The sequence below is a fragment of the Streptomyces sp. MUSC 14 genome (assembly GCF_001866675.1).
In the GTDB taxonomy this organism is placed as follows: domain Bacteria; phylum Actinomycetota; class Actinomycetes; order Streptomycetales; family Streptomycetaceae; genus Streptomyces.
Window position 1 is genome coordinate 1 of sequence record NZ_MLYN01000050.1, and the last position, 115,343, is coordinate 115,343.

Genomic DNA, 115,343 nt, shown 5'->3' on the forward strand with positions numbered 1-115,343 from the left:
TTCCGGCGGTTCCGACTTTATCAGAAGTTCTGAGTCGGTTTTCCCGCCCCTCCGGGTTGTCCTCGGCGCACGAAGCGGCCGGGGGGTTCCCTTGCTGGCGGAGCCGTAAACGTACTGGAGCGGGGCGCCTCGATGCAAATCGAGGCGCCCCGCTCGGGTGAAGCGTCCGACGGACCGTCAGACCTCCACGACCACCGGGAGGATCATCGGCCTGCGGCGATAGGTGTCCGAGACCCACTTGCCGAGGGTGCGTCGGATGAGCTGCTGGAGCTGGTGGGGCTCCACGACGCCGTCCTGGGCGGACCTCTCCAGGATCTCCGTGATCTTCGGAAGGACTTCGGTGAAGGCCGAGTCCTCGATGCCGGAGCCGCGTGCCTGGACGTGCGGGCCGCCCGTGATCTTGCCGGTGGAGGCGTCCACGACCACGAAGACCGAGATGATGCCCTCGTCGCCGAGGATCTTGCGGTCCTTGAGGGCCGGCTCGCCGACATCGCCGACGGAGAGGCCGTCGACGTAGACGTAACCCGCCTGGACCTTGCCGACGATCTTGGCCTTGCCCTCGACCAGGTCGACCACCACGCCGTCCTCCGCGATGACGATCCGGTCGTGCGGGACGCCCGTCAGGGCGCCCAGCTCGGCGTTGGCTCGCAGGTGGCGCCACTCGCCGTGCACCGGCATCAGGTTCTTCGGGCGGCAGATGTTGTAGAAGTACAGCAGCTCGCCCGCCGAGGCATGGCCGGAGACGTGCACCTTGGCGTTGCCCTTGTGGACGACGTTGGCGCCCCACCGGGTCAGGCCGTTGATGACGCGGTAGACCGCGTTCTCGTTGCCGGGGATGAGGGAGGACGCCAGGATCACGGTGTCGCCCTCGACGATGCGGATCTGGTGGTCACGGTTGGCCATACGGGACAGGGCCGCCATCGGCTCGCCCTGGGAACCCGTGCAAACCAGGACCACCTCGTGGTCCGGGAGGTCGTCCAGCGTCTTGACGTCGACCACCAGGCCCGGCGGCACCTTCAGGTAGCCGAGGTCCCGTGCGATGCCCATGTTGCGGACCATCGAGCGGCCGACGAAGGCGACCCGGCGGCCGTACTCGTGGGCCGCGTCCAGGATCTGCTGGATGCGGTGGACGTGGCTGGCGAAGCTCGCCACGATGATCCGCTTGCGGGCGCTCGCGAAGACCTGGCGCAGGACGTTGGAGATGTCCCGCTCGTGCGGTGTGAAGCCCGGGACCTCGGCGTTCGTCGAGTCGGTGAGGAGAAGGTCGATGCCCTCCTCGCTGAGCCGGGCGAACGCGTGCAGGTCGGTCAGACGGTTGTCCAGCGGGAGCTGGTCCATCTTGAAGTCGCCGGTGTGCACCGCCATGCCGGCGGGCGTGCGGATGGCGACAGCGAGGGCGTCCGGGATGGAGTGGTTGACGGCGATGAACTCGCACTCGAAGGGGCCGATGCGCTCGCGGTTCCCCTCCGCCACCTCCAGGGTGTACGGGCGGATCCGGTGCTCCTGGAGCTTGGCCTCGATCAGGGCGAGGGTCAGCTTGGAGCCGATCAGCGGGATGTCCGGCTTCTCGCGGAGCAGGAAGGGGACGCCGCCGATGTGGTCCTCGTGGCCGTGCGTGAGGACGATGCCCTCGATGTCGTCGAGGCGGTCCCGGATGGACGTGAAGTCCGGCAGGATCAGGTCGATTCCGGGCTGCTCCTCCTCGGGGAAGAGCACTCCGCAGTCGACGATCAGCAGGCGGCCGCCGTACTCGAAGACCGTCATGTTCCGGCCGATCTCACCGAGACCGCCGAGCGGGGTGACGCGCAGGCCGCCCTTGGGGAGCGGCGGGGGCGGACCGAGTTCAGGATGCGGATGACTCAAAAGACTCTCCTCAAACATGCGCGCCACGTACCGGTCGGGCACGTGGCGCGCATGACGTTCGTGCAGAAGCAGTTGTCGTTGTGGGGTGCAGGCACCGGTGGCCTGCGTCTTCTGTTGTTCTTCAGTTGTGAAGCTCGGGTGGTGCCAAGTCTGTTGTCAGAGCTGTACCCCGCCGGCGGCAAGATCGATCTTGAGCTGGGCGATCTCCTCGGGCGAACACTCGACCATGGGCGAGCGCAGCGGCCCGGCGGGCAGTCCCTGGAGGGCGAGGGCGGCCTTCGTGGTCATGACGCCCTGGGTGCGGAACATGCCGGTGTAGACCGGAAGCAGCTTCTGGTGGATCTCGGTGGCCTTGACGACGTCGCCCGAGGTGTACGCGTCGACGAGGGCGCGCAGGTCGGGGGTGACGAGGTGGCCGACGACCGAGACGAAGCCGACCGCGCCCACGGAGAGCAGGGGCAGGTTCAGCATGTCGTCGCCGGAGTACCAGGCGAGGCCGGACCGGGCGATGGCCCAGCTGGCGCGGCCGAGGTCGCCCTTGGCGTCCTTGTTGGCGACGATGCGGGGGTGCTCGGCGAGCCGGACGAGCGTCTCGGTGTTGATCGGGACGCCGCTGCGGCCGGGGATGTCGTAGAGCATGACCGGCAGGCCGGTGGCGTCCGCGACGGACGTGAAGTGGCGGTACAGGCCCTCCTGCGGGGGCTTGTTGTAGTACGGCGTGACGACCAACAGGCCGTGGGCACCGACGCGCTCGGCCTCGCGGGCCAGCTCGACGCTGTGGTGGGTGTCGTTGGTGCCGACGCCGGCGACGACGTGGGCTCGGTCGCCGACCGCCTCCAGTACGGCTCGTACCAGGTCCGCTTTCTCCGCGTCGGTGGTGGTGGGGGACTCGCCGGTGGTGCCGTTGATGATCAGGCCGTCGTTGCCTGCGTTCACCAGATGGGCGGCGAGCCGCTGCGCGCCGTCGAGGTCGAGTGCGCCGTCCGCCGTGAAGGGCGTGACCATGGCGGTGAGGACCCGCCCGAAGGGGGTCTGCGGAGTCGAGGTCGGAGCCATGGGTAACACGCTACTCGGTGCTCCATGCGTGGTCTGCCCTCGGGGGGCCGGGAAAGTCAGGACAAATATGGAGCCCGGCACTGCCTGCTCGGGGGTTCAAGCAGTGCCGGGTCCGTTTGATCAGGCTAGATGAACTTCTCTAAATGCCGCAATACGGACACTTCGCCCGGCTGATGCGCACATCCGTTCCGGGCCCTGATTACGGGGCGACCCGGCCGTTGCCGTTGAAGGCGGCGTACGTCAACGGCATGAGCTTGGCCCACTCCGCCTCCATCTTCTCGCCGACCATCTCGATCTCCCGCTGCGGGAAGGACGGCACCTTGGCCAGCTCGTGCTGGGTGCGCAGGCCGAGGAAGTGCATCAGGGAGCGGGCGTTGCAGGTGGCGTACATCGAGGAGAACAGGCCGACCGGAAGTACCGCGCGGGCGACCTCGCGGGCGACGCCCTCGGCGAGGAGCTTCTGGTACGCCGCGTACGCCTGCTCGTAGCTCTCGGCGAGGGTGTCGCTCACCGTCTCGTGCTGGGCCGGGGTGCCCTCGACGAAGACGTACTTGCCGGGGCGGCCCTCCTGGACCAGCTTGCGGTCGGTTCCGGGGACGTAGAAGACGGGCTCCAGCTCCCGGTAGCGACCGGACTCCTCGTTGTAGGACCAGCCGACGCGGTGCCGCATGAACTCGCGGAAGACGAAGATCGGGGCGCTGATGAAGAAGGTCATCGAGTTGTGCTCGAACGGGCTGCCGTGCCGGTCGCGCATCAGGTAGTTGATCAGGCCCTTGGAGCGCTCGGGGTCCTTCTTCAGCTCGTCCAGGGACTGCTCGCCGAGCGTGGAGACACGAGCGGCGAAGAGGACGTCGGCATCCGACGCGCTGGACTTCACGAGCTCGACGGTGACGTCACTGCGCAGGGTGAGCGACTCGGGGGTGGTCACGGGGGTCCTTCCCATCACTTCTTCAGGTTCGCGCCCACTGTACGGGGCGCCTCTGACAGTGCCGCACGGTGACGGAGTCGTGACCACGTCGATGATTTTTTCGGACATGGGCACCTTTTCCGTCACTCGATCGTCTGTATGGGTGAGACCTGCTCGTTCGACCCGAAAACGACACTCCCGAGAGGAGAGGTACCTCCCATGTTCCGTCGGCGTGAGCCCGTGCCCTTCGCCTTCCTGGCCGAGGCGGACCGGTTCCGCAGCAATGTCGCTCCCCCGCCGCGCCGGCGTGCGTCGGCCGGGCAGATAGCCGGGCGCTGGCTGCTGGGCCTCACCATCGTCGCCGGGCTCGCGGGCTCGGTGATACTCGGCATGCCGGCGCTGTCGACTCCGCCCCACACACCCGTGCAGCAGTCGCAGGCGGCCGACGGACGCTGACGGGCGCTGCCCCGTACAGCCGTCCAAGGGTGGTGGGCGCGAACCCGGCCGGATAGCCTCACCGGGCACAGCCCAAGCAAGGATTGAGTGAGGACCAGCCGTGCCCCTGCCCTTCCTGACGGCCGACCGCACCTTCGAGGCCGCCGACGAGAGCGCGCTGCCCTACGACGGCCGGGAGCGCTGGCGGCGCCCCTACCGTCCCGGGCCCTGGCGGGTGGGCGTGGCCGCGCTGGTGCTGCTGGTCGCTTCCTTCGTGCTGTTCGCCGCGGTCGCCATCGCCCTGGCCGACTCAGCGTCGGCCGCCGTGGCAGTCCTCGTCACGGCGCTCCTGGTGATCGCCGCCGCGCTGCGGATGCTGCGCATGGGTGTGTGGGTGAGCGGGCGCGGACTGCGCCACGTCGGGTTCCTGGTCACGCATACGGTGCCGTGGGCGCGGGTGGTCTCGGTGCGGACGGCGCAGCAGCCGGTGCGCTGGCTGGGACTGCCCCGGACGGTGCAGGGGCAGGCACTGACCCTCGTCCGGGGCGACCGGCCGGCCGAGGACACGCCGCCGCTGCTGACCACCCACGCGCTGGACTTCCTGAGCCGCCCGGCCGCCTTCGACCGGGCCGCGGACGCGGTGGAGGCATGGGCCGCGGAGTGCCGCCCCGGGCACGGGCGCGGCTGACTTCGACCGCACACGCCGAAGGGGCCGGTCCGCTGCGGACCGGCCCCTTCGGCGTGTGCGGTGCGCGTCGTGTTCGGCGCTGTACGGCTCAGGCCCGGGCGGGCTTGCCGTCGTGCAGGGCGATGGCCCGTTGCATGGCCTTGCGGGCGCGGGGTGTGTCGCGGGCGTCGTGGTAGGCGACGGCGAGCCGGAACCAGCAGCGCCAGTCGTCGGGGGACGCCTCCGTCTCGGCCTTGCGCTTGGTGAACACCTCGTCGGCGGAGTCGCGGTCGATGTGACCGCTCGGGGTGCGCCGCAGCTCGTCCACGGGCAGGCCGCCCTCGGCGTCGAGCTGGGCGGCGAGGGCGTTGGCCTTGCGGACGAACTGGGTGTTCTGCCACAGGAACCACAGGCCGATGACCGGCAGGATCAGGACCGCGACCCCGAAGGTGACGGTCAGGAGCGTGCCGGCTTCGATGAGCATGACGCCGCGGCTGCCGACCAGGACGAAGTAGAAGACCAGGACGGCGGCGGTGACGAGGTAAGTGATCTTGGCGCGCATGGCAGGGGGTGTCTCAGCTCAGGTCCAGGAAGTGCTCCAGGCCGAAGGTCAGGCCCGGAGTGGTCACCACGCGGCGGGCACCGAGCAGGATGCCCGGCATGAAGCTGCTGTGGTGCAGGGAGTCGTGGCGGATGGTGAGGGTCTCGCCCTCGCCGCCGAGCAGGACCTCCTGGTGGGCCAGGAGGCCGCGCAGCCGGACGGCGTGGACGGGGATCCCGTCGACGCTGGCACCGCGGGCGCCGTCCAGGGCGGTCGCCGTGGCGTCCGGCGCCGGGGCCGTACCGGCAGCCCGGCGGGCCTCGGCGATCAGCTGGGCGGTGCGGGTCGCCGTACCGCTCGGGGCGTCGACCTTGTTCGGGTGGTGCAGTTCGACGACCTCGACCGACTCGAAGTACGGCGCGGCGATCTGCGCGAACTTCATGGTCAGCACGGCGCCGATGGAGAAGTTCGGCGCGATGAGCACGCCGGTCTCCGGGGACTCGGCGAGCCAGCCGGTCAGCTGCGCGAGGCGCTCCTCGGTCCAGCCCGTCGTACCGACGACGGCGTGGATGCCGTGGCGCACGCAGTAGTCGAGGTTGGCCATGACGGAGTCGGGGGTGGTCAGTTCGACCGCGACCTGGGCGCCGGTCCGCGCCAGCGTCTCCAGCTCGTCCCCGCGGCCGAGGGCGGCGACCAGCTCCATGTCCTCTGCGGCCTCGACCGCCTTGACCGCCTCGGCCCCGATCCGGCCCTTGGCGCCGAGGACCGCCACGCGCAGCTTGCTCATCTCTTGTGCTTCCTTGTCAGGAGTGGTTAGGCGACGGCGTCGTGCAGCCGTGCGGCCTGCTTGTCCTTCAGCGGGCCGATGACCGACAGCGACGGGCGCTGTCCCAGGATGTCGCGGGCGACCGCGCGGACCTCGTCCGGGGTGACCGCGGCTATCCGGTCCAGCATGTCGTCGACGGACATCTGCTCGCCCCAGCACAGCTCGCTCTTGCCGATACGGTTCATCAGCGCGCCGGTGTCCTCCAGGCCGAGGACGGTGGAGCCGCGGAGCTGGCCGACGGCGCGGGCGATCTCGTCGTCCGTGAGGCCGTTGGCGGCGACGTGGTCGAGTTCGTCGCGGCAGATCTTCAGCACGTCGTGCACCTGGCTCGGCCGGCAGCCGGCGTACACGCCGAACAGGCCGCAGTCGGCGAAGCCGGAGGTGTACGAGTACACGCTGTAGGCGAGACCGCGCTTCTCCCGGACCTCCTGGAAGAGGCGGGAGGACATGCCGCCGCCGAGGGCGGTGTTGAGCACGCCCATGGCCCAGCGGCGGTCGTCGGTGCGGGCGAGGCCCGGCATGCCGAGGACGACGTGCGCCTGCTCGGTCTTGCGGCCGAGGTGCTCGACCTTGCCGAAGGTGCGGATCGTACGGCTGCCGTCGCGCGGGGCGATCGGCTGCGCGTCCGGGTTCTTGAAGGCGCCCGCCTTCTCGAACGCGGCACGGACCTGGCGTACGACTTTGTGGTGGTCGATGTTGCCCGCGCAGGCGACCACGAGGTGGGTCGGGTCGTAGTGCTTCTTGTAGAAGCGGCGGATGCGGTCGGCACCGAGGGCGTTGACCGTGTCGACCGTGCCGAGGACCGGGCGGCCGAGGGCGTTGTTCCCGAACATGGTGTGCGCGAACAGGTCGTGCACGCAGTCGCCCGGGTCGTCCTCGGTCATGGCGATCTCTTCGAGGATCGCGCCGCGCTCGACGTCGACGTCCTCCTCCATGATCAGCGAGCCGGTCAGCATGTCGCAGACGACGTCGATGGCCAGCGGCAGGTCGGTGTCGAGCACGCGCGCGTAGTAGCACGTGTACTCCTTGGCCGTGAACGCGTTCATCTCGCCGCCGACGGCGTCGAGGGCGGCGGAGATGTCCAGCGCGCTGCGCGTCCGCGTGCCCTTGAAGAGCAGGTGCTCCAGGTAGTGCGTGGCGCCGTTCAGGGCCGGGGTCTCGTCGCGGGAGCCGACGTGCGCCCAGATACCGAAGGTCGCGGAGCGGACCGAGGGCAGGGTCTCGGTGACGATGCGCAGGCCGCCCGGGAGGGTGGTCTTGCGGACCGTGCCGATGCCGTTCTGGCCCTTGATCAGGGTTTGGGTACGGGCGACGGCCCGCGCCTCCGAAGAGGGGCGGGCCGTCACCTTGGAGCTACGGGACGTCACTTCTCGGCGTCGTCCTTGTTCTCGTCGTTGCCTTCCTCGCCCTCGATCACCGGAACGAGGGAGAGCTTGCCGCGGGAGTCGATCTCGGCGATCTCGACCTGGACCTTCTGGCCCACACCGAGGACGTCCTCGACGTTCTCCACGCGCTTGCCGCCGGCCAGCTTGCGGATCTGCGAGATGTGCAGCAGACCGTCCTTGCCGGGCAGCAGGGAGACGAACGCGCCGAAGGTGGTCGTCTTGACGACCGTACCCAGGTAGCGCTCGCCGACCTCGGGCATCGTCGGGTTGGCGATGCCGTTGATCGTGGCGCGGGCGGCCTCCGCCGAGGGACCGTCGGCGGCACCGATGTAGATCGTGCCGTCGTCCTCGATGGTGATCTCGGCGCCCGTGTCCTCCTGGATCTGGTTGATCATCTTGCCCTTGGGGCCGATGACCTCACCGATCTTGTCGACCGGGATCTTGACGGTGATGATCCGCGGGGCGTGCGGGCTCATCTCGTCGGGCCGGTCGATGGCCTCCATCATCACGTCGAGGATGTGGAGACGGGCGTCGCGGGCCTGCTTGAGGGCCGCGGCCAGGACGGAGGCCGGGATGCCGTCCAGCTTGGTGTCGAGCTGGAGGGCGGTCACGAAGTCCTTCGTGCCGGCGACCTTGAAGTCCATGTCGCCGAAGGCGTCCTCCGCACCGAGGATGTCGGTGAGGGTGACGTAGTGCGTCTCGCCGTCGATCTCCTGGGAGATCAGGCCCATGGCGATACCGGCGACCGGGGCCTTCAGCGGCACACCGGCGTTCAGCAGCGACATGGTGGAGGCGCAGACCGAGCCCATGGACGTCGAACCGTTGGAGCCGAGGGCCTCGGACACCTGGCGGATCGCGTAGGGGAACTCCTCGCGCGTCGGGAGCACCGGCACCAGGGCGCGCTCGGCGAGGGCGCCGTGGCCGATCTCGCGACGCTTCGGGGAGCCGACGCGGCCGGTCTCGCCGGTGGAGTACGGCGGGAAGTTGTAGTTGTGCATGTAGCGCTTGCGGGTCACCGGGGAGAGGGTGTCCAGCTGCTGCTCCATACGGAGCATGTTGAGGGTGGTGACGCCCAGGATCTGGGTCTCGCCACGCTCGAACAGCGCGGAACCGTGCACCCGCGGAATGGCCTCGACCTCGGCGGCGAGGGTACGGATGTCCGTCACCCCACGGCCGTCGATGCGCTTCTTCTCCTTGATCACGCGCTCGCGGACCAGCTGCTTGGTGAGCGAGCGGTACGCGGCGGAGATCTCCTTCTCGCGGCCCTCGAACTCCGGCAGGAGCTTCTCGGCGGCGAGGCCCTTGACGCGGTCCAGCTCGGCCTCGCGCTCCTGCTTGCCGGCGATGGTGAGCGCCTGGGCCAGCTCGGGGCGGACGGCGGCCGTCAGGGCCTCGAAGACGTCGTCCTGGTAGTCCAGGAAGATCGGGAACTCGGCGGTCGGCTTGGCGGCCTTCGCGGCGAGGTCCGCCTGGGCGCGGCACAGCACCTTGATGAAGGGCTTCGCGGCGTCCAGACCGGCGGCGACGACCTCCTCGGTCGGCGCCTCGGAGCCGCCCTCGACGAGCTTGATGGTGCCCTCGGTGGCCTCGGCCTCGACCATCATGATCGCGACGTCGCCGTCCTCCAGGACGCGGCCCGCGACGACCATGTCGAAGACGGCGTCCTCGAGCTCGGTGTGCGTCGGGAAGGCCACCCACTGGCCGCGGATCAGCGCGACGCGGACGCCGCCGATCGGGCCGGAGAAGGGCAGGCCGGCCAGCTGCGTGGACGCGGACGCGGCGTTGATCGCCACGACGTCGTACAGGTGGTCGGGGTTGAGCGCCATGATCGTGGCGACGACCTGGATCTCGTTGCGCAGGCCCTTCTTGAAGGACGGGCGCAGCGGGCGGTCGATGAGGCGGCAGGTGAGGATGGCGTCCTCGGAGGGACGGCCCTCACGGCGGAAGAAGCTGCCGGGGATCTTGCCGGCGGCGTACATCCGCTCCTCGACGTCCACCGTCAGCGGGAAGAAGTCGAGCTGGTCCTTGGGGTTCTTGGAGGCGGTCGTGGCCGACAGCACCATGGTGTCGTCGTCCAGGTACGCCACGGCGGAGCCGGCGGCCTGCTTGGCCAGGCGGCCCGTCTCGAAGCGGATGGTACGGGTACCGAAGGCGCCGTTGTCGATGACGGCCTCGGCGTAGTGGGTCTCGTTCTCCACTAGCGTTTTCTCCGTTACGTATCGTCTTTCGTCCCTTGGCTGCCCGTGTGGCAGGGGGACGGTGGCGGAGAAGCGCGCCGTCTGGTGCGGGCCGGTCTTCGATCGAAGCACCCGGGGCTCGCTTCCCCCCGGGGGCCACTACCGAGGACCGGCGGCGGCGAGGTGCGCTTCTCCTCGTTCTTTTCGTCCTGCGTTCTGTGTCGTGCGTCGTGCCTACTGCGTTGTGCTACCACACTACAAAGCGTGTGTGACACTCCGCACGTTTCCCTACATACGGCAAAGGGAGCGATCCCCGAGTCCTTCGGGAACCGCTCCCTTCACGGCGTCTTACTTGGCGCCCGCCGCACCACGGCGGATGCCGAGGCGGTCGACCAGCGTACGGAAGCGCTGGATGTCCTTCTTCGCCAGGTACTGGAGAAGGCGGCGGCGCTGACCGACGAGGATCAGCAGGCCACGACGGGAGTGGTGGTCGTGCTTGTGGGTCTTGAGGTGCTCGGTCAGGTCGGAGATCCGACGGGAGAGCATGGCGACCTGGACCTCGGGGGAGCCGGTGTCGCCCTCCTTGGTACCGAACTCGGTGATGATCTGCTTCTTCGTAGCGGCGTCGAGCGACACGCGTACTCCTCAATAGTCTGTTGAATGCCACCGAGTGCCCCCGGTCTACGTCTCGGGGAAGCTTCCGTTACTCGGGAGGCGGGGATCCGCTGGGCGCGGCCACCAGAGCCTGCAGGAATGCCTGCGGGGGTCCGGGGGTGCGTACACAAACGGCCGTCAGCCAGGGTACCAGGAGGTGGCGGGCACCTTTCCCCCGGTCTGCGAACAACCCGGGCGGCGATCGTGCGGCCACTAGGGTGAGCGCCGGGACCTAACGTTACGCCGTTACGCCGGGAAGGGGTCGTTGCACGATGACGGAGACGGAAGCGGAGATCAAGGCGCGCAAGGAACGGGAGCGGGACGAGCTGTACGGCCTCGACATCTCCGGTGTCGAGTGGCACTGCGCCCCGGGCACCGAGGAGCACGAGGAGCGCGTCGAGATCGCCTACCTGCCCGAGGGAGCCGTGGCCATGCGCTCCTCCCTCGACCCCGGCACCGTGCTGCGCTACACCGAAGCGGAGTGGCGCGCGTTCGTGCTGGGGGCACGGGACGGGGAGTTCGACCTGGAGCCGACGGAGGCGAACGGGGGGCTTGGGGCGTAGACGCCTGACGTGGTGAGGGGGCGGCACGCGTGCGTGCCGCCCCCTTTCGTGTGCCGGTCCCTGGCCGGACCTGCCGTGGTGCCGGTCTCTAGCTGGTCATCGCGCGCGCCCGGGCATACACGTCGAACACGGCCAGGGCCAGCGGGATCAGCGTGAGCAGGACGAAGCTCTCGGCGATCTCCAGGAAGCGTCCCCAGAAGGGGGTGACACCGCGCCGCGGGGTGATCAGGCCGATCGCGGTGACCAGGGCGGTGGCCGCGCCGACCGCCGCGGCGAGCCAGATACTGCGGATGTCCAGGGAAGCGGTGTCGCCCTGGAGGGCGTCGATCAGATAACCCTTGGGCGGGTTCAGGGCGAGCCCGAGCCCGAGGAAGACGATCGCGGCCAGGCCCGCAGCGAGGGTGGCGCCGACCTGCGCCGTGTAGCGGAACAGGTGTGCCCGCATCAGCATCGCCATGCCGGTCGCCAGGGCGAGGAGCTGGGCCCAGATGTTGCTGGAGAAGCCGAGGACGATCGACGCGCCGACGGCGACGAGGGCGCAGCCCCCGACCAGACCGACGAGCAGTTCGTGACCGCGTCGGGCCTGGGCGGCGACGCGCTCGATGTCCACCGGCTCCTGCGGCGCGGGCTCACCGCTGTCGTAGCCGCCACGGGACGGGTTGGGCGGTTCGAAGCCGATGGGCAACCGTGCGAAGCGCATCGACAGGCCCGGCAGGAAGGCCAGTGCCACGACGGACAACGGAGCGCAGACGGCGGCCGTCTCGATGGGCTTCAGATCGGTGAGGGCCGCGATGAAAGTGGTGATCAGGCCGATGGCCGAAGCGAAGAGGAACGCCACGAAGGGGCCGTCGCCGCCCGGCGACACGAGGGTGAGCGCGAGAGCCGCGACGAGGACCGCCGTGCAGGCGAGCAGGAACTGGAGCCGCCCGATGCCCTCGCCCGAGGAGAGCGGCAGCAGCCCCGAACCGGCCACGGCGACGTTCGGCAGGGCGCCGAGTCCCAGCGCGACCGCGGAGCCCCGGTCGTCGTACACGCGCGCGCGTACGCAGCCGATGGTGACCAGCAGGATGCCGGTGACGCCCGCGATGATGCCCTGGAGGCTGTGCATGTCGTGGCGGATCTGGGAACTCCACGCAACGAACGCCAGCAGCGCGGGCAGGATGCCACCCGCGACGAGGCCGGCGGCCCGGGTGAGGTCGCCGCTCCACAGGGTGCGGTCGCGGGTGACCGCTGAGGCCACCGCCTCCGAGACGTCGTCGAGGACGGCAGGCGGCAGCGACTCGGAGAACGGACGCAGGGTGAGCAGTTCGCCGTCGAGGATGCGCTGGGCCGTGAACGACCGGGCGCCGTCGAGGACGGTGCCGTCACGCCGTACGAGGTGGTAGCCGACCGGGGCGCCCTCCGCGGGGCTCTGCTGGGACAGGCGCAGGATCTCCGGATACAGATCGGCGACCGGCACGTCGTCGGGCAGCGCCACGTCGATACGGCTGTCGGGCGCCACGATGGTGACCCGGCAGAAACCGAATCCCATGCCTGCCCCGGAAGGGGCTCCGCCCGGGCCACCGGTCGCGCCGGCAGGCGCGGAGGCCGTCATGCTCACCTGCTGTTCCCCCTCGTCGGTGGTGGGGCGGCCTGCGGTGCCGCCGCGCACGCTTCCGTCCGTAAAGATCCTGTGTAGGTTGCGCGCCGCCACCCGCTCCACCGGTCGACCGGGTGGCCGCAGCCGGGGTTTGCGGGGAGGCGCCTCCCTCGAACCGTTGCGGAATGCCCGGGTTTTCCCGGAACGATTCGCAACTGCTCACGCGTCTCACCGGCACCCTACCGCCCGCCGTTGTCCGTGGTTGTCAGTAGGATCGCGCTTCGCGATCGACGTTCGCCTGACACGGGGCGGCGGACGAAACATCTCGGTCCGGCAAGGGAATTGGTGCGTAGTGAGCCACATCGTCGTCAAGCGCCCACCGCGGGCACTGCCGAAGGAAGTGCCCACGGACGAGGTCGTACTGCAAGCACCGCCGGAACTGCCGCGTGGTCAGCAGGAAGGCGCTTGGATGCAGCTCCTGCCCATGCTGGGCATGGGCGGATCCGTGGTGTTCTTCTTCAACCCGCAGGCCCAGCCCTTCATGAAGATCATGGGCCTGCTGATGGTGGCGTCGACGATCGCCATGGGCATCTCGATGCTCGTCCGCTACCGCCGCGGCAACCAGGGCCAGATGGCCGACATGCGCCGTGACTACCTCCGTTACCTGTCGCAGACCCGGCGCGGCGCCATGGACACCGCGAAGGCCCAGCGTGACGCCCAGTTCTATCTGAACCCTTCGCCGGAGCAACTGTGGGCACTGGTCGCCGAGGGCAGCCGGGTGTGGGAGCGGCGTTCCGGTGACGAGGATTTCGGGCAGGTGCGTGTGGGCCTAGGTCCGCAGGCCCTGGCCACTCCTCTGGTCCCGCCGCAGACCGCCCCGGTCGATGAGCTGGAGCCGCTGACCGCGGGCGCCATGCAGCGCTTCCTCGCCACACACGGCACCATCGACGCCCTGCCGATGGCGGTCTCGCTGCGGGCCTTCTACCACGTGACGATCAGCGGCGAGCCGGGCACCGTGCGCGGCACCGCCCGGGCCGTCGCCGGCTCCCTCGCCTCCCTGCACTCCCCCGAAGACCTGGTCATCGCCGTCGTCACAGGACGCGAGTCGGTACCCGAGTGGGAGTGGGCCAAATGGCTCCCGCACGTACAGGCCCCGGGCGTGGCCGACGGCGCCGGCAGCATCCGTCTGATCACCACGGACCCGGTGGGGCTGGAGGACCGGCTCGCCTCCCGGCTCGAGGGCCGCCCGCGCTTCCACCCCGCGGGGGCGCCTGTTCCGGATCAGCCGCATCTGGTGGTCGTGCTCGACGGCATCTCCCTGCCGCCCACGTCGCTGCTGGCCAACCCCGAGGGCCTCCAGGGCGTGACCGTGCTGGAGGTCGTGCCCGGCGACCTGAGCATGGGCCGTGGCGACCTGTCCGTCGTCGTGCAGCCGAAGGAACTGCGCCTGGAGTCGGCACACGGCATGGTGTACGAGGGGACGCCCGACGTCCTGTCGTACGAGGCCGCGGAAGCACTCGCGCGCCAGCTCGCGCCGCTGCGCATGGCGTCGGGCGGGGACGACGACGAACCGCTGCTCGCCAACCTCGAGTTCACGGATCTGCTCAACCTGGGCGACGCGGCCTCGGTCGACCCGAAGCGGACGTGGCGGCCGCGCTCGCAGTCGGAACGACTGCGCGTGCCGATCGGTCTCGGCGAGGACGGCCGGCCCGTGATGCTCGACCTCAAGGAGGCGGCTCAGGAGGGCATGGGCCCGCACGGCCTGTGCGTCGGCGCGACCGGTTCCGGCAAGTCGGAGCTGCTGCGCACGCTGGTGCTCGGCCTCGCCGTGACCCACTCCTCGGAGACCCTGAACTTCGTCCTCGCCGACTTCAAGGGCGGTGCCACCTTCGCGGGCATGGCCCAACTGCCGCACGTGGCCGCCGTGATCACCAACCTGGCGGACGACCTCACCCTGGTCGACCGCATGGGCGACTCCATCCGCGGTGAGCTCAACCGCCGCCAGGAGATGCTCCGCGACGCGGGCAACTACGCCAACATCCACGACTACGAGAAGGCCCGCGCGGCGGGCGCGCCCCTGCAGCCCATCCCCTCGCTCGTCCTGGTCATCGACGAGTTCAGCGAACTGCTGACCGCGAAGCCGGACTTCATCGAGATGTTCGTGCAGATCGGCCGTATCGGCCGTTCGCTGGGCGTGCACCTGCTGCTGGCCTCGCAGCGCCTGGAGGAGGGCCGGCTGCGTGGTCTGGAGACGTATCTGTCGTACCGCATCGGTCTGCGTACGTTCTCCGCGGCCGAATCCCGGGCTGCGCTCGGTGTCCCGGACGCCTACGAACTCCCCAACGTCCCCGGTTCCGGCTTCCTGAAGTTCGGCACGGACGAAATGGTCCGCTTCAAGGCGGCGTACGTCTCCGGGGTGTACCGCACCGGTTCGCACGCGGCAGCCGCGCTCGGCGGCTCGCTGCCCGTCGCCCGCCGGCCGGTCCTGTTCACGGCCGCCGAGGTGCCGGTGCAGTACGTGCCGGTCCCGCAGCAGCGCCAGGCGGTGGCCGAGGAACAGCAGGACGACGCGCTCGCCGACACCGTGCTCGACGTGGTCGTGCGGCGCCTGGAGGCACAGGGCCCGGCGGCTCACCAGGTGTGGCTGCCTCCGCTGGACAGCCCGCCGTCGCTCGACGCACTGCTGCCGGGGCTCGCGCCGGTGCCCGGCCGAGGCATGACACAGCCCGGCTACGAGGGAGCGGGCCGGCTCGTCATCCCGGCCGGCCTCATCGACAAGCCGTACGAGCAGCGCCGCGACCCGCTGTGGATCGACTTCGGCGGCGCGGCCGGCCACATGCAGATCATCGGCGGTCCGCAGTCCGGCAAGTCGACGCTGCTGCGTTCGATCATCGCGTCGTTCGCGCTCACGCACACCCCGCAGGAAGTGCAGTTCTACGGCCTGGACTTCGGTGGCGGCGGTATGTCCGCAGTGGCCGGCCTGCCGCACGTCGGCGGGGTCGCCTCACGTCTGGACCCCGAGAAGGTCCGGCGCACCGCGGCCGAGGTGTACGGCGTGATGACCCGCCGCGAGGAGTACTTCCGCGCTTCGGGCATCTCCTCCATCGCCGAGTTCCGCTCGCGTCGCGCGCGCGGCGACATCTCGGTGACCGACCAGCCCTGGGGTGACGTATTCCTGGTCATCGACGGCTGGGGCAACTTCAAGACGGACTACGAGGCCCTGGAGCCGCTGGTCCTGGACATCGCCGCGCGTGGTCTGGGCTACGGCATCCACCTCGTCCTCACCGCGTCGCGCTCGATGGAGGTCCGGGCGAACCTCAAGGACCACCTGATGAACCGCCTCGAACTGCGGCTGGGCGATCCCATGGACTCGGAGATCGACCGCAAGGTCGCGGCCAACGTGCCCACCGGGGTGCCGGGCCGCGGTCAGACCCCGCAGAAGCAGCACTTCATGGCGGCGGTTCCGCGTATCGACGGTCTGTCCTCCGACACCGACCTCGCCGAGGCGACGACCGCACTCGCGGCCGAGGTCACCCGCCACTGGCAGGAGCCCGGCGCGCCGCAGGTACGTCTGCTGCCTCGCGAGTTCGCCGCGGCCCAGCTTCCGCCGGGCGACCGGTTCCCGGACCGGGGCATCTCCTTCGCCATTGACGAGGACAACCTCGAGCCGGTGTTCGTGGACTTCGAGCAGGACCCGTTCTTCCTGGTGTTCGGCGAGAGCGAGTCCGGCAAGTCGAACCTGCTGAAGCTGCTGATCAAGCGTCTCACCGAGCGGTACGACAGTCACGCCTGCAAGCTCTTCGTCGTCGACAACCGCCGCTCGCTGCTCGGGGTGACCCCGGACTCGCACCTGGCCGAGTACATCCCGATGTCGAACCAGATGCAGCACCACATGGATGCGCTGGCCGACCTGATGCAGCGCCGCACGCCCACGGCCGACGTGACCCCGGAGCAGCTGCGTAACCGCAGTTGGTGGCGGGGCCCGACGGTGTACGTCGTCATCGACGACTACGACCTGGTGTCCACGTCGAGCGGAAACCCGCTGGCGGGCCTGACGGAGATGCTCCCGTTCGCCCGCGACGTCGGGGTCCGCTTCATCATCGCCCGGTCCACGGCGGGCTCCGGCCGCGCCGGGTACGAGTCCTTCATGCAGCGCATCAAGGAACTCGGCGCGCAGGGCGTCGTCCTTTCGGGCGACCCGGCCGAGGGCGACCTGCTGGGCGGCGTCCGCCCGCGGCCGATGCCGGCGGGACGGGGCACCTTCGTGTCACGGAAGAGCGGGAAGCCGATGGTGCAGGTCGGGCTCTTGGAGTCCTGACTCTCCGAAGCCGTTCCCCGTTCCCGTAACGGCTCCTCCCCCGCCTGGATGCCGCGGACCATGCCGGTCCGCGGCATCTTGCCGTTGTGTGCAGGGGTGAGGTGGAGGCCTTGTGCGCAACCGGGATTGCTGCTGTGCTCGTTCACTCGTCCTGCTATTTTTACCTACGCTAGAGGATCCACAAAGAATGGTCGGTGCGGTCGTCGCGGGTGGTGTCGCAGCCGTCCCCCTCCCCGGTTCAACAGCCGCCGCTCTCTTCATCGCCCCTCTCGCGGCGGACACGGCTTCCGACGCTGTCAACACGCTACTCGGACAGGAAATCGACAAAGCCACGGACGATGCTGAATCTGATCCGCTCGTCCCGTCCCAGATGACCAGTCGCCAATTCTATGGCCAAGGAGTGGACGACCTCGGCTCGACTTATGACTCTTACTTCAAGGACCACCCGCAGGCAAGAGACAAAGCCGACGATCAGCAATGGGTCCAGGAAGTAAAGAGCAGTTACTTGGGTACCGGCTCACATGAAAACGATTACCGACAAGGAAGAGTCGAGTGCGGGTGGCCGGTACGAGCCGGTTCGAAGAAGGCACGGGAACCAACGAGGCAGGTGAGCCGCGTAAGTTTTCGTTGAGGAACACTGTCGGGCACCTGCACGACGAGTACCGCAAGCGAGGTGCGTGCCGGGTCTACAAGGCGGGAGATGACAGCGGGGAACCGCTTCTCGAGATCAGGTTCTCGTCATCAAGCAGCCACCCCTCTGCCAGTCAGAATGAATCCGGCGGCCAGACCAGGTATCCACTGGGCGTGTACGCAAACACGGGGCCCACTGAGGCTGACCTGTTCTTTCAATGCACCACCAAAGCACCATCCGAAGACGCTTACGTTGGCGATACAAAATACGTGAGGGCAGAACTGCTTTCAACTGCCATTGAGATGCAGGGCACCAGCTCTGACAAGGACCGGATGATGATCCTGAATTCCATTTCTCGAAAATTGACCCAGGAAGCAGGGTGCGCTTCGGGGGCTGGCCTTCCGATCACGATGCCCTCTCAATAAGCACCCAGACCCCTGGACCAAAGAGTGCGGAACCGCCCTGTCCGCTTCGGCTCCTGAGCCACTTCTTCCGGCAGGGAAGAAGATCTCGTCCGTGAAGAGTGGCAAGGTCAAGAAGGAGAATTCGAGGTACGTCATGTCCGACACGGCGGCAGTCGGACATGCCTCATGCGGCAAGCCGCAGAAGGAAGACCACGAAACCTTCACCATGATCCGGAAGGAACAGGACGCTGTCGGCGCGGTAGCCATGGAGAAGGCCATCACCAAGTTCACCGATGCGGTGTCCGCGTCCAAGCGGTGCACCGAATCCAACGCCTGAGCGGCGCTCAGAACGTCGAGAGAGCGACGACCGAGCTGTCGTACATGACGAAGACGCGGTTGCTGGCGGCAGCCAGGCGAGTGTAGTCGGGAGAAGGGACCATGCACTTCCGTGACGACTTTCCGTCCGAGGCCCGCACGGCATTGATCAACAGCTGGGGCCCATACCCGTTGCTGGCGCTGCCCAACGTCCATACGCCCTGGCCCTGCCGCACCACAGGGCTGTCGTAATTCGCGTTCTGGAACGCCTCCCACCGCACCTTGCCGCTGTCCCTGTCCAGGCACCTGGTGCCGTCAATCACGTTCGTGTAGACCGCGTCCGCGTAGACCGCGGCAGGGCCCCAGCCATAGTTGTTCCCATCGTCCTCGTAGACATTGAGCTTGGTGTTCCAGATCCTCGTTCCGTCGCTGAGCCGACGAGCGTCCACGGACTTGCCGTTGATGTACACCATGTCGTCGTGGACGGCGGGGCTGACCGTGCGGTCCTCGTCCTGGTCGAGGCGGGTCCATGCCGTGCTGCCATCGCTGGTGTGGACAACGAGCACAGTGCCGTCCCCGGCCGTTATGACCAGCCTGCCCTGCGCGGCAACGGCAGGGGCGAGCAAATGCCCGCGGAACCTTGTGGGGACGGCGGCCGTCCAGCGGATCCTGGCGTCGGATCGGTTCACGCTGCGCAGCCTGTGGTCCGTCGTCACGAGATACAGCGCCTCGTCGTCGACCGCGAGCAGCACCGCCGCCTCCGCTGCCGGGCACGTCCACTTGGGTTCGCCCGTGGAAGGTACGAAGGTCTGCAGGGCGCCCTTGCCGTCGACGCCGACGACCAGCCGGTCGGAGAGCGACAGATATCCGCTCTTCGCTCTGAGGTGAGTCGCGCTCCAGCGGCGCTTGCCGTTGATGACGTCGAATCCCGCGATACCGCCGGTCGCGATTCCGAAGACAATGACGTCCCCGGCCGGCAGCAGCGTCTGGGAGTAGGCATCCGCCTCCCCGTGCACCTGCCACAGGAACGTCGGCCGAACGTCATCATCGGAGAAGTCCTTCACGCCCTTGTCCAGCTTCTGCACGGGGGCGGGCACCGCCGGAGGAATGTCGAAGGGACCGCTCTTCGTGGATCCGCCCCGCCGTCCGAACCACCATGCCGCCGTGCCACCCCCGCCCGCCAGGACCACACCTCCGGCGGCGAGCCCTGTGAGCAGACGCCTGCGAGTGACGGACGGAGCCGTCTCGATCGTGACCGGAGCGGTCAGCCGGCGGGCCCCGGCCTCCCGCTCCCTGATGGCCTCGGCGACCGGTCCGCGCCGCCACACCCGGTCGGCCCCCTTGGGCACCGCCATGGCCTGGACGATCTGGGGCGGGGCAGGACGTGCGGCAGCATCCTTGGCCAGGCACGGCGTGATCAGAGCACGTATCTCCGGATCGATGCCGTCGAGTCGAGGCTCCTCGTGCACCACCGCGTACTGCACGGCCGCGACGTGCGAACCCTCGTACGCCCGTCTGCCGGTGGCCGCGTAGACCAGCACCGCGCCGAGCGAGAACACGTCCGCCGACGGGGCCACACGCTGTCCGAGAACCTGTTCGGGCGCGCCGTACCCCGGAGTGACGGGCACCTGCCCGGTCGTGGTCAAGGTCAGCCCGTGCTCGGGCCGGGCGATGCCGAAGTCGATGATGCGCGGTCCGGCCGAGGTGAGCACGATGTTGGGCGGCTTCAGGTCGCGGTGGACGAAACCGGCAGCATGGATGTCGGCCAGGGTTCGCGCCAGCGCGGTGGCAAGGGCACGCAGAGCCGGCTCGTCGAGAGGCCCGTAGGTGTCGACTGCCTGGTCCAGGGTGAGCCCCGCGAGGAACTCGCTGGCGATCCACGGCCGCCCGCCCTCGGTCCACGCACCGAGCACGTTCGCGATGCCGTTGCTCCGCACCGCCTGGGCGGCCTGTGCCTCGCGCACGAACCGCTGGGTGAGGTTGGTGTCGTGGACGAGCTCAGGCCTGAGCACCTTGACGGCGGCCAGGCTGCCGGCGCCGTCCCGGCCGACGTAGACCTTGCCCATGCCGCCTTCGCCGAGAACACCGAGAACGCGATAGGGCCCGAGGCGCAGTGGGTCGCCGGTACCGAGGGGTTTCATGGGGGTCCTTCTGCCCAGGGGAGAGGTTGGGTGGGAGCGGCCGAGCGGCCAACCGTCGCCGTGTGCCGTTCCGCACGGCCGGTGATCCGCCGCTTCGAGGTCACTTCACTGGAGGGGATAAGCGGTCATGCCCGCGCCGTCCACGGCGAGGACCAGTTTCGCGTCCGAGTCCGCATAGAACTGCTTTCCACTCGTCTGGTAGGTCAGCGCGGTCGTGTGGTCCGTCAGGCTGACCGCGCGCAGCAGACTCCCGTTCTTGTAGTACGCATAACGGGTGCCGAGGACAGGCGGCCCGCTGGTGGACGCCTCGCTCACCTCCCCGCCTCGCTCGGCCCAGAGCGTCTTCCCGCTGCGCGCGTCCACCGCCGTCAGTCCGGCGTCGCCACCCACGGCGTACAAGGTGCCCGCTCTGAGCACCGGCGGTCCGTACGCGTACTCCGTCGAGGTCTTCCACGTCACTGTGCCGTCACTCAGCCGCAGCGCCGAGAGTCGGCTGCCGCCGAGATACAGGTGCTCGCTGTCCGCGGCGATCCCGCACCTCAGGATGTTCGGGTCGTCGATGTCGTACGGCTGCTTCCACAGGACGGCTCCGGTCGAGGCGGCCCACACGACGATGTGGACGGTCCCGTCCTCCGACTGCTGGAGTGTCACCAGACGGCCGCCCACGGTCTTCGCGGCGAGGAAGTACAGCCTCGAACTCGTATCGAATCGTACGGGCAGCGGTTTCGACCACAGGAGCTTGCCGGTCTCGATGTCGGCAGCGCTCAGAGTATCGGTCTCTCCCGCGGAGAAGGTGCCGCCCTGGTCATACTTCCCCTTACCCACGACTACGTACGCGACGCGGTCCGTGACGCAGAGCAGTTGATGTGTGGGGAGTTCGTCATTGGTGCCCGCGAACCGGACCAGGGTCTTGATCGTTTTCCCGTTCTTCGGATCAAGGATCTGGAGCCTGACGGCGGACCCGATCCCGTCATCGGTCTCCTCCCCGATCCAGAGCCGGTAGAGCCGACCACCCGTCACGAGCGTCTGCCAACTTCTCTCCTCCGAGCGGCCGTTGCCGTCCCACACGCCGACCCCGTTCGTCGCGCTGACGGCTTCGGCCCCAGCGCCCGCCACGACGATTATTCCGCCGAGCGACTGAGGGGCGACCGAGCCCATCTCATCCGAGAGCACGGCGCTGAACGTGTAAGTCCACAGCGGCTTCATGTTCCGCGTCCTGGGGGCGCCGCCCTTCTCGGTCGTACCCCCGCCGCCACGCGCAGCGTCGCGCCCCTGCCACCACCACGCGCTTCCACCCGCCGCCGCACCGGCGGCGAGTGCGCCGCCGACAACGAGGAACCTGCGGCGCGACGGGCGCCGGGCGGCCGCCGCGGTCGCCGCCGCGGCCTCCGGCCCAGCCGCGGGCGCGGGTAGCCGCTGTGGCACAAGCCGCCAGACATCGGCCGCCCGGCGGCCGATCTCCGCGAGCAGCTCGTGCGGCAGATGATCGGCGAACTCACCGCCACCATCATGGAGTTGAGCCGCGAGCTGAGCCGTGGTCGGCCGTTGCCCCGGATCCTTGGCCAGGCACTGCGCCAGTACCGGAGCGAGGGCAACAGGCACACCGGTGAGGTCCGCGTCCGCATACCGCACCCGGTACAGAAGATCCGCCGCCTGCCCGTTGCCGAACGGTCCGCGCCCGGTGGCCGCGTACACCAGCACGCCGGCCAGCGCGAACACGTCGCCGGCGGCGTCGTGCTCCTGTCCGGTGGCCTGCTCCGGGGACATGAAGGCCGGCGTACCGACGGCGGCACCGGCCCGGGTCAGCCGCTCGTCGCCGATGGCTCGCGCGATGCCGAAGTCGATGACCTTGGGCCCGTAGGCCGTGAGGAGGATGTTGGACGGCTTGAGGTCGCGGTGCACGACGTCCGACCGGTGCAGCTGGCCGAGCGCCGAGCACAGGGCCGCGCCCAGGGCGCGTACGGACTGCTCGGGCAGCGTTCCTCGGGTCTCGACGGCCGCGTCGAGCGGGGGTCCGAGTACGTACTCCGTGGCCAGCCAAGGCGTTTCGGACAGCGGATCCGCGTCCATCACCCCCGCCCCGAACCGGTCGCCGATGACCCGGGCGGCGTCCACCTCGAGCCGGAAACGGGTGCGGGCCGCCGGATCGGTGGCGATGGCGGCATGCATGGTCTTCAGGGCAACGGTACGTCCACCGGCGGACCGTGCGACGTAGACGGTGCCCATGCCTCCGCTGCCGAGCCTGGCGATGAGCCGGTACGGGCCGAGTGCGACGGGATCGTCGTGGGTGAGAGGAGTCGGCATGGGGATTCTTGTGGTCAGTGAGTGCGATGGGGTTCCGGTGCCCCGGACGGCGCTCCGCCGAGCGTCCAGGACGCATGGACGGGTGGCTGTGCCTGCACCGGGAACTGCGCCTCCGCGGCGAGCACGGACGCCGACTGATGGACTATGGCGGCGACGAGCCGGGCCGGCAGCCAGCCGGGACCGAGCAGTACGTCCGCACGTGTGGGCGCGGCGAAGCCGTCGGGGGCATCCGACCGCGGACCTCCCGCCAACTCATCGACGATCTCGACGAGTTGGGGCCGATGAGCCGGATCGCGGGACAGGCAACGGGTGATCAGCGAGCGCAGACGGGTCGGCAGCTCCTCCCGTTCCGGCATGCTGTAACCCGTGGCGGCGTAGGCCAGTGTCGCACCGAGTGCGTATACGTCACCCACAGGGCGCGGCTGTCCGCCCGCGGCCTGCTCGGGCGGCAGGCTGCCGGGATCGAGACCGGGCGCCTCCTGCCGTGCGACGCCGTCCGGCGCTGCGGCTCGTACTGCCCCGAAGCAGGTGAGCCGGGGACCGTCCGCGGCGATCAGCACGGCGGACGGGCAGAGCCCGGCATGGGTCAGGCTCTGCCCGTGAATGACGGCGAGGTTCTCGGCCAGCGCGACGGCGAGTGCCCTGACCGTCGGCTCGGGCAGCGGGCCTCCGTGGACGGTCAGGGCGACAGGCAGTGGCAGCGCGGGCAGATACGGACACGCACACCAGGGCTGTTCGCCGGAGGCTGCGAGCTCGACGGCGGGCAGGACCCAGCTCCCGAGGAGATAGCGGGAGGCTTCGGCCTCGGCCATGAAGCGCTGTGGGTCGACACCTGCCAGGGGCCTGCTCAACAACACCGTGCGGTCACCGTCGGCGCTGCGGGCGATGAAGCGGTGCTCGGAGACCGGCGTATGCACCGGGACACCGGCATCGAGCCGGGTCACCACCGTGTACGGGCCGATCTGCTTCGTCCCCCGGTCACCCGGTCCGGCACCTGACGCGCGCATGCTCCCTCTTCGTCCCTCCGGCCTGCTTCCGGCTTGGTTTCCCTGCTCGGCACAACAGCAGGGTGGGCGCCTCCCGCGCGCGCCCACCCTGGAGTTGATTCTGGGAGCCTCGTCCTACTGGAAGTAGCTGGCCGCCTTCTTGTCGCCTTCCATGTACGTACCGCCGGACTGGGCGACGACGTGTCCGATGCCCTGCAGGGCCTGGTGGATGTTGTTCGCCGACTTGTCCCAGCGCTGCAGCTTGTCGTGGAAGCTGCCCTGGGCCTGACCCTCCCAGTACTGCTGGCTCTTCACGACCAGGGCACGGAGCTCCGCCAGGTCCGACTCGAGCTGCTTCGCCTGGTTGCCGATGTTGGTTGCGGCAATGTCGAGCCCGTCATAATGGACAGACAGCCCATCAGCGTTGTTGCCCACGCCTGTTACCTCGTCTCGCTTGTGTGTACGTGCTGAGTGCGCCGGTCTCCCGGCGGATGTTCTCTGTCTCGCTCGACTCAGTAGTGGCTGAGGGAAGACGTCGGAACAGTGGGAGCGCCGTCCTGGAGGTCGATCTTGTGGACCGACGCGCGGACCTCGTCTTCCTTGCTGTTCTTGATACTGCGCGCCGTGCTCATCGACTCGATGACGTCGGCGAGGATGTTGCCGATGTTCTGCAGCGACTCGTTGATCTCGAACTGCTTCTTGTCGAACGCGGCGCGGCCGATACCGTGCCACTGGCCCTCGAGGTGGTCGATGACACCCTGGAGAACGTGCACGTTCTTCCGGATGTTGTCGTACTTCTCCACCATCTGCTTCTCGAGTTGGACTACCGGATCATCGTGAAGCTTCTGCTTTCCGCCGGCCATGATCGGCCCTGCCTTTCGTGTGTCTGTTGTTGATCTGTTGGTTTCGGCTCACCGCTGTTGGCTGTTGCCCCCAGCGGTGAACACGCAGTGCCCGTTCTGTCCGAACTGCATTGGGCCGGTACGGCTGTCAACAGCTCAGGACGTCACCTGGTGCGTCGTGCCCGCGCGAGAGCCCATGCGCCGCCGCCGATCACGACGACCGCACCGACGGCGCCCAGTGCGATCCAAGTGGTGTTGCTACTGCCGCCATTTGACGACCCCGCGCTCGATCCTGCCGCCGAGGTCGAGCCGGTGGAACCCTTTTGTTGGGCTTGTGACGTGGCTGATGCAGAAGGAGAAGAGGAGGTTTTAGGGGCGACAGGGGCCACGCTTGCCCACTCGTGACCGTCCTGCTTCTGGAGCGGATCGACATCGGCGGGGCCGGGGTCGTAGTTCTTGTCCGCCAGCACGACGCGGGGACGGATGACTCCGTAGCCGAGGTACTTGCTCGGATTGTCCTTCGGCCAGGTACGCCCAGCGGTATCGAGGAGGGCCCGTTCAACCTGGTAGATGGTCCAGTCGGGGTGTGCGGACCAGATCAGGGCAGCGGCGGCAGAGGTGAGGGCGGTGGCTGAACTGGTACCTTTTTGATTGTCACAATACGAACGAAATGTACCGTCACACCAGCCAGGATATCCCTCACCAGGAGCTGCCACATCGGCAAAGCCTCCACTTGAGGAAAAGTTCGACACCTTGAGGGACTCGCCGACGGATGCAACACCGAAAACGTATGGGTACCCCGCGGGGTAATCGACTTGGCCATTCTTGCCGTCGTTACCCACTGACGCGATCAACAACTTGCCCTTCGAGAGCGCGTATTTGACCGCAGCCTCATCTTCATTGCCGATCAGACCGCCGAGCGAGATGTTGATTATCTTTACGTCGGTATCGGCAGCGGCTCTGAGCGCCAGATCGAAACCCGGAGTCTGGGACTTTTCCTTCGCCCCTTTTAGGCCGTCGAGCTGGATACGGTACGGAACGATTTTCGCGTCTGGTGCCAGCCCCTTCAGCCCACCGCCCGCCCCGGTACCTGCGATCAGCTCGGCCATGGTCGTGCCGTGGCCCAAGTAGTCGTCCGTCGCGTGGTAAGCCACCTGCTTGGGGACCTCATCGGTCAGGACTTGCCCCTTGAGCGATGGCGTGTTCGCGTTCACCCCGGAGTCGATGACCGCGATCTTGACGCCCTTCCCCGTGCTCACCTTCCACATCTGTTCGGCTTGCATGGGGCCCAGGTACCACTGCTTCGACTGCTCGTCGGACGCAGTGGCGCCTGGGGCCAAGCCCACAGTCACAACGGTCAGGGCGCCGACAACTGCACCCACCACGCGCACTCGTCTTCCGCGGTGCACCCTGCGGAGCTCAGCCTGCTCGGCTCGTCGGCTGATCCCTGACTCCATGACGTTGAATACCCTCGCTCGCGTTCAGTTGATGACCGGCGGCACGTCGCGCCGGGGGTTGTTCGGCAGGTGCGTCTCTTCGTCTTCGACCAGGTAGTCGGGCCGCGGTGTACCGTCCGTCTTCCGTTGCTCGCCGGGCCGTCCGTTGTGGCCTGCGCCGCGCGTGAGACCTGCACCGCCACGGGTCATGCCGTTGCGCTCGGCTCCCACCGCGGACGTGCGCGCACTCGGCCGTCCGGTGACGACCTCGGACGCTCCAGCACGGGAGCGGGATCCAGTCGTACCCGCGCCAGGCCGCGCCGCGGACTCCGACTCGGGCGCCCCGAAGACGCCGCGCTGGCCGAGGCGGCCAGTCGTGGGCCGGGAGTTCGTCTCTTCGTCGCCACCGATGACCGTGCCACGCGGAATCCGTGACCCGTTCTTCGACGACGGATTCGCCGTGGAGGGCCGCCCCCCGACGACGCCGTTGGTGCGGCCAGCGCCGGTGGCCGGCCCGTTCGTCGCGCGCGATGCTGCCGTACCTGCGGGGCGCGGCGTACCACCCGTGACTCCTCGGCCCATGGGAGAGGACGTGCTCGGTCCGGAAGCGGTGCCCTTGGCCGCGGACTGGCCAGTCGATGTAGCGCGGCCCACCTGGTCCGTGGGCCCTCGCCCTGCGGAGCGCCCGGAGCCCGGATTGGTCAACTCGGACGTACCCGCGCGTGCCTGAGCAGTCGGAGGATTACGGAACCCACCGGCGCCGCTCAAGCTCCGACCCGAGGTGGAGTTGGGCATGGGCAGTCTGAAGCCACCGCCGTCAAACAAATTGGGTTGGCTGCCAGTCGTGGGAGGAGTGCCCGTGACCGGCGGAGTGTGGCTGGGCCCGGGCGACGTAGTCGTGGGCGGCGGCAGCGTGCCGGTGGTGTCGATGTGCGTACCGACCGGCGCCTCGGAGTGCCTGACTGGGACCGTGACGTGGTTTACAGGCGTCGGCTTGCCGCTTGCATCGGGCGCAACCGCGTGACGCACTGGCTCCACCGTCGCGTGATGCCCTCCGATCACGCTTGAGTCCGCGCCTCGGTAACCGTGCGAAGCGGAGCCCTGGGAAGCAGAATCGACATAGGGGCCGGGCCTGGGTACCCCGACGTTCGGGAGGTTACCGAAGTCAGGCGCGCTCTTGTGCAAGTCCTGCAGCGACTGGGTCGACACCGCGTAGTACGACGCCAGCCGGTTCATCTGGTTGACCGCCTCCTGGCGGTGCTTCTCCACCGTTACGGCGGTGGCATAGCCTTCTTTGTCCGAAACCTTTTCGGCAGCCGTGAATTTATCGGGCCGCTTCGAAACCTGTCTCGTATCGCGGGGAATCTTCATTGCGTTGCTGACAGACGCCAGCCCCTCAGCGGCAGCGGTGATCGAGTCACCGGCTCCGCCCGCGAAGTCAGCGAGCCCATGCGTGTGTTTAACAAGGTCGCCGCCCCACTTGCGGAAGCTGTCCCCTGACTTGCCCACCCAGGGGACCGTGTCGAACTTGCCCTTGAGAGTGTCAGCTGCCTTCTTGATGGCATCGCGCGCGTCCCAGAGTGCCCGACCGGACGACTCCAGATCCTCCGGGTTCGTCCGCTCCACCAGGTCGAGCATTGCGTTGAGGTCATATTCGTCGAATTCCGTACGCTTGACCATGGCCTGCCCGTACGGGGTGGCCTTGGCCAAGGAGCGGAGCATCTCGACCGGATCGAAGAAGAGACCGCCGGTGCTGGGCCCATCCCCGATGCCCCGGGCGAGGTCGGTGAATTTGTTCTCCGCGGAGACCCGTTCCATGTCCGCTTTGTACTTGTCGGTCATCGTCAGAGCCCTCCCTTCTCGCCACCACCAGTGTTCTTCTCGCCCTGCGGATTGAGGTTCCTGATCTCCGCCTGGATCTCGTAGAACCTGCGACGCTGCTCTTCCTCGAGGTCGTTGAAGGTGCCGTTCGCACCCTGGACAGCGATACCGATCGCCTCGATCTGCAGATGCAGGGTCTTGGACAGGTTCGTGAGAGCCTGGTGGACCTGATTGAACGTCCCGTACAGAGCATCGGCCTCATGGAAGCCTGCAGACCCGCTGCGGAGCGACGTGTGCCGGATCGTCTGGTCTCCGACTCGCGTCGGATTGCCGGCCGACCCCTCAAGTTCCTTCAGAACGCCGTCCACCGTGCTGACGAACTGCGTCAGAGCGTCAGCGCTGACCTTGAGGTTCGCCGCCGGCTCGCCCCCGCTCATGTTCCTCCCCGTTTCCCCGTACACCAGCGCCCCACGACCGGGCCGAGGCGGACCATCCACCCGCCGTACGACCGCAACGCAAGCCGCGTCTCAACGCACCTGACCACTGTAGTCAACCTGCTCAACGGGTCCAACCGGCATATGTATTGACTCGGTTACGACACTGGGCCGGACGCAGCGGTTTGCCGGATTTACGCGTGTGCGACCGGGCGATGAGTGGGCCGTCGGCCATGCGCACCTCAGGCGTGAGCCACTCCTGACGCGATCACGCCAGGCCGGACGACATCACTTGAACCTTTGCAGAACTTCCACACGCGGCACGTCAGAGCGATGTGTCAGCGGCCGACCGGCGGCCGAGCCTCGACTCAGGCTTCACATGCCCACGGCCAAGTGAAACGCTCCGGTCACCGCGTGGCCCGCGCCAGCCATAATCTGGGGCCATGGACCAACTGGCTGGGATCGTGGTGAAGGTACTGCTGTTCTCCTTCATCGCGGGCATGTTCATCCTTGTGTTCACCGTATCCGCGCGGGGACGCAAGAAGGAAGCGCAGATCAAGAAAGATCACAAGCAGCTCGCCGGTATCGCTGCGGAACGCGGCTGGACGTACGCGACGCGCACGGGCGGGCAAATTGACCAGTATTGCGGAGTCGGACCAATGCCCGGGAGGGGGAGCAATCTGACTGCCTGGCACTACACTGCTGGGGAGTTCCGTGGCCGACTCTTCAAGTGTTTCGAACACCGCTACACCAATCCCATGACATCTGCTAACGCCGTGGATCGCGAGCAGCCCATCATCGAGACGGTTTTCGTCGTCACAGCTCCAGGCTCGGGCCCGTCTGTGGCGATACTTCCTCCGAGTCGGCTGGACGCGATGCTTGACCGAAGAGTCAAGATGGAGCTGGGAGTACCGGAATTCGACCAGAAATTCCGAATCGTCTCCGGGGACGATGAACTTGCCCGACGCACCTTGAGTAGTGCCGTGGTGACCTTCCTGCTCTCGGACCCCCGCGCTGAGAAGTCCCCTCTCCAGATCCGCGGCAACGAGCTGTTTACCTGGTACACAGGCACTATGTCCCCGCAAGCCATCGACGAGAAGCTGAACTACGTGTGCGATGTCCTGGAGAGGATTCCGGCACAGGCTTGGGTCACGACCTGAGCAATCGATATGCCCCTTGTCACGGTGAAGACGACTTACCGGGACAAGGGGCACACGTCTTTCTAGGCGGGGGCGCTGGGGTCTTCCTCGGCCGGTCGTACAGTCCGCAGAAACGTCTTGAAGTCGTCAAGCACCGCACCGAGCTGGGTGGGCTTCGCGGTGAGGACGAGTTCGATCACCGCGCGGTTGGCCGGATTCTTGACGTCCTCCATACCGAGGTACACCTGGCTCTGAAACAGTTCCAACGGCTCTCCCCGCAGGGTGGTGTGCAGGAGGAGATTCTGGACCACACCAGGAGCATCCGTGAGACCCGGGATGTCCGGCGTGCCCACCTCGGTCTTCTTGACGACCTCGACAGTTCCCACTTGTCCCAGCCTCTGGACCGACTCGTCGGCGATCTGCCACATGGTGGCACTGTCGTTGCGCATCCCGCCGGCGATGGAGATGTTTGCCGTGAAACCGTCGATCGAGGCGGGATGGAGCGCGACAAAAGCGGCGCCCGGTGCTCCCACCTCGTCCGGCGGCGCAGCACGCCAGCCCTCTGGCAACGAGAACGAGATCTTGACCGGCAGTGTGGCGGCCATGGTGAACCTACTCCTTACAGTGAACTACGACCCAGGCTAGAGCAGCCCGCCGAGCGTGTGGTCCCAGACGGAGCCTGCCGCGCTACCCACCGCGTCGGCCGCGTCATCGACCGAGTTGAGCACCTTGCTGGGATCGACGGTGACATCGAAGGAGACCTTGCCACCGATACCCAGACCGACTCCAAGATTGCCACCGACGGTGAACTTGCCGTCCTTCATTCCCGCGTCGACGTCAGCGGAAGCACCTACGCCCGCCCATGCCTCACCAGTCACACCGGCGCCCACACCAGCGACATCGCCGGAGACCGTACCGGTTGCCTTGGCTCCGGCGAACGCCTCCGCGCCAGCATGCAAGCCGTCTTTGCCGACGCCCACATTCGCGGAGGCGTCCGCCCCGACATAGGCCTTCGCGTTTCCCTGGGCCGTGGCCAGACCGTACGTCACGCTGCCGCTTGCGGTGCCCTGCACCAGATACGCGTTCCCCGAAACACCAGCCTGCAGTCGCCCGTTGGTGTAGCTCGCACCGGCCGTTCCGTTCACGCCGAGTACAGACAGACCAGCGTTATCCTGCCAGTTGGCACCACCCCACGATGCCTTTCCACTGGTGTTCGCCGACCAGACGTCTGCCTTGCCCGTCCACTCGGCGATCTTGACGGTCACGTTCGGCTTCTTGCCGGATCCCGCCGCCTCGTCATCGTCGGCCGGCGGCGGCTTGTCCCGGATGAACCAGTTGCCTTCTGTATCCCTGCCCCATTCCTTCTTCTGGTGCCACCGGCCGGCTTCGTCCTCCAGCCACTTCTCCTTCGTCGTGCTCCAACGCTTCTGGCTGGTCTTCCCGACCCCGTGATCCTTCATCCACTTGAGGTCATCAACCTGTGAACGAAGCGCCACGAGCCAGCCAGGGCTGTGGGCCGCACCCCCCGCGAGGTCTTTCAGCTTCTTGGTGAGCTTGTCGGCCTCGGGCTTGAGCTGCTTGAGCGCGGAATCCAGTGTCGTTTGCGCCGCTTCGTGATCCCCGGACTTCCACTGCCCGATCGCCGTCGTGGCCTGGCCCTGCGCCCAGCTCAGCATGCCGGCGTACGAGGTGACCGCCGAAGCCGCGTCCGACATCGCGTCGGCCGCGAAGTACCAGTTGGTCTTCTCCTTGGACAGGACAGGCCAGAAGACGTCATGGGCCTGGCCGGCCCAACCCGGTATCTTCAGGTCTCGCAGACCGTCGCCGACCTTGTTGAACTTCTTCGACCAGCCGGTGAGAGTGGTGGCGAGGTCGTGCAGCGTCTTGGGGTCACCTGGGACTAGCCCCTTGGGATCCGTCGTCGACCCGAGTGCGGTTGCCATGGATTGGGATTCCCCGTCTCTAACTCAGTTCCGTGCTAACCGAATTCGCCGCGTCGCGGATGGCCTGGTCCGTTTCCGTGTAATCACCGTTGGCCTGGTTCAGCCCACCCGCCAAAGTCGCCGCACTGTCGGCGAGGTACTGGGCCCCCAACTGCCACGTAGCGCAGAACGTGAGCAGAGCGGCGGCGGCGCCGTCGTCCCCGATCGCGGAGCCCTGCCCGGACGGTCCCCCCAAGTCCACTTTCTCGACGGGCGTGAGGCAGTCCAGAATGTCCGACGCCCCCTTCTTCAGGACTCCTGGCCCCACTCCCAGATCAGACGTCACGAGATCCCCCGTTTCTCTTCTTCATCCTCAACCCCGGTTGCCACCAGACGTCTTGGCGACCAGCCGAATCAGGCTAGCACCGGCATGGCCCCGCAGATCCAACGTCGCATCACCCCCACACGACCCCTGCCGCCCAACGCTCTGGAGAAGTGCTTCCTCACACCCCGGACACACATTTGATGCCGCACCCTCTTGAATAAGGTTGAGATACGGTCAAGAAGTGAAGGAGTTATGGAATCACTCCTGGCTCATGGCAGGTGCAACGCTCCAAGTATTCTTCGGGTTGCCCTCTGTTCTTGGTCCCTGAAATGGAGTCCCCACATGACCACAGGTCGCGTAACCGCAGCAGCCTGGAGCCTCTCGGCCATGGCCGTCGGTGTACTGCTCGTCGGCTGCTCGGCCTCCGTGAGCGTGGGCAAGAAGACCGAGCCGAAGCTGTCCGCCGACAAGCTCGCCACCACCGTCTCCGAGAAGCTCGCCGCGCAAACCGGTCAGCCGAAGCCGAACATCACCTGCCCCGAGGATCTCGCCGGCAAGGTCGGCACCACCACCCGATGCAAGCTGACCGCGGCCGACGGCAGCACGCTCGGGGTGACGGTCACGGTGTCCTCCGTCAAAGGAGACCAGATCAACTTCGGCATCAAGGCCGACGACAAGGTATCCCCGGCCGCCGGCTGACCCACGTCCCGGCGCTCCCCCGCTCATGAGCTGGCCCCATTGGCACTCTTCGGCAAACTGACCGGCACCCGACGCCTCCCGGAGGGGGTTTCTCCCGTCCCCGCCGAGGAGTTGCGGGAGGCCCTGCTCGGTCTCGATCAGCCCGATCGTCCGTACGTCATCCGGCACGGCGGTGGGAAACGGTGTGACCTGCTGGCGGAGTGGCGGTTGACGGAGCCCGTCTGGAAGCAGGTCTTCGTGCAGTCCCGGATCAGTCATGCCGGGTGGATCCGGATGCGCCTGGATCACAGGGAGCATGAGCTGCGCGCGCTTGAGGAGCAGTGGGAGGTCAAGCGTGTCGGGCATCCGACGAGGCTCGAGGTGATGTCGGAGTACACGCGAGGGCCGAGCCAGACCGTCAGTCGCGAGTGGACCATCGGACGTGGGGAGGGTGGTCGGCCGGAGTTGACGGAGGCCTTCGGCTTCAACGGCGCCGAGTTGCGCGAGCCGCTGCGCGACACCGTTCTGAAGTTGGGCTGGAGCCGGCGCGAAGTGGTCTTCGGCAGGCTTTGACGCAGGCCTCTGCCAGTACTGCCCTTGCCCGAACTCCCCCGGTCAGCACTCCCCGCCGCGCGCTGCGCGCTGTCACCGTCAGCCGGTACCCGCGGTACGTCGGAGCGCCTTCTTCACCGCCGATCCCCGGCGGCGTGTAGTCGTCCTTCGGCAACCGGCCGCGCTCGCTGTGTGCGTGCAGAACGACGCGTCCGCGCCACCGTACCGGGTCACCTTCTCCTCCAGCAGCGACGCGTAGTCGTCGAAGTAGGGGGACGTGCCGGAGTCGTCGGCCGTGAAGCGGTAGCCGTCCAGGTCGTCCGCGGCCTGCTATACCGCGCTGGTCAGTTCGTGGTCGTTCCATGACATGCCGTCGGAGACGCCGAAGCCCTGGACGGCCGTGAAGAAGCCGATACCGGCCATGCTCACGAGGACGACGCGCGCGACGGCGAGGGCGGAGTCGGGGACCTCGGGGCCGATGGGTTGATGCTCTCGCGCCAGGCACGTACCCGGTGCGCCTTCACGCAGGCCATGGCCAGGGGCACGGCGGCCCCGATCAGGAGCGGGACGTTCGGTTTGTCCAGGGTGTTCATCAGCCGGTCTTCAGCCGCCCCTCGCGCCGGCGGCGCGCGTCGCGGACCGCGACGGCGGTGCCGCTCAGGCCCGCCACCATGACGAGGCTTCCGACCACCACGTAGGTGGACATACGGGTGTCCCGTTCCTGGGCCGTCTCACCCATGTGCAGGGGCGTGACGGACGGCGCCTCTCCTCTGACCACGCCGTCCTCGGGCGAGGGGGATGCCACGGGGTGCTCCGGGTCGACGTCCGTCAGCGCCTTCACCGGGTCCACGACGCCCCAGCCCACCAGCCGGTCGTGCCCCGGGATCGAGCGTTCCGCGGTCTGTTCGATCTGGGCGACGACCTGCTGGGCCGACCAGTTCGGGTACTTGGACTTGAGCAGGGCTGCGACACCCGCCACGTACGGCGCCGAGAAGCTGGTGCCGTTGTCCGAGCAGTGGCCGCCGCCGGGAACGGTGGAGATCATGTCGACACCGGGTGCGGCGACCCCCACGAAATCTCCCGACTGTGAAAAGGGAGCGCGTTCGTTGTTGCGGTCGGATGCCGCCACTGCCAGGACGCCCGGGTACGACGCCGGGTACGTCACCTTGACGTTGCCCCCCAAGCCGTCGTTGCCGGCTGAGGCGACGACGACGACCTTGTGTTCCAGGGCGTAGTTCACGGCGTCCAGCAACGCCTGGCCGCCCGCGACCGCGTTGGCCGTGTCCTGGGAGATGTTGATGACGTCCGCGCCCTTTTTGACCGCGTCCGTGATCGCCGCGGCCAGCGTCTCCGTCGTGCCGTCGCCGTCCGCGTCGTTCTGCTTGATCGGGATGATCTTCGCGTCCGGGGCCAGGCCGACGAAGCCCGTGCCCGATGCCTTGCGGGCCGCGATGATGCCCGCCACGCGGGTGCCGTGGCCGACGGTGTCCGTGGTGCCGGAGTTGTTGCCGCGGTCGATCTTCTCGCCCTTGGAGTTCTTGTCCTTCAGCAGGTTCTCACCCTTGGACACCTCCACGGCCTTGCTGAGCTGTGGGTTCTTGACGTCGACCCCGGTGTCGATCACGGCCACCTCGACGTTCTTGCCCGTCGAAACCGCCCACAGCTCGTCCAGGTTGACGCGTTGCAGCGCCCATGGTCGGCCGGAGTAGTTCTTCGACGGGAACGTGCACTGACCGTCGTCCGCCCGGGCAGGGGCGGCGGGGAGCGCGATCACAGTGGTCGTCGCGGTGAGCGCCACCGCGGCCGCCGTCACCGCCGTACGAGCCACCGCCGTACGAGCCGGTACCGCGCGGGGCACCATTGCTCCGGCCGTCGACACGGGATTCCCGGTCCCCGGCATCCTTGCCTTCAGCATGAGTCCGCTCTCCTCCGCCGCTTCGCCGTCACGAGCCCTGCGGCTGCCGTGCCGCGGCCTCGGACAGGCGCGGGCCCGTCGGCAGGAACGTCGACCACGCCATGGGGATGGGGGCGGGGGTCACCTTCTCGTAGCCGAGCCGGATCTGGGCGATCTTGGCCTCGCTCAGCTCGTCCTTGCGCTGCTGCGCGGAGGTGCCGATGCCCTTGTCGTCGGTGGCGCTGTCGCTGTTGGACTGCAGGGCGTAGCGCAGGCCCGTGTCGGTGACCAGGAAGACGCCGCCGACCGAGGTCTCCGTGCCCTGGAACTGGCGGTAGAGCTGGCCGGAGCCCGGCGTGGCGTACGCGCTGGAGGAGCCGGTGGGCAGCTGGGCGGGGAAGTCGGTGCCCGCCCAGGTCGACAGGGTGGTGCTGCCGTCGGTGCCGACGGAGTTCAGGACGTTGCAGATCGTGTTGCGACCGCTGGTGGTGTGCGAGCCGTCGTTGACCATGCGCGGCTTGTACGTCGGCCAGTTCTGCTGCTCCGAGAACGTCTCGCTGTCGGCGACCGCGGCGGGGGCGACCTGCTGTGCCTCGCCGGCCTGGCCGGTGCCGCCGAGGGCGCCGCTGTTGAGGAGCAGTGTGGCCGTGAACTCGGAGATGCCGGCCACCTTCCCCTGGAGCACGACGTAATAGCGCATCATCTGGCCGTCGTACGCCTTCACGACCTCGCCGACCTTGTCGTACTCGCCCAGCAGGCTGGAGGCGTTCGCCTTCTGGCCGGGCTTGCCCTGGATGGGCGGGATCGCGATCGAGGAGCCCTTGTGCAGGGTGTCGAGCCAGTCCTGCGAGACACGCTGCGGGGCGCGGCCCTGGGTGTCGAGGGCCCTGAGCAGCTCCCGGTTGTCCGCGCCGCCCGACTTCTCGATCTCGTACGCCGTGCCCTGGGCATCCACGACGTACTGGGTCTTGCCGTCCGGGCCGACGACGTACATCAGGTCTCCGCCGGTGAGCTTGGCGGATCCTTCTGTCTTGGGCCACTCCTTCTTCGCGAGGACGAACGCCGCCTTCTGGATGGCCCGGCCGCCGTCACCGGGGCGCTCGCAGACCGCCCAGCGCTTGGCGTCCGACGCCTCGTCCGCCGAGGGCAGGCGGTCGGGGGCGTAGGGGATGCCGATGGTCGCGCCGTGCGGGGGCTTGCCGCTGTCGAGAATCTTCTCGTCGACGGTGATGACGCTGCCGCTGTTCGGGTCCATCAGGAGCTTGGCCGACGCCATGTTGAGGACCGGGTGGAGCTGGGCCTGGTTGCCCGTCTTCAGCACGACGTACCGGGTGGTCGACTTACTGGCGACGATGACGTGTGCCTCAGGTGTGTCCCAGCCCTTGGGCGCGGTCGGGCTGAACATGCCGATGCCCCCGAACACCGCGAGGACGACGGCGCCGACGACGAGACCGGGCACCAGCGCGCCCAGCGGCTTGGGCGCACCCTCCTCGGAGCCGGTGGGAGAAGGCTGGAGAAATGACGCGAGCGTACGGCGCTTCGCGAAGGTGTAGGCGTTGAGTTCGTCCCGCCGTGATGCCATCTGTGTCCGCTCTCTCCCCGTTGCGGAGCCGTGGGGAACCTGTGAAGATCCGTCCCCCGCCTCGGTTGCCTCTGGTGCCTCAACTGTCAGACCCGCCCCCTACTATGCCTGTTGCGCGGAGGTGCTGGTGGCACGGGTAGGGTGCACACGGCTTGCAGGGACCGGAGCGCAAGGGTTTCCGGGAGAGTTCGGGGGTTTTGGACTGATGGCTTCCGCAACGCGGACGCGATCGCGATCGCAATCGAGGTCTCGCTCGGGCGGCGCCCGCCGGGCGGGCGGCCGTGACGCGTCTTCCTCCCAGCCGCCCGCTCAGCAGGCACGCAGGCCGCACCAGGGCACCTTCGCGCCGCATCCGGAGTCCCGCTCGGGGCGCGGCGGTTCGTTCGCGCTCCAGCGACTGGTGCTGCTGGAGATCGCGTGCGCCATCTTGGTGTGCGGCTGGCTCGTGGGCACCATGGCGCTGATCGCCGCCGCCCCGTTCGCCGTGCTGCTCGTGGCGCTCGGCGTCGTTCGACGCCGGGGGCGCTCGCTGCCGGAATGGCTCAGCACCCTGCTGGCCCTGCGCGCCCGCACGCGGCGCGCGGCGAGCACACCGCTGCCGCTGGGCACCGACTCCGGTCTCGCGCCCGCCGTGGAGTGCGACCCGAGCCTGCGCACGTACAGCTACAGCCGCGGCGACGACCGCGACCAGCGACCCATCGGCATGGTGGGCGACGGCGGCTTCGTGACCGCCGTGCTCCAGGTGGAGTCCGACGCGGACGCGCTGCGCGCCGAGCGCAGCCGCAGGCCGCTGCCGGTCTCCCTGGTCCGGGACGTCCTCGAAGTGGACGGCATCCAGCTGGAGTCGGCGCAGATCGTCGTGCACACCCAGCCCGCGCCCGCGCTGCACCTTCCCCAGCAGTCGGTCGTGGTCAGCAACTACGCGCCCTTGCAGGCCGAGACCGGCGCCCCCGCGGTGCGCATCACGTGGATCGCGCTCAAGCTCGACCCCGAGCTGTGCCCGGAGGCGGTGGCCGCGCGTGGCGGCGGGCTGCTCGGCGCGCAGAAGTGTCTGGCCCGCTCCGCCGAGCATCTGGCGAGTCGCCTGACGGGTGCGGGCTTCCGGGCCAACGTGCTCACCGAGGAGGAGCTGACGGCGGCCATCGCCACCTCCGCGTGCGCGAACCCGATGGTGACGGCGCAGGCCGGGCGGGGCGAGGCCCCGCAGCGCCGCACCGAGGAGTCCAGCCGCAGCTGGCGCTGCGACAACCGCCGGCACACGACGTACTGGGTGCGCCGCTGGCCCCAACTGGGCGGCTCCGGCGGCTCGCTGGCGCATCTTGTGGCGAAGCTGACCGAGGTGCCAGCGCTCGCGACGACCTTCAGCCTGACGCTCGCCAAGGGAGCGCAGCGGGATGTGTCCATCACTGGTCATCTGCGCATCACCGGCCGCAGCAACCAGGAACTGACCGACGCGCGGCGCGATCTCGAGCAGGCTGCGCGACGCGAGCGGACCGGGCTGGCGCGCCTGGACCGTGAACAACTTCCCGGCGTTCTCGCCACCCTGCCGCTCGGAGGTGCGCGCTGATGACCATGACGACATCGCCCACGCCGGCGGGCCGGACGTCCTCGGCCCCGGGTCTCGGTGAGCGGCTGCGCACGGGCTTCGGCCTCCTCGGCCCCCGCCACTCGCGGCACACCCTGCCTGTGGAGCAGGCCGACACGCTGTCCCTGCCGATGGGCGACGACGGCGTCGTGGTCGGCGTCAACGCCGAAGGCCAGCCCGCCGTACTCGGGGTGAACCGCCCGACGCCGTACGACATCGTGCTCATCGGCGGCCTGTGGACCGCCCAGGTCATGGCGCTGCGCGCGGCGGCGACGGGTGCGCGGGTGGCCGTGGAGACGGGCCGGGCGCAGGCCTGGATGCACATGGTGCACGCCATGGGCGGCGGGCAGAACGGCCTGGCGGTGTACGACGTCGGCCGGGTGCCCCCGCAGGGCGCCTCGGCCGGGACGCCGGTGCTGGTGGTGCGCGACTGCGGCATGCGGCCACCGCGCGGGCGCGTGGTGTCGGCGCCGTGGCAGTCCGTCCTCACGCTGCTTCCTTATCTGAGCCCGGTGGCACCCCGCTTGATGCGCCAGGCACGGCTGGTGGGCGTGCAGCGGGTGTCGCCGGACGAGGCGGCCGAGATCGGGCGGGTGATGGGGCTCCCGCGTCCGGACCTCGACACGCTGCCCACGCTGGCCGACGGCGTGACGCTCTGGTGCACGGAGCGGGACCGGCAGTACGTGGTGACGCGCGCGACCGACGCCGAGACCGGCCTGCTGGGCGTGGCCCGCCGGATGGACTGAGACGCGCCCAACTTCGTCCGTTTTCAAGGGAACTGGAGCGAAGCGAGAGGACCACGCGAAATGTCGCCCCTATTCACCCGCTATGGGCGACTGGTCGAGATGCGCCTGCGTCACGTTTTGGTGTACGTCCGCCTACGCCGGGGCGACCTCGGGCCCGATGTGACGCGTCGTACGGGCACGAAGGAGCGGCCGGGCCTGCCAGCCCCCTCGCTTTGGTGATTAGGCTGGGTCCGGGCACGTCGCGAAATCCCGCGAGCGGGGGTACACGTCTCGCGACCAAAGGGGCCGATGGCTCCGGGGGGAAGCCCGGCGAATCGTACGACAGGAACGGTCGCCCCCAGCACGGCATGAGCATGAGGGTGTTCGACCACACCAGGAGGAACTGTGAACAGCGATCGGGACGGGATCCGCGGGGGCTGGGACACACCCGACGACGACCAGACCGACGCGGAGTCCGCCATCGAGATGACGGGCGAGTTCACCATCGACTACGCGCCGCCCGCCTGGTACACGCAGAACGCGTCGGGTTCGTCCGTTCCTCCGGTGGCGCCGGGGCCGCAGCAGCCCGTCGGTACCCCGCCGCAGGGCGCTCCGTACGCGCCCCCGCAGGGCACCCCGTACGCTCCGCCGCCTCCGCCGCCGCCCGCGCAGGGCGGTTACGGCTTCCCGCCGCCGGTGCAACCCGCGCCGCCGGTCGGGCCTCCCGTCGTGCCTCCGGCGCCGATGCCGCAGTTGCCGCAGGGGTTCGAGCCGCAGCAGCAGTCCGCTTCGCACGACTTCGAGTTGCAGCAGCCGTCGGCCGCTCCGCAGGTCCAGCCCGAGGCGCCCGCGCCTGAGCCGGACAACGGGGATCTGGAGAGCGGGGCCACCATGCGGTTCTCCGCCGTGGCCCTGAAGCGCGAGATGGCCGAGATCGCCGAGCGCGCGGCGGCCGTCAAGGAGGAGGCCGAGTCCGTCGGCCAGGGTTCCGCCGAGGCCGCCGGCACCGAATCGGCCGACGCAGAGAGCACGGGTGCCGCCGGTGCGGAGGGTGCCGAGGGTGCGCCCGAGGCCGTGGTGGCGTCGGGTGACTCCGGTGAGGGCGCCGTGGGTCATGTGGCCGAGGAACTCCAGGAGTCGCAGGAGTCTGCCGAGTCCGGGGGCGATGCCGCCGGTCAGGGGGACGCCGTTGCCGAGAGCGGCGTATCGGAGGAGGCCTCCGCGGACGTGGACGCGGAGGGTGCCGGTACCGATGTCGATGCCGGTATCGATGCGAATGAGCGCGAGGGCGCGAGCAGCACCGGTCTTCCGGCCGTGGACGCGGACGGTGCCGCTGCTGCTGCCGCTGCCGCCGAGGCTCCGGCCGAGGGTGGCGAGGTGACCGACGGTTCTCAGGCGGACGGTTCCGCCGTCGCTCAGGCCGACGCGCCCCAGGACGCCGTGCCGCCCGCCGCCGTGCCGCCCGCCGCCGTCCCGCAGGACGCCGTGCCGCAGGCTCCCGTCGCTCCCCCGGCCCCACAGGATGCGCAGGCCCCGCAGGATGCGCCGGTCCCGCAGCCCGGTTGGGCGCCTCCGCCCGCGCCGCAGAGCGGGGTGCCGCCGCTGCCGCCCTCCTACCAGCCCGCTGCCCCCGCTCCGGCGGGCCAGTGGTCCGGCCAGCCTGGTCAGCCGGCACCGCCGCAGCAGCCCGCACCGCAGCAGCCCGGTCCCCTGCCCGGTCTGCAGCCGCCGTTCCAGCCGCAGGCCCCGCAGCCCGCGCCCGCCGCCTGGAACCAGCCCAACCAGCCGCAGCAGCCCGGTCAGCCCGTCGTGCCGGGACCCCAGCCGCAGCCCCAGCCACAGCCCCAGCCACAGCCTCATCCGCAGCAGGCGGGGGCCGCCGGACCCGGTGGTTACGGCTTCCCGCCGGCCGACGTCAACTCCCCGCCGCAGCCCGGCGGTTACGGCTTCCCGCAGCCGCAGGCGGACGCCCCGCAGGCGCCCGTCGACCCGCGCACCGGTGCCGCGTGGCCGCAGCCGATTCAGCACGACCAGCGGCAGATGACCAACCCCGGTGCCGCACCGCTCGGTTACACCGCTGCCGTGGAGCTGTCCTCGGACCGGCTGCTCAACAACAAGAAGCAGAAGGCGAAGAGCGGGCGGCCCGCCGCGGCGTCCAGCCGCTTCAAGCTCGGCGGCAAGAAGGAGGAGGCCGAGCGGCAGCGCAAGCTGGAGCTGATCCGCACGCCGGTGCTGTCCTGCTACCGGATCGCGGTCATCAGCCTCAAGGGCGGCGTCGGCAAGACGACCACGACCACCGCGCTCGGATCCACCCTCGCCACCGAGCGGCAGGACAAGATCCTCGCGATCGACGCCAACCCGGACGCCGGTACGCTCGGCCGCCGCGTGCGCCGGGAGACCGGTGCCACCATCCGGGACCTCGTCCAGGCGATCCCGTACCTGAACTCGTACATGGACATCCGGCGGTTCACGTCCCAGGCGCCGTCCGGGCTCGAGATCATCGCCAACGACGTCGACCCGGCCGTCTCGACCACGTTCAACGACGAGGACTACCGGCGCGCGATCGAGGTGCTCGGCAACCAGTACCCGATCATCCTGACGGACTCCGGTACCGGTCTGCTCTACAGCGCCATGCGCGGGGTGCTCGACCTCGCCGACCAGCTCATCATCATCTCGACGCCCTCCGTGGACGGTGCGAGCAGCGCCAGTACGACGCTGGACTGGCTGTCCGCGCACGGGTACGCGGACCTGGTCTCCCGGTCTCTCACCGTCATCTCCGGGGTCCGCGAGACCGGCAAGATGATCAAGGTCGAGGACATCGTGGCGCACTTCGAGACGCGCACGCGCGGTGTCGTCGTCGTGCCCTTCGACGAGCATCTGGCCGCCGGCGCCGAGGTCGACCTCGACATGATGCGGCCGCGAACGCGCGAGGCGTACTTCAACCTCGCCGCGCTGATCGCCGAGGACTTCATCCGCCACCAGCAGGCACACGGCCTGTGGACCAGCGACGGCAACCCACCGCCGGTCGCCGCCCCGCCCATGCCGGGCTACGCGATGCCGGGACAGCCGATGCCGGGACAGCCCATGCCCGGACAGCCGTTCCCGCAGCAGCCCGGACAGCCCATGCCCGGTCAGCCTCAGCCGTACCCACAGGCCCCCGGACAGCCGTACCCGCAGGCTCCTGGGCAGCCGTACCCGCCCCAGCAGGGACAGCCCGGACAGCCCGGACAGCCGATGCCGGGAGCGCCCGTGCCGGGGCAGCCGATGCCGATGCCGGGGCAGCCCATGCCCGGACAGCCGTACCCGCAGGCTCCCGCCGGTGCCCCCGGTCAGCCGTTCCCGCAGCAGCCCGGACAGCCGGGGCAGCCGTACCCGCAGGCCCCCGGCCAGGAGCTGTACGGCCAGCCGCAGCAGCAGCCCGGCCAGGCGTACGGCTACCCCCAGGCTCCCCAGCCCCCGCAGGAGCAGCCGCAGCCGCCGCAGGCCCCGCAGCAGTAGCAGCAACCGAAAAGGGCGGCCGGTGCGCATCGCACCGGCCACCCTTTCGTGTCAGTCGCCCGCGGTCACTCCTGCGCCGCCACGATCTCCCGGCACCGCTTCACGTCCGCCGCGATCTGGTCCAGCAGGGCTTCCAGCGAGTCGAACTTCGCCTGGCCGCGCACGTAGGCGAGGAAGTCGACGGCGACGTGCAGTCCGTACAGGTCGAGGCCGACGCGGTCGATGGCGTACGCCTCCACCGTCCGCTCGGTGCCGTCGAACTGCGGGTTCGTGCCGACCGAGATCGCGGCCGGCATGGCCTCGCCGTCGACGTGCAGATAGCCGGCGTACACGCCGTCGGCCGGGATGGCGGTGTGCGGGAGGGTCTCGACGTTGGCCGTCGGGAAGCCCATTTCGCGGCCGCGCTGGGCGCCGCGCACGACCACGCCCTCCACGCGGTGCGGGCGGCCCAGGATCTCGCGGGCGCCCTCGACGTCACCCTCGGCGACCAGGCAGCGCGTCAGGGTCGAGGAGAACGGCTTGCCGCCGCCCGCCTCGCCGGTGACGTACAGTTCGACGACCTCGACCTCGAAGTCGTAGGTCTTGCCCTGCTCGGCGAGGAACTCGACGTTGCCCGCGGCCTTGTGGCCGAAGCGGAAGTTGGGGCCCTCCACGACTGCCCTGGCGTGCAACTTGTCCACCAGGACCTTCACGACGAAGTCGGCGGGCGAGAGCTTCGAGAACTCGGTGGTGAAGGGAAGGACGAGCACCGCGTCCACGCCCAGCTCCGCCATCAGCTCGGCACGGCGGTGGTGCGCGGCGAGCAGCGGCGGGTGGCTGCCGGGGCGGACGACCTCGCTGGGGTGCGGGTCGAAGGTGACCACGACGGCCGGGACGCCCAGCTCGCGGGCGCGGTCCACGGCATGCTTGATGATCAGCTGGTGGCCGCGGTGGACGCCGTCGTAGGAACCGATGGTGACGACGCTGCGCCCCCAGTCCTGGGGGATGTCCTCCAAGCCACGCCAGCGCTGCACTGTGACCGCTCCTCGAACCCGTGTCCGTATTGATTCTCAAGACCTGCGCAGGTCTAAGGGTGCCATGCCGGGTGCCCCTGACCCGCATCGGTATCGGGGCTGTGACCGGGCGCACGTTCACCGCCATGCCGTCGGCACTGCTCAGGCCGGTACCCGGACGCCGGCCAGGCTCTCCAGCGTGCGGCGCGTGCTGGGGCCCACCACGGCGGCCCAGTCGTCCGGGGCCGCGCTCAGCCAGCGGGCCATGAGCAGGGCGAAGCCGGGCACGTGCCGGCCCAGGTCGACCAGGCCGCGGTCGAAGCGGGTGGCGCCCTCGGGCGTACGGACCAGGAGCAGACCGGTGCGGTGGACGAGCCCGCGCATCTCCTCCTCGCGGCGGTCGCCGTGCGCGGCCGCCGCGTGCAGGACGGCGGTCAGGACGGACGGCTCCTGTTCACCGGCCAGCAGGATCTCCAGCAGTTCGCGGCGCAGCGGGTGGCAGGCCGGGGTGCCCGGGGCGGCGAGGACCGCGGCGAGGGCCGCGCGCAGCGGTTCGGGGCCGCCGTCGAGCAGGCCCGTGACGAGGGGCAGGAGGACGGGGCGCGCGGTGGGCCCCTGCTGCTCGAATCGCCGGTCGACGTGGTGGGCGAGCTGTCCGGCCAGGTGTCCCGCGCCCTCGGGGCGCTGCCGTACGGCGTCCCGGGCGAGGGCGGCGACGGCGCGGGCGAGGGCCGGGGTGGCGGCGTCGGCGAGGGCGGCCAGGAGGCGCGCGGCGTCAGGCGCGTCCGAGGCGCCCAGCCGGGTGCGGAAGGCCTCCAGGACCGGTTCGGGATGGGTGGTGAGGGCCGGGGCCAGGGCGCCGGGCGGGACGTGCGGGTCGCCGTCGGCGAAGTGCCGCAGGGCGGCGGGCAGATACGAGTCCCGGGTGTGCGGGTCGTGGACCAGCAGGGCGAGCGCGCCGCCGTGCAGGAAACGGTCGGCGGGGCGGGCGAGCAGGGCGAGGGCGGCGAGCCGCAGCAGCGCGCGGTCGGCCTCCGCGTGCGCGTGCGGGGCCGTACGCAGCCCGAACGCGACCGCCGTCGCCCGGCGGACGGCGCGCTCGTCGTGCGCCCAGCGGTCGACGGCCCGGCACAGGGCCGCCGGCTCGTCCTCGGCGAGCGTGCCGAGCAGTTCGTCGGCGCGGCGGTGGGGGCTGCCCGCCAGCAGGTCGATGAGATCGTCCAGCGCGCCGTGCCGGTGGGTGTGCAGCAGCGCCTGGGCGGCCGTGGCGACGGTGGCGTGCGGCGTCGCGGGCAGCGGCCGCTCGTCGGCGAACCAGCGGATCAGCTCCGGCTGTACGACGGCGGGGGCGGCGGCGAGCAGCCGGGCCACGGCGTCGAGGTAGCGCCCCCCGGGCCCCGGGGTCGCCTGGTCGGCCAGCACGAGCCGGCGCAGCAGATCGAGGCGCTCGGCGTCCGGGAGGGGCAGCCCGGTCCAGAAGGCGGGCCCGAACTCGGCCGGGACAGTCCGCCGCGCCCGGCGCCAGGCCACGATCCGCTCGGCGAGCAGCCGCAGCACCTCGGTGTACGGCGTCGCGTCCGGGACCTGGTGCAGGGTATGGGCGAGCAGCCGGGCGGCCCACCAGGAGGCGGGGTCCCGGTCCAGCGCGTCGGTCAAGTCCCGCAGGCGGGCGGCGAGTTGGCGTGGTCCGCACTGCTGGGCGAGCAGCAGCAGGGCCTGTACGACCGGCCCGGCGCGGTGGTGCGGCACCGGGACGGGCGCGCGCTCGCCCGTGGCGCGGGGGCGGTGGACGAGGGCGTGCAGGGCCTCGTCCAGGTCGAGGTGCATGCCCTGGATCCAGTCGGCCACCTCCCCGTGCGCGAAGCGGTAGCCGGTGCCGGCCGGGACGAGCAGGCCCTCGGCGAGTACGGCGGACGCCCAGCCGGTGCCACCGCCGAGGCGGGCCGGCGCGGGTCCCCACGGGAACACCGCCTCGAAGGACTCCCGGTCCAGCTCGCCCTGCCCGGGTCCGAGACTGCGCCGGGCGGCCTCGTGCACCTGCCCGGCGACGCGCGCCGCGAGCCGTCGTACGGCCGTACCGCGCAGGTCGCCGCTCGCGGCGGCGAGCCGGAGCGCGATGCGCAGGCACATCAGGTCGAGGTGGGCGGCGAAGACCTCGTGCCGGCCGACGGACCTGGCGGCGGCAGGGGCGTCGGGGACGGCGGCGCGGATCTCGGCCAGCAGCCGCAGGACGAGCGGATGCCGGGCGTCCCGGCCGCCGAGCACCCCGTCGGGGACGCCGTACCGCGCACGGGCACGGCGGGCCTCGTCCGACGTCAGCGCGGCGAGCCGGACACAGGGCGGGAGAGGCGGGGGAGGAGGACCGGGCGGACAGGGCGGGGTCGCGGTGAACGTCTGAGGTGCGGGAACCACCGGAGGGGCCGGAGCCGCCGAAGGCACACGCCCGGCGGCCGGAGCCGCAGCGGCCAGCGGAGCCGCGGGGCCCGTCACCCGAGCCGTGGGAGCCGTCGGCGCCGCGGGGTCCGCCGGCGCGTACAGCTGGTCCGGCGGGAATAGTGCACCCGCTCGCTCCCAGTACTCCTCCCGGCACGCCACCACCAGCCGCGCCCCGGTCTCGCGCAGCCAGTCGGCGGTGCCGCGGATCCACTCGGGCTGCCGGTGGGCGAGGACGGGCGGCATCTCCTCGGGGCCGTCGACGAGGAGCAGCAGCGGGCGCCCGGCGCGGGCGGCGAGGCGGGCGAGGCGCTCGGGGGTGACGTCGCCGAGGCCGCCGGAGGGGGCACAGCGGGCGGCGGCGACGATCCGGGCGGCCCGCTCCAGCGTGCGCCTGGCCGCGTCGGCCACGGAGCCGTCGGCGTCCGCCAGGTCGGCGCCGCGCAGCCAGAGCGTGGGCGCGGGCCGATCGGTACGGGCCCGGCGCGCGGCGAGGGCCGCGAGTTCCGTCGTACGGCCGCTGCCCGCGGCGCCGACGAGCGCGAGCACGGCCCGGTCACCGTCCGCGAAGGCCGCCAACTCCCTTGCGACGCCGTACCGTTCGACGGGTTCCGGGCCGTCGGCGAGGCGGGCGGGCGGGCCGTCCTGGCCGACCGAGGTGGCGGTCAGCTCCAGGACGCCGCCCAGGTTGAGGTCGGCGCCGTACGCGGGCACGGTCGCCGCGTTGCGGGCGAGCAGCTCGCCGAGGGGGCCGTCGGCGGCGGGCCGCAGCGGCACGGCGAAGGCCGCGTCGCGCTGCCCGGTGTGCAGGGCCGTGCCGAGGACGCCGAGGACCGCGCCGGTGCACGGGTCCAGCACCGGTCCCCCGGCCGCCCCGCAGCCGAGCCGCAGTGCGTCCCGGCCCGCGGTGCCGATGGCCAGCTCCAGCGCCTCCGGGACGGGGTGGCAGCGGTCCGTGGCGGTGTACGTCGCCTCGGTGGCGGCCAGCACCCGCGCCTCACGCCAGCAGCCCGCCGGGAGCCGTACGTACGTGCCGGCGTCGATCCGCTCCCGCACCGTCAGCGGCAGCGGGGCCGTGCCCAGCCCCTGGGTGCGCACGAGGGCCAGGTTCTGGGCGGGCAGCGGGGTGACGGCGGCGGCGTCGACCACGCACACGCGCTCGCCGGCACCCCGGCCGTCCCCGGCGCCGTCCCCGGCTCCGGTGTCGGCCGTGGCGCGCAGGACCAGCCGGGGCAGGCCGTCGACCGCCTCGTGGCTGGTGAGCAGGGTGCCGTCGTGATCGGCGAGGAAGCCGACGCCACGGGGGCGGCCGGCCAGGTCGCGGATCTGGACCAGCCCGGGAACGTGGGAAGCGGGGGGAGGTGGCGCAGGTGTACGGCCGATGCCGTCCCCCGGCTCCCGGCGCCTGTCCCCCGCCTCCCCGCGACCGCATCCGGTCCGCGGGCCCCGTCCCGCCATGGCCGTACCTCCCCGCCCGTGCCCCTGCCTGACCTCGACGGTAGGCGCGCGATGATCGGCGGGACAGATCGCGTGGCGAACGCGCCCCCGTCCGCTCCCCCGGTTCACTCCGAGCGCCTGCCCGGACGGGTGAATAGACGGGTGCCGCTGGATAACCCTAGGGATGGGGGAACCGAGGGGGGACCGTGGAGCGGCGGCAGGAGCCCACCCCGTGGCCGGTCGCCGCTCCACGGGCGAACGCGTGTCCATGCCACGCGTGCCCCGGAGGCGCTGCCTCAGCCGAAGACGGCCAGGCTCTTGGCCTTGCCCTTCTGTTCCTCGACGAGCGCCAGGAAACGGCCCTCACCGTCGAAGACGGCCACCGGGCCGCCGCCCGCGTACTCGTCGGGCATCTCCAGGCGTACGCCGTTCAGCAGCAGCCTGGCCCGCCGGGTGTCCACCTGCCAGCGCGGGAACGCGGCCGCGGCGGCCTCGGCGACGGGCATCACGGTCAGCTCCTGCTGGAGCTGGTCCAGGGTCCTGGCCGCGTCCAGCTTGTACGGCCCCACGCGCGTGCGGCGCAGCGCCGTGAGGTGGCCGCCGACGCCGAGGTCGGCGCCCAGGTCGCGGGCGAGGGCGCGGATGTACGTGCCGGAGGAGCAGACGACGGAGACGACCAGGTCGAGGACGCGCGTGCCGTCCTCGGCGACCGCGTCCCGGATGTCGTACACGGTGAAGGACGAGACCGTCACCGGACGGGCCGGGATCTCGAAGTCCTCGCCCTCGCGGGCCCGCTTGTACGACCGCACGCCGTCGATCTTGATGGCGCTGACCTTGGACGGCACCTGCATGATGGCGCCGGTCAGCTTGGCGATGCCGGCGTCGACGGCGTCCCGGGTCACCTTGGCGGTGTCGGTGGACGAGGTGATCTCGCCCTCGGCGTCGTCCGTGAGCGTGTTCTGGCCCAGGCGGATGGTGCCCAGGTACTCCTTCTCGGTCAGCGCGAGGTGGCCGAGGAGCTTGGTGGCCCGCTCGACGCCGAGGACCAGGACGCCGGTCGCCATCGGGTCGAGCGTGCCGGCGTGGCCGACGCGGCGGGTCCGGGCGATCCCGCGCATCTTGGCGACCACGTCGTGCGAAGTGAAGCCCGACGGCTTGTCGACGATGACGAGGCCGTCGGGCGGGGTGGGCTTGCTGGTCATTCGGCGCTGTCGTCCGTCTCCTCGTCGGAACCCGGCTTCTTGTACGGGTCCGCCTCGCCCGCGTACGCGGCGCCCGCGGACGCCTCGCGCACCGCGGCGTCGGACTGCCGGGCCCGGTCGAGGAGGTCCTCGATGGTCCGGGCGGTGTCCGGCAGGGCGTCCGCGACGAAGGTCAGGGTCGGCGTGAACTTCACGCCGGCCGCGCGGCCGACCTCGGAGCGCAGGATGCCCTTGGCGCTCTCCAGGCCGGCGGCCGCGGCCGTCCGCTCCTCGTCGTCCCCGTAGACCGTGTAGAAGACGGTCGCCTCCCGCAGGTCACCCGTGACCCGGGTGTCCGTGATGGTGACGTGCGAGCCGAGCCGCGGGTCCTTGATCCCGCGCTGCAGCTTCTGGGCCACCACCTCTCGGATGAGGTCCGCCAGCCTTTTCGCCCGCGCGTTGTCGGCCACTGGTCCGTCTCCCGTTCTTTCTTCTTCGTTCTGTGCTCAGTCGTCGTCGCTCAGTCGTCGCGCAGTCGGCGCTCAGTCGTCGTCTCCGTGAAAACGCCGTCGGACCGACAGCAGTTCCACCTCGGGGCGGCCCGCGACCAGCCGCTCGCACCGATCGAGTACGTCGCTCAGGTGCCCCGCGTCGCCGGAGACCATCGCCAGGCCGATGCAGGCCCTGCGATGGAGGTCCATGTGGTCCACCTCGGCCGCGCTCACCGCGTACTTCCGCTGGAGTTCGGCGACGATGGGGCGGACGACGGAGCGCTTCTCCTTCAGCGAGTGGACGTCGCCGAGGAGGAGGTCGAAGGACAGAGTCCCCACGTACATGTATGTAACCGGTTCACCCGCCGGTACGGGATCGATGGCCCCTTGGCCGTGTGGCCGGGGACATCAAGAACGGTACCGCGTACCTGCCGGTGGCTCGACAGGGTTTCCCGGTGCCGCCTGCTGTACGGCCGGCCTGGGGGCTCCGCCCCCGGGAACGGCGCGCTGGCCGACGGAACTCTCGTCCCGCCGGCCAGCGGCAAACCGTCGGCCGATCAGACGCGCGGCTTCTCGCGCATCTCGTACGTCGCGATGACGTCGTCGACCTTGATGTCGTTGAAGTTTCCGAGGTTGATACCACCCTCGTAGCCTTCGCGGATCTCGGTGACGTCGTCCTTGAAGCGACGCAGGCCCTCGATGTTGAGGTTCTCCGCGACCACCTTGCCGTCGCGGATGAGGCGCGCCTTGGTGTTGCGCTTGACCTCGCCCGAGCGGATGAGGACACCGGCGATGTTGCCCAGCTTGGACGACTTGAAGACCTCGCGGATCTCCGCCGTACCGAGCTCGACCTCTTCGTACTCCGGCTTGAGCATGCCCTTGAGGGCCGCCTCGATCTCCTCGATCGCCTGGTAGATGACCGAGTAGTACCGGACGTCCACGCCCTCGCGCTCGGCCATCTGCGCCGCGCGGCCGGCCGCGCGGACGTTGAAGCCGATCACGATGGCGTCGGAGCCCATCGCCAGGTCGATGTCGGACTCCGTGACCGCACCGACGCCGCGGTGCAGGACGCGGATGTCGACCTCTTCGCCGACGTCCAGCTGGAGCAGGGAGGACTCCAGGGCCTCGACCGAGCCAGAAGCGTCGCCCTTGATGATCAGGTTCAGCTGCTGGACCTCGCCGGCCTTCAGCACCTTGTCCAGGTCCTCCAGCGACACGCGGCGCGTGCGCTTGGCGAACGCGGCGTTGCGCTCGCGGGCGGCGCGCTTCTCGGCGATCTGACGGGCCGTACGGTCCTCGTCGACCACCAGGAAGTTGTCGCCCGCACCCGGGACGTTGGTCAGGCCCAGGACCTGGACCGGCGTCGACGGGCCGGCCTCGGCGACGTTGTTGCCGTTGTCGTCGAGCATGGCGCGCACGCGGCCGTAGGCGTCGCCCACCACCATCGTGTCGCCGACCCGCAGGGTGCCTCGCTGGACGAGGACCGTCGCCACGGCACCGCGGCCGCGGTCGAGACGGGACTCGATCGAGATGCCCTGCGCGTCCTGGGCCGGGTTGGCCCGCAGGTCGAGCGAGGCGTCGGCCGTGAGGACCACGGCCTCCAGCAGGGAGTCGATGTGCAGGCCCTGCTTGGCGGAGATGTCGACGAACATCGTGTCGCCGCCGTACTCCTCGGCCACGAGGCCGTACTCGGTCAGCTGACCGCGCACCTTGGTCGGGTCGGCGCCCTCGACGTCGATCTTGTTGACCGCGACGACGATCGGGACGTCGGCCGCCTTGGCGTGGTTGAGCGCCTCGACCGTCTGCGGCATGACGCCGTCGTTGGCCGCGACGACCAGGATCGCGATGTCGGTCGACTTCGCACCACGGGCACGCATGGCGGTGAACGCCTCGTGACCCGGGGTGTCGATGAAGGTGATCCTGCGCTCTTCGTCGTTGACCTCGGTCGAGACCTGGTAGGCACCGATGTGCTGGGTGATGCCGCCGGCCTCGCCCGCGATGACGTTCGTCTTGCGGATGGCGTCGAGCAGTCGGGTCTTACCGTGGTCGACGTGACCCATGACGGTGACGACCGGCGGACGGACCACCAGGTCCTCCTCGTCGCCCTCGTCCTCGCCGAACTCGATGTCGAAGGACTCGAGCAGCTCGCGGTCCTCCTCCTCCGGGCTGACGATCTGAACCTCGTAGTTCATCTCGCCGGCGAGGAGCTGCAGGGTCTCGTCGGAGACGGACTGCGTGGCCGTGACCATCTCGCCGAGGTTCATCATGACCGCGACGAGCGACGCCGGGTTGGCGTTGATCTTCTCCGCGAAGTCGGTGAGCGACGCGCCGCGGGAGAGACGGATGGTCTCGCCGTTGCCGCGCGGCAGCATCACGCCGCCGACGCTCGGGGCCTGCATGGCCTCGTACTCCTGGCGCCTCTGCCGCTTCGACTTGCGGCCACGACGCGCGGGACCGCCGGGACGGCCGAAGGCACCCTGCGTGCCACCACGGCCACCGGGACCGCCGGGACGGCCGCCGAAGCCGGGACGACCGCCGCCGCCACCGCCGGGACCGCCGGGACGACCGGCGAAGCCGCCGCCACCGCCGCCGCCACCGGGACCGCCGGGACGACCGGCGAAGCCGCCACCGCCGCCGCCGGGACGGGCGAAGCCGCCGCCGCCCGGACGACCGCCGCCGCCGGGACGACCGCCGCCACCGGGACCACGGCCACCGGGGCCACCGCCGCCGGGACGCGGGCCGGCAGCGGGACGCTGCGGCATCATGCCGGGGTTCGGACGCGGACCGGCCGGGCCGGGACGCGGGCCGCCCTGCGGGCGGGGCATGCCGGCGGGCGACGGACGGGAACCGCCCGGAGCCTGCGGACGCGGACCGCCGCCCTGCTGACCGGGGGCCTGCGGACGCGGACCGGCGCCGGGGGCACCGGGGCCGCCGTGGCCGCCGTGGCCACCAGGACGGGGTCCGCCCTGCGGGCGCGGGGCCTGCGGGCGGGCCATGCCGGTGGAGCCACCGGAGGTGAAGGGGTTGTTGCCCGGACGCGGGCCGGCCGGACGGCCACCCGGACGCGGGGCCTGACCACCGGGACGCGGGGCACCCTGGCCCGGACGGCCCTGACCCTGGCCCTGGGCGGGACGGCCGCCGGGCTTCGGGGCACCGGGGCGGGCGCCGGGACGCGGACCCTGCGCGGCCGGGGCCTGCGGGGTCTGGGCGGCAGCGGCCGGAGCGGCCGGCGGAGCGGTGAACTCCGGAGCGGCCGGGGCCGGACGCGGCGCGGGCTTGGGACCCGGCACCGGACGCGGGCCGGGAGCCGGCGCGGACGGCGCGGGAGCCGACGAGGCGGCCGGCTGCGGGGCAGCGGGCGCCGTCGGAGGCTTGGGGGCCGGCGGCCTCGGGGCAGCCGGACGAGCCGCCTGCACCGGAGAGGGCGCGGCGGGCTTGGGGGAAGCCTTGCGCGGGGCGGGCTTGCCGGCGGACTTGCCGTTGCCACCGCCCTGGAAGGCATCGGTCAGCTTGCGTACAACCGGCGCTTCGATGGTCGAAGACGCCGAACGGACGAATTCACCGAGTTCTTGGAGCTTGGCCATGACGACCTTGCTCTCCACACCGAACTCCTTGGCGAGTTCGTATACCCGGACCTTAGCCACTTCGCTCCTTTGAGGTCCGGGTTGCGTCCGGACCGTCGCTACTTCATGGGCGTACTCATCGCGTGCTCATCGAGTGCTCATCGCAATCTCGACCTACTTCCAACTCGCGGGGTACCTGGTCACGCGGACGGTCCGCGTGCCACTTCCTTACGGTGTTGCCTGCTCGACAACTGTTGTCCGCTCGACGTACTGGCGCAACGCCTTTGTGTCGAGCGCTCCCGGGGCGCGAAGTGCCCGCGGGAACGCCCGGCGGCGTACCGCCTGGTCGAGACAGACCAGGGCGGGGTGCACATAGACACCCCGGCCGGGCAGCGTACCGCGCGGATCGGGGGCGCAGGCGTCCTCGATCCGTACGATCCGCAGGAGATCGTTCTTGGCCGCCCGCTCCCGGCACCCCACACAGGTGCGTTCAGGGCATGCTCGGGCGTGCGTCCGGCCAGACACGATTAAGTCTACCTCCCCGTACCGACCTCACCCCCCCGGGGGAAAGATCGAACGGCTGTTGTCGCAAACCAGCAGCCAACCCAACGATCTGCGGCTTGATTCCATTCCCGGCGCCCGGGACCCCGGTGCGCCCGGCTGTTATTCGGCGGGCTGCTCGGTGTCCGGGCGGATGTCGATGCGCCAGCCGGTGAGACGGGCGGCGAGGCGGGCGTTCTGCCCCTCCTTGCCGATCGCCAGCGACAGCTGGTAGTCCGGCACGGTCACCCGGGCGGAGCGGGAGGCGAGGTCGACGACCTCCACCTTGCTCACCCGAGCGGGTGACAGGGCGTTCGCCACCATCTCCGCCGGGTCGTCCGACCAGTCGACGATGTCGATCTTCTCGCCATTCAGCTCGCCCATCACGTTGCGCACCCGGCCGCCCATCGGGCCGATGCAGGCGCCCTTGGCGTTCAGGCCCGAACGGGTGGACCGTACGGCGATCTTGGTGCGGTGACCGGCCTCACGGGCGATCGCCGCGATCTCGACCGACCCGTCGGCGATCTCCGGCACCTCCAGGGCGAAGAGCTTCTTCACCAGGTTGGGGTGCGTGCGGGACAGCGTCACGGACGGACCGCGGACACCCTTCGCCACCCGGACGACGTACGACCGCAGGCGCATGCCGTGCGGGTAGGTCTCGCCGGGCACCTGCTCCTGGACCGGCAGGATGGCCTCCAGCTTGCCGATGTCCACCAGCACGTTCTTCGGGTCGCGGCCCTGCTGGACGACGCCGGTGACGATGTCGCCCTCGCGGCCCGCGTACTCGCCGAGCGTCGCGTCGTCCTCGGCGTCGCGCAGCCGCTGGAGGATCACCTGCTTGGCGGTGGTCGCCGCGATCCGGCCGAAGCCGGACGGGGTGTCGTCGAACTCCCGGGCCTCCTGGCCCTCCTCCAGGTCCTCGGGGTCCTCCTTCGCCCACACGGTCACATGCCCGGTCTCCCGGTTGAGCTCCACGCGCGCGTGTCGGCGGCTTCCCTCGGTGCGGTGGTAGGCGATGAGGAGGGCCGACTCGATCGCTTCGACCAGCAGGTCGAAGGAGATCTCCTTCTCCCTGACCAAGCCCCGCAGGGCGCTCATGTCGATGTCCACGGCTACGCCTCCTCCTCTTCCTTCATGTCCTTCTTGTCCTTGCGGTTGAACTCGACCTGCACGCGCGCCCTGTCGATCTCCGGGAAGCCGAGCCGGCGGCTGGTCGCCTTGCGGCCCTTGACCCCGGGGACCTCGACGTCGAGACCGTCCTCGTCGACCGTCAGGATCCGGGCGATCAGCTCGCCGCCCTCGGTCAGCTGGAACTTCACGAGCCGGTCCGTGGCCCGCACGAAGTGCCGGTGGTCGGTGAGGAGGCGCTCCGCGCCGGGGGTGCCGACCTCCAGGTCGTACGCCGCGTCGCCCATCGCGTCGGTCTCGTCGAGCTTCGCCGAGAGCGCACGGCTCACATCGGCGATGGCGTCCAGGTCGGCTCCGTCGTCGGAGTCGACGACCACGCGCAGCACCCGCTTGCGTCCGACGGAGTCCACAGCGATCTCTTCGAGATCCAGCCCCTGGGAGGTGACGAGCGGTTCCAGCAGCTCTCGCAGCCTCTCGCTCTGGGTGGTGCTCATCCGGGTGACTCCTCGGCCGCGTGTGCTGTTGTGGGATGGGTCGCGTGTCTGGTCAAAGGGTATCCGGTCGCGGGGGGTGTCGCTGTCCCCGCCCGGGGTGAGGGCGGGCGCCTGGTACACCCGGGCACCCCGTGGGCGGGCTGTCTGAGCCGGTGACATGAAGCGAGGGGATGCGCGGGTACCGTGATCACGGCGGGCCGCCCTCCCGCCCGTGTGTTCGTACGAGCCCCCGAGGACGTCAGCCGTGCCGTACCCGCCAACCCCGCGCGCCCTCTCGGGTCCGCGGAGAAGAACCCTGCTCGCCTCGGCCGCCGGTGCCGCCCTGCTGGCGGGCTGCACATCCGGCCCCGACTCCGGCGGCGGCACCCCTTCGGTGACCGAGCGGGCACGCGCGCGTGCGGCCGGGGACAGCCGGGCGCTGCTGGCGCGCTACGACGCCGTGCTCGCCGCACACCCCGGGCTCGCGGACCGGCTGCGGCCGCTGCGGGCGCAGGTGGCGGCCCATGTGGCGGCGTTCGCGGACGGTACGCCCGCCGCACCCGGGAAGTCGTCGGCCGCTCCTTCCCCTGCCCCGGCCGTCCCGGCCGCCGAGAAGGACGCCCTGGCCGCGCTGGCGACCGCCGAGCGCACCCTCGCCGACCGGCGCGCCAAGGACCTGCTGGACGTGCCGGGCGAGTCGGCGCGGCTGCTGGCGTCGGTGGCGGCGGCCGGGGCGACGCACGCGTATCTGCTGACCGAGGGGGCCAAATGAGCGACGACGCGGCCGAGAAGGCCGAGCTGACCGCCCTCCAGGCGGCGCTGGCGGCGGAGCACGCGGCGGTGTACGGCTACGGCGTCGTCGGCGGCCGGATCGCCGAGGCGCGCCGCGCCGAGGCACGGGCGGCCTGGAACGCCCACCGGGCCGGCCGGGACGCGCTGGCCCGCGAGGTGCGCGACCTGGGTGGCCGGCCGGTCGCCGCGGACGCCGCCTACGCGCTGCCCTTCCCGGTGCCGGACGCCGCGGCGGCGCTGCGGCTCGCCGCACAGCTGGAGCAGCGGCTGGCCGGGGTGTACGCGGACCTGGTGCGGGCGGCGACGGGCGCGCGGCGCGGCGCGGCCGCCGGGGCGCTGCGCGAGGCCGCGGTGCGCGCGGTGCGCTGGAGCGGGCGGAGCGTAGCCTTCCCTGGGCTCGCCGAGCGGGCCGCCGAGGGGACGGGCTCGGCCGGTGCGACCCCGTCGGCCGCCGCCTCGGTGTCACCGTGAGCCGGTGACCCGGCCCGCGCCGCAACGACACGATTCTTGACTCGAAGGGAAACGCTCGCGCATGGCTTTCGAACCGCCGCCGCGCCTGGTGAAGGCGCTCGGTGAGACGGCACCGGACGGCGACGCCTGGCTGGCGGAGCTGCCCAAGGCCGCCGAACGGGCCGTTGCCGAGCGGGAGTTGACCGTGGAGCGGGTGCAGGTGCCGGGCGGGCGCAGCAGCCTGGTGCTGCTGGTGCGGCGCGCCGACGGCACCCCGGCGGTGCTGAAGCTGGCCCCGCCTCGGGCCCGCCCGGAGAGCGAGCGGGCGGCGCTGGCGCACTGGGGCGGCCTGGGCGCCGTCGAGCTGCTCGACGACGGGACCGAGGAGGGCGTACTGCTGCTGGAGCGGCTGCACCCGGATGTGTCGGTGCGGTCGCTGCCGGAGGCGAAGGCGCTGCTGGAGGCGGCGGGGACGCTGCGCCGGCTGTGGGTCGAGCCACCCGAGGACCATGTCTTCGAGACGGTCGCCGAGCGCACCGGGCGGCAGGCGACGGCCATGCGGGCGGGCGCGCACGCCGGCCCGGAGATGGCGCCGCTGGTCGACGCAGCACTCACGGCCCGCGAGGAACTGCTGGCCGCGCCGCCCGAACACCGGTTGCTGCACGGCACGTTCCGGCAGAGCAAGGTGCTGTCCGGGGAGCGGATGCCGTGGCTGGCGGTGGGTCCGGATCCGGTGGCGGGCGAGTGCGCCTTCGATCTGGCGCGGCTGGTGCGGGACCGGGTGGAGGACCTGATCGCGTCGCCGTCGGGCGCGGCGATCGTACGGCGCCGGATCAAGCGGCTCGCCGAGTCCCTGGAGGTCGACCAGGAGCGGCTGCGCGGCTGGACCCTGTTCCGGGCGGTGGAGTCGGGCGTGCGGGCGCTGCGGGTGGGCCGGCCGAAGGACGGCGAGCTGTTGCTGGAGTTCGCCGGCTGGCTCTAGCCTCCGCGGGCCGTTCCCCGATGTGTGGGGAACGGCCGGGCAGGGGCTGGACCGTGACTAGGCGGTCAGGCGGGCGATCGCGTCCTCGACCGGCAGCTCCTCGCGCTCACCGGTCTTGCGGTCCTTCAGCTCGACGACGCCCTCGCCGGAGCGGCGGCCGGCGACCAGGATCTGCGGGACGCCGATCAGCTCGGCGTCGGTGAACTTCACGCCCGGCGAGACACCGGCCCGGTCGTCCACCAGGACGCGGACGCCCGCGGCGGCCAGCTTCTCGGCGACGTCGAGGGCCAGCTCGGTCTGCAGGGCCTTGCCGGCGGCGACGACGTGCACGTCGGCCGGGGCGACCTCCTTGGCCCACACCAGGCCCTTGTCGTCGGCGTTCTGCTCGGCCAGCGCGGCCACGGCACGCGAGACGCCGATGCCGTAGGAGCCCATGGTGACGCGGACGGGCTTGCCGTTCTGGCCGAGGACGTCGAGCTTGAGGGCGTCGGCGTACTTGCGGCCCAGCTGGAAGATGTGGCCGATCTCGATGGCGCGGTCCAGCTTCAGGCCGGTGCCGCACTGGGGGCAGGGGTCGCCCTCCTGCACGACGACGACGTCGACGTACTCGGCGACCTCGAAGTCACGTCCCGCGACGACGTTCTTCGCGTGGGTCTGGTCCTTGTTGGCACCGGTGATCCAGGAGGTGCCGGGGGACACACGCGGGTCGGCGATGTACGTGACCTTCTCGCCGAGGCCCTGCGGGCCGACGTAGCCGCGGACCAGGTCGGGGCGGGCGGCGAAGTCGGCCTCGGTGACCATCTCGACGGTGGCCGGGGCGAAGTGCGCCTCGACCTTGCCCAGGTCCACCTCGCGGTCGCCGGGCACGCCGACGGCGACGATCTCGCCGTCCACCTTGACCAGCAGGTTCTTCAGCGTGGCGGAGGCCGGGACGCCGAGCGAGGCGGCCAGGGTCTCGATGGTCGGGGTGTCCGGGGTGGGGATCTCCTCCAGCGCGGGCACGTCGGCCGCGTCGACCGGCTTGAGGGCGTAGGTGATCGCCTCGGTGTTGGCGGCGAAGTCGCAGTTCGGGCAGTCCGCGAAGGTGTCCTCGCCGGCCTCGGCCGGGGCGAGGAACTCCTCGGACTTGGAGCCGCCCATGGCACCGGCGGTCGCGGCGCAGATGCGGTAGTCGAGGCCGAGGCGCTCGAAGATGCGCTGGTAGGCCTCGCGGTGCAGGGCGTAGGACTTCGCGAGGCCCTCGTCCTCGGTGTCGAAGGAGTACGAGTCCTTCATCAGGAACTCGCGGCCGCGCAGGATGCCGGCGCGGGGGCGGGCCTCGTCGCGGTACTTGTTCTGGATCTGGTAGAGGATCACCGGCAGGTCCTTGTAGGACGTGCACTGGTCCTTGACCAGGAGGGTGAAGATCTCCTCGTGGGTGGGGCCGAGGAGGTAGTCGCCGCCCTTGCGGTCCTTGAGCCGGAACAGCTCCTGGCCGTACTCGTCCCAGCGGCCGGTCGCGTCGTAGGGCTCACGGGGCAGCAGTGCGGGGAGGGTGACCTCCTGGGCGCCGATGGCGTCCATCTCCTCGCGCACGATCCGCTCGACGTTGGAGAGGACCTTCTTGCCGAGGGGCAGCCAGCTCCAGATGCCGGCGGCGGTGCGGCGGACGTAGCCGGCGCGGACGAGGAGCTTGTGGCTGAGCACCTCGGCGTCCGCCGGGTCGTCGCGCAGGGTCTTCGCCATCAACTGGGACATGCGCTGGACCGGTGCTTTCGCCATGGCTCTCGTACTCCTGCCGGGTAAGGGTGATGGCATGGAGGTTAGCCGGGCGGCCTGTGCGGGCGGAAATCGGTCAGTGCCTGCGCAGCGGCAGCGGAGCGCCCATCACGGCGTACGGCCGCGGCGCGCTCGGGAAGTGGACCCGGCGGGCGAGGTCGACGTACCCGAGGGAGAAGTACAGACCGCGCGCGGGGCTGTCGGTGTCGATCGCGGAGAGGATCGAGCGGGGCTCGGCGGCGGCGTCGGTGATCATGGTGATCAGCCGCCGCCCGATCCCCCGGTTCTGATGACCGGGGTGGACGTGCAGCTCGGTGATGACGAACGAGTCGTCCAGCCAGTCCGCGTTGTCGTTGGCCCGGAGGTAGGGCTCCACGACCGTGGACCACCAGTGCGTACGGGAGTTGGGCATGCCGTAGACGAACCCGACCAGACGCCCGCCACGGGTGGCACCCAGCGCCCGCGCGCCCCGGTACTGCATGTGCCGCTGGACGATCTGCCGGCGTACGGCGACCTCGTCGGGCCCGAGCCCGAAGGCGACGGCCTGCACGGCCAAGGCCTCGTCGACGCGGGCTGCGAGGTCCAGGGGGCCGAAGACGAGGTCCATGCGGGGAGGGTACAGGGAAGCCGACGGGGCATGGTCCGCCTCCGGACGGGTGCGACCGGAGGTCTAGGACCGGCGCAGGGGTGCGGCTCGATCCGGTGGCCGATGACCGGGGTGCGGGTACTGCCTACGGTCGGATGTCATGAGCATCGACAGCACTCTGGACGAGGCGTACGAACGACTGCACCGCAGCGGGCCGGAGTTCGAGGGCTGGCTGAGCAACCACGGCCCGATGGCCGTGGAGGCGCTGGTCAGGAACGGGCACGGGGACCAGGTCCACCGCTGGCTGGACCGCTACATGGACCGGCTGGACGAACTGCCGCACGGCACGTCGCCCGTCACCGCCGGCGAGTGGCGTACGGCGCTGGGGGACCCGCGCCGGCTCGGCGACTGGCTCGCGTACTTCGAGCGCGAGGTGCGGGAGCGGCCCTGGCGCGCGGTGCTGGAGACTTGGTGGCCGAGGCTGCTGCCGGGCATCGCGGCGGGCGCCACCCACGGCGTGATCCGCACGGGCCACGCGGTGCACGCCCTGCTCGACGACGGGCACGGCGGGGATGGCGGCGCCGACGGCAACGGTGGGGCGGATCCGCGGCTGACCGAGCTGGGGCAGGCGCTCGGGTACTGGGCGGCGCGCTGGCAGCCGGTCGCCGTCGTCACGCCGTCCGGGGCGGCCGACCCCGAGTCCGCCCTTGCGGCGGTGCCGCCGGTCCCGGACCAGAGCGCCGGTATCAGCCACCGGCTCGGCCAGCTGCCCGAGACGGCCGGCTGGCCCGCGGCGCCGGCCGCGCTCCGGCCCGCCGCGGACGCGGACCAGGCGCGTGCGCTGCTGGCCGAGGTGGCGTCCGCCGCCGCACTGCACTATCTGCCCCACGCACACGGCTCGGCCGTCATGCTGGTGCACGCGGCGACCGCGCCGATGGCGGCCCTGCGGACCCTCCCGGCGCTCCCCCGCACCCAATGGGTGCCGGCTCTGCACGCGGCATGGACCGCGAGTGCTGCCGTCACCGCGGCCTACCGCCCGGCCGCACCCGCCCCGCGGGACGGCCTGCCGACCGCGCCGGACTCGGCGGAGGAGGTCTTCGCGCTCGCCGCCCGGCACGGGGACGCACACGTCATCAAGCTCGCCGACACCTGCCTCGACGTGCACCGGCGCACCGGACGCCCCGAGGCGCTCGCGGCGGTGGTCCGGGCGGCGGAACTGATCGAGGGGATGTGAACGGGCGACCGGTGACTTTCAGAAGAGGACGCTCATGAACGCGCCCACCTCATGGAAGCCCACCCTGTGGTACGTCCGTCTCGCCGCCGTGTTGAAGTCGTTCACGTACAGGCTCACCACGGGGGCGACGTCGGCGAGGGCGTACTGCAGGACCGCCGCCATGCCCGGTGCCGCGAGGCCCTTCCCCCGGTACTCGGGAGCCACCCACACGCCCTGGATCTGACAGGCCTGGCTGGTCGCGGCGCCGATCTCGGCCTTGAAGACGACCTTGCCGTGCTCGTCGACACGGGCGAAGGAGCGGCCGGAGCCGACGAGTTCGGCGACGCGGGCCTGGTAGAGCAGCCCGCCGTCCCCAGCCATCGGGGACACGCCGACCTCCTCGGTGAACATCGCCACGCACGCCGGCATGATCGTCTCCATCTCGTCCTTGCGGACGCGGCGGACGTACGGGTCCGGGGCGACGTCGGCGGACATCCGGTCGGTGACCATGAGCGGCTGATGGGGCCGGACCTCACGCGCGGGGCCCCAGTGCGGCTCCAGCAGACGCCACAGCCCGGCGGTGGCCTCGGCGGGCCCGACGATGGACGAACAGCGCCGCCCGGCCCTGCGGGCCCGGTCGGCGAAGGCCCGCACAGCACGCGGGGTGGCACAGATCGGCACCAGATTCGCCCCCGCGTAACACAGGGACGTGAGCATGCCGTCCTCGTACCAGCCCCACATCTCGCCGCCGAGCCGCCACGGGTCGAGGCCGGCGATCCGGACGCGCGAGGTCACGAACGCGTTCGTGACCGGCTCGCGGTCGAGGACGGCGAGCGCGGCATCAAGGTCACTCGGTTCGAGCACCCGTGAGGTGGTCTGGGTCAACACGTGCGGGGCCTCGGGGCTGGGGATCTGCTGATCCTCCGCACTGTACCCCGAGGGGTGGTGGAGCGCTTAGTGGTGAGATCCGGCTGCGGGCGGGCCCAGCAGCACGACCTCGAAGGTTCTCCTCTCCTGCCCCGGCAATCCGGGCCTCCCCGTCCAGAAGGTCACCGCGTCGTCCAGGGCCCGCAAAAGGATCTCGCGTTCGTCAGGGGCTTCCGACAGGGCCGCGGCGCCGTCGTCGATGACGACGAGGAAGTGGGTGGCAGTGATCCAGTGGAGATCGCACAGGCAGTCCCGCAGGGCGTTCCAGTTCCAGCCGAAGTAGTCGGGGAGGCGGAGCGCCTCGTGGAACTGGGTGAACACCCCGTCGGCGTCGCGCATCTCCTGCCCCCGCATCCGGGCCGTGTAGAGCAGACCGGCGGGAGGGAGGGCGTCCTTCAAGGGGATCAGGGCGTCGGGTGAGGCGGCACGGATTCCGCTGTCCACAGTGGCTCAGCCCTCCTGCGGCCAGGCTTGGAACGAGCGTGCCCGCTGCACCGACATGTCCGCTGCCCGGAAGCTCAGGGCAGACCCCTCGGCTTCGACCGACATCATGATCCCGTCGTCCGTTCTGCGCAGCTGTACGCCCTTGCGCCCTGGAGCTGCCCAGCCGCGCACCGTCACGTTCCGGACCTCGGTGAAGACGAGGAAGAACTCGACGGCCTCGTCGCCTGCCTGGTCCGTGAACCCGAGGGTGGCCGAGCAGCGCCGCTCGTCGAAGTGCACGTAGAAGAGGTCATGGCTGCTCAGTTCAACGTTCATAGAAGGTCTTCTCGCAGGGGTCGGGAAGCGTCGCGTGCCGCATCGCGTCGACCCTGCTGTGGAAGACGTGCGAGCCCTCGTCCGAGCCGTCCGGTTCCGGGCGGAAGCCGCTCAGATGCGCGGCGAGTACGTCTGCATGACAGGTAAACGCCAGGAAGGTACCGCGATCCGTCGACGCCTCCACACGGATTCTGTGCTCATCGCCTGTCAGAGGTGCCACCGCGACACGGGCCGTCACAGGTGGTTCCCAGGCGGACAGCACCAGGTGTGCGACTGCCAGGAACCGGAGTTGGCATTGCGCCGTGCCGGCGCCCGACGCGGTCCACTCGTCCGGGAGAGGCAGCGGTGGCCTGGGCAGGTCCAGGCGCAGGGTGACCGTCGGCCCACGCCAGTCGAGATGAACGGAACGGAGGCGGACGGAGTCCAGTGGTGGGAGTTCCGGTCCGTAGAGAGGGGCCAGGATTTCCTCGTTCCGAACGGAGAGGTTCATGTCTCCCGCAGCCGCAGCGCGATGTCGATGTCCCGTTGCAGTGCGCTGAGCCGGGAAGGCTCCCGGCTCGCGTCGAGGACGACGACGTGCAGCCGGTCACCGACCTGGGGTGGTGCGGCGCTCGCGTCCCACCAGGAGGGATGCTTCGCCTGGTCGATGAAGCCCACTTCGCCGTCAGCTTCGACCTTCGCTCCCACAGGGGCCACCGCGATCACGGTCACCTCCAGCTCCTGATGATCACGGAACGCCATGCCGCTCCTCACGCTCCACCGCGGAACCTCGGATTCAGACTTCATTGGCGTATGCGGTCAGCTTTGAGATGAAGACTGTGTCAGCGACGGCCCGAATACGAGCCTCGGATGACGTCACGTCAAGGGTGACGCCGTTCTCGGAGGTCAGTGAGACATCCGCTCTGATATCAGTCCCGAAGCCTTCGAGCGCGATCTCCTTGATGCCACTGAATGAAATCTCGACCTGCGTGGTGTTGAAACGCTGCACCGCCCACTTACGCGGAGGCTGTTCCGGGTAACGGGCGAGATCCAGCCGCAGCGTCAAGGTCTGCCCGTCCGTACGGAGTACCACCTCGTGCAGCTGAACGCCGACGAGGTCCGGTGGGTTGCCCTGGTAAACGGAAGTTATGCCCTCCGGATTACGTAGCAGGGAAGTCCAGGACATGCCGACTCAGCCTTCCGGCTCGGGGTATTCGTGCCCTTTCCGGGTCGTAGCGCTGGTCCAGAAAACGGCGAGGGGTACTTTAGTCGTGAGAATCACTCGTGCGCGAGCACACACGAAGGAACTCCCTGACCTCATCGATGGTCGTCTGCCACTCGGAGATCTCGTGCCCGTCTTCGTCGACCGTCGTTCGCGGTTCCACGAAACGCCAGGGCTCTTCCGCGGTGAATTCATTCGCGATCTCTTCGAGGAAAATAATCGAGTTCTGAACGTGGACGACGCTCCCGGACCGATACAGAGGCCAACAGAAAATGAAGTTGCTGTTCGCCGGGTCCGTGATGGACGAGATGAGGCACGATACCGCATCATCCGCACCTTCGAGTACCTGCAGCGCCCGAACCCAGCTGGCCTGATACCGGGCTACGTCCCAGTAGCTCAGATCCATCGGAAAATTCTCTCCGAAGTCCCGCACCGTGATGCGGCCTACCGCTCCGGCGCCTGCTGCGGCTTCGGTGGATGAGGGAGCGGAGACAACCCGAATGGAGAAGCCGTCACTTCTTGAGGTAGTTGAGGTCCGGGTCGTAGATGCCAACCCTCTGCCCTTTCTTGTTGAACATCTTCCATCCGTCAGAGACATTGTGTCCGTCGACGTCCGGCGTGATGTAGTTCTTTCCGTTGAAGAATACGTCTTGCCCATGGGAATCAAAGGGCGCCTTCTGCGGTGAAATTCTCCTGTTGTACCCGAGTTCGGCGGCCCTGTCTGCCGGAGTCGCGGCATAGAGTTCCTTGTTGCCCTCACTCCGCTTCCCCACCATATCCGGATGGTATGGATCCTTCTCCAGCGCCGGCGACGGCGTACAGCCCTCAGAGAGGATCTCCTCGCAAGGCGTCAGCCCGAGTGGGTCGGCCCACGTATGAGGGTTGTGGACGTAAGAGACGGGGTTCGGGGCGGGAGTGAGCCCCAGCGGATCGGGGGTGAGGTAACGGGCCGTTTCCGGGTCGTAGGTGCGGAAGTAGTTGTAGTGGAGACCGGTTTCCGGGTCGTAGTACTGGCCTGGGAAGCGCAGGGGTGTGTAGGCCGTACTGTCGGCTGCCCACGCCGTTGTGCCCCACAGCGTGCTGCGGGTTCGCCAGGCGATGTCGCCCTGTTCGTCCACGAGTTCGTTCGGGGTTCCGGCCAGGTCCGTGACGATGGCGAAGAAACGGGAGTCGATTTCCTTCTGCGGGGCCTCGGCCGCTGTGATGCGTTCCGTCTGCGACAGCGGGCACAGGCCCTGGTGGTCCCAGGTGAGGGTGACCAGGCCGGGCAGGTCGGGAGACGTGGTCGTCTGCTCGCAGAGAGTTGTGCCATCCCAGGTGAAGTCCACCCTTTCCAGCACTGTTTCACTGTCCCCCGCGATGCGGAGTTTTGCTGTACGGCACCCCAGAGCGTCATAGGCATAGCGCCAGCAGGTGCCGTCCGGAGTGATCACCGACGCCAGGCGGTCCTCGCTGTCCCACGTGTAGCGCCAGGTGTCCGGCCTCCGGGACAGGCGGGTTTTCTGGCGGAGGGTGGTGCGGCCCAAGGCGTCGTGTTCGTAGCGCACGTTGCCAGCTCGGGTGATACGGGTGCCCGTGTAGCTGCGGGGGCCGATTGCCTGCTGGCCAGGGTGGTTCGTCGGCCATTTCGCATCGGTTTGGTTGCCTGCGTCGTCGTATGCGTACCGCTCCGTCCAGCCTGCCGCGTGGACCGCTGTCACCCGGCCGGTTGCATCCAGGTCGAAGCGACGGGAGCCGGAGAGGTGGTCGTCCATGGCGGTCAGGTTGCCGTCTGCGCGGTAGGTGTACGCCCTGCTTTGCAGCGCGCGGCCCTCCACGCCTGTCACTGACTGGCTGGTCAGGCGGCCCAGCGGGTCGAAGGTGTGCTTCAAGGCGATCGTTTCGCCGATGTGGCGAGACAGTTCGCGGCCTGTTCCGTCGTAGGCGAAGTCAATCGTACGGCCGTTGGCGGTCAACTGGGCACGGTTGCCCGCGGCATCGTACGTCCAAGCGCTGTGGGCTCCGGTGGGAGTGGTGCGGCCGATTCGGCGCCCCAGGATGTCGTGTTCGTACGTCATCGTGCGGCCGTTCAGCGTCTCCGACCTGAGGCGGCCGTAGCGGTCGCGGAGCAGTTCGAGAGTGCTGCCGTCCGGACCGGCGGCCTCGGCGAGTTGGTCGGTGAAGTCGTAGGCGTACGTGGTGATGGCGCCAACTGCGTTCTTGGTGGTAATCCGCCCCAGCACGTCACGTTCGAAGGAGACGGCCTCGTCGAGGGCCTTCCGGCGTGAGACCAGGCGGGCCGCCGCGTCGTACTCGTACGTCAACGTGCGGTCGTCGAAGTCCGTCTCCGTCACCAGGCGGCCGACCGGATCATAGGCGTACTCCCACGTGAGGCCCTGCGGGTTCGTGACCTTCGTCAGGCGTAGTTCCGTGTCGTGGACGAACTCGTAGCGGAAGCCGTCCGGGCCCGTGCGGGCGGACAGCAGGTCGAAGTGGGTGTATTCGAAACGGGAGATGCCGCCGAGGGGGTCCGTGTGGCTCGTGCAGTTTCCCTCGCCGTCGTACGTCCACGATTCCGTCGTCCCGTCAGGGCCCGTACGACGCGCCAACTGACCTTCCACCGTCCATTCCAGGTGAGTGGTCGACCCGATGGGATCGGTGATGGCGATCGGGCGGCCGAAAGCGTCCCTGGTGTAGCGGGTGGTCGCACCGAGTGGGTCGGTCACTTCGATGGGGAGGCCCGCGCGGTCGCAGACCACCGTCGTCGTGTGCCCCAGGGCGTCCGTCACCGACGCCAGGTGGCCGGCCTGCGTGTAGGTGAAGCAGGTCGTCCCGGCCATCGGGTCCGTCACCGATGTGCGGTTGCCGCGGGCGTCGTAGGTGCGGCGTAGGGAGTTGCCGTCGGTTCCGATGATCCGTGTCGGCAGGCCGTGGCCGTCGTACTCGGCGCGGGTCTCGCGGCCGTCGGGCCGGGCAATGCCGGTCAGGTTGCCTTGGTCGTCGTAGCGGAACGACGTCGTGTGGCCCAGCGGGTCCGTCGTGGACAGCAGGCGGTTGTAGCGGTCGCGGGTGAAGTGGGTTGCCGCGCCCAACGGGTCGATTTCCGTGATCACTTGGCCGGCATCGTCGATGACGTAGCGGCGGGTGTGGTCCTCGCCTGTCACCGCGATCGTGGCGATCTCGGTGGAGACCTCGACGCCCAGGGTCCCGGCGAGTTCCACGACGCCCGCGGTGGCCGCGGCCGCCGCGCCCTCGGAGATACCGGCCGTGAAGATGGCCAGCGCCGTGCCCGCGATGATCGTCGCCCCGACGATCTCCAGCTCGTGCTCCAGCTTGACGACCGCGCCATGGACAGCGTCGGCGTACTTGTCCAGCGCCTTGGCCATGTCCCGGGCGCCGTCGGCCATGTCCTTCAGCCAGCCATGACCGTTGTCGTAGTACCGGCGCCAGCAGGGGTCGTCGAAGGCGGAGATCGCCTCGCCCTTGTTGTCCTCGATGATGCCGCGGGCCGTCTTGTTCGCCGCGGTCATGACTGTCTCGACGTCGTCGGCGAACGCCCGCCACGCCTTGGCCGCCGCCCGCAACTGGTCCTCGTCCGCCGCCGGCCACCACATGCCGGTCATGTCCTGGACGATCTGCTTCGCCTTGTCAGCCGCACTCACTTCGGCTGGCCCCCGCCCTGACCGCCCGGCTTCGGATGGATCCGGCCGAACATCGAGCGGACCAGTTGTTCGTTGTCGATGTGGCCGTCCGCCATGTCGGTCATCGCTTCTTCGATGCTGGCAAGGCCCTGGGCGAGGACGTCCGCGGCGTGCTCGATCCTCGTCACCAGCGGGCCGTAGACCTTGTGGAACTCCTTGCCCTGCTTGTCGTCACCCCAGGGCGAACCGGCCGCCGCGAGCGACGTCTTGAGCTTGGTCAGCGCCTTGGTGAGATCGGTGCTGTGCGTGTGGAAATGCGGAGCGGTCTTCTTCAGATCCTCGATCTTGATGTCGAGAATCTTGCCGTCGCCGCCGCCCTGGTCACCCATGGTGCCGCGCCTCTCCCCGTCAGCCAACTCGTCGGTCCGGAGACCCTAGTTCGCAAGACGCGTTCGCAATCGAGAGCGGCACCAAGGGGCGGTAGAGCCACGTTCAGGATTGCGCAAGCCCGAGGAACGCCTGCCAGGCGGCTGGCGGCACTATGAGGGTGGGGGCGGTGGTGGGGTTCTGCTTGGAGTCACGGATATGGATGCTGGTGGCAGTGGTGGCGATCTCGACGCACTGGCCACCTTCACCGTCGCTGTAGCTGGACTTCCGCCAGGCGAGGGCGACCTCGACGCATTCGCCGCCCTCGCCGCTGCTGTAGCTGCTCTTGAACCACACCAGCTCGGTCGGCTCGTCAACGTTCATGTCTCTCCCAGCAACTTCTCTACAAAGGCCAGTGATTCGCGTGGTGTCAGGGCCTGGGCGCGGAGGATGCCGTATCGCTCCTCCATCTCCGTCACCGTCTGACCATCGGAGTAGAGGCGACTGCCCTTGTGCGCGTCCACGTAGGCGATCCTGCGCCCTTTCGCCGTGTTGATCAAGGTGAAGGTGCCGGAGAGCGCCGCGTGCTCCTCGCGGTCATTAGGCATGACCTGGATCTCCACATTACGCCGTTGCCCGGCGAGCAGGATCTGCTCCAACTGGCCACGCATGACTCTCTGTCCACCCAGCCGCTTACGCAGGAGGGATTCCTCCATCACGAAGCTGATGGAGGGCGCGGGCTTCCGCCCGAAGATCTCTTGCCGGGCAAGCCTCGCAGCAACCCGCTGTTCGATCGTCCCCTCGTCCAGCATGGGACGCCGCATGGTGAACACGGCTCGTGCGTAGTCCTCTGTCTGCAACAGGCCGTTGATCACGAGCGCGTCGTACACGTGCCACCCGACCGCCTCCCTCTCCAACTTCGCCGCATCCCGGAAGAACGTCGGGTACTGCGCCTTCTCCATGTCCTCAAGGAAATCGGTCAGCGCCCCGCGAGCGTTCAGCAACTCGTCGGCTCTCACGATGAACTTCGGCGACGGGATACGCCTGCCCTGCTCGAACGACGCGATGGTCGCCGCCGAGTAGCCGGTGAGGGAGCCCAGTTGGGCGCGTTCCATCCCGGCCTGCGTTCTGAACCTCTTCAGCAACCGCCCGAAGGCGACCGGCATGCCCGAGCCCGGCTCGGACTCACCCTCCGATTCCTGCACTTCCTCGCTCACGTAACCCCCAATGCCCTCGCGCCACCGTCCGTCACGGCGCGCACGCCGACAACGGCACCCCGTCCTCGTACAACCCCTGTTGGTCAAGGTGCAGCCGCTGTTCAACGTTACTGAGCGTGCGGGAGCGTAAACGGTATGAAGTCAGAAATCTCCACCCACGAATTCGCCCGCGAATTCGCGATGCGCTTCACCTCCACCCCTCGCGGCGCACGCCTCGCCCGGCGGCTCGTCTCGCACCGGCTGGACGAGTGGGGGCACCCCTACGCCGGGCCCGCGAACGAAACCCTCACGCTGATCGCAGCCGAACTCGTAGCGAATGCGGTCCGGCACGGGCACGTACCGGGGCGGGACTTCCACCTGAGGCTCACCGGAGCGGGTACCACCCTGCGGCTGGAGGTCTCCGACACCCGTACCGAGCGCCTGCCCGAGCTGCGGGCCCCGCAGGGCGAGGGAGGCCGGGGTCTGCTCCTGGTCGAGGCGCTCGCGGACAAGTGGGGGGTTACGCCCCGGCAGCCCGGCAAGTCCGTCTGGGCGGAGGTATGGCTGAGTCCCGCCACCGAGCGGTGACGGGACTCACGGAGATCGGCGGGTCAGCCCGCGACGGACACCGACGGCTCGCCCGACTCCACGCCCGCGTCCTGCATCTTCTCGGCCAGCTTCATGGCCTCCTCGATGAGGGTCTCGACGATCTTGGACTCGGGGACGGTCTTGATGACCTCGCCCTTGACGAAGATCTGGCCCTTGCCGTTGCCGGAGGCGACGCCGAGGTCGGCCTCGCGGGCCTCGCCGGGACCGTTCACCACACAACCCATGACCGCGACCCGCAGCGGGACCTCCATGCCGGTCAGACCGGCCGTGACCTCTTCGGCGAGCTTGTAGACGTCGACCTGGGCGCGGCCGCAGGACGGGCAGGAGACGATCTCCAGGCCGCGCTGGCGGAGGTTCAGGGACTCCAGGATCTGGGTGCCGACCTTGACCTCCTCCACCGGAGGCGCGGACAGGGAGACGCGGATCGTGTCGCCGATGCCCTGGGAGAGGAGCGCGCCGAAGGCGACGGCCGACTTGATCGTGCCCTGGAAGGCCGGGCCCGCCTCGGTGACGCCGAGGTGGAGGGGGTAGTCGCACTGGGCGGCGAGCTGCTTGTACGCCTCGATCATGACGACCGGGTCGTTGTGCTTCACCGAGATCTTGATGTCGCGGAAGTCGTGCTCCTCGAAGAGGGACGCCTCCCACAGGGCCGACTCGACCAGGGCCTCGGGGGTCGCCTTGCCGTACTTCTGGAGCAGGCGCCTGTCCAGGGAGCCGGCGTTGACGCCGATGCGGATCGGGGTGCCGTGGTCCTTGGCGACCTGGGCGATCTCCTTGACCTTGTCGTCGAACTGCTTGATGTTGCCGGGGTTGACGCGGACCGCGGCGCAGCCGGCCTCGATGGCGGCGAAGACGTACTTCGGCTGGAAGTGGATGTCCGCGATCACCGGGATCTGGGACTTCCTGGCGATCGTGGCGAGGGCGTCGGCGTCGTCCTGGGTGGGGCAGGCCACACGGACGATCTGGCAGCCGGACGCGGTCAGCTCGGCGATCTGCTGGAGGGTGGCGCCGATGTCGGACGTACGGGTCGTGGTCATCGACTGGACCGAGACGGGTGCGTCTCCGCCGACGGCCACGCTTCCGACCTGGATCTGCCGGCTCTTCCGGCGCTCGGCGAGCTTGGTCGGTACGGACGGCATGCCGAGAGAAATCGCAGTCATCTGCTGTGCAACCCCAAGTCGTGGATCAGGATCCGGTCCCGTAACGGCGGGCTCCAGGCTTCGAGATTACGACACCGGCCCGGGCGGGAGCACATCCCGTCCGGCAAACCCACCCGATGGGTGGCGGCCCGGAAGATCATCCTCCGGGCCGCCGCCAACGTCGTATGGCTAGGAGATTTTCACCGGGTTAACCGCGTCCGGGCCGTCCTGCGTGTTCAGGTGAGCTTCAGCGTCGAGCGCCGTACGGATGGCCAACTCCGGCCCCGCCGCATAGCTCAATACCGGCGTGCCCACCCCCTCCTCGTCGAGGAGCTTCACGATCTCCGGCCACACGCCGTCCGCCAACCACGTGCGCTGCCTGAAGCGGACCTTCTCAGGGGCACCGAACCGGTCTGGAAGGTCGCGCCAGAGGATTCCGGTGCGCAGGCGGTGCAGCATCCCCGTGAGGGCTGCTCGCGGATCCAATGGTGACCGAAAGTGATGCGGCCGGTACCTGGAGCGGAGCAGATCCTCGATACGGGCCCACTGGCTGTCCGTGGGATCGGGAGGAACCGGTGTCCCCGTGCGCTCATGCCACCGGATAGTCAAGCACTTCGTTCCCTCCCGGTACCGGAACTCCGGGTCCGCGATGTCCACGCGCACGCCGACCAACTCCATCAGTCGGCGCTGCCCAGAGGGCGAGAGCGACCGAATGTCCGGAGCGACCCCCTCCAGAACAGCCCTGCGCCGGGCATCCCTGTCGCGCAGGTTCTCCAGCTCACTCAGCCAGTCCCGCGCGTGGGCCAGGATCCGGTCGAAGACCCTCTGCTCCGCTTCGAGCTGGCGCATTGCAGCGGCGATGACACGGTTGTACTAAGCCTCGTGCCTCAGATCACCAAGTTCATCGGCGCACTGCGCAACGATCCGCTCCAGCGAGGCCACCCGTTCAAGATGCCGCATCAGCTGCGTCTGCGCCTGCGAAGAAGCCGACAGCATCGGCCTGCGGTGCACCGGCATCGAAGCGAGCAAGCCATTCACGTGCCGTGCCACCTGTTCCTCCACGCGATCAGCGGGAAGAAAGACGCAGCCGCAGGGGTCGGCTGCTTCCCATCCTGAGCATCTATATGTACGGATCTGGTCTTGCTGCGGAAACCCCCGATGTAGGGACGCCCACACTGCCCGCGGATTCGCCCGGTGAGCGGGTACGCCTGGATGGGGTTCCTGCGCTGCCGGGTCAGCGCTGCCATTGCCTCCTGAAAGGCACGGATCCGCTGTACCGGGAGAATCGACGGGAGCGGGATCACCACGGTCTCACCGTGCAAGGGATGTCCATCTCCGCCGAGCCTGGTGCAATGGCCGCCCCGTTGCCGATCAGGACGCCGAAAGACCGCTTCTCCGGCAAACGCCGCGCTCTGCAAGCGTCTGTGAAGGTTCACGGCTGTCCAGCGCTTGCCGTTCCGGGTGGGAATTCCGGGGCTGTTCAGTTCCTCCGCGAGTCCCGAGAGAGTGCGTCCGCCCTCGATCACGAGGTCAGCCAGAAACCTCACCACCTCCGCCTCGCCCGGATCCACTTCGAGAGTCGAGCCGAAGGCGCCCTTCCCGCTGATCCTGTAGCCGTAGGGAGGCGGACCGCCCGGCCATCCGCCGTCGGCCGCCTTCAATTGCCGACCGGACTGTGTACGGCTGACGATTCGCCGATAGTCGGCCTCCACTTCCCGTGCGAGCCGGTCGACCGTGAGCCACCATTCGAGACCAGGTTCACCCAGGGGCTCGGCGCAGCACCCCACCCGCGCTCCGGCGTCCTCGATCTGCCAGATGCAACGCCAGAGGGCCGCCTCCGTTCGCCCCAGACGGTCGAGGCGATGCACGAGGACGAGATTCACCTGCCCCGTGGAGATGTCACCAAGGAGTGCCGTCAGACCGGGACGCGAGTCCGTCGAGCCTGACTCACCCATGTCCTCACGAGCCCCCACCAGACGCCATGACGTCCGCTCTCCCACGAACGCACGGATGGCCTGCGCCTGGGCCGGAATTCCGTACTTGCCCTTCCGCTCCGCCGTGGAGACCCGCATGTACGCGGCGACAGAAACGATCTCTGTGTCATTGGCCTTGTCATCTGCGCGCGGCGCAGTACCTTGCTGCATGTCAGTCCCTTCCAGACTGGCCAGACCCCAGGGTGTTGACGCACCGCTGGGGTCACCCATGAACAGCAAGAACGTACGAAGCCCGCCTCCGCGTCGTACGAAAAATTCGCGCCCTTCACTCGTGTGAGTTACACGAGTGAAGGGCGCACCCTGCGAACATCGCGACAGAAATCGACCGATCCTTAACTGATCTTGACCGGGTTAACAACATCCGCAATCAAGACGAGAACGGTAAAGCAAACAAAGATCCCCGCCACCACATACGCCACCGGCATCAGCTTCGCCACGTCGAACGGGCCGGGGTCCGGGCGGCGCAGGACGCGGGCCAGGTTGCGGCGCAGGGCCTCCCAGAGGGCGCCGGCGATGTGCCCGCCGTCCAGGGGGAGCAGCGGGAGCATGTTGAACAGGAACAGGGAGAGGTTGAAGCCGGCGAGCAGCATCACGAACATCGCCACCTGCTGGGAGGCGGGGATGTTCAGAGTGGCGATGTCGCCGGTGATGCGGGCGGCGCCGACGATGCCGACCGGGGAGTCCGGTTCGCGCGGGCCGTCGCCGAAGGCGGCGTTCCACAGGGCCGGGATCTTGGCGGGCAGGGCGGCGAGGGAGTCGACGGCGTCGCCGACCCGGTCGGTCATCCAGGTCACGGACTCGCCGAAGCTCTGGTGGACCACGCCGGTGGCGGAGCTGAAGCCGAGGAAGCCGGCCTTGACGTACTTGCCCTGGACGTACGTACCGCTGGAGTCCTTCTGGGCGACCAGGTTGGTGGCGATCTTGGCGTGGAGCGTGAGCTGGCTGCCGTCGCGGTCGACGACGATCGGGACCGTCCTGCCGGCGCTGTCGCGGATCAGGTCGGAGAGGGTGTTCCAGTCCTTGGTCTGCTTGCCGTCGAAGGAGACGATCTTGTCGCGCTTCTGCATGCCCGCGGCCTGGGCCGGGGAGGCGGGGTCGGACTTCTTGCAGCTGTCGCGGTTCTCGCTCTGGGCGATGACGCAGGGAGACACCGAGGCGACGGTCGTCGTCTGCTGCTGGATGCCGAAGCCCATCAGGACCGTGAAGAAGAGGGCGACCGCGAGGATCAGGTTCATGAACGGGCCGGCGAACATGACGATGACGCGCTTCCAGGGCCTGCGCGTGTAGAACATGCGCGTCTCGTCGCCCGGCTGGAGTTCCTCGAACGCGGCCGAGCGGGCGTCCTCGATCATGCCGCGCCACGGCGAGGTGGAGCGGGCGGAGACCCGGCCCGCCTCGTCGGGCGGGAACATGCCGATCATGCGGATGTAGCCGCCGAGCGGGACCGCCTTGATGCCGTACTCGGTGTCGCCCTTCTTCCGGGACCAGACGGTCGGGCCGAAGCCGACCATGTACTGCGGCACGCGGATGCCGAACAGCTTGGCCGTGGAGAGGTGCCCCAGCTCGTGCCAGGCGATCGAGACGAGCAGACCGACCGCGAAGACCACTATGCCGAGGATGAACATCAAGGTCGTCATGCACGCGCCTCCGCGGTCGCCGTCGTGGCTGTCAGTTCCCGGGCCCGGGCTCGGGCCCAGGTCTCCGCTTCGAGGACGTCCGACACGGTGAGTGAGGTTCCCGTGACCGGGGTGCCGTGTTCCTCGACGACCCGGGTGACGGTTTCCATGATCCCGTTGAAGGGCAGTGCTCCGCTGCGGAAGGCCTCGACGCACTCCTCGTTGGCGGCATTGAACACCGCCGGGGCCGTGCCCGCGAGCTGCCCCACGTGCCGGGCGAGGTTCACCGAGGGGAAGGCCTCGTTGTCCAGCGGGAAGAACTCCCAGGTGGAGGCCTTGCTCCAGTCGAAGGCGGGCGCGGCGTCGGGAACGCGTTCGGGCCAGCCCAGTCCGACGGCGATGGGCCCGCGCATGTCGGGGGGCGTCGCCTGGGCGATCGTGGATCCGTCGGTGAACTCGACCATCGAGTGAACATACGACTGGGGATGCACGACCACCTCAATGCGGTCGAAGGGAATGTCGTAGAGGAGGTGTGCCTCGATGACCTCCAGGCCCTTGTTGACGAGGGTCGCGGAGTTGATCGTGATCACCGGGCCCATCGCCCAGGTGGGGTGGGCGAGGGCGTCCTCGACGGTGACGTGCGCCAGCTCGGCCTTCGCACGGCCGCGGAAGGGGCCGCCGGAGGCGGTCACCACCAGCTTGCGGACGTCGGCCCGGGTGCCCGCTGCCAGCGCCTGGAAGAGCGCCGCGTGCTCGGAGTCGACCGGGATGATCTGGCCGGGCTTGGCGAGCGCCTTGACCAGGGGGCCGCCGACGATCAGCGATTCCTTGTTGGCGAGGGCGAGGGTGCGGCCGGCCTCCAGGGCGGCGAGGGTGGGCGCGAGGCCGATGGAGCCGGTGATGCCGTTCAGGACCGTGTGGCAGTCGGAGGCGGCGAGGTGGGTCGCCGCGTCCGGTCCGGCGAGGATCTCGGGCAGCGGCTCCCCCGTTCCGTACGCGGCGGCGAGCGCCTCGCGCAGGGGTGCCACGGCCTCCTCGCGAGCGACCGCGACGGTGCGCACCCGCAGGCGGCGGGCCTGTTCGGCGAGGAGGGCCACACGGCCGCCGTTCGCGGACAGGGCGGTGACGCGGAAGCGGTCGGGATGGCGCAGCACGAGGTCGATGGCCTGCGTGCCGACGGATCCGGTTGAGCCGAGGATCACCACGTCCTTGGGGCCGTCGCCCGCGAGAGGGTCGTAGACGAGGTGCGGATCGGCGAGGGGTGCCGGATGGGCGGGGCTGTCGGTCATCTCTCCATTGTTGCCGCATCGGGCAGTGCTCCGGACAGGGCGTCCCCCGGGCGGGTGCGTTAGCAGGTTTCGTTGCCGGATGGAGTGATTCTCCCGATGTGAAGTACCGGTGAAGATCGTGTGATAACTCTTCAGACATGTCGATACGTACCGTGCGGCTGCGCGCCGCCCTGCCCGCCCTCGCCGGCGCGGCCCTGCTCACCGGCACCCTGCTCAGCACCCCCGCCCAGGCGGCCGGGGGCGTACGGATCTACCAGGTCTGGTACGACAGCCCGGGCAGGGACACCCGCTCGAACAGCAGCCTCAACGCCGAGTGGGTGCAGATCAGGAACACCGGCGGCACGGCCGTCTCGCTGAAGGGGTGGGTGCTGAAGGACGCCTCCGACCACCGGTACGTCTTCAGGGGCGTCAGCATCGGCGCCGGGAAGTACATGAAGATCCACACGGGCCGGGGTACGGACACCGCGACGGACAAGTACCAGGGCCGCGGCGCCTACGTCTGGAACAACGACCGGGACACCGCCACGCTCACCCGGCCGAACGGCGCCGGGGTCTCCTCGTGCTCCTGGGCGAAGCCGGGTGCGGGCCACAAGTACTGCTGACGTAAGTAAAGGTGACGTAAGTACTGCTGGTCCAGCGCGAAATCGTGCGCGTGCGGCCGTAGATCATGGCATCCTTCCCGTTGGCGCCCGTCAAGTAGGGCGAAACGGGGAGGAGTCACCACCATGAACCGCATGCGCACGACCACGGCCGTGCTGGCCACGACCGGTCTGCTGGCCGCCGCTCAACTGGGTCTCGCGGGCGGCGCGTTCGCCGCCGCGCAGACGCCGAAGGCCACCGGCTGCCCGATCGACATCGTCTACCCGAGCCGCTTCTACGTCGGCTCGAACCACTGGGTGACCAACGGAGGCCTGTACTTCGGTCTCAAGAGCAGGACGGCGAGCAGCTTCAAGCGGGTCACGTTCACCGTCACGGACACCAAGAACCTCCGCTTCGGCAAGGCCAGGGCGACCGGCGGTCGGATCACCCACAACTCCTCGACGTCGGTGTCGGTCTACGCGGGGACCCTCAAGGGCAAGGCGAGCCTCGGCATGAGGATCCCCACGCATCTGCTCAACACCCGTTCCTACGGCGTGAAGTTCACGCTGCACGGCTCGGGCTGGAACTGCGCCGTCAACCAGGGCACCTGGGGCAACTGACCTCAAGCGCCGTACGGACGGCGTTCGTTCTCCCGTCCCGACGGTCCGGGGGTCGCGTCCGCGATCCACGGGCCGTCCCCGGAGGGGTCGATGATTCCCTCCTCCAGCCAGGTGTACGACCCGGCGAGGACGGCCTTGACCACCGTGTGGTCGACGCCGTCCGTGTTGGTCCACAGGCGGCCGAAGAGCTCCTCGATCCGGATGCGGGCCTGGTGGCAGAAGGCGTCGGCGAGCTGGTAGGCCTCGTGGCCGTGTTCGCCCTGGACGCGCAGCCGTTCGGCCCGTACGCAGGCCGCGCTCATCGCGAACAGCTCGGCGCCGATGTCCACGATCCGCCCGAGGAAGCCCTGTTTGGTCTCCATCCGGCCCTGCCAGCGGGACATGGCGTAGAAGGTGGAGCGGGCCAGCTTGCGGGCCGCGCGCTCGACGTAGCGCAGATGCCCGGACAGGTCGACCCCGTGCTTGAACTCACCGTAGGACGTGGGGAGTTGTCCGGGTCCCGCGACCAGCTTGGGCAGCCACCTGGCGTAGAAGACGCCCGCGTTCGCGCCCGCCTTCGCCTTGTCTGTCAGGGATTTGTCGGGGTCGATGAGGTCACCGGCGACCGACAGGTGGGCGTCGACGGCCTCGCGGGCGATCAGCAGGTGCATGATCTCGGTGGAGCCCTCGAAGATGCGGTTGATGCGCAGGTCGCGCAGCATCTGCTCGGCCGGGACGGCCCGTTCTCCGCGCGCCTTCAGGGACTCGGCGGTCTCGTAGCCGCGTCCGCCCCGGATCTGGACCAGTTCGTCGGCCATCCGCCAGGCCATCTCGGAGCCGTAGAGCTTGGCGAGGGCGGCCTCGATGCGGATGTCGTTGCGGTCCTCGTCGGCCATCTGCGAGGACAGGTCGAGGACGGCCTCCAGGGCGAAGGTCGTGGCCGCGATGAAGGAGATCTTCGAGCCCACCGCCTCGTGCAGCGCGACCGGCTTGCCCCACTGCTCGCGCTCCGCCGACCACTCGCGGGCGATCTTCAGACACCACTTGCCGGATCCCGCGCACATCGCGGGCAGGGAGAGCCGGCCGGTGTTCAGGGTGGTGAGCGCGATCTTCAGACCCGCGCCCTCCGGGCCGATGCGGTTCGCCGCCGGCACCCGGACCCGGTGGAAGCGGGTGACGCCGTTCTCGATGCCGCGCAGGCCCATGAAGGCGTTGCGGTTCTCGACGGTGATGCCCTCCGAGGCCGCCTCGACCACGAACGCGGTGATGCCGCCCTTGCGCCCCTCGGACTTCGGCACCCGCGCCATGACGACGAGGAGGTCGGCGACCACGCCGTTGGTGGTCCACAGTTTCACCCCGTCGAGGACGTAGGCGTCGTCCCCGTCGGGTACGGCCGTCGTCGCGAGGCGGGCCGGGTCGGAGCCCACGTCCGGCTCGGTGAGCAGGAACGCGGAGATGTCGGTGCGGGCGCAGCGCGGCAGGAAGGCGTCCTTCTGCTCCTGGGTGCCGAACATCTTCAGCGGCTGGGGTACGCCGATCGACTGGTGGGCGGAGAGCAGCGCGCCGATGGCGGGGCTCACGGAGCCGACCAGGGCGAGTGCCTTGTTGTAGTAGAGCTGGGTGAGGCCGAGACCGCCGTACTTGGGGTCGATCTTCATGCCGAGGGCGCCGAGTTCCTTCAGGCCCGCCACGACCTCGTCGGGGATGCGGGCCTCGCGCTCGATGCGGGCCGGGTCGACCGTCGTCTCGCAGAAGGCACGCAGCTTCGTCAGGAACTCCTCGCCGCGCCGGACGGAGTCGTCGTCCGGGAGCGGGTGCGGATGGATGAGGTCGAGCCGGAAACGCCCGAGGAACAGTTCCTTGGCGAAGCTGGGCTTGCGCCAGTCCTGTTCCCGGGCGGCCTCCGCCACCTGACGCGCCTCGCGCTCGGTGACGTTGGTACGGGGGGTGGTGGGGGCGGACATGAGGCTCACCTCGCCGCGAAGAGGGATGATTGCGGACCGTTCGCTACCGACCCGTGCTACTGGATCGTTCGTACCCGAAACGGCCCGCCCCCACCACCCCTCGCGCGTCCGTTCAGCCGATATCCACCAGGTAAGCCGTGGTGTCCGGAAGTCGTCGAGGTTCACGTCCGGGCCGGTGGTATAGATGCGGCGGGCGAAGGACGTGGTGCACGAAGAGGCCGTCGAAGCGCTTCGACGACCTCTGGACACCCCACCCCGGCTGCGGCTAGTGTCGATCTCACCCTCACTCGCCCTATCGGATACGCGCACTGTCGAAGCGCTTCACACAGCTTGGAGATCCGGATGGTCACCCTCGCCGAGGTCGCCCAGCACGCCGGAGTGTCGGCGAGCACGGTGAGTTACGTCCTCAGCGGCAAGCGGTCCATCTCCGCCACCACCCGGCAGCGGGTCGAGGAGAGCATCCGGGAGCTGGGCTACCACCCGAACGCCGGCGCCCGCGCGCTGGCGAGCAACCGGTCGAACATCATCGCGCTGATGATCCCGCTGCGCACCGACATGTACGTGCCGGTGATGATGGAGATCGCCATCGCGGTGGCCACCACGGCCCGTACGCACGGCTACGACGTCCTGCTGCTCACCGGCGAGGAGGGGCCGGACGCGGTGCGCCGGGTCACCCGCAGCGGACTCGCCGACGCGATGATCCTGATGGACGTCGAACTGGAGGACGAGCGGCTGCCGCTGCTGCGGGGGACCGACCAGCCCTCGGTGCTGATCGGGCTGCCCGCCAACACGGACGGCCTGACCTGCGTGGACCTGGACTGGACGGCGACCGGCGCGCTGTGCGTGGCGCATCTGGCGGGGCTCGGTCACCGTGACATCGCTGTCATCGGCGAGGCCCCGGCCGTCTACGAACGGCACACCGGCTTCGCCGAGCGCACCCTCGACGGACTGCGCTCCCGGGCCCGCGAGGCGGGCGTACGGGTGCTGCACCGCCCGTGCGAGGGCGGGTACGACGCGATGGCCCTCACCCTGGCCCGGATCTACGACGAGCGTCCGGGCACGACCGGGTTCGTGGTGCAGAACGAGTCGGCGGTGGAGCCGCTGCTCGCCCTGCTGCGCCAGCAGGGCCGGGCCGTGCCCGAGGACGTCTCCGTGGTCGCGATCTGCCCCGACCAGGTCGCCGTGCAGGCATCGGTGCGGCTGACCTCGGTCGCCGTCCCCGCACAGGAGATGGGCCGGCGCGCCGTGGAGCACCTGGTGGCCAAGCTGGACGGGCGCGGCGGAGACGGCGTCGTGCTGCTCGCGCCCGAGCTGACCGAGCGGGCGAGCACGGGACCGGCGTCGGCCACGTCCTGACCTGCACCGACCGTGCCCTCCCCGGGCACACCCCTGCCTGCGTCCCTGTCTGCACTCCTCGTCCCAGGAGCCGCCGTGAACCAGCCTGCCGGTACTCAGCCCGCCCTCGCGCAGCCCAAGGTCAGCCTCGCCCAGTCCGCCCCCACCGTCGGCCGTCTCCAGGTGCGGGAGGGGGCGCTGGAGTGGAGCGGCCGTCAGGAGACGGTGCGGATCGAGCCGTGGGGTCCGGACGCGGTCCGGGTCCGCGCCCGGCTCGGCGGTCCGGTGCTGGAGGGGCTGCCGGGGGCGCTCCTCGACTCCCCGCCGACCGCCGGGGCGGCGATCACGGCCGGTGAGGCGGACGGGAAGGTGACGGTCGGCGCGCTGACCGTCGAGGTGAGCGCCGAGGGCATGCTCCGCTTCCTGCGTACCGACGACGGTGGCGAGCTGCTCGCCGAGGAGCGGGCGCACTTCTGGTGGCCCGGCCCGCGCCTCTACACGGCGGTCGGCAACGGCCACCACCGGCTGGAGCAGCGTTTCGCCGCCTATGAGGACGAGAGGCTGTACGGCCTCGGCCAGCACCAGCACGGGCGGCTGGACCAGAAGGGCCTGGTGCTGGACCTGGTCCAGCGCAACAGCGAGGTGAGCGTCCCGGTGCTGGTGTCCAGCCGGGGCTACACGCTGCTGTGGAACAACCCGGCGATCGGCCGGGTGGAGCTGGCGGGCAACGGCACCCGCTGGGTCGCGGACTCGGCCCGGCAGATCGACTACTGGATCACGGCGGGCACCCCGGCCGACGGTCAGCGCGCCTACAGTGCGGTGACGGGACGTTCGCCCATGCTGCCCGACTGGGCGGCGGGCTTCTGGCAGTGCAAGCTGCGCTACCGCACCCAGGACGAACTCCTCTCCGTGGCACGGGAGTACAAGCGGCGGGGCCTGCCGATCTCGGCGATCGTGTGCGACTTCTTCCACTGGACGCACCTCGGCGAGTGGAAGTTCGACCCGAAGGAGTGGCCCGACCCGGCGGCCATGGTCCGCGAGCTGGACGAGCTGGGCATCAAGCTGGTCGTGTCCGTGTGGCCGTCGGTGTCCCCGCTCTCCGAGAACCACCGGCTGATGGAGCAGCGCGGCTACTTCGTCGGCACGCAGTACGGCCCGCTGGCGCACGCCGACTGGCCGGACAAGGAGGTCGCCACCCCCGTCCAGGTGGCGTTCTACGACGCCACGAACCCGGAGGCCCGCGCGTTCGTGTGGTCGAGGATCCGGGACAACTACCTCGTCCCGTACGGCATCACGGCGTTCTGGCTGGACGCGTGCGAGCCCGAACTGAAGCCCGGCTTCCCCGAGAACCTGCGCTACTGGGCGGGTCCGGGCCTGGAGGTCGGCAATCTGTACCCGCGCGAGAACGCCCGTGCCTTCCACGAGGGGCTGCTGGCGGCCGGGCTCGGCGAGGACGAGGTGATCTCGCTCAACCGCTCGGTGTGGGCGGGCAGTCAGCGCTACGGCGCGGCTCTGTGGTCCGGTGACATCGGCACCGACTTCGCGACGCTGCGGCGGCAGATCGCGGCCGGGCTCAACACCGCGCTGTCCGGGATCCCGTGGTGGAACACCGACATCGGCGGCTTCCACGGGGGCGACCCGGACGACCCGGCGTACCGCGAGGTGATGATCCGCTGGTTCCAGTTCGGCACGCTGTCCCCGCTGATGCGGCTGCACGGCTTCCGCGACCCCGGCCTGCCGCTCGGCCCGGAGATGACCGGCGGTCCCAACGAGGTGTGGTCCTACGGCGAGGAGGCGGGCGCGATCCTGGAGCGCTGTCTGCGTCTGCGCGAGCGCCTGAAGCCGTACATCCTCGAGGTCATGCGGGAGACCCACGAGCAGGGTCTGCCCGTGCTGCGCCCGCTCTTCCTGGAGTTCCCCGGGGACCGGGCGGCCTGGTCGGTGGACGACGCCTACCTCTTCGGGCGCGACCTCCTCGTCGCTCCGGTGCTGACGGCGGGCGCCAGGGCCCGTACGGCGTACCTGCCGGCGGGGGCGAGCTGGACGGACGCCTGGACGGGCACGTCGTACGCGGGCGGTACGGCGGTGACGGTGGACGCGCCGCTGGATCGTATCCCGCTGTTCCTGCGGGACGGCGCGCGGCTGCCGATCGCCGGATGAGACCGGGGCCGGTCCCGTGCGGGACCGGCCCCTTTCCCGCGTCGGCGGCTCAACTGCTGCTGACGCTCTCGCTGTTGACGGCGAAGTTCAGCCCGCCGGCCGAGGAGGTGATCTCGAAGCCGAACTGGAGGTCTCCGATGGTCACGTCACCGAACCAGCCCTTGGTGTCCTTGATCCACTTCAGGATCGGCAGGATGTTCACGGACCCGGAGGCGGAGTCGGAGCTGCGGACGAAGGAGAACACGTCGTTGGAGCCGTTGTCGCCCTTGTAGACGGTCCAGGTGGAACCACCGAGGGTGAGGCTGCCCTGCGAGGTGCCGAGCGGGCCGACGGCGCCGGTCTTGTTGACCCAGAGCATGATCTCGTACTTGTGGTCGGTGTCCCAGATGTCGTACGCCGTCTCGTACGCGCCGGACGACGGGACGGTGACGTTGTAGCTGCTGGTGAGCGAGGCCAGCGAGCTGACCGACTTGTCGATCACCTTCTGGGCGTTGGGGTAGGACTTGATGCCGCCGGTGTCGGGGTGGCTGGCGTTGACACCCCAGTTGGTGCCGGAGTTGGCCCAGATGCACTGGGTGCCGGCGCCGGAGCCCCAGACGTCGTTGTAGAGGGTGTAGCCGTTCAGCGTGGTGCTGCCCCACTGGTCGCAGGAGGACCAGACGGCGGCGGAGGCGGGCGCGGCGGCGAGGCCGACGGTGGCGCCGAGGGCCAGGGCGGGGGCGACGAGGGCCGTGGCGGCCCTGGCGAGCGTGCGTGTTGCCATGGTGTCCCTTCCATGGGTGGGGGGAGTTGCGCGGGGCTACCACGTCCCCAGGGTGAGGACGCGGTCTTCTCCGGCGACGAGGTCGAGCGGCTGTGCGCCGGAGGAAGTCCGCAGGTCGATGCGGGCGGTACGGCTCGGCCGGAGGGTGAGCGTGGCCCGCCCCGGAGCCCAGACGAGGTCGAGTTCGGCGCCGAACCGGGTTCGCACGCCCCGGAGTTCACCGGCCGGGAAGCTGTCGGGGACGGCGGGCAGCAGGACCAGCCGGTCGGGGGTGGACTGGACGAGCATCTCGATCAGGACGCCGGGCAGGGTGTGCGCGGCGTCCGCGTTGTAGACGTCCCGGTGGGGGTAGTGGGCGCTCATCAGCGAGGCGTGGAAGAAGTCGCCGCGGAGGACCTCACGCAGGGCGTGCGCGGCCCGGCCGGCGTCCCGCAGCCGGGCCGCGATCAGGGCGTGGTGCAGATGGCCGTGTGCCGAGTGGTTCTCGGCGCCGCGCAGGGCGAGGGCGCGGTGGGCGGCGGCGGCCAGGTCGGGGGTGTCGTAGGGATTGATCTCGTCGAGCGGCCAGACGCCGTAGAGGTGGCTGAGGTGCCGGTGGTCGTAGGTGTCGTCGAGACCGGGCCAGGCCCATTCGGCGAGCGCGCCGTCGGCGTTGACCCGGTGCGGCGGCAGTCGCTCCGCCAACTGCCGCCATTTCGGCGCCTGTTCGGGGTGGTAGCGGGCGGCGGTGAGCAGGGCGTGCCGGGCGGCGGACAGGTCCATGGCGGCGTTGAGCGCGCCCCAGCTCGCATTCGCGGGACGGTTCTCGGGCGAGTAGGAGGGCACGACGACGAGCCGGCCGTGCGCGTCGGTGCGGGTGAGGAAGTCCTCGTAGAAGGCGGCGACCTCGGCGAGGACGGCGGCCGTGCGCGGATCCCGTTCGCCCCGCGTCTCGTCGCGGTCGACCAGCGGTTTGAGCAGCCAGTCGGCACCGGCCGTCCACAGCTGGTGGGGGTAGGCGCGGTCGAAGTGGTACGTCCGCCCCGACTCGCCGTCGGTGTGGGTGGGAGCGACCACGCCCCGGGCGCCGAAGATCGCGCGGGCGTTCTCGCGCCAGTCGTCGAGCTGGCCGCAGATCAGTTCCGCGAGCGCGTCGGTCACTTCGGGGAGTGCCGCGGCGGGTGCGGAGGCGGTCTGGAGGTTGAGGTTGGCGTTGGTGGTGAACGCCCCGGACCAGGCGGTGTCCCAGTCGCCGGTCCACAGGCCGGTGAGCCGGGGCGGCAGCAGGCCGCTGCTGGAGAGCAGGTGGTAGCGGCCGGCGGCGAAGAGCCGTTCCAGCAGGGCGGTGCTGTCCGGGCGCCGCAGCAGTTCCGAGCCGGGCAGTGCGCGCTCGGCGGGGTCGGCGCCGAGGTCGAGGCCGACCCGCCGGTAGGCGGTGCGGTGCAACTCCAGGTGCCGTTCGAGGAGTTCCTCGTACGGCCGCCCGGCGCCGGTCACCAGGTGCTGGAGCCGCCGCGCCTCGGCGGCCACGTCGGCCTCGCCGGTGTGCCGCAGGACGCGGGTGAGGAGCAGCACCGAGCGGGCGCCGGTGACGCGGACGCCCGGCGGGAGGAGTTCGGCACCGGCGCCGACGACGAGGGTCACCCCGGTGTAGGCGCGGTCGCCGCCGGGGTAGCGGGCGCGCAGGCTCAGCAGGGCGCCCTCGGGCGTGAGGAGGGCGCCGTGGCCGACCCGGAGCCCGGCCGGCGCGCCGGGCAGCCGGTGGTCGTGGCGGATGACGAGGCCGTCGCCCGCCACGACCTCCTGCACGACGACGTCGTCGGCGCGGGAGACGAAGGCCCGGCTGGTGAAGTCGCCGCAGGCGGAGGTGACTTCGCCGGTGGTGAAGTCGACGGTCCGCCGGTATCCGGGTCCGGGCCCATTGGCGCCGGCTCTCTTGACGCGTATCCGGAAGGCCGGATGGAAGGGCTGGACCCACTGGAGCGGGCGGCCGTCGGTGAAGCTCTCGGCGGCGGTGAGGTCTCCGGCGAGCAGCCGGTCCTGGAGTGCGGCGAGTCCGTCGGCGAGCAGGGGCGGGCGGGCCTGCTCGCCGCCGTTGGGCCGGACCAGGGTGTGCTGGGTGACGACGACCTGTTCGCCGTTCGGATCACCGAACACAAGGATGCCGTGCCGGCCGTTTCCGCTCAGGAAGGCGTCCTCCCAGCGAGCCGCCGGGGCGGACTCCCACGTTCCGTGGACGGGTGTGTGGCTCATGGCCGCAGCACCGCCACTCCGTAGCGGTCGGGGGTGACGGACCCGGCGACCTTCCCTCCGCCGAGCAACTCATGGTGGCTGCCGGGCACTTGGCCGGTCACCGGCTCCTTCCGGTGGTTGAGCAGGAAGAGCAGCCCGCCCCGGCGCACCGCCTCGACCCCGGCCGGCAGTCCCGCCGGTACCGGGCGCACCCCGGCCCCGGCGGCGACGGAGGCGAGCAGCTCACCGCCCCGGTACGGCACGGTCTCGGCGACCCCGGGCTCGGCCTCGATCTCCTCCGACCACAGCGTCCCGCGAAAGCCCTCGCACCGCACGGACTCCCCCGCCTCCGGCGGCCACCACTCGTGCAGGGTGCGGATGCCGAACAGCCCGCGCAGCCGGGCGTCCATGCCGCCGGGCCTGATCCGGTCGTCCTCGTCGGCGACGCCGGTGAGGAAGCCGCAGTCCGTCGTGCCGCCGCCCGCGACGCAGGACAGGAGGTCGCCGACGGCGGCGTCGGTGAGGAGGTAGAGCTGCGGGACGACGACGAACCGGTAGCCGGACAGGTCCTGCTCCGGGTGGGCGAAGTCGCGGGTCAGATGCGCTTCCCAGAGGGCACGGTGCCAGGCGGTCAGCACCTCGGGCAGATCGACCTCGCGCGACGGCCGCCCTTCGTGGGCGCCGGCCCACCAGGAGTGCCAGTCGTGCAGGACCGCGACGTCCGCGTCGATCCGGGTCCCCTTCACCTCCGCGCCGAGCGCCGCCGGCTCGGCACCGATCCGCCGGATCTCCTGGAAGGTACGGCCCTGCTCCCCCGCATGGCTGACCATCCCGGAGCGGAACTTCTCGGCGCCCTGGCGGGACTGGCGCCACTGGAAGCAGCAGACGGCGTCGGCGCCGCGCGCGACGGCCTGGAGGGACCAGAGCCGGTTCAGGCCGCGTGGCTCGGGGTGGTTCACGCCGTGCCGGTTGACCGGCCCGGCCGCCTGCTCCATCAGCATCCACGGGCCATGGGCCCGCGAGCGGGTGAGGTCGTGCACCAGCGCGCCGCGCTGCCCGCCGAGCGGATCACGCGGGTCGGGACAGAGGCCGACGGAGACGACGTCCTCCTCGCCGGCCCGGCGCCAGGCGTCCCGGCCGATCCAGAGCCGCATGAAGTTGCTGGTCACAGGGGTGTGCGGGGTGTGCCGGCGGACGATGTCCCGCTCGGCGGTGAGGCACTCCAGGAGCATGTCGGAGGTGAACCGCCGGAAGTCCGCCACCTGCGCGGGGTTCTTCAGATCATGGGCGTGGCGCGGGGGCAGGATGCCGTCCCAGGTGTCGTAGCGGGTGCGCAGCCAGCGGCGGAAGGCGGCGGCTGCCTCGTCGCCGTGGCCGGCGTAGCGGGCGGCCAGGTCCTCGGTGATGGCGGCGGCGTACCGCCGGTAGGTGGCGCTGGAGGGCGAGAAGTGCTGCCGGCCGCCCCACCCCTCGGTCCGGCCGTCGGCGTCCCGGGGCAGGGTGTCCGGTTGGAGGTCCATGAGCCGGTCGGGCCATCCGAACTCCCGGGCGCCCGGCTCGGGTTCGAGGGCGGACCAGGAGAGGACGCCGAGCGTGACGGAGTTGACGTGCCCGGCCTTCATCAGCCGGACGTCCTCGTGCCAGGTCTCCTCGGGCCACTGCTCGGGGTTGTAGTCGCCGCCGAAGAGGATGCGGCCCCGGGCGGCGTCGGCGAGGGTCGGTCTCATAGCGGCTCCCCGTACTGGATGCCGCGCCCGTTGGCGGCGAGGTGGACGCGGCCGTGGATGCGCGGATCGCCGGTGACCGCCCGCGCGGGCGTCCCGGCGGGAGGCGCCGCCGATGTCGGTGCGGGCGTGGGCGAGGCCGGGGGTGGCCGGGTGGAAGAGGATGCCGGTGAAGCAGCCGGCGCCGCCGATCACGGCATTGCGCCGGCGGTGGCTCGGCGAGGCTTCGGCGGTGGCTTCGGCCGCGGTGGCCTTGGTGGGGAGGGTGACGAGGGCCGCGGTGCCGGCGGGGACGGTTCTGCGGGTGGGGGTGGGCATGGCGGACCTCGGTGGGTTGGTGGACGGAGTTGTCGCCGGGCGGGGGTGGGGTCGCCTGCCCGCGCTCGCGGGGTGCCGCCGGGTGAGCGGCTGAAGGCTCGGGTCAGCCCTTGACCGCCCCCGTCAGCATCCCCTTCCTGAAGTGCTTCTGGACGAACGGCGACAGCACCGTCACCGGCAGCAGCGCCATCACCATCACCGCCATCTGAACGGCCAGACCCGACAGCTCACCGGTCCTGATCGCCTGCCCCAGCCCCACCGGCGCCTGCTGCTTCTGCACCAGCTGGATCATGACGTTCTGGAGCGGCATCTTGTCCTGGTCGTTCAGGTACAGGGACGCGTTGAACCAGGCGCTCCAGTAGCCCACCGCGTAGAAGAGGGTGATGACCGCCAGGACCGCGCGGGACAGGGGCATGACGATCTGCCACAGGATCCGGAAGTCCCCGGCTCCGTCGATGCGCGCGCTGTCGATCAGTTCCTGCGAGATGCCCATGAAGAACCCGCGCAGCACGAGGATGTTGAAGACGCTCACCGCGCTCGGGAGGATGAGGGCGAGGTAGCTGTCCATCAGGCCCAGGGACTGGACCAGCAGGTATGTCGGGATCAGGCCCGCGCTGAAGAACATCGTCGCGAGCAGGAACATGAGGAACCAGCGGTGTCCGAGCGAGCCGATGCGCGAGAGGCCGTAGGCGCACAGGACCGACACGACCATGGAGAACAGCGTGCCGACGAGGGTGACGAGGATGCTGATGACCGCGGCCCGGGTGACCTGGCCGCCGCTCAGCAGTTCCCGGTACGCGACGAACGTGATCCCCTTCGGGACGATCACCAGCCCGCCCGCCTGGTCGATCGTCTTCCGGGAGGAGACGCTGGTGACGACCACGATCCAGAGCGGGAAGAGGATACCGAGGCAGGCCAGGGCCAGGACGAGGCCCTTGCCGGCGAGACCGGCCCTGGTCGGCTCCTCCTCCCACACCGGGCGGGGCCGCACGGCCGACCGGGACGGCGGCCGCTCCCGGACGGGTGGCGTGTCGATGACGGCGGTCATTTCTTGTACACCCCCTGCTCGCCCATGAGATGGGCCACCTTGTTCGCGGCGAGGACCAGGCCGAGGCTGACCACGCCCTTGATCAGACCGGCGGCGGCCGCGTAGCCGAAGTTCTGGTTGCGGACGCCGTTCCACCAGACGAAGGTGTCGAGGACCTCCGCCGCGCCGGGTCCCACGGCGTCGCGCTGCAGCAGGATCTGCTCGAAGCCGACGGTCAGCGCGTCGCCGACCCGCAGCACCAGCAGCAGCGCGATCACCGGGCGCAGGGCGGGCAGCGTGACGTGCCACATGCGGCGCCGGCGGCCGGCGCCGTCCATCGCCGCCGCCTCGTACAGATCGGGGCTGACCGAGGCCAGTGCGGCGAGGAAGATGATGATTCCCCAGCCCGCGTCCTTCCAGATCCCCTCGGCCGTGACGAGGAACTTGAAGGTGGACGGGTTGGTCATGATGTCGAGCCCGTTGTACCCGTGTTGGCGCAGCAGCTGCGACAACACGCCCGCGCCGCCGAAGAGTTGCTGGAAGACGGCGATGACCAGCACCCACGAGAAGAAGTGCGGGAGGTAGAGCACGGCCTGGGCGAACGCCCTCACACGCGGTCTGACCACACTGTTGATGAGCAGCGCGAGCAGGATCGGCACGGGGAAGAACAGCACGAGCTGGAGGACGAACAGGACCAGGGTGTTCTTGACGGCGCTCCAGAAGGCCGAGTCCGCGAAGATCTGCCGGAAGTCGTCCAGGCCGACCCAGGCGCTGTGCAGCATCGAGACGATGCCGTTGTCGCTGACGTACGGGTTGTAGTCCTGGAAGGCGACGACGTTGCCGAGGATCGGCAGGTAGTTGAAGACAAGGATCAGCAGGACCGCGGGCAGGGTCATCAGCAGCAGGACGCGGTCGCGTCCGAATCTGCGCCGCAGACTCGGCTTCCCGTCCACCGTCTTCTTCCCGTCCACCGTCTTCTTCCTGTTCACCGCCTCCTCCCGGTTCAGCCGGCCGCCGTGCCGTTCTCGTCGAGCAGCTTCTTGTACCAGTCGCGCAGTTTGTCCCCGCCCTTGCTCTTCCAGTCGGAGACGGCCTGCTGCATGTCGCTGATCTTCTTGTGGCCGCGGACGACGTCGTCCTCCAACTGCTCGAAGTCGTCGGAGAGATCGGTGTAGCGGGCGGGTTCGCTGATCTGGAGTCCCCAGAACGTCGACTTCCTGGTGAACGCGCCCATCCGCTGCTGCCACTCGACGCTGGCCCTGGTGATGTCGGGATAGTCGGGGTGGGCGATGGTCGACGCCGGGCTCGCGATCATCACGAACGCGTTGACGACCTCGTTGTTGCCCTTGTCGTTCTTGACCGGCACACCGTTCTTGAGGCTGTAGTGGGTGCCCTCGACGCCGTAGTTGGTGAGCATCCACTCCTTGGTGCCGTACGGCGCCGCGGTGACGTCGGCGACGGCCAGCACGTCGCGGACGACCGACTCGGAGGCCTTCTCGTTGACGAAGGCGAAAATGCCGGCCGGTTCGGCAGCCCACAGGGCGGGGCTGCCGCCGCCGTGGCCGAACAGGTCCATGCCCCAGATCCGGAAGCTTGGGTTCTGGGCGGCCTGCGCGGCCTGCTGGCCGTACCAGTTGACGATGTCGTCGTTCCAGATCAGGAACTCGCCGGCGGCGAACTTGGAGCTGGGGTCGGTGGCCTGGCTCTTGCCGAGCTCGAAGTCGGGATGAACGTATCCGGCGGCGAACAGCTTGCGGGTCCACTCCAGCGCTTCGAGGTACTCCTCGGTCTCGATGCGGTTGACCAGCTTGCCGTCGGTCATGTTCCAGCCGAGAGCCTTCTCCGAGCCGGACAGCACGCCGAAGACGTTGAACGCGGTCCACTTCATGTCGCCGCACGCCCAGCGCTTGGCCCGCGCGTTGGTGATGTCCTTGCACAGTGCCGTGAACTCGTCCGCTGACTTGGGGAGTTGGTAGCCCGCCTTGTCGAAGAGATCCTTGCGGTACAGCGGCACGATGTTGGTGACGTACGACGCGGGCATCGGCAGGCCGCGCAACGTGCCGCCGAAGAGGGAACGCTGCCAGGCGTCGGCCGGGATCGCCGCGAGGTTCGGGTACTCCTTGACCTTGTCGCCCGACAGGTACGGGCCGAGGTCGGCGAACTTGCTGATGATGGCGCTGGGTATCTTGCCCCCCATGTTCCAGCCGGGGATGACCACCACGTCCGGCACGTCGCTGGAGGCGAGGACCGCGCCGAGCTTCTGGTCGTAGGTGTTGCCGTCCTGGTTCTGCCAGACGACATCGGCGCCGATCAGGTCGTTCATCGCCGTGTAGTAGGGGTTGCCCTGCCGGGGCGGCGAGCCCCAGAACGGCGACATGACGGTGACCTTGCCGCCCTTGCCGAGCTTCTTCGGGACCGAGGTCTTGAGGCCGGCGATGTCCAGCTTGCTGGTGAAGCCCATCGAGGAGCCGTTCTTCGACGGGATGTCGGGGGCCACCACGTTGCTCGCCACGTAGGCCGGCAGCAGCTCCTTCGCGTTCTTGCCGGAGGTGGTGCCGCCGCCCGACCCGCTGTCCGCCGCCCCGCACGCGCTGAGCAGCGGCATGCCTCCCGTGACCGCCACGGCGGCGACCGCACCGGAGGCGAGGAAGCTCCGCCGGCTGGGAGGTTCTCTCCGGCCGGGCGCGGAGGCGGCGGAGGCGGCGTTCGGCGTCATTGCGTCAACCCTTCGAAGTCAGTCGAAGCGCTTCGATATTGCTGCGAGGTTAAGTGAACACATGGGGGCGCACAAGGGTCGTCCCCAAGATTTCCGCGATGCGCTCGGCCTTCGCGCGACCGCCAACACCCCTTGCAGAATCGGCCGTATACGAGTGTTCTTCCCGCAGGTACCTTGACATCCCGGCCTCGGCCGTCCGAGCATCGAAGCGCTTCGAATACGTCTCGTCGCTCCATGCGCAAGGGGAACCGCCCGTGACCGTTGACCCGCCGTCCGCCCCGCCGTTCCGCGATCCGCATCTGCCCTTCGCGAAGCGCATCGACGACCTGCTGGCGCGGCTCACCCTGGCCGAGAAGATCTCCTTCCTGCACCAGTTCGCGCCGGCCGTCGAGCGCCTCGGCATCGCCCCGTTCCGCACCGGCCAGGAGGCGCTGCACGGGGTGGCCTGGATGGGCCCGGCGACCGTGTTCCCGCAGGCCGTCGGGCTCGGCGCGACCTGGAACCCGGAGCTGGTGCGGCGGGTCGGCGAGGCGGTGTCCCGGGAGGCCCGTGCGATGCGGTCGCGGGACGAGCGGGTCGGCCTCAACGTCTGGTCGCCGACGGTCAATCTGCTGCGCCACCCGCTGTGGGGCCGGGGCGAGGAGGGCTACTCCGAGGACCCGGAGCTGACCTCGGCGATCGCCACGGCGTACACGCGCGGCCTGCGCGGCGATCATCCGTTGTACTGGCGCACCGCACCGGTCCTGAAGCACTGGCTGGCCCACAACAACGAGACCGACCGGGCCACCTGTTCCGCCTCCGTCCGCCCGCGCGTGCTGCACGAGTACGACCTGCGCGCCTTCCGTGACACGGTCGAGGCGGGCGCGGTGGCCGGGGTGATGCCCGCGTACAACCTGGTCAACGGCCGCCCCAACCATGTCTCGCCGTATCTGCGCGACCCCCTGCGCACCTGGACCGGGCAGGAGCTGCTGGTCTGCTCGGACGCGGGCGCGCCCTCCAACCTGGTCGACGCCGAGCACTACTTCGACACCCACGAGGAGGCCGTCGCGGCCGCCCTGCTGGCCGGCGTGGACAGCTTCACCGACCACGGCACGGACAGCTCGCAGATCACCGGGCGCCTCGAAAGGGCCCACGAGCAGGGCCTGTTGACCGAGGCGGACATCGACACCGCAGTACGCCGTCAGCTCTCCGTCCGTTTCCGGCTCGGCGAGTTCGACCCGCACGACGACCCGCACGCGGGCACCGGCGCGTTCGACACCCCTGCGCACCGGGAGCTCGCGCGGGAGGCCGCCGAGCAGGCCATCGTGCTGCTGAAGAACGACGAGGACCTGCTGCCGCTCGCACCCGACACCCGGATCGCGGTGGTCGGCCTGCTCGCCGACGAGTGCAAGCTGGACTGGTACAGCGGCAGCCTCCTGCACCGCTCCACCCCGCTGGAGGGGCTGTACGAGCGGTTCGGCGCCGCGCGCGTGGAGTTCGCCGAGGGCGTGGACCGGGTCCGGCTGCGCACCGCCACGGGGGCGTTCCTGCACGTGCCGCCCGCGGACGCGCCGGACGAGGCGCGGGGCGCCGAGGGCGCGCTCGACCCGGCGCTGCTGGCCGGCCGCACCGATCTGCCGCCGCTCACCACGGACGCGGCCGGCACCGAGTTCGCGCTGGTGGACTGGGGTGAGGGCGTGCTGACCCTGCGCGCGCCGGACGGCCGGTATCTGTCGGTGGCCGACGACGGCTACGTCCGCGCCTCCGCCGACCAGCCGGGCGGCTGGGTGGTCCAGGAGACGTTCTGCCTCGAACCGCACCACAGTGGTCACCTCCTCCGGCATCTGGGCACGGGCCGCCATGTCCAGGTCGCCGCCGACGGCGTGCAGGTTGCCGGGACAGCGGGCCCTGGTGACGTCTTCGAGGTGATCACGGTCGAGCGGGGCGAGGACGCCGTGGTCCGGGCGGCGGAGCGCGCGGAGGTGGTGCTCGTGGTCGCGGGCAACGACCCGCACATCGGCGGCCGTGAGACCGAGGACCGTACGACCCTCGAACTACCCGCACACCAGCGGCGGTTGCTGCGTGCGGCCCGCGCCGCGAACCCCCGTACGGTGCTCGCCCTGACCTCGGCCTTTCCCTACGCGGTCGACGTGGCCCGGCTGCCGGCCGTCCTGTGGACCGCGCACGGCGGCCAGGCGGCGGGCACGGCCCTGGCCCGCGTCCTGGCCGGCGACGTCTGTCCCGCGGGCCGGCTTCCGCAGACCTGGTACGCCGCCGACGCCGACCTGCCCGACCTCATGGACTACGACGTGATCGGCGGGCGCCAGACCTACCTCTACTTCGACGGCGTCCCGCTGTTCCCCTTCGGCCACGGCCTGTCGTACGCCTCCTTCGGCTACGGCGGTCTCGCGGCCTGCGTCGCGGGCGGCGCGCTCCGCGTCCGCTGCACGGTGACGAACACCGGGGACCGGGCGGCGGACGAGGTGGTCCAGCTCTACGGACGGGCCGTGGACCCGTCGGTGCCCCGCCCGTGCCGGCAGCTGCTGGCCCACCGCCGGCTCGGTCTCGCGCCCGGCGAGCGGGCCGGGGTGGCCTTCGAGGTCCCGCTGTCCGCGCTGGAGTTCTGGGACGTGGCGCTCGGCGGTCCGCGCCTGGAGACCGGGCCGTACGACCTGCTGGTCGGCGCGTCCAGCGAGGACATCCGGCTGCGCACGACCGTGCACGTGGACGGCGCCCCGCCGGTCCCGCGTCCGGTGCTCCGGCGCGGCCTCGCGGGCGCCGACTTCGACGAGCAGTCGGGCGTCGCGATCGTGGACCGGACCCGGACGGCGGGCGACGCGGTGACCGCGGCGCACGGCGGGACGGCCGAACTGGTCTACCGTGCCTGCGACTTCGGGCCGGGCGTGACGGAGGTGACCGCACAGCTCGCGGGCCAGGGTGTCCTGGAACTCTCCCTGGACGGCGGCCCGGTGCTCGCGGCCCTGCGCCTGGACACCCCCACCGACGGCCCGTACGCCTACACCACGCTGGGCGCCGGTCTCGTCGCCGAGGGCGTGCACGACGTCCGTCTCAGGCTGCGCGGCCCGCTGCGGCTCGCGCACGTCGGCTTCTCCGGTTGAGGGTCCGGAGGAGACCGGCGGCATGGGAAGGGCCCGGCACCGAAAGGCAGCGGTGCCGGGCCCCTTCACCTGCTCAGGAGGAGCGTCAGCCGCGGCTCGCGCGGGCGAGAGCCGGCACGAAGGTCAGGGCGTTCAGCGTGCCCACACCCGTGGCCATGTCGTAGCCGTCGACGGCCTTGTAGCCCTTGACACCCTGGTAGCTGTTGTCGGTGCCGTCGTTGACGTCGACGATGCCGGAGCCCTTGCGGCCCAGGAGGGTGTAGAGGGCCTGGTTGATGTCGCCCACCCGGTGGCCGCCCGCCTGGTCGGCGAGGGCGACGATGCCCGAGAACAGGGGGCTGGCCTCGCTGGTGCCGCCGCTGACGTCCCAGCCGGTGGCGGTCGGGTCGTAGCTGGAGTACACCCAGGCACCGCCGTTGACCGCGGCGGCCATCGAGATGTCCGGGGTGCCGCGGCGGGTGCCGACGACGTTCTTCACGCCGTTCTGGAAGCCCGGCCGGGTGAACACGTGGGACTGGCCGCCGCCGCCCGCGCCGTTGTCGTTGTAGACGCTGTCCGGCTTGACCCGCTGGCCCTTGTCGTTCAGATGGAGCTGGGTGCCGCCGATGGAGGTCACCAGCGGGTCCGAGGAGGGCCAGGAGTTGACGCGGTACTTGTAGTAGCCCTTGCCGTCCGCGGTGGCGTCGGTGGCGCCGCCGTCGCCGGAGGAGGCGAGGACGGTCACGTGCTTGCGGGCGGCGTCCTCGAAGGCGTACCGCAGCTTCTTGATGCTGGAGAAGTCGCCCTTGGAGAAGCCCGGGAAGGTGTTCTCGGTGGCGCCGAAGCTCTGGCTGATGACGTCGCCGACCCCGTGGTCGATCATGTACTTCTCGGCGTCCATCATCTCCGGCAGACCGGTGGTGCCCTCGGTCTCGGCGACGGCCGTCTCCACCAGCACGATCCTGGCGTCGGGCGCGACGGCGTGCGCCATCTCGACGTCCAGCGTGGTCTCGCCGGCCCAGCCGGTCATGTCGGAGTTCTTCGGGTCGAACGGGGGCACCTTGCCCCACTTGACCACGTTGACCTTGGTGCTCTTCATCCCGAACTGCTTGCTGTACACGTCGAGATCGTGCTGGATCGTCGGCGAGCCGAACGAGTCCACGATGACGATCGTGCGCCCCTTGCCCGTGATGCCCTTCTTGTACAGCGCGTTGAGGTTGTACGCGGTTCTGTACTGGAGCGGGTTGTAGCAGTTGATGTGCCACTTGGCCTGGCACTGCGCGATGGGCAGGGGGCTCGCGACGTCGCGCGCGAGGGTGTGTCCCGCGATGGCCGGCTGCGCGAAGGTGTGCGGTACGCCGGCGGGCGCGGCGGTGGTGGCGCCGGCCGAGGAGACGGTCGCCAGACCTGCGGCGACCAGTGCGGCGGTGGCGGCGGTGGCGGCGAGGCCGCGCCCGGTACGGGCTATGTGCATGTGTTCCCCTGAGTGGTCCGAAGTCGGACGTAGATCGGTCGCCCTAGTCGACACGCAACCCCACGGGTGAGTCATGCACAGAACAAGATAATTGACCTGCCGATATCAAATCCTTTACCGGAGCACATCATTCAGTGGGAACACGAACGGCCGTTCCCTCGCGCGCACGAACGGCCGCGGCCCCCGCACAGTGGGCCGCGGCCGCCTCGTCCGACCTGTCCGTGGCAGGTCAGAGCGCGAGACCGGTGAGGACCAGCACGCGCTCGTAGGTGTAGTCCTCCATCGCGAACTTGACGCCCTCGCGGCCCACGCCGGACTGCTTGGCGCCGCCGTACGGCATCTGGTCGGCGCGGTAGGACGGGACGTCGCCGATCACCACGCCGCCGACCTCCAGGGCGCGGTGGGCGCGGAAGGCGGCCTGGATGTCGCGGGTGAACACGCCCGCCTGGAGGCCGTACTTGGAGGCGTTGACCGCGGCGAACGCCTCGGCCTCGCCGTCCGCCTTCTGCACGCTGAGGACCGGTCCGAAGACCTCCTCGCGGGCGAGGGTGGTGTCGGCCGGCAGGTCGGTGAGCACGGTCGGCGCGTAGGCGGCGCCGTCACGCTTGCCGCCGGTGAGCAGCTGGGCACCGGCCTCGACCGCCTCCGCCACCCAGGACTCGACACGCTTGGCCGCGTCCTCGCTGACCAGCGGGCCGACGTCGGTCGCGGCATCGCTCGGGTCACCCGTGTTCTGCGCCTCGACGGCGGCGACGATGCGCGGCAGCAGCCGGTCGTAGACCGACGCGTCGGCGATCACGCGCTGCACGGAGATGCAGGACTGGCCGCCCTGGTAGTTGGAGAAGGTCGCGATGCGGGTCGCGGCCCAGTCCAGGTCGGCGTCGGAGGCGTAGTCGCCGAGGATGACCGCGGCGCCGTTGCCGCCCAGCTCCAGCGTGCAGTGCTTGCGCGGCACCGAGTCCATGATCGCGTAGCCGACCTTCTCGGAACCGGTGAAGGAGATGACCGGCAGCCGCTCGTCCTGGACGAGGGCGGGCATCTTGTCGTTGGCGACCGGGAGGATCGACCACGAACCGGCCGGCAGGCCCTCGGTCTCGGCGAGCAGGTCACCGATGATCAGGCCGGAGAGGGGGGTCGCCGGGGCCGGCTTCAGGATGATCGGCGCACCGGCCGCGATCGCCGGGGCGATCTTGTGGGCGCACAGGTTCAGCGGGAAGTTGAACGGCGCGATGCCGAGCACGACGCCCTTCGGGAAGCGGCGGGTCAGCGCGAGGCGGCCCTGGCCGCCGGCGTCGGTGTCGAGCCGCTGGGCCTCGCCGCCGTTGAACCGGCGGGCCTCCTCGGCCGCGAACCGGAACACGGAGACGGCGCGCCCGACTTCGCCTCGGGCCCACTTGATGGGCTTGCCGTTCTCGGCGGAGATCAGCTGGGCGATCTCCTCGGTGCGCTCGACCAGCCGCTTGCTGACGTGGTCGAGGGCGGCGGCGCGCACGTGGGCCGGGGTGGCGGCGAACTCGTCACGCACGGCGTACGCGGCGGCCACGGCCTCCTCGACCTGGGCGTCGCTCGGCACGGCGACCCTGCCGACGAGCCGGCCGTCCCACGGGGAGGTGACGTCGAGGGTGTCCTCGCCGGTGACCTGGCGGCCGGCGAGCCAGAAGGCGTGGGTGGAAGTCATCGTTTCGAGTCCCGGCCCTTCCGCGTTGGAGGTGTGCTTGGCTTTCGTGCTCCACGGTAGGGCTGGGGCGGCCGACGGTCGCTTGTCCGACTCGTAGCAGTCGGGGTGGGGGGTACGCCGTATTGGCGGGGTGACGGGTCGGCGGCCGACGGTGGCGGCCGCCGACAGGCAGGTGGAGGCCGAGGCCGGATCGGCCGGGTGCCGGCCGGTCACTCCGGTGAGGTCGCCTTCAGGGCGAGCCACAGTTCCATCCGCACGTCCGGGTCGTCCAGGGACCGCCCGAGGATCTCCTCGACCCTGCGCATCCGGTACCGCAGCGTGTGCCGGTGCACGCCGAGGTCCGCGGCGGCGGCGTCCCACTGTCCGTGCCGCGACAGCCAGGCCCGCAGCGAGTCGACGAGATCGCCGCGACCGGTCGCGTCGTGCTCGTGCAGCGCCCGCAGCAGCCCGTCGGCGAACGCCTTCACCGCGTCGTCGGCCAGCAGCGGCAGCACCGACCCGGCGGCCAGCCGCTCGTGCTCGACCAGCACCCGGCCACGCCGCCGGGCCACCGACAGCGCCTGCTCGGCCTGCTTGTAGGCGGCGGCCGCGGCGATCGGCCCGGCCGGCGCCGACAGGCCCACGACCAGCTCCGCCTCGTCGCCCCCGGCCCGCTCGGGCGCCGCCCGCGCGGCCTCCAGCGCCGCCGCGTACCGGGTGCAGGCGGCCACGGCCGCGCCCGCGTCGGCGGCCAGCACCACCAGCCGCTCCCCCTCGGGCACGACCAGCACGGCCTCGCCGGAGCGGGCGGCGGCGGACTCCACGCTCTCCGCGAGCCCGCCCAGGAGATCATCACCGCTGTCGGCGGCGGTGGCACCCCCGGACACCGCTCGTGCCGCCGTACCGGACACGGACTCGGCGACGATCATCCGGAACGGCGCGTCGAGGAGTCCGCCGTACAGGTCTCCGGCGACGGTCCGGGCGTGGTCGGGCTCCCCGGCGAGCAGCATGCGCAGCACGGCCGCGCCGACGCGCTGTTCGGCCGCGTGCAGGGAGCGGGAGCGTTCGGTGGTGAGGGTGAGCAGGGCGATGGCGGAGTGCACGGCGTAGCGCTCGGCGGTGCCGAGGGCGGCGGCGGTACCGACGGCGAGCGCGGCGCGCGGCCGCCGTCCCGTGCCGAGGGAGTGCAGCTCGACCCGGTCCTCGTGCTCGGGCCCGCCGACGACGGAGGACGCGGGCGCGGGCCGCTCCCGCAGCCGTTCCACCTCGGCGGTCAGCCGCGCGGCCCGCCGCCCCGCCCACTCGGGCGCGGCGGCGACGACGGCGCCCGAGGCGTCGTACAGGGCCGCCCACCCGTCGACCTGCGCGGCGAGCGCCCCGAGCAGCCCCTCGGGGCCGGCGTTGAGCGTCTGCTTGGTCAACTCGCGCTGTGCGGCGAACCCCGCCGTGACGGCCCGGTACTGGTCGGCGGCGATGGCGGCGGAGACAGCCTTGCTGATGGCGAGGAACGGCGTGCGTCGCGGCACCTCCAGCAGCGGCAGCCCTTCCTCGCGCGCGGCGTCGACGAGCGCCTCGGGAATCTCCTCGTAGTTCACCCCTACGGCGAACCCGAGTCCCACGACACCGGCCCCCACCAGCCGTTTCACATAGCGCCGCATGGTCTGCGGATCCTCCGCGTCCAGCTTGAGAGCGGTGATCAGCAGCAGCTCGCCGCCCTCCATGTACGGCACGGGGTCGGCCAGCTCGCTGACGTGCGCCCAGCGGACGGGCACGTCGAGGTGGTCCTCGCCCGCGCGCACGGTCAGCTTGAGCGCGGAGTGGTGGACGAGCGAGGCGAGCGTGGGGGGCATGGGTCCTTCACGGTGAGAGGCATCCGCCGGCTTGGGACGATCTCTGGGATCTCTGGGATCTCTGCGATCTTTTGGCCGCCGCGTATGAACGGCCCACCCCGATTCTGCCTCACCGTACGATCCCGCGCCGCCCCCTCATCCCCGCAGATCCACGAGCAGCGGCGGCGCGTGCTCCCCTCGCACACTGGTCAACGACAACACCGCATGCCCCGCCGGCACCGCGTGCGCCAACTCCGAAGCGGACCACCGCTCCCGCTCGACCTGCCGGACAGTGACGGCCTCGGTCGTCACCGCCTTGCCGGTGATCAGCTTGCGCAGGGCGTGGATCGCGCGCGTCATCGGCTGGTTCGCGAAGACGGTGTGCTGGGCCACGTCCCGCGTCTCCACCCACTCGGTGCCCCAGGCGTCCGCGAACCTGCCCCCGTCCCATGTGGCCACCCCGGAGAACGCCATCCGGCAGCCGACGGCCGCGTAGAGCGGTCCGTGCAGCGCCTCGGGGACGTCGCCGACGGTGCGCAGGGCGAGCACGACGCCCGCGTTGCGCGAGCGCAGCCGCGGGATGCGACGCAGGGAATCGGTCGTCACCGCGCCGGTGGCGTCGTCCAGGACGAGGCAGGCGAAGTGGGTGCGCTCACCCGCCAGCGCGACGGCGCCGAACTGGGCCAGCACCAGCCGGGTGACGATCCGTCCCGCCTCTTCGTGCCCGCGCTCGGGCAGGTCGATACGGACCCGCAGCGGATGGTGGGCGACGGCGCGCAGCGAGAACGGCCGGGTACCGGCGCCCTCCGCGCCGAAGAACTCGGCGAACACCGGGCGGTCCAGCACGGCGAGCCGGTCCGCCAGGATCGGGCCGGGGTCGCCGGCGCTGCCCGACTGCCGGGCGCGCGCCTCGAGTTCGCGGCGCATCGCGCCGTGCTCGTCGCCGGCCAGTGCCGCCCGCAGCGCCGCCAGGGCCGACGGCTCCCCTTCCAGCAGTTCACGCAGCACGGGCAGGGCCGGAAATCGGCCGTGGGCCGCCCGGTAGGGGCCGAGGAGCTGGGCGAGCGCGGTGACCGCCCGCTGCCCGCTCACCGTGTCCAGATCACCGACGAGCCCCTCGGCCAGGAAGGCGGCCGCCTCGTCGGGATCCTCGGACTCGGCGTACGGGTCGAGGTCGTGGACGGACACGGGGTCACCGAGGCGTACGACGACGTCGTGGGCGGAGTCGGGGCCGAGCGGGGTGCCGGCCGCGCAGACGGTGACGACGGCGCACTGTCCGGTGAGTGCCTGCAGCCCGAGCGACTCGACGACGGGCTGGATCAGATGGCGGGTCTTGCCCGCGCCGGAGGGTCCGACGGCCAGCAGCGAGGTGCCGAGGGTGTCCGGCGCGAGTGCGGCCCCCGCGCCGCCGTATCCGCGCGGGGTGCGCTCTCCCGCGACCCACTGCCCGACGCGCACCTGTCCGGCCAGCAGATCGTGGCGGCCGGTACGGCCGGGCAGGTCGCGGTGGCCCGACGGATGGGTCCACGCCGCGGCGCCCTCGCGCAGGACGGTGTCGGAGAAGGACGAGACCCGGGCGCGGGCACGGGCCACGGTCCACATGTGGCCGACCCGCGCGCAGTCCACGTCGTTCATCCGGCCGGCGGCCACCTCGGCAGCGAGCAGGTCCGCCGCCCGGTGCTGACCGCCCTCGCGCAGCTCGGGCCACTGCGACGGCCGCCGGTCGACGACCGCCGGTACGGTCTGGCCCGCCTTCGCCCGCCCGCGCGCGGCGAGCGCCTCCCGGGCGAGGGACGACCAGCCGCCGAGCCGGGCGAACGGCCACAGCACCAGCACGGTGACGAGCGTGTACAGCCCGTCCGTGAGCCACTCCGAGGCGAACACGCTGTAGTCGCCGGTGATCAGGACGATGAGCGAGAACAGCGGATCCAGCACGGGGAGGGGGTCCCAGCCGAGACCGAACCAGGTCGGGAAGACGAAGGCCAGCGCGATCAGCGCGCCGAGCGCGGCGAGCAGAGCACGGGCGGGCTGCGCACGGCGGCCGACGACGTGCCGGATGACGTCGCCCCAGCTGCCCAGGCGTGCCATGGCGTAGACGAGGATCGCGAAGACCACGCCGTCGGCGACCGTGAGGGCTTCGGCGCCCTTGAAGTTCTTGGGGGAGGTGGTGCCGCCCCACCACCAGCCGTCGGGGGTGAGCAGCTTGAGGACGGTCCACTGATAAGGGAGGCTGCCGTGCCGCCACAGCGACCACAGCAGCAGCCCGGCCGCCAGGGGCACGGCGAAGCCGACGACGGTGACGGGGGCCAGCCGCTGGGCGGGGCGGGCGGCCTTGGGCGGGCGGTAGCCGTAACGCCAGATGCCGGGCTCGACGGCCGGTCGCGGCTGGTCGAGCCACTCGGCGACGGGCGCGCGGCCCGGCGCACCGTGGGGGGCGTGCGAGGGCGGGGCGGTGCGGGGCGGCGGCACGTCGGGCGCCCGGGACGGCCGGGGTGGCACGTCCGCTCCCTCCAACGGCCCAGCCGGGTGTGGTACCGGACGGGTATGCGTGCCGCGTGCGTCGCGTGTGCCGTCGCTGTCCATCGCCCTTGCCCCCTGACCAGCCGTTCCCTCCACCATCAGCGAGTCAATCTAACGCCCCCGCAGGGGGAGTTCACCGTTTACGGGGCGGACGGGGCCGGGCGGCCGGGCGGAATCCGGGCGAACGGCTATGTCCAACGCGGACAAGGAACCTCGCCGACAACGCCCACATGGAGCATGCCCACCCCCCGCTCCCGGCCCTAGCCTGCGAAGAAAGACATGTAAGCGGCCGAAAACGCACGGCCCCGGACCGTTCGGGACGCCGGACACCACGCCCGTACGCAAGATCATCAGGAGCCCTCATGACCGCACTTCCGCAGGAGCGCCGCGTCGTCACCGCCATCCCCGGCCCGAAGTCGCAGGAGTTGCAGGCCCGCCGCACCGCCGTGGTCGCGCAGGGCGTGGGCTCCACGCTGCCGGTCTTCGTCACCCGCGCCGGCGGCGGCGTCATCGAGGACGTCGACGGCAACAGCCTCATCGACTTCGGGTCCGGCATCGCCGTGACCAGCGTCGGCGCCTCCGCCGAGGCCGTCGTACGGCGCGCCTCCGCCCAGCTCGCCGACTTCACCCACACCTGTTTCATGGTCACCCCGTACGAGGGCTACGTGGCGGTCGCCGAGGCGCTGGCCGAGCTGACCCCGGGCGACCACGCCAAGAAGTCCGCGCTGTTCAACTCCGGCGCCGAGGCCGTCGAGAACGCCGTCAAGATCGCGCGGGCGTACACCAAGCGGCAGGCCGTCGTGGTGTTCGACCACGGGTATCACGGGCGCACCAACCTCACGATGGCGCTCACCGCCAAGAACATGCCGTACAAGCACGGCTTCGGGCCGTTCGCGCCCGAGGTGTACCGGGTCCCGGTGGCGTACGGCTACCGCTGGCCGACCGGGCCGGAGAACGCCGGTCCCGAGGCCGCCAAGCAGGCCATCGACCAGATGAGCAAGCAGGTCGGTGCGGACAACATCGCCGCGATCATCATCGAGCCGGTCCTCGGCGAGGGCGGATTCATCGAGCCGGCCAAGGGCTTCCTGCCGGAGATCGTGAAGTTCGCCAACGAGAACGGGATCGTCTTCGTCGCCGACGAGATCCAGAGCGGTTTCTGCCGGACCGGGCAGTGGTTCGCGTGTGAGGACGAGGGGATCGTTCCCGACCTCATCACCACCGCCAAGGGCATCGCGGGCGGGCTTCCGCTCGCCGCCGTGACCGGCCGCGCCGAGATCATGGACGCCGCGCACGCCGGCGGACTCGGCGGTACGTACGGCGGCAACCCCGTCGCCTGCGCGGGTGCGCTCGGTGCCATCGAGACCATGAAGGAGCTGGACCTCAACGCCAGGGCCAAGCGCATCGAGGAGGTCATGAAGGGGCGCCTCTCGGCCATGGCCGAGAAGTTCGACGTCATCGGCGATGTGCGTGGGCGCGGTGCGATGATCGCGATCGAGCTGGTCAAGGACCGGGCCACCAAGGAGCCGAACCCGGAGGCCACCGCGGCGCTCGCCAAGGCCTGCCACGCCGAGGGCCTGCTGGTCCTGACCTGCGGCACCTACGGCAACGTGCTGCGCTTCCTGCCCCCGCTGGTCATCGGCGAGGACCTGCTCAACGAGGGCCTCGACATCATCGAGCAGGCCTTCGCCCGCATCTGAGCCACCGGTGCGCGCACTGCTGACGTGACGTACGACAGGCCGTGTGAAGAACGTGTGCGAGGTGGATGACGGGACGCCGTTCCGTCTGCCCAAGCGCGTCCGCCTGCCGTAGGTTCTAGGCAGATGAGAGATACACCCCGTCCACAGGGGACTGTGGGCGATTTCAGGCCGGGGCTTCCCCAGCTTCGACCTGGTCGTGCCCTCGCGCACACATCCGGCGCCTGACGGCTCCGGGATCTCCTCACCGATCGGACGGTCGCCGCCCCAAACCCCCCGGGGCGCGCGACGTTCCGGTCCGGACGGCCGCCTCGGAACCACCCCCCCTGTTCCGGGGCGGCCGACCTCCTTCTCCGCGCCGCACGCCCCGTCTGCGAAGCTTGGCGCCGTGTCGACCGTCGTCCGCCGTGCCCCGCACGCCCCGCTCTTGGTTCTCCCGGCCGTGCTCTTCGCCCTGCTCACCTGGCAGGTCGTGGCGCACGGCCCCCTGCTGCGCCTGGACGCCCGGGTCAGCCGGGCCCTCGTCCGTCCGGACACGTTCTCCGAGGTCCTCTCCGACCTCGGCAACGTCCAGGTCGCCGTGCCGGTGCTGGTGATCGCCCTCGCCCACGTGCTGTGGCGGGGCCGGCGTGCCGGTGCCGCGCGCTGGTGGCTGCCGCCCGCCGCCGCGGCCGTCCTCATGGCGCTGCTCCCGGCGGTCGTCGTGCCGCTGAAGGACTGGACCGCACGGCCGGGGACCCCCGTGATGCCCCCGGCCGTCGGCTATTTCCCCTCCGGACACACGGCCACGGCGGCCGTCGCGTACGGCTCCGCGACCCTGCTCCTGCTGCCCTGGCTGCGTTCCACGGCCGCCCGCCGCACCCTGGTCGCCCTCGGTGCGGCGCTGATCCTCGGCGTGTCGTACGGCCTGGTCCGGCACGGGTACCACTGGCCGCTGGACGTGGTGGCCAGCTGGTGTCTGTGCACCGTGCTGCTGACCGCCCTCAGCCTGGTCATCAGCCGAAGTACGCGTCGAAGTTCTTCTGGAACTCCCAGTTCGCGTACCGGTCCCAGTTCACCGACCACGTCATCAGACCGCGCAGCGCGGGCCAGGTCCCGTGGGTCTGGTACGAGCCGCAGTCCGTCTTCTTCGTCAGACAGTCCAGGGTCTTCGTGACCTCGGCGGGCGCCACGTAGCCGTTGCCCGCCTCGGTCGAGGCCGGCATGCCGATCGCCACCTGGTCCGGGCGCAGCGGCGGGAAGACGTTGTTCGGGTCGCCCGCGACCGGGAAGCCGGTGAGCAGCATGTCGGTCATGGCGATGTGGAAGTCGGCGCCGCCCATGGAGTGGTACTGGTTGTCCAGGCCCATGATCGGGCCCGAGTTGTAGTCCTGGACGTGCAGCAGCGTGAGGTCGTCGCGCAGGGCGTAGATCACCGGGAGGTACGCCCCGCAGCGCGGGTCCTGGCCGCCCCACTTGCCGGTGCCGTAGTACTGGTAGCCGTTCTGCACGAAGAAGGTCTCGGGGGCCATGGTCAGGACGAACTTCGGGCCGTACTCGGCCTTCAGGGTCTTCAGGGCCGAGATCAGGTTCACGATCACGGGTGTCGTGGGGTTCTTGAAGTCGGTGTCGTTCGTGTCCAGGGACAGCGAGTGGCCCTCGAAGTCGATGTCGAGGCCGTCCAGGCCCCAGGTGTCGATGATGTCCGAGACCGACGAGACGAAGGCGTCGCGGGCCGCCGTGGTGGTCAGCTGGACCTGGCCGTTCTGGCCGCCGATCGAGATCAGCACCTTCTTGCCGGCCGCCTGCTTGGCCTTGATCGCCGCCTTGAAGTCGGCGTCGGACTCGGCGTTCGGGCAGTCGGTGACCGGGCAGCGGGTGAAGTGGATGTCCCCGGAGGTGGGCGAGCTGGGTTCGCCGAAGGCCAGGTCGATGACGTCCCAGCTGTCGGGGACGTCGGCGAGGCGGGTGTACCCGGAGCCGTTGGCGAAGCTGGAGTGGAGGTAGCCGACGAGGGCGTGCGTCGGCAGGTCCGCCGAGCCGCCGCCACCGCCGCCGTCCGTGCCGGTCGTCGTCGTCACGGCCGCCGACTTCGCGGACTCTCCCGCGTCGTTGCTCGCCGTGACCTGGAAGCTGTACGCCGTCGACGCCGAGAGCCCGGTGACGGTGGCCGAAGTACCGGTCACCGTCTGGGACTTCACGCCGTCGCGGTAGACCGTGTAGCTCGTGGCGCCGGTGACGGCCGGCCAGGACAGGGCGACGGAGGACGCGGTGACGGATCCGGCCGTCAGGCCCGCGGGGGCGGCGGGCGGCTGTCCGGTTCCGGTGCCGCCGGGACCGATGAGGGAGATGTCGTCGGCGTCGTAGGCGCCGGTGCCGTACCAGCCGTGGGTGTAGACGGTGACCTTGGTGGTCGTGGCGCCGGTGGTGAAGGTGGTGCTCAGCTTCTGCCAGTCGGGGGCGGACTGGGTCCAGGCGGAGACGTCGGTGGTGCCGGTGCCGCTCGCGCCGAGGTAGACGTAGGAGCCGCGGACGTAACCGGACAGCGTGTACGTCGAGTTCGGCTGGACGGTCACCGTCTGCGCGCACTGGGCGTCGTCGTTGCCGGCCGGGGTCGCCTGGAGTGCCGAACTTCCGCTGTGCACGGGTGAGTCGACCGTCGTGCCGGCCGTGCAGGTCCAGCCGGTGAGGCCGGACTCGAAGCCGCCGTTCGTCAGGGCCTCCGCGTCGGCCGCGCGGGCGGCCGACGAGAGCGCGGTGATGCCGGCTGCGGCCAGGGCCGTAGCCGCGAGGAGGGCGACCAGGGGTCTGGAGCGGTCCACAGATGCCTCCGGGCGAGGGGGAGTTGGAGGGTGGAGCGCCCTCAATTTGGTCCAGACCAATCCTCGTGTCAAGATGCGCGGCGCTACCCGTCCCCGCACCCTCCCTCATCCCGTCCCCCGCCCCCGGCGAGCCCGGCCACCGCCTCGTGCATCGCCAGTTCCAGCAGCGCGGGGTCGGTCAGCGTGCCCGAGCCGTCCGGCGGCACCAGCCAGCGCACCCCCCTGGCCGTGCGACCCGGGTGCGGTACGACGATCCAGGTGCCGGGGCCGGCGGTGCGGATGCCGGTGCCGACCCAGCGGGCCGCGGTGCCCGGCGCCACGAAGAAGCCGACCCGGTCGTCGCCGAAGTCGGCGAGGACCGGGCCGGGCCGGTCGAGGATGCGGGTGAGCACGTCCAGGGTCGGGTGGCCGAGGACGCCGGGCAGGATCAGTACGTCCCAGGCCTTGCCGGCGGGCAGCAGTGCGACCCCGAGGGGGTTGCGTTCCCATTCCCAGCGGCAGGTGCCGGGATCCGGTGCGACGGATGCCAGCCATTCGACGGCCGTCTTCGCCCCAGTCATCAAGAAGGCCTCCCTGCTCTTCCTGTCGACGCGGTCGCGTCAGCAGGAGAGAGGGAGGCCGCCTCGGGGCATTACGCGGGTTCCGCGCACCCAATGGAGTGACCTGTGTCACATCTGACGGAGAAGGTGTCAGCTGTCGAAACCCAGCCCCAGCCGGTCCATCGTCCGCAGCCACAGGTTGCGCCGGCCGCCGTGCGCGTCCGCGCGGGCCAGGGACCACTTGGTGAGGGCGATGCCGGTCCAGGCGAACGGCTCCGGCGGGAACGGCAGCGGCTTCTTGCGGACCATCTCCAGCTCCGTCCGCTCGGTACGCTCCCCGTCCAGCAGGTCCAGCATCACGTCCGCGCCGAACCGGGTGGCGCCGACGCCGAGCCCGGTGTACCCCGCCGCGTACGCCACCCTGCCCTCGTGCGCGGTGCCGAAGAACGCCGAGAAGCGCGAGCAGGTGTCGATCGCGCCGCCCCAGGCGTGGGTGAAGCGGACGCCCTCCAGCTGCGGGAAGCAGGTGAAGAAGTGGCCCGCGAGCTTGGCGTAGGTCTCCGGCCGGTCGTCGTACTCCGCGCGCACCCGGCCGCCGTAGTGGTGGACCGCGTCGTAACCGCCCCACAGGATGCGGTTGTCGGCGGACAGCCGGAAGTAGTGGAACTGGTTGGCGCTGTCGCCGAGCCCCTGCCGGTTCTTCCAGCCGATCTCCGAGAGCTGCCCGGCGGTCAGCGGCTCGGTCATCAGCGCGTAGTCGTAGACCGGGACGGTGTAGGAGCGCACGCGGCGCAGCAGGCTCGGGAAGATGTTCGTGCCGAGCGCGACCCGGCGGGCCCGGACCTGGCCGTACGGGGTGCGTACGGCCATGCCGCCGCCGTAGCCCTTCAGGGTCAGCGCGGGCGTGTGCTCGTACACCCGCACGCCCAGCTCGACGCAGGCCTTCTTCAGGCCCCAGGCCAGCTTCGCGGGGTGCAGCATGGCCACGCCCCTGCGGTCCCACAGGCCTGCCTCGAAGGTGGGCGAGTGCACCTGTTCGCGCACGGCGTCGGCGTCCAGGAACTCGATGCCGTCCGCGAGGCCCTTCTCCGCCAGTTCCCGGTGCCAGTCCTTCAGTTCCCGGGCCTGGTAGGTCTCGGTGGCGACGTCGATCTCACCGGTGCGCTCGAAGTCGCAGTCGATGCCGTGCCGGGCGAGCGCGGCCTCGATCCCGTCGAGGTTGCGCCGGCCCAGCTCCTCCAGTTTCCCGATCTCGTCGGGCCAGCGGGTCAGGCCGTTGGGCAGGCCGTGGGTGAGGGAGGCGGCGCAGAAGCCGCCGTTGCGGCCGGAGGCGGCCCAGCCCACCTCGCGGCCTTCCAGGAGCACCACATCGCGCTGCGGGTCGCGCTCCTTGGCGTTGAGCGCGGTCCACAGCCCGCTGTATCCGCCGCCCACGACCAGCAGGTCGCAGGTGTCGGTGCCCGTGAGGGCGGGCTCGGCGTGCGGCTTTCCAGGGTCTTCCAGCCAGTACGGGACCGGCTGGGCTTCGGACAGAGAGGCGATCCAGTTGTCTTTGCCACGGCTCATGGCGCTTGGGGCCATGATTTCAACTCCCTACAGGGCCTATGCGTTGTGCTTGTTGCGGCGGTTGGTGACGACCATCGAGAACAGCGTGATGAGGACGGCGACGAGGAACATGGCCGTGCCGATCACGTTGATCTGGACCGGAGTTCCGCGCTGTGCCGAACCCCAGACGAACATCGGGAAGGTGACGGTCGAGCCGGCGTTGAAGTTGGTGATGATGAAATCGTCGAAGGAGAGCGCGAAGGACAGCAGCGCGCCCGCGGCGATTCCGGGTGCCGCGATGGGCAGGGTGACCCGCAGGAAGGTCTGCACGGGACCGGCGTACAGGTCACGGGCGGCCTCCTCCAGCCGCGGGTCCATCGACATCACGCGCGCCTTGACCGCGGTGACGACGAAGCTCAGGCAGAACATGATGTGGGCGATGAGGATGGTGTAGAAGCCGAGCTGCGCGCCCATGTTGAGGAACAGGGTGAGCAGCGAGGCGGCCATGACGACCTCGGGCATCGCCATCGGCAGGAAGATCAGCGAGTTGACGGCGCCGCGTGCGCGGAAGCGGTAGCGGACCAGCGCGAACGCGATCATCGTGCCGAGGACCGTGGCGCCGATCGTCGCCCACACGGCGATCTGGAGACTGATGGACAGCGAGCCGCACATGTCGGCGACGCCGCACGGCTGCTTCCAGGCGTCCAGCGAGAACTGCTGCCATGCGTAGTTGAAGCGCCCCTTCGGCTTGTTGAAGGAGAACACCGTCACGACGACGTTGGGCAGCAGCAGATAGGCGAGCGTCAGCAGTCCCGCGATGACGACGAGACGGCGCTTGAGCCAGTTGACGAGGGGCATTTAGACCAGATCCTCCGTCCCGGCCCGGCGGATGTAGATCGTGACCATGGCCAGGATGGCGGCCATGAGGATGAAGGAGAGGGCCGCGGCCGTCGGGTAGTCCAGAATGCGCAGGAACTGCGTCTGGATCACATTTCCGATCATGCGCGTGTCGGTGGAGCCGAGCAACTCGGAGTTGACGTAGTCACCGGCCGCCGGGATGAAGGTCAGCAACGTGCCGGAGACCACGCCCGGCATCGACAGCGGGAAGGTCACCTTGCGGAAGGTGGTCCACGGCTTGGCGTACAGGTCGCCGGCCGCCTCGTGCAGCCGTCCGTCGATCCGCTCCAGCGAGGTGTAGAGCGGCAGGATCATGAACGGCAGGAAGTTGTACGTCAGTCCGCACACCACGGCGAGCGGGGTGGCCAGCACCCGGTCGCCGGCCGTCCAGCCGAGCCAGTTGGTGAGGTCCAGGACGTGCAGCGAGTTCAGCGTGTGCACGACCGGGCCGTTGTCGGCGAGGATCGTCTTCCAGGCCAGCGTGCGGATCAGGAAGCTGGTGAAGAACGGCGCGATCACCAGGATCATGATCAGGTTCCGCCAGCGGCCCGCGCGGAAGGCGATCAGGTAGGCCAGCGGGTAGCCGAGCAGCAGGCATCCGACGGTCGCGGCGGCCGCGTAGAGGACGGACCGCAGGAACTGCGGCCAGTACTGGCTGAACGCGTCCCAGTAGGTCGCGAAGTGCCACGTGACCTTGTAGCCGTTCTCCAGCGAGCCCTGCTGCACGGAGGTGGAGGCCTGGTAGACCATCGGCAGCGCGAAGAAGACGACCAGCCACAGCAGGCCGGGCAGCAGCAGCCAGTAGGGCGTGAACCGGCCGCGCCTGCGCGGGGCCTTGGCCCCGGGTTCGGCCGCGGCGGACAGAGGCGGGGGCGCCTCGGTTTCGGTGAGGGTCGACATCAGGCGGCCGCCTCTTCCTCGGTGCCCGCGGAGCCCACCGTCCCGGCAAGCAGGGACTGGGCGGCGTCCAGGCCGAAGGTGTGCGCCGGGCTCCAGTGCAGCACGACGTCGGCGCCGGGTACGAGGCGGCCGTCGCGCTCGACGTTCTGGACGTAGACCGCGAGTTCGTCGCAGACCGGGCTGTCGATCACGTACTGGGTCGAGACGCCGATGAAGCTGGCGTCGGCGATCCTGCCGGTGAGGCGGTTGCGGCCCTCGGGTATCCCGCCCGCGTCGTCGGCGTGCGTGAGCGAGATCTTCTCGGGGCGGATGCCGACCAGTACCTTGCCGCCGGCCTTCGCGGGCGCCGAACACCGCGCCTTCGGCAGGACGAGCCTGCCGCCGCCCGACGTGAGGACGATGTCGTCGCCGTTCTCCGTGTCGACCTCGGCCTCGATGAGGTTGGAGGTGCCGAGGAAGTTCGCGACGAAGGTGGTGTCCGGGTTCTCGTACAGGTCGGTGGGCGAGCCGAGCTGCTCGACGCGCCCCGCGTTCATCACGGCGACCGTGTCGGCCATGGTCATGGCCTCCTCCTGGTCGTGCGTGACGTGTACGAAGGTGATGCCGACCTCGGTCTGGATGCGCTTGAGCTCCAGCTGCATCTGGCGGCGCAGCTTGAGGTCGAGGGCGCCGAGAGGCTCGTCGAGCAGGAGCACCTTGGGGTGGTTGATCAGCGCGCGGGCGACGGCGACGCGCTGCTGCTGGCCGCCGGAGAGCTGGTGCGGCTTCTTGCGCGCCTGCTCGCCGAGCTGGACCAGGTCCAGCATGTCCTCGACCTGCTTCTTCACGCTCTTGATGCCGCGGCGGCGCAGCCCGAAGGCGACGTTCTCGAAGATGTCGAGGTGCGGGAAGAGGGCGTACGACTGGAAGACCGTGTTCACCGGCCGCTTGTACGGCGGCAGGTGGGTCACTTCCTGGTCGCCGAGGTGGACGGCGCCCGTCGTGGGCTCCTCCAGGCCGGCGATCATGCGCAGGGTGGTGGTCTTGCCGCAGCCGGACGCACCGAGCAGGGCGAAGAAGGAGCCCTGCGGGATGGTCAGGTCGAGCGGGTGCACGGCGGTGAAGCCGTTGTCGTACGTCTTGCTGATACCGGAGAGGCGGACGTCGCCGCTGTTGTCTGGTGTCGTCATCGTCGTCGTCACGCCCCTGTGAGCTTCGAGAACTTCTGCTGGTAGGCCGTCTCTTCCTGCTGCGTCAGAGCGCGGAAGGCATGGCCCTTGGCCTGCATGGCCTTGTCGGGAATGATCAGCGGATTCTTCGCCGCCGAAGCGTCGATTTTCGCAAGGTAGGGCGCCACCCCGGCGACGGGGCTCACGTAGTTGATGTAGGCGGCCAGCTCGGCGGCGGGCTCGGGCTGGTAGTAGTAGTCGATGAGCCGCTCGGCGTTCGCCTTGTGGCGCGCCCGGTTGGGGATGAGCAGGTTGTCCGTCGACGTCATGTAGCCGCTGTCGGGGATGACGTAGCCGACGTCCGGGCTGTCCGCCTGGAGCTGGACGATGTCACCGCCCCAGGCGAGGCAGGCGGCGAAGTCGCCCTTGGTGAGGTCGGACGTGTAGTCGTTGCCGGTGAAGCGGCGGATCTGGCCCTTGTCGACGGCCTTCTGGAGGCGGGCGATCACCGCGTCGTAGTCGTCGCCGGTGAACTTCGCCGGGTCCTTGCCCATGTCGAGCATGGTCATGCCGATGGTGTCGCGCATCTCCGTCAGGAAGCCGACGCGGCCCTTGAGCCTGGGGTTGTCGAGCAGGTCGGAGACCGACTTCACCTCGATGCCGTCGAGCGCCTTCTTGTTGTAGGCGATGACGGTCGAGATGCCCTGCCAGGGGTACGAGTAGGCGCGGCCCGGGTCCCAGTCGGGGGCCCGGAACTGGTCCGACAGGTTGGCGAAGGCGTGCGGCAGGTTGGACGGGTCCAGTTTCTGGACGTACCCGAGCCGGATCATGCGGGCGGCCAGCCAGTCGGTGAGCACGATGAGGTCGCGGCCGGTGTCCTGGCCGGCGGCCAGCTCGGGCTGGATCTTGCCGAAGAACTCGTCGTTGTCGTTGATGTCCTCGGTGTAGGTGACCTTGATGCCGGTCTGCCGGGCGAAGTGGTCGAGCGTGGGGTGGCTCTTGCCCTTGGCGTCCACGTCGATGTACTCGGGCCAGTTGGAGAAGTTGACGATCTTCTCCGTGGCCGAGTGGTCGTCGGCGGAGACCCCGCCCTGGTTCTTGGTCGCCGCGGGGATCCCGCAGGCGCTCAGCGCCCCGAGTCCGCCGACCGCGAGCGCGCCGCCCGCCGAGGCGCGCAGCAGCGACCGGCGGGTCGGGGCCGCGACGGGGGCCGGGCGGTGCGGCTCGTAGTGCTCCATGCGCGTGGTGCCTTTCGGGAGGTGCCCTGGGGGAGGGAGGTGCCCTGGCAGGAGGTGCCCTGGGAGGGGAAGGCCGGCCCGGTCGGTGGCCGGGCGGGTGCTAGGGGGTGTCGTTGGGATCAGGTCGGCCGTGAGGAACGGCGCCTGCCGGCTGACCCGAGCGGGGTCTGGTGCGTGCAGCCGCAGGGCCGAGGAGGGAGTCGACGCGATGGGGGTCCCCCCTGGGGGAGCGCGTGCCAGGGCCCGCGACGCCGGCGTGATCCAACGACACCCCCTAGCGGTCCCCGAAGACGGTGCGGTGCCAGTCCTTCCCGGCCACCGCGGTATTGTCGAACATTACGTGCTTGACCTGCGTGTATTCCTCGAATGAGTACACCGACATGTCCTTGCCGAACCCGGACGCCTTGTAGCCGCCGTGCGGCATCTCGCTGATGATCGGGATGTGGTCGTTGATCCACACACAGCCCGCCTTGATCTCGCGGGTGGCGCGATTGGCCCGGTAGACGTTGCCGGTCCACGCGGAGGCGGCCAGGCCGTACGGAGTGTCGTTGGCCAGCCGGAGCCCCTCCTCGTCACTGTCGAAGGGCAGGACGACCAGGACCGGGCCGAAGATCTCGGACTGGACGATCTCGCTGTCCTGGGCGGCGTCGGCGACCAGCGTCGGCCGGTAGTAGGCGCCGTCCGCCAGCTCACCCTTCGGTACCTCGCCGCCGGTCACCACGCGCGCGTAGGCACGCGCCCGGTCCACGAAACCGGCCACCCGGTCCCGCTGGACGTGCGAGATGAGCGGCCCGAGATCGGTGCCGGGCGCGAAGGGATCCCCCAGCCGCACGGTCTCCATCAGCGCGGCGGTCCGCTCCACGAACGCCTCGTACAGCGGTCGCTGCACGTACGCGCGCGTGGCGGCCGTGCAGTCCTGGCCGGTGTTGATGAGCGCGCCGGCGACAGCACCGTGGGCGGCGGCCTCCAGGTCGGCGTCGTCGAACACCACGAAGGGGGCCTTGCCGCCCAGCTCCAGGTGCAGGCGCTTGACGGTCGCGGTGGCGACCTCGGCGACGCGCTTGCCGACGGCGGTGGACCCGGTGAACGAGGTCATGGCGACGTCGGGATGGCCGACGAGGTGCTCCCCCGCCTCCCGCCCGGTCCCGGTGACGATGTTGATCACGCCGTCGGGAAGGCCGGCGTCCGTGGCGGCCTGGGCGAACAGCAGCGAGGTGAGCGGGGTCAGCTCGGCGGGCTTCAGCACGATCGTGTTGCCCGCGGCGATCGCCGGGAGGATCTTCCAGGCGGCCATCTGGAGGGGGTAGTTCCAGGGGGCGATGGACCCGACGACACCGATGGGTTCCCGGCGGACGTACGAGGTGTGGTCACCGGAGTACTCGCCGGCGGACTGACCGGCCAGGTGCCGGGCGGCGCCCGCGAAGAAGGCGGTGTTGTCGATGGTGCCCGGCACGTCGAACTCGCGCGTGAGCTTCAGCGGTTTGCCGCACTGGAGGGACTCCGCGCGGGCGAGGTCCTCCGCCCGGTCGGCGAGCACGGCGGCGAAGCGGTGCAGCGCGTCCGAGCGCTCTCCCGGAGTGGCCGAGGACCAGCCCGGGAACGCGGCGCGGGCGGCGGCCACGGCCGCGTCGACGTCAGCGGCGCCGGCCAGCTCATAGGTGTACACCTCCTCGCCGGTCGCGGGGTCGACCACGGCGTGGGTGCGGCCCGAGGTGCCCTTCGTCGGACGGCCCGCGATGAACTGCGCACCCTCGGCGAACCGGTCCTGTGCGGGAAATCGTTCCGGGGTGGCGGTGCCCGGGTTGTGCATGTCGCTCTCCTCCGCCGTGTGCCCCGTCCCCGGGGGGGTGGGTGGCGTAGCTCCAGCTCGATTTGAGTGCCGATCCTGACAGAGCAAGTGGACTCCAACAAGTGATTCCGTTGTTGCCTTTTGGTTACGCGACGGAATCTGTCGACCAGGTGTCGAGTCGGGACAGAAAAGGACGGACGGAGTGTCAGTGGTGCGTGCCACACTCGCGTGCATGGGGAAGATCGACGGGCTGGAAGCCCTGATCAGCGAGGTCCGGTCCGGGACCCGGGTGAAGTACCTGCACTTCTGGGGGCACCGGCCGACGAAGGACGGCAGCGTCGGCGCGAGCTGTCTGAGCCAGTGGTGGCCGTCACCGTTCGTGGTCGACGGTGTCGAATTCGCGACGGCCGAGCACTGGATGATGGCGGGCAAGGCGCGGCTCTTCGAGGACGCGGAGGCGGAGCGCAGGATCCTCGCCGCCGGGCATCCCTCCGAGGCGAAGAAGGCCGGTCGGCTGGTCCGGGGCTTCGACGAGGCGATATGGGAGCGGGAGCGGTTCCGGATCGTGGTCGAGGGCAGCGTGCACAAGTTCGCGTCCGACGACGCGCTCCGCGCCTTCCTGCTCGGGACCGCCGACCGGGTGCTGGTGGAGGCGAGTCCGGTGGACCGGGTGTGGGGAATCGGCCTCGCGGCGACGGACGAGGCGGCAATGGACCCGCGGCGGTGGAAGGGCCCGAATCTGCTCGGGTTCGCGCTGATGGCGGCGCGGGAGAGGCTGGCGTAGATCTCCGCCGGCCCGCGCGCCGCTCGGGCCGGCTCCGCTCGGGCCGCTCAGTTGATCAGGGCGATGACGACCGCCCAGAACCCCACCACCAGCACGATGCCCACCGATCCGCAGATGAGCCCGGCCAGGGCCATGCCGGGGTTCGTCGCCTCGCCCCGCTTCGCCTTGCCCCGGCCGATCGCGCCGAAGATGATCCCGAGGATGCCCAGCACCAGGGCGATCGGCCACAGCAGGAAGCCGACCGCGGCCAGGATGCCGCAGACCAGGGCGGCCGTGCCCAGGCCGTTGCTGGGGGCCGGCTGCATGCCGGGCCAGCCGTAGGGGTTCGCGGCCGGGTAGGCGCCGGGGTCGCCGTACGCCGGCGGCGTGGGCGGGTAGTACGGCAGCTGCCCGGGACCGTCGGGCGCGATGGGCGGCGGGGGCACCGGCTCGGCCGCCGGGTACTGCCCGACGGGCGGGGCGTACGGGTACGCGGGGGCGGCCGGGGCTCCGCACGGATTCGCGGACGGCGGCGTGGCCGTCGGCGGGGCGTACGGGTCGGCCGGGGCCGCGAAGGGGTTCGAGGCGGGCGCGGCGGCGGAGACCGGCGGGGCCCAGGGCGCGGACACGGCGTCGGTGGGCAGCGAGACCACCGTCTGCTGCTCATGGACCGAGCCGAACGAGCCGGCACCGGGAGCGGGGGCCTGCGGAGCCACCGGCACCGCCCGGTCGCCCGCGGGCTGCTCCCCCGCGGTCTTGTTCAGCGACACCCGGGACGGCTCCGGCCGCTCGCCGGCCGGCTGCTGCTCCGGTGGCGTGAACCGCGGCACCTCGTCGGACATCGTGAACGCAACCCCCTCAACTGGATGTGTTCATGCTACGGGCCACCCCGGACAGCGGCGCGAGCCGGGGCCTACGATGATCCCGCGCAACCGATCAGCCGATCACCGCGCCCGCACCAGGGACCGGTTCCGCGGGCCCCGTCCCACGGCCTCCGTCCCGAACCCCGTTCCGCGGGCGCCCGTTTCCGGGGAGGACCCCTTGACCGACCACAGCTCCGCACCCGCCACCGGCACCGCCGACCGCGATCTGCGGACCTTCATCGCCGGCCTCCCCAAGGCCGAGCTGCACGTCCACCACGTCGGCTCCGCCTCCC

General features: G+C 70.3%; 91 protein-coding genes and 3 pseudogenes (1 of these 94 running past the window's edge). 25 read left to right on the forward strand and 69 right to left on the reverse strand.

Features of this window, described 5'->3' with window-relative positions:
• Positions 1 to 177 precede the first annotated feature (177 nt).
• The 3 genes from BIV25_RS30165 to thyX all read right to left on the reverse strand — a co-directional run bounded on the left by BIV25_RS30165 (position 178) and on the right by thyX (position 3,862).
• Complete coding sequence (locus BIV25_RS30165; RefSeq protein ID WP_071375625.1) at positions 178 to 1,863, reverse strand: ribonuclease J; 1,686 nt, start codon at positions 1,861 to 1,863, stop codon at positions 178 to 180.
• 156 nt (positions 1,864 to 2,019) lie between these two features.
• On the reverse strand, positions 2,020 to 2,919 hold the full coding sequence (gene dapA, locus BIV25_RS30170; RefSeq protein WP_071375626.1) for a 4-hydroxy-tetrahydrodipicolinate synthase: 900 nt from the start codon (positions 2,917 to 2,919) through the stop codon (positions 2,020 to 2,022).
• Positions 2,920 to 3,118: 199 nt separating this feature from the next.
• Positions 3,119 to 3,862, reverse strand: coding sequence for an FAD-dependent thymidylate synthase (gene thyX, locus BIV25_RS30175; protein WP_071375627.1), 744 nt, complete (start codon positions 3,860 to 3,862; stop codon positions 3,119 to 3,121).
• 183 nt (positions 3,863 to 4,045) lie between these two features.
• Between thyX and BIV25_RS30180 the strand changes: the two genes are divergently transcribed.
• Both BIV25_RS30180 and BIV25_RS30185 read left to right on the forward strand, forming a co-directional pair.
• Positions 4,046 to 4,282 (forward strand): hypothetical protein, encoded by a 237-nt coding sequence (locus BIV25_RS30180; protein WP_071375628.1) that lies wholly within the window; start codon positions 4,046 to 4,048, stop codon positions 4,280 to 4,282.
• Between the two features lie 100 nt (positions 4,283 to 4,382).
• Positions 4,383 to 4,949 (forward strand): hypothetical protein, encoded by a 567-nt coding sequence (locus tag BIV25_RS30185; protein ID WP_071375629.1) that lies wholly within the window; start codon positions 4,383 to 4,385, stop codon positions 4,947 to 4,949.
• Between the two features lie 88 nt (positions 4,950 to 5,037).
• On the opposite strand, the gene BIV25_RS30190 is transcribed toward BIV25_RS30185, so the two are convergent.
• The 5 genes from BIV25_RS30190 to rpsO all read right to left on the reverse strand — a co-directional run bounded on the left by BIV25_RS30190 (position 5,038) and on the right by rpsO (position 10,493).
• Positions 5,038 to 5,490, reverse strand: coding sequence for a tetratricopeptide repeat protein (locus tag BIV25_RS30190; protein ID WP_071375630.1), 453 nt, complete (start codon positions 5,488 to 5,490; stop codon positions 5,038 to 5,040).
• Between the two features lie 13 nt (positions 5,491 to 5,503).
• On the reverse strand, positions 5,504 to 6,256 hold the full coding sequence (gene dapB / locus BIV25_RS30195; protein ID WP_071375631.1) for a 4-hydroxy-tetrahydrodipicolinate reductase: 753 nt from the start codon (positions 6,254 to 6,256) through the stop codon (positions 5,504 to 5,506).
• A 26-nt stretch (positions 6,257 to 6,282) separates the two neighbouring features.
• Complete coding sequence (locus BIV25_RS30200; protein WP_071375632.1) at positions 6,283 to 7,662, reverse strand: pitrilysin family protein; 1,380 nt, start codon at positions 7,660 to 7,662, stop codon at positions 6,283 to 6,285.
• Positions 7,659 to 9,878 (reverse strand): polyribonucleotide nucleotidyltransferase, encoded by a 2,220-nt coding sequence (locus BIV25_RS30205; RefSeq protein ID WP_071375633.1) that lies wholly within the window; start codon positions 9,876 to 9,878, stop codon positions 7,659 to 7,661. Before BIV25_RS30205 ends, BIV25_RS30200 begins: the two co-directional genes overlap by 4 nt.
• 327 nt (positions 9,879 to 10,205) lie before the next feature.
• A complete protein-coding gene (rpsO, locus tag BIV25_RS30210) occupies positions 10,206 to 10,493 on the reverse strand; it encodes a 30S ribosomal protein S15 (RefSeq protein WP_020138875.1) in 288 nt (95 codons plus the stop codon).
• A 290-nt stretch (positions 10,494 to 10,783) separates the two neighbouring features.
• Between rpsO and BIV25_RS30215 the strand changes: the two genes are divergently transcribed.
• Positions 10,784 to 11,074, forward strand: coding sequence for a DUF397 domain-containing protein (locus tag BIV25_RS30215; RefSeq protein WP_071375634.1), 291 nt, complete (start codon positions 10,784 to 10,786; stop codon positions 11,072 to 11,074).
• Positions 11,075 to 11,162: 88 nt separating this feature from the next.
• Here BIV25_RS30215 and eccD read toward each other — a convergent pair whose 3' ends face one another.
• The gene (eccD, locus tag BIV25_RS30220; RefSeq protein ID WP_071375729.1) at positions 11,163 to 12,668 is read right to left on the reverse strand and encodes a type VII secretion integral membrane protein EccD; all 1,506 of its coding nucleotides are present in this window, start codon (positions 12,666 to 12,668) and stop codon (positions 11,163 to 11,165) included.
• 337 nt (positions 12,669 to 13,005) lie between these two features.
• Between eccD and eccCa the strand changes: the two genes are divergently transcribed.
• Positions 13,006 to 16,971, forward strand: coding sequence for a type VII secretion protein EccCa (gene eccCa, locus BIV25_RS30225; RefSeq protein WP_071375635.1), 3,966 nt, complete (start codon positions 13,006 to 13,008; stop codon positions 16,969 to 16,971).
• Positions 16,972 to 18,118: 1,147 nt separating this feature from the next.
• Entirely contained in the window at positions 18,119 to 18,343 is a 225-nt protein-coding gene (locus BIV25_RS30230; RefSeq protein ID WP_143076726.1) for a hypothetical protein, read from the forward strand.
• A 7-nt stretch (positions 18,344 to 18,350) separates the two neighbouring features.
• Here BIV25_RS30230 and BIV25_RS30235 read toward each other — a convergent pair whose 3' ends face one another.
• From BIV25_RS30235 to BIV25_RS30265, 8 genes are all read right to left on the reverse strand, one after another.
• Positions 18,351 to 20,462, reverse strand: a complete 2,112-nt coding sequence (locus BIV25_RS30235) for a protein kinase (RefSeq protein ID WP_071375637.1) — start codon at positions 20,460 to 20,462, stop codon at positions 18,351 to 18,353.
• Between the two features lie 105 nt (positions 20,463 to 20,567).
• Complete coding sequence (locus BIV25_RS30240; protein WP_079176977.1) at positions 20,568 to 22,766, reverse strand: protein kinase; 2,199 nt, start codon at positions 22,764 to 22,766, stop codon at positions 20,568 to 20,570.
• Between the two features lie 14 nt (positions 22,767 to 22,780).
• A complete protein-coding gene (locus tag BIV25_RS30245) occupies positions 22,781 to 23,773 on the reverse strand; it encodes a serine/threonine protein kinase (protein ID WP_256256242.1) in 993 nt (330 codons plus the stop codon).
• 114 nt (positions 23,774 to 23,887) lie between these two features.
• Positions 23,888 to 24,187 (reverse strand): WXG100 family type VII secretion target, encoded by a 300-nt coding sequence (locus BIV25_RS30250; protein WP_071375639.1) that lies wholly within the window; start codon positions 24,185 to 24,187, stop codon positions 23,888 to 23,890.
• Positions 24,188 to 24,264: 77 nt separating this feature from the next.
• Complete coding sequence (locus BIV25_RS30255; protein WP_358652991.1) at positions 24,265 to 24,558, reverse strand: hypothetical protein; 294 nt, start codon at positions 24,556 to 24,558, stop codon at positions 24,265 to 24,267.
• Between the two features lie 200 nt (positions 24,559 to 24,758).
• Complete coding sequence (locus BIV25_RS47890) at positions 24,759 to 25,985, reverse strand: S8 family serine peptidase (RefSeq protein WP_305729336.1); 1,227 nt, start codon at positions 25,983 to 25,985, stop codon at positions 24,759 to 24,761.
• Positions 25,986 to 26,075: 90 nt separating this feature from the next.
• Complete coding sequence (locus tag BIV25_RS30260) at positions 26,076 to 27,872, reverse strand: hypothetical protein (protein WP_071375641.1); 1,797 nt, start codon at positions 27,870 to 27,872, stop codon at positions 26,076 to 26,078.
• 2 nt (positions 27,873 to 27,874) lie between these two features.
• The gene (locus tag BIV25_RS30265) at positions 27,875 to 28,288 is read right to left on the reverse strand and encodes a hypothetical protein (RefSeq protein WP_071375642.1); all 414 of its coding nucleotides are present in this window, start codon (positions 28,286 to 28,288) and stop codon (positions 27,875 to 27,877) included.
• Between the two features lie 440 nt (positions 28,289 to 28,728).
• On the opposite strand from BIV25_RS30265, the gene BIV25_RS30270 reads away from it, so the two are divergent.
• Entirely contained in the window at positions 28,729 to 29,445 is a 717-nt protein-coding gene (locus BIV25_RS30270; RefSeq protein WP_071375643.1) for a hypothetical protein, read from the forward strand.
• Positions 29,446 to 29,507: 62 nt separating this feature from the next.
• On the opposite strand, the gene BIV25_RS30275 is transcribed toward BIV25_RS30270, so the two are convergent.
• Together BIV25_RS30275 and BIV25_RS30280 are read right to left on the reverse strand one after the other, a co-directional pair.
• Entirely contained in the window at positions 29,508 to 30,029 is a 522-nt protein-coding gene (locus BIV25_RS30275; RefSeq protein ID WP_177235471.1) for a hypothetical protein, read from the reverse strand.
• Positions 30,030 to 30,065: 36 nt separating this feature from the next.
• Entirely contained in the window at positions 30,066 to 31,367 is a 1,302-nt protein-coding gene (locus BIV25_RS30280) for a putative T7SS-secreted protein (RefSeq protein WP_071375644.1), read from the reverse strand.
• A gap of 646 nt (positions 31,368 to 32,013) precedes the next feature.
• On the opposite strand from BIV25_RS30280, the gene BIV25_RS30290 reads away from it, so the two are divergent.
• Both BIV25_RS30290 and BIV25_RS30295 read left to right on the forward strand, forming a co-directional pair.
• Entirely contained in the window at positions 32,014 to 32,370 is a 357-nt protein-coding gene (locus BIV25_RS30290; protein ID WP_071375646.1) for a DUF4333 domain-containing protein, read from the forward strand.
• Between the two features lie 111 nt (positions 32,371 to 32,481).
• A complete protein-coding gene (locus BIV25_RS30295) occupies positions 32,482 to 32,922 on the forward strand; it encodes a hypothetical protein (protein ID WP_371273081.1) in 441 nt (146 codons plus the stop codon).
• 571 nt (positions 32,923 to 33,493) lie between these two features.
• Here BIV25_RS30295 and mycP read toward each other — a convergent pair.
• Positions 33,494 to 34,762 (reverse strand): type VII secretion-associated serine protease mycosin, encoded by a 1,269-nt coding sequence (mycP, locus tag BIV25_RS30300; RefSeq protein ID WP_079176979.1) that lies wholly within the window; start codon positions 34,760 to 34,762, stop codon positions 33,494 to 33,496.
• An 82-nt stretch (positions 34,763 to 34,844) separates the two neighbouring features.
• Positions 34,845 to 36,377, reverse strand: coding sequence for a type VII secretion protein EccB (eccB, locus tag BIV25_RS30305; protein ID WP_071375648.1), 1,533 nt, complete (start codon positions 36,375 to 36,377; stop codon positions 34,845 to 34,847).
• A 205-nt stretch (positions 36,378 to 36,582) separates the two neighbouring features.
• On the opposite strand from eccB, the gene eccE reads away from it, so the two are divergent.
• The 3 genes from eccE (at position 36,583) to BIV25_RS30320 (ending at position 42,185) form a co-directional block, all read left to right on the forward strand.
• Entirely contained in the window at positions 36,583 to 37,944 is a 1,362-nt protein-coding gene (eccE, locus tag BIV25_RS30310; RefSeq protein ID WP_079176980.1) for a type VII secretion protein EccE, read from the forward strand.
• A complete protein-coding gene (locus tag BIV25_RS30315) occupies positions 37,944 to 38,708 on the forward strand; it encodes a hypothetical protein (protein ID WP_071375650.1) in 765 nt (254 codons plus the stop codon). Before eccE ends, BIV25_RS30315 begins: the two co-directional genes overlap by 1 nt.
• Positions 38,709 to 39,092: 384 nt before the next feature.
• Positions 39,093 to 42,185 (forward strand): SCO5717 family growth-regulating ATPase, encoded by a 3,093-nt coding sequence (locus tag BIV25_RS30320; RefSeq protein ID WP_071375651.1) that lies wholly within the window; start codon positions 39,093 to 39,095, stop codon positions 42,183 to 42,185.
• A 65-nt stretch (positions 42,186 to 42,250) separates the two neighbouring features.
• Here BIV25_RS30320 and BIV25_RS30325 read toward each other — a convergent pair whose 3' ends face one another.
• From BIV25_RS30325 to rimP, 9 genes are all read right to left on the reverse strand, one after another.
• A complete protein-coding gene (locus BIV25_RS30325) occupies positions 42,251 to 43,198 on the reverse strand; it encodes a bifunctional riboflavin kinase/FAD synthetase (RefSeq protein WP_071375652.1) in 948 nt (315 codons plus the stop codon).
• 141 nt (positions 43,199 to 43,339) lie between these two features.
• Positions 43,340 to 47,068 (reverse strand): trypsin-like peptidase domain-containing protein, encoded by a 3,729-nt coding sequence (locus tag BIV25_RS30330; RefSeq protein ID WP_256256253.1) that lies wholly within the window; start codon positions 47,066 to 47,068, stop codon positions 43,340 to 43,342.
• A 275-nt stretch (positions 47,069 to 47,343) separates the two neighbouring features.
• Entirely contained in the window at positions 47,344 to 48,249 is a 906-nt protein-coding gene (gene truB / locus BIV25_RS30335; RefSeq protein WP_071375653.1) for a tRNA pseudouridine(55) synthase TruB, read from the reverse strand.
• The gene (rbfA, locus tag BIV25_RS30340; RefSeq protein ID WP_071375654.1) at positions 48,246 to 48,698 is read right to left on the reverse strand and encodes a 30S ribosome-binding factor RbfA; all 453 of its coding nucleotides are present in this window, start codon (positions 48,696 to 48,698) and stop codon (positions 48,246 to 48,248) included. Before rbfA ends, truB begins: the two co-directional genes overlap by 4 nt.
• Positions 48,699 to 48,770: 72 nt before the next feature.
• Positions 48,771 to 49,064 (reverse strand): DUF503 domain-containing protein, encoded by a 294-nt coding sequence (locus BIV25_RS30345; RefSeq protein ID WP_071375655.1) that lies wholly within the window; start codon positions 49,062 to 49,064, stop codon positions 48,771 to 48,773.
• Between the two features lie 212 nt (positions 49,065 to 49,276).
• On the reverse strand, positions 49,277 to 52,363 hold the full coding sequence (gene infB, locus BIV25_RS47895) for a translation initiation factor IF-2 (RefSeq protein ID WP_079176981.1): 3,087 nt from the start codon (positions 52,361 to 52,363) through the stop codon (positions 49,277 to 49,279).
• Positions 52,364 to 52,510: 147 nt separating this feature from the next.
• Entirely contained in the window at positions 52,511 to 52,807 is a 297-nt protein-coding gene (locus BIV25_RS47900; RefSeq protein WP_079176982.1) for a YlxR family protein, read from the reverse strand.
• 138 nt (positions 52,808 to 52,945) lie between these two features.
• Positions 52,946 to 53,932: a transcription termination factor NusA gene (gene nusA / locus BIV25_RS30355; protein ID WP_071375657.1), complete on the reverse strand. Its 987-nt coding sequence runs from the start codon at positions 53,930 to 53,932 to the stop codon at positions 52,946 to 52,948.
• A gap of 2 nt (positions 53,933 to 53,934) precedes the next feature.
• The gene (rimP, locus tag BIV25_RS30360) at positions 53,935 to 54,444 is read right to left on the reverse strand and encodes a ribosome maturation factor RimP (protein ID WP_071375658.1); all 510 of its coding nucleotides are present in this window, start codon (positions 54,442 to 54,444) and stop codon (positions 53,935 to 53,937) included.
• A gap of 244 nt (positions 54,445 to 54,688) precedes the next feature.
• Here rimP and BIV25_RS30365 point away from each other — a divergent pair, with 244 nt between their 5' ends.
• The 3 genes from BIV25_RS30365 (at position 54,689) to BIV25_RS30375 (ending at position 56,647) form a co-directional block, all read left to right on the forward strand.
• On the forward strand, positions 54,689 to 55,195 hold the full coding sequence (locus BIV25_RS30365) for a hypothetical protein (RefSeq protein WP_071375659.1): 507 nt from the start codon (positions 54,689 to 54,691) through the stop codon (positions 55,193 to 55,195).
• Positions 55,192 to 55,686, forward strand: a complete 495-nt coding sequence (locus tag BIV25_RS30370; RefSeq protein ID WP_071375660.1) for a DUF4439 domain-containing protein — start codon at positions 55,192 to 55,194, stop codon at positions 55,684 to 55,686. Before BIV25_RS30365 ends, BIV25_RS30370 begins: the two co-directional genes overlap by 4 nt.
• 61 nt (positions 55,687 to 55,747) lie before the next feature.
• The gene (locus BIV25_RS30375) at positions 55,748 to 56,647 is read left to right on the forward strand and encodes an aminoglycoside phosphotransferase family protein (protein ID WP_071375661.1); all 900 of its coding nucleotides are present in this window, start codon (positions 55,748 to 55,750) and stop codon (positions 56,645 to 56,647) included.
• A 57-nt stretch (positions 56,648 to 56,704) separates the two neighbouring features.
• Here BIV25_RS30375 and BIV25_RS30380 read toward each other — a convergent pair whose 3' ends face one another.
• Both BIV25_RS30380 and BIV25_RS30385 read right to left on the reverse strand, forming a co-directional pair.
• On the reverse strand, positions 56,705 to 58,408 hold the full coding sequence (locus tag BIV25_RS30380) for a proline--tRNA ligase (protein ID WP_071375662.1): 1,704 nt from the start codon (positions 58,406 to 58,408) through the stop codon (positions 56,705 to 56,707).
• Between the two features lie 73 nt (positions 58,409 to 58,481).
• Entirely contained in the window at positions 58,482 to 59,012 is a 531-nt protein-coding gene (locus tag BIV25_RS30385) for a GNAT family N-acetyltransferase (RefSeq protein ID WP_071375663.1), read from the reverse strand.
• A 139-nt stretch (positions 59,013 to 59,151) separates the two neighbouring features.
• On the opposite strand from BIV25_RS30385, the gene BIV25_RS30390 reads away from it, so the two are divergent.
• Positions 59,152 to 60,225: a questin oxidase family protein gene (locus BIV25_RS30390; RefSeq protein WP_071375664.1), complete on the forward strand. Its 1,074-nt coding sequence runs from the start codon at positions 59,152 to 59,154 to the stop codon at positions 60,223 to 60,225.
• Between the two features lie 18 nt (positions 60,226 to 60,243).
• Here BIV25_RS30390 and BIV25_RS30395 read toward each other — a convergent pair whose 3' ends face one another.
• From BIV25_RS30395 to BIV25_RS30445, 11 genes and pseudogenes are all read right to left on the reverse strand, one after another.
• A complete protein-coding gene (locus BIV25_RS30395) occupies positions 60,244 to 61,092 on the reverse strand; it encodes a GNAT family N-acetyltransferase (protein ID WP_071375665.1) in 849 nt (282 codons plus the stop codon).
• A gap of 66 nt (positions 61,093 to 61,158) precedes the next feature.
• Entirely contained in the window at positions 61,159 to 61,575 is a 417-nt protein-coding gene (locus BIV25_RS30400; RefSeq protein ID WP_071375666.1) for a barstar family protein, read from the reverse strand.
• A 6-nt stretch (positions 61,576 to 61,581) separates the two neighbouring features.
• Positions 61,582 to 61,890: a hypothetical protein gene (locus BIV25_RS30405; protein WP_071375667.1), complete on the reverse strand. Its 309-nt coding sequence runs from the start codon at positions 61,888 to 61,890 to the stop codon at positions 61,582 to 61,584.
• A complete protein-coding gene (locus BIV25_RS30410) occupies positions 61,880 to 62,380 on the reverse strand; it encodes an Imm50 family immunity protein (protein WP_071375668.1) in 501 nt (166 codons plus the stop codon). Before BIV25_RS30410 ends, BIV25_RS30405 begins: the two co-directional genes overlap by 11 nt.
• On the reverse strand, positions 62,377 to 62,631 hold the full coding sequence (locus BIV25_RS30415) for a hypothetical protein (protein ID WP_071375669.1): 255 nt from the start codon (positions 62,629 to 62,631) through the stop codon (positions 62,377 to 62,379). The genes BIV25_RS30410 and BIV25_RS30415 overlap by 4 nt, the downstream gene beginning before the upstream one ends.
• A gap of 34 nt (positions 62,632 to 62,665) precedes the next feature.
• Positions 62,666 to 63,055, reverse strand: coding sequence for an Imm50 family immunity protein (locus BIV25_RS30420; protein ID WP_071375670.1), 390 nt, complete (start codon positions 63,053 to 63,055; stop codon positions 62,666 to 62,668).
• A gap of 79 nt (positions 63,056 to 63,134) precedes the next feature.
• A complete protein-coding gene (locus BIV25_RS30425; RefSeq protein ID WP_071375671.1) occupies positions 63,135 to 63,497 on the reverse strand; it encodes a hypothetical protein in 363 nt (120 codons plus the stop codon).
• A gap of 106 nt (positions 63,498 to 63,603) precedes the next feature.
• Positions 63,604 to 66,243 (reverse strand): annotated as a pseudogene (locus tag BIV25_RS30430) (RHS repeat-associated core domain-containing protein); the annotation flags it as partial.
• A 485-nt stretch (positions 66,244 to 66,728) separates the two neighbouring features.
• Positions 66,729 to 67,100: a WXG100 family type VII secretion target gene (locus tag BIV25_RS30435; RefSeq protein ID WP_071375672.1), complete on the reverse strand. Its 372-nt coding sequence runs from the start codon at positions 67,098 to 67,100 to the stop codon at positions 66,729 to 66,731.
• Between the two features lie 103 nt (positions 67,101 to 67,203).
• Positions 67,204 to 67,461, reverse strand: coding sequence for a DUF397 domain-containing protein (locus BIV25_RS30440; RefSeq protein ID WP_071375673.1), 258 nt, complete (start codon positions 67,459 to 67,461; stop codon positions 67,204 to 67,206).
• Positions 67,458 to 68,294 carry a helix-turn-helix transcriptional regulator gene (locus BIV25_RS30445; protein WP_071375674.1) on the reverse strand — a complete coding sequence of 279 codons (837 nt, stop codon included), beginning with the start codon at positions 68,292 to 68,294 and terminating at the stop codon, positions 67,458 to 67,460. The genes BIV25_RS30440 and BIV25_RS30445 overlap by 4 nt, the downstream gene beginning before the upstream one ends.
• 135 nt (positions 68,295 to 68,429) lie before the next feature.
• Here BIV25_RS30445 and BIV25_RS30450 point away from each other — a divergent pair, with 135 nt between their 5' ends.
• Entirely contained in the window at positions 68,430 to 68,861 is a 432-nt protein-coding gene (locus BIV25_RS30450; protein WP_256256265.1) for an ATP-binding protein, read from the forward strand.
• 23 nt (positions 68,862 to 68,884) lie between these two features.
• Here the strand turns inward: BIV25_RS30450 and ispG are convergent, their stop codons facing one another.
• From ispG to dxr, 6 genes are all read right to left on the reverse strand, one after another.
• On the reverse strand, positions 68,885 to 70,042 hold the full coding sequence (ispG, locus tag BIV25_RS30455) for a flavodoxin-dependent (E)-4-hydroxy-3-methylbut-2-enyl-diphosphate synthase (protein ID WP_071375675.1): 1,158 nt from the start codon (positions 70,040 to 70,042) through the stop codon (positions 68,885 to 68,887).
• A 168-nt stretch (positions 70,043 to 70,210) separates the two neighbouring features.
• On the reverse strand, positions 70,211 to 70,870 hold the full coding sequence (locus BIV25_RS30460; RefSeq protein WP_071375676.1) for a transposase: 660 nt from the start codon (positions 70,868 to 70,870) through the stop codon (positions 70,211 to 70,213).
• 24 nt (positions 70,871 to 70,894) lie between these two features.
• Positions 70,895 to 71,071 (reverse strand): hypothetical protein, encoded by a 177-nt coding sequence (locus BIV25_RS50505; RefSeq protein WP_177235472.1) that lies wholly within the window; start codon positions 71,069 to 71,071, stop codon positions 70,895 to 70,897.
• Complete coding sequence (locus BIV25_RS30465; protein WP_071375677.1) at positions 71,056 to 72,165, reverse strand: recombinase family protein; 1,110 nt, start codon at positions 72,163 to 72,165, stop codon at positions 71,056 to 71,058. The genes BIV25_RS50505 and BIV25_RS30465 overlap by 16 nt, the downstream gene beginning before the upstream one ends.
• A gap of 182 nt (positions 72,166 to 72,347) precedes the next feature.
• Entirely contained in the window at positions 72,348 to 73,652 is a 1,305-nt protein-coding gene (locus BIV25_RS30470) for an RIP metalloprotease (RefSeq protein ID WP_071375678.1), read from the reverse strand.
• Positions 73,649 to 74,920 carry a 1-deoxy-D-xylulose-5-phosphate reductoisomerase gene (gene dxr, locus BIV25_RS30475; RefSeq protein WP_071375679.1) on the reverse strand — a complete coding sequence of 424 codons (1,272 nt, stop codon included), beginning with the start codon at positions 74,918 to 74,920 and terminating at the stop codon, positions 73,649 to 73,651. The genes BIV25_RS30470 and dxr overlap by 4 nt, the downstream gene beginning before the upstream one ends.
• A 137-nt stretch (positions 74,921 to 75,057) precedes the next feature.
• Between dxr and BIV25_RS30480 the strand changes: the two genes are divergently transcribed.
• Both BIV25_RS30480 and BIV25_RS30485 read left to right on the forward strand, forming a co-directional pair.
• Complete coding sequence (locus BIV25_RS30480) at positions 75,058 to 75,522, forward strand: lamin tail domain-containing protein (RefSeq protein WP_177235473.1); 465 nt, start codon at positions 75,058 to 75,060, stop codon at positions 75,520 to 75,522.
• Positions 75,523 to 75,654: 132 nt separating this feature from the next.
• Complete coding sequence (locus tag BIV25_RS30485) at positions 75,655 to 76,119, forward strand: hypothetical protein (protein WP_256256268.1); 465 nt, start codon at positions 75,655 to 75,657, stop codon at positions 76,117 to 76,119.
• Between the two features lie 2 nt (positions 76,120 to 76,121).
• Here the strand turns inward: BIV25_RS30485 and BIV25_RS30490 are convergent, their stop codons facing one another.
• On the reverse strand, positions 76,122 to 78,062 hold the full coding sequence (locus BIV25_RS30490) for an acyl-CoA dehydrogenase family protein (RefSeq protein ID WP_071375681.1): 1,941 nt from the start codon (positions 78,060 to 78,062) through the stop codon (positions 76,122 to 76,124).
• A 342-nt stretch (positions 78,063 to 78,404) separates the two neighbouring features.
• On the opposite strand from BIV25_RS30490, the gene BIV25_RS30495 reads away from it, so the two are divergent.
• Together BIV25_RS30495 and BIV25_RS30500 are read left to right on the forward strand one after the other, a co-directional pair.
• Positions 78,405 to 79,418, forward strand: coding sequence for a LacI family DNA-binding transcriptional regulator (locus BIV25_RS30495; RefSeq protein ID WP_071375682.1), 1,014 nt, complete (start codon positions 78,405 to 78,407; stop codon positions 79,416 to 79,418).
• Between the two features lie 75 nt (positions 79,419 to 79,493).
• A complete protein-coding gene (locus tag BIV25_RS30500) occupies positions 79,494 to 81,557 on the forward strand; it encodes a TIM-barrel domain-containing protein (RefSeq protein WP_071375683.1) in 2,064 nt (687 codons plus the stop codon).
• Positions 81,558 to 81,606: 49 nt separating this feature from the next.
• Here the strand turns inward: BIV25_RS30500 and BIV25_RS30505 are convergent, their stop codons facing one another.
• The 6 genes from BIV25_RS30505 to BIV25_RS30535 all read right to left on the reverse strand — a co-directional run bounded on the left by BIV25_RS30505 (position 81,607) and on the right by BIV25_RS30535 (position 90,316).
• Positions 81,607 to 82,320: a hypothetical protein gene (locus BIV25_RS30505; protein WP_071375684.1), complete on the reverse strand. Its 714-nt coding sequence runs from the start codon at positions 82,318 to 82,320 to the stop codon at positions 81,607 to 81,609.
• 36 nt (positions 82,321 to 82,356) lie between these two features.
• On the reverse strand, positions 82,357 to 84,552 hold the full coding sequence (locus BIV25_RS30510) for a glycoside hydrolase N-terminal domain-containing protein (RefSeq protein WP_071375685.1): 2,196 nt from the start codon (positions 84,550 to 84,552) through the stop codon (positions 82,357 to 82,359).
• Positions 84,549 to 86,573 carry a beta-galactosidase gene (locus tag BIV25_RS30515; protein ID WP_256256270.1) on the reverse strand — a complete coding sequence of 675 codons (2,025 nt, stop codon included), beginning with the start codon at positions 86,571 to 86,573 and terminating at the stop codon, positions 84,549 to 84,551. The genes BIV25_RS30510 and BIV25_RS30515 overlap by 4 nt, the downstream gene beginning before the upstream one ends.
• A gap of 103 nt (positions 86,574 to 86,676) precedes the next feature.
• Positions 86,677 to 87,621, reverse strand: coding sequence for a carbohydrate ABC transporter permease (locus BIV25_RS30525; protein WP_071375688.1), 945 nt, complete (start codon positions 87,619 to 87,621; stop codon positions 86,677 to 86,679).
• Positions 87,618 to 88,589, reverse strand: a complete 972-nt coding sequence (locus BIV25_RS30530; protein ID WP_256256271.1) for a sugar ABC transporter permease — start codon at positions 88,587 to 88,589, stop codon at positions 87,618 to 87,620. Before BIV25_RS30530 ends, BIV25_RS30525 begins: the two co-directional genes overlap by 4 nt.
• 14 nt (positions 88,590 to 88,603) lie before the next feature.
• Complete coding sequence (locus tag BIV25_RS30535) at positions 88,604 to 90,316, reverse strand: extracellular solute-binding protein (protein WP_071375689.1); 1,713 nt, start codon at positions 90,314 to 90,316, stop codon at positions 88,604 to 88,606.
• Positions 90,317 to 90,570: 254 nt separating this feature from the next.
• Here BIV25_RS30535 and BIV25_RS30540 point away from each other — a divergent pair, with 254 nt between their 5' ends.
• Positions 90,571 to 93,414 carry a glycoside hydrolase family 3 C-terminal domain-containing protein gene (locus BIV25_RS30540; protein ID WP_071375690.1) on the forward strand — a complete coding sequence of 948 codons (2,844 nt, stop codon included), beginning with the start codon at positions 90,571 to 90,573 and terminating at the stop codon, positions 93,412 to 93,414.
• Positions 93,415 to 93,499: 85 nt separating this feature from the next.
• On the opposite strand, the gene BIV25_RS30545 is transcribed toward BIV25_RS30540, so the two are convergent.
• The 4 genes from BIV25_RS30545 to BIV25_RS30560 form a co-directional block, all read right to left on the reverse strand.
• Positions 93,500 to 94,867: a S8 family serine peptidase gene (locus BIV25_RS30545; protein WP_071375691.1), complete on the reverse strand. Its 1,368-nt coding sequence runs from the start codon at positions 94,865 to 94,867 to the stop codon at positions 93,500 to 93,502.
• A 229-nt stretch (positions 94,868 to 95,096) separates the two neighbouring features.
• Complete coding sequence (locus BIV25_RS30550) at positions 95,097 to 96,545, reverse strand: aldehyde dehydrogenase family protein (protein ID WP_071375692.1); 1,449 nt, start codon at positions 96,543 to 96,545, stop codon at positions 95,097 to 95,099.
• 209 nt (positions 96,546 to 96,754) lie between these two features.
• Entirely contained in the window at positions 96,755 to 98,374 is a 1,620-nt protein-coding gene (locus BIV25_RS30555; protein ID WP_071375693.1) for a PucR family transcriptional regulator, read from the reverse strand.
• Positions 98,375 to 98,509: 135 nt separating this feature from the next.
• Complete coding sequence (locus BIV25_RS30560) at positions 98,510 to 100,936, reverse strand: ATP/GTP-binding protein (RefSeq protein WP_071375694.1); 2,427 nt, start codon at positions 100,934 to 100,936, stop codon at positions 98,510 to 98,512.
• A gap of 299 nt (positions 100,937 to 101,235) precedes the next feature.
• Here BIV25_RS30560 and gabT point away from each other — a divergent pair, with 299 nt between their 5' ends.
• Together gabT and BIV25_RS54615 are read left to right on the forward strand one after the other, a co-directional pair.
• The gene (gene gabT / locus BIV25_RS30565; protein WP_071375695.1) at positions 101,236 to 102,570 is read left to right on the forward strand and encodes a 4-aminobutyrate--2-oxoglutarate transaminase; all 1,335 of its coding nucleotides are present in this window, start codon (positions 101,236 to 101,238) and stop codon (positions 102,568 to 102,570) included.
• 385 nt (positions 102,571 to 102,955) lie between these two features.
• A pseudogene (locus BIV25_RS54615) lies at positions 102,956 to 103,621 on the forward strand (phosphatase PAP2 family protein); the annotation flags it as partial.
• Here BIV25_RS54615 and BIV25_RS30575 read toward each other — a convergent pair.
• From BIV25_RS30575 to BIV25_RS30610, 8 genes are all read right to left on the reverse strand, one after another.
• Positions 103,563 to 105,368 carry a chitinase gene (locus BIV25_RS30575; RefSeq protein WP_071375696.1) on the reverse strand — a complete coding sequence of 602 codons (1,806 nt, stop codon included), beginning with the start codon at positions 105,366 to 105,368 and terminating at the stop codon, positions 103,563 to 103,565. The pseudogene BIV25_RS54615 and the gene BIV25_RS30575 sit on opposite strands and share 59 nt — an antisense overlap.
• A gap of 83 nt (positions 105,369 to 105,451) precedes the next feature.
• Positions 105,452 to 105,928, reverse strand: coding sequence for a hypothetical protein (locus BIV25_RS30580; protein ID WP_071375697.1), 477 nt, complete (start codon positions 105,926 to 105,928; stop codon positions 105,452 to 105,454).
• A gap of 129 nt (positions 105,929 to 106,057) precedes the next feature.
• A complete protein-coding gene (locus BIV25_RS30585) occupies positions 106,058 to 107,488 on the reverse strand; it encodes an FAD-binding oxidoreductase (RefSeq protein ID WP_071375698.1) in 1,431 nt (476 codons plus the stop codon).
• 21 nt (positions 107,489 to 107,509) lie between these two features.
• Positions 107,510 to 108,310: an ABC transporter permease gene (locus tag BIV25_RS30590; RefSeq protein ID WP_071375699.1), complete on the reverse strand. Its 801-nt coding sequence runs from the start codon at positions 108,308 to 108,310 to the stop codon at positions 107,510 to 107,512.
• Positions 108,311 to 109,249, reverse strand: a complete 939-nt coding sequence (locus tag BIV25_RS30595; RefSeq protein WP_071375700.1) for an ABC transporter permease — start codon at positions 109,247 to 109,249, stop codon at positions 108,311 to 108,313. It abuts the gene before it with no gap.
• The gene (locus tag BIV25_RS30600; protein WP_071375738.1) at positions 109,249 to 110,418 is read right to left on the reverse strand and encodes an ABC transporter ATP-binding protein; all 1,170 of its coding nucleotides are present in this window, start codon (positions 110,416 to 110,418) and stop codon (positions 109,249 to 109,251) included. Before BIV25_RS30600 ends, BIV25_RS30595 begins: the two co-directional genes overlap by 1 nt.
• Positions 110,419 to 110,426: 8 nt before the next feature.
• Positions 110,427 to 111,635, reverse strand: a complete 1,209-nt coding sequence (locus BIV25_RS30605) for a PotD/PotF family extracellular solute-binding protein (protein WP_071375701.1) — start codon at positions 111,633 to 111,635, stop codon at positions 110,427 to 110,429.
• A gap of 274 nt (positions 111,636 to 111,909) precedes the next feature.
• Positions 111,910 to 113,445: a gamma-aminobutyraldehyde dehydrogenase gene (locus tag BIV25_RS30610; protein WP_071375702.1), complete on the reverse strand. Its 1,536-nt coding sequence runs from the start codon at positions 113,443 to 113,445 to the stop codon at positions 111,910 to 111,912.
• Between the two features lie 211 nt (positions 113,446 to 113,656).
• Here BIV25_RS30610 and BIV25_RS30615 point away from each other — a divergent pair, with 211 nt between their 5' ends.
• Positions 113,657 to 114,208, forward strand: coding sequence for an NADAR family protein (locus tag BIV25_RS30615; protein ID WP_079176985.1), 552 nt, complete (start codon positions 113,657 to 113,659; stop codon positions 114,206 to 114,208).
• Between the two features lie 47 nt (positions 114,209 to 114,255).
• Here BIV25_RS30615 and BIV25_RS54100 read toward each other — a convergent pair whose 3' ends face one another.
• Positions 114,256 to 115,029, reverse strand: a complete 774-nt coding sequence (locus tag BIV25_RS54100) for a DUF4190 domain-containing protein (protein WP_177235474.1) — start codon at positions 115,027 to 115,029, stop codon at positions 114,256 to 114,258.
• A gap of 93 nt (positions 115,030 to 115,122) precedes the next feature.
• Here BIV25_RS54100 and BIV25_RS30625 point away from each other — a divergent pair.
• Positions 115,123 to 115,343 (forward strand): annotated as a pseudogene (locus tag BIV25_RS30625) (adenosine deaminase); it runs 956 nt beyond the window's last position.

Excerpts from the sequence above, each read along its gene's own strand:
- BIV25_RS30255 (WP_358652991.1), bottom strand. The coding sequence starts at position 24,558 with ATGGTGGAGAAGTACGACAACATCCGGAAGAACGTGCACGTTCTCCAG.
- BIV25_RS30370 (WP_071375660.1), top strand. The coding sequence starts at position 55,192 with ATGAGCGACGACGCGGCCGAGAAGGCCGAGCTGACCGCCCTCCAGGCG.
- BIV25_RS30450 (WP_256256265.1), top strand. The coding sequence starts at position 68,430 with ATGAAGTCAGAAATCTCCACCCACGAATTCGCCCGCGAATTCGCGATG.
- BIV25_RS30315 (WP_071375650.1), top strand. The coding sequence starts at position 37,944 with ATGACCATGACGACATCGCCCACGCCGGCGGGCCGGACGTCCTCGGCC.
- BIV25_RS30235 (WP_071375637.1), bottom strand. The coding sequence starts at position 20,462 with ATGAAACCCCTCGGTACCGGCGACCCACTGCGCCTCGGGCCCTATCGC.
- BIV25_RS30180 (WP_071375628.1), top strand. The coding sequence starts at position 4,046 with ATGTTCCGTCGGCGTGAGCCCGTGCCCTTCGCCTTCCTGGCCGAGGCG.
- BIV25_RS30470 (WP_071375678.1), bottom strand. The coding sequence starts at position 73,652 with ATGACGACCTTGATGTTCATCCTCGGCATAGTGGTCTTCGCGGTCGGT.
- BIV25_RS30600 (WP_071375738.1), bottom strand. The coding sequence starts at position 110,418 with ATGACGACACCAGACAACAGCGGCGACGTCCGCCTCTCCGGTATCAGC.
- BIV25_RS30550 (WP_071375692.1), bottom strand. The coding sequence starts at position 96,545 with ATGACTTCCACCCACGCCTTCTGGCTCGCCGGCCGCCAGGTCACCGGC.
- BIV25_RS30385 (WP_071375663.1), bottom strand. The coding sequence starts at position 59,012 with ATGGACCTCGTCTTCGGCCCCCTGGACCTCGCAGCCCGCGTCGACGAG.
- BIV25_RS30480 (WP_177235473.1), top strand. The coding sequence starts at position 75,058 with ATGTCGATACGTACCGTGCGGCTGCGCGCCGCCCTGCCCGCCCTCGCC.
- BIV25_RS30605 (WP_071375701.1), bottom strand. The coding sequence starts at position 111,635 with ATGGAGCACTACGAGCCGCACCGCCCGGCCCCCGTCGCGGCCCCGACC.
- BIV25_RS30490 (WP_071375681.1), bottom strand. The coding sequence starts at position 78,062 with ATGTCCGCCCCCACCACCCCCCGTACCAACGTCACCGAGCGCGAGGCG.
- BIV25_RS30585 (WP_071375698.1), bottom strand. The coding sequence starts at position 107,488 with ATGGCCCCAAGCGCCATGAGCCGTGGCAAAGACAACTGGATCGCCTCT.
- BIV25_RS30555 (WP_071375693.1), bottom strand. The coding sequence starts at position 98,374 with ATGCCCCCCACGCTCGCCTCGCTCGTCCACCACTCCGCGCTCAAGCTG.
- BIV25_RS30415 (WP_071375669.1), bottom strand. The coding sequence starts at position 62,631 with ATGGCGTTCCGTGATCATCAGGAGCTGGAGGTGACCGTGATCGCGGTG.
- BIV25_RS30460 (WP_071375676.1), bottom strand. The coding sequence starts at position 70,870 with ATGCGCCAGCTCGAAGCGGAGCAGAGGGTCTTCGACCGGATCCTGGCC.
- BIV25_RS30580 (WP_071375697.1), bottom strand. The coding sequence starts at position 105,928 with ATGACTGGGGCGAAGACGGCCGTCGAATGGCTGGCATCCGTCGCACCG.
- eccE (WP_079176980.1), top strand. The coding sequence starts at position 36,583 with ATGGCTTCCGCAACGCGGACGCGATCGCGATCGCAATCGAGGTCTCGC.
- BIV25_RS30190 (WP_071375630.1), bottom strand. The coding sequence starts at position 5,490 with ATGCGCGCCAAGATCACTTACCTCGTCACCGCCGCCGTCCTGGTCTTC.
- BIV25_RS30345 (WP_071375655.1), bottom strand. The coding sequence starts at position 49,064 with ATGTACGTGGGGACTCTGTCCTTCGACCTCCTCCTCGGCGACGTCCAC.
- mycP (WP_079176979.1), bottom strand. The coding sequence starts at position 34,762 with ATGGTGCCCCGCGCGGTACCGGCTCGTACGGCGGTGGCTCGTACGGCG.
- BIV25_RS30515 (WP_256256270.1), bottom strand. The coding sequence starts at position 86,573 with ATGCCCACCCCCACCCGCAGAACCGTCCCCGCCGGCACCGCGGCCCTC.
- BIV25_RS30375 (WP_071375661.1), top strand. The coding sequence starts at position 55,748 with ATGGCTTTCGAACCGCCGCCGCGCCTGGTGAAGGCGCTCGGTGAGACG.
- BIV25_RS30560 (WP_071375694.1), bottom strand. The coding sequence starts at position 100,936 with ATGGACAGCGACGGCACACGCGACGCACGCGGCACGCATACCCGTCCG.
- BIV25_RS30380 (WP_071375662.1), bottom strand. The coding sequence starts at position 58,408 with ATGGCGAAAGCACCGGTCCAGCGCATGTCCCAGTTGATGGCGAAGACC.
- BIV25_RS30535 (WP_071375689.1), bottom strand. The coding sequence starts at position 90,316 with ATGACGCCGAACGCCGCCTCCGCCGCCTCCGCGCCCGGCCGGAGAGAA.
- ispG (WP_071375675.1), bottom strand. The coding sequence starts at position 70,042 with ATGACTGCGATTTCTCTCGGCATGCCGTCCGTACCGACCAAGCTCGCC.
- BIV25_RS30265 (WP_071375642.1), bottom strand. The coding sequence starts at position 28,288 with ATGAGCGGGGGCGAGCCGGCGGCGAACCTCAAGGTCAGCGCTGACGCT.
- BIV25_RS30215 (WP_071375634.1), top strand. The coding sequence starts at position 10,784 with ATGACGGAGACGGAAGCGGAGATCAAGGCGCGCAAGGAACGGGAGCGG.
- BIV25_RS30510 (WP_071375685.1), bottom strand. The coding sequence starts at position 84,552 with ATGAGCCACACACCCGTCCACGGAACGTGGGAGTCCGCCCCGGCGGCT.
- eccB (WP_071375648.1), bottom strand. The coding sequence starts at position 36,377 with ATGGCATCACGGCGGGACGAACTCAACGCCTACACCTTCGCGAAGCGC.
- BIV25_RS30290 (WP_071375646.1), top strand. The coding sequence starts at position 32,014 with ATGACCACAGGTCGCGTAACCGCAGCAGCCTGGAGCCTCTCGGCCATG.
- BIV25_RS30425 (WP_071375671.1), bottom strand. The coding sequence starts at position 63,497 with ATGGATCTGAGCTACTGGGACGTAGCCCGGTATCAGGCCAGCTGGGTT.
- truB (WP_071375653.1), bottom strand. The coding sequence starts at position 48,249 with ATGACCAGCAAGCCCACCCCGCCCGACGGCCTCGTCATCGTCGACAAG.
- BIV25_RS30525 (WP_071375688.1), bottom strand. The coding sequence starts at position 87,621 with ATGACCGCCGTCATCGACACGCCACCCGTCCGGGAGCGGCCGCCGTCC.
- BIV25_RS30590 (WP_071375699.1), bottom strand. The coding sequence starts at position 108,310 with ATGCCCCTCGTCAACTGGCTCAAGCGCCGTCTCGTCGTCATCGCGGGA.
- BIV25_RS30485 (WP_256256268.1), top strand. The coding sequence starts at position 75,655 with ATGCGCACGACCACGGCCGTGCTGGCCACGACCGGTCTGCTGGCCGCC.
- dxr (WP_071375679.1), bottom strand. The coding sequence starts at position 74,920 with ATGACCGACAGCCCCGCCCATCCGGCACCCCTCGCCGATCCGCACCTC.
- dapA (WP_071375626.1), bottom strand. The coding sequence starts at position 2,919 with ATGGCTCCGACCTCGACTCCGCAGACCCCCTTCGGGCGGGTCCTCACC.
- BIV25_RS30610 (WP_071375702.1), bottom strand. The coding sequence starts at position 113,445 with ATGCACAACCCGGGCACCGCCACCCCGGAACGATTTCCCGCACAGGAC.
- dapB (WP_071375631.1), bottom strand. The coding sequence starts at position 6,256 with ATGAGCAAGCTGCGCGTGGCGGTCCTCGGCGCCAAGGGCCGGATCGGG.
- BIV25_RS30495 (WP_071375682.1), top strand. The coding sequence starts at position 78,405 with ATGGTCACCCTCGCCGAGGTCGCCCAGCACGCCGGAGTGTCGGCGAGC.
- rimP (WP_071375658.1), bottom strand. The coding sequence starts at position 54,444 with ATGAGCACCACCCAGAGCGAGAGGCTGCGAGAGCTGCTGGAACCGCTC.
- BIV25_RS30270 (WP_071375643.1), top strand. The coding sequence starts at position 28,729 with ATGGACCAACTGGCTGGGATCGTGGTGAAGGTACTGCTGTTCTCCTTC.
- BIV25_RS30275 (WP_177235471.1), bottom strand. The coding sequence starts at position 30,029 with ATGGCCGCCACACTGCCGGTCAAGATCTCGTTCTCGTTGCCAGAGGGC.
- BIV25_RS30280 (WP_071375644.1), bottom strand. The coding sequence starts at position 31,367 with ATGGCAACCGCACTCGGGTCGACGACGGATCCCAAGGGGCTAGTCCCA.
- BIV25_RS30240 (WP_079176977.1), bottom strand. The coding sequence starts at position 22,766 with ATGCCGACTCCTCTCACCCACGACGATCCCGTCGCACTCGGCCCGTAC.
- BIV25_RS30390 (WP_071375664.1), top strand. The coding sequence starts at position 59,152 with ATGAGCATCGACAGCACTCTGGACGAGGCGTACGAACGACTGCACCGC.
- BIV25_RS30505 (WP_071375684.1), bottom strand. The coding sequence starts at position 82,320 with ATGGCAACACGCACGCTCGCCAGGGCCGCCACGGCCCTCGTCGCCCCC.
- thyX (WP_071375627.1), bottom strand. The coding sequence starts at position 3,862 with ATGGGAAGGACCCCCGTGACCACCCCCGAGTCGCTCACCCTGCGCAGT.
- BIV25_RS30420 (WP_071375670.1), bottom strand. The coding sequence starts at position 63,055 with ATGTCCTGGACTTCCCTGCTACGTAATCCGGAGGGCATAACTTCCGTT.
- BIV25_RS30440 (WP_071375673.1), bottom strand. The coding sequence starts at position 67,461 with ATGAACGTTGACGAGCCGACCGAGCTGGTGTGGTTCAAGAGCAGCTAC.
- BIV25_RS30595 (WP_071375700.1), bottom strand. The coding sequence starts at position 109,249 with ATGTCGACCCTCACCGAAACCGAGGCGCCCCCGCCTCTGTCCGCCGCG.
- gabT (WP_071375695.1), top strand. The coding sequence starts at position 101,236 with ATGACCGCACTTCCGCAGGAGCGCCGCGTCGTCACCGCCATCCCCGGC.
- BIV25_RS30245 (WP_256256242.1), bottom strand. The coding sequence starts at position 23,773 with ATGCGCGCGTCAGGTGCCGGACCGGGTGACCGGGGGACGAAGCAGATC.
- BIV25_RS30615 (WP_079176985.1), top strand. The coding sequence starts at position 113,657 with ATGGGGAAGATCGACGGGCTGGAAGCCCTGATCAGCGAGGTCCGGTCC.
- eccD (WP_071375729.1), bottom strand. The coding sequence starts at position 12,668 with ATGACGGCCTCCGCGCCTGCCGGCGCGACCGGTGGCCCGGGCGGAGCC.
- BIV25_RS30435 (WP_071375672.1), bottom strand. The coding sequence starts at position 67,100 with ATGGGTGACCAGGGCGGCGGCGACGGCAAGATTCTCGACATCAAGATC.
- BIV25_RS30465 (WP_071375677.1), bottom strand. The coding sequence starts at position 72,165 with ATGCAGCAAGGTACTGCGCCGCGCGCAGATGACAAGGCCAATGACACA.
- BIV25_RS30545 (WP_071375691.1), bottom strand. The coding sequence starts at position 94,867 with ATGCACATAGCCCGTACCGGGCGCGGCCTCGCCGCCACCGCCGCCACC.
- BIV25_RS30330 (WP_256256253.1), bottom strand. The coding sequence starts at position 47,068 with ATGGCGGGACGGGGCCCGCGGACCGGATGCGGTCGCGGGGAGGCGGGG.
- BIV25_RS54100 (WP_177235474.1), bottom strand. The coding sequence starts at position 115,029 with ATGTCCGACGAGGTGCCGCGGTTCACGCCACCGGAGCAGCAGCCGGCC.
- BIV25_RS30410 (WP_071375668.1), bottom strand. The coding sequence starts at position 62,380 with ATGAACCTCTCCGTTCGGAACGAGGAAATCCTGGCCCCTCTCTACGGA.
- BIV25_RS30405 (WP_071375667.1), bottom strand. The coding sequence starts at position 61,890 with ATGAACGTTGAACTGAGCAGCCATGACCTCTTCTACGTGCACTTCGAC.
- BIV25_RS30260 (WP_071375641.1), bottom strand. The coding sequence starts at position 27,872 with ATGACCGACAAGTACAAAGCGGACATGGAACGGGTCTCCGCGGAGAAC.